Raw genomic sequence first — 110110 nt, 5'->3', positions numbered from 1 at the left:
GGGGATCGTAGGTCTCCGCGAGCATGAAGCTCGCCCGGGCGTTGCCCATTTCGGCCGCGCGCTCGAGCACGATCCGGGCAGAACCGATATCGCCCTGACCGAGCAGCGCGCTGGCCCGGGCGATCAGCCGCGCTGCCTCCGGGCTGCTCCGGGCCTCTGCGCCTACCAGTTGTGGCGTCGCGACGATGGTCGGCGCTTCGACCGGCTTCTGTTCCGTCGGAGCAGGCCTTGTGCTCGCGGCTCGTACGGAAGCGAGTTCCTCGGCGATGGCGGCTGACCGGTCGCGCTCCTGCTGCAGGGCCTGGCGCACTTCTGCGATCGTGGCCTCGGTTGCCTGCCTGAACTGTTCTGTTTCACCGTTCGCCTTGCGCAACTGCGCCGACTGGGCCGCGATCTCGCGCTGCGCCACCGACAGTTCGGCGGCCAGCGTGGTCCGCTGCGCGCGCTCGTCATCGAGGGCTTGACGATGCTGCGCCGTGCTTGCAGCCAATGCCTGGCGCACGGCTGCGGCCTGCTGCGCGAGCGCAGCCGTCTTCTGCCGCTCCTGCTCCAGGGCGTGCACGGCCTTTGCAGCCTCGGCCTGCCTGAGCTGGCCGGCCTCGTCGCCGGCCTTGCGCAATTGCGCAGCCTGCGCCTCGACATCACGCCGCGCTGCCGCCAGTTCGGCGGCCAGCGCGGTACGCTGCACGCGCTCGTCGTCGAGGGCCTGACGATGTTGCGCCACGTTCAAGCTCAACGCCTGCCGCGCCGCCGCGGCCTGTGTGAGGGCAGCCGTCTTCTGCCGCTCCTGTTCCAGAGACTGCGCCGTCTTCGCGGCTTCCGCCAGCCTGAGCTGGCCGGTCTCGTCGCTGACCTTGCGCAACTGCGCGCCTTGAGCCGCAACCTCGCGCTGTGCAGCCGAGAGCTCGGCCGCCAGCGCCGCACGCTGCCCACGTTCCTGGTCGAGCACCTGGCGATGCTGCGCGGCGATCGCAGCCAGCTCCTGTCGCGCCGCTGCAGCCTCCTGCATGAGGGCGGCCGTTTTCTGCCGCTCCTCTTCCGATAGCTGCCCGGTCCTCGTGGCCTGCGCCTGCTTGAGCTGGCCTATTTCGTCGCTGGCCTTGCGCAGCTGCGCCGCCTGCGCCTCGAAATCGCGCTGCGCCGCCATCAGCTCGACCGCCAGAGCGGTACGCTGTGCGCGTTCGTCGTCGAGCGCTTGACGATGCTGCGCCGTGCTTGCGGCCAGTTCCTGTCGGACGGCGACTACCTCCTGCATCAAAGCCGCCGCTTTGCTGCGCTCCTGGCTCAATGATTGCTCGGTCTTCGTGGCTTCGGCCTGGAGCTGGGAATTCAGGACTCCGATGGCGCGCCGCGCCTCGGCCAGCTCCTGCACTGCGGCTCCGGCCTGCTCCCCATCCAGCGATCGCCGGGCGTCCGGTCCCGGGGTGCCCTGCCGGAGCATTGCAGGGGCGATCGTCGGGGCCGAGGTCGGCGGCAAGGTGGCCCGCGCCACGACCTGCTCCCTGATCTCGACGGGATCCGGACGGCCTGCGTCGCGGGTCGCGACGATGAGCAGGAGCGCCACGGTCGCGACGCCGCCCAGCAATGACATATAACGCCGCCGACGCGGTAGCTCGCTCCCTTGCGCGGATTTGCGCGACGCATTGCCTTTCGCAGGAGGCATCTGCCCGGCGCCGGAGCCCGCCGGCGTCTCGGCACGGCCGGGTCGGACAGGCGGTTTTCCCCTACCCATGGACCCGCCCAGTGAGCGGGATCAAAAGCCAGATTCTCGCCATCCCTGACGATGACGACTTTTCCATCTTTCGGTGCGCTCTCGATCGCCTCGCGCATGTAACAGATGCCCATTCGGTCGGCGGCATGGGTCGGGGCCGACGACGAGCCAGATCACAGACGAAGTCGCTCCGGCCGTCACATGAGCGGAGCCATCTGCCTGGATATGGTTCGCGAGAATATCAACCGCGCCCTCGTCCTGATCGAGCTGACCTCAGATCGGAAGCGACCAGAAGACGAGCATCCGGGCAGGAGATTGCCCGGACGAGGTACTCCGGCTTCTGGAGCGGCGCGCCGTCGCTCGGGAGTCCGGAACTGACGCTCGCGCGCTCAGGAAAAGCAGCCCGGGATGTCGTATTCGACGTCCGGATGGGGCGGCGACCGATCCGAGTAGCGCCGAATAGCGCATCCCTGCCGAGCAGCACGTCCTCCGACCTCACGCAGCCCGCCCCTGCTTTCGTCGCATCTTGCCTGTCGGCTCTGGTGTACTAGTATACATGCCAAGGCCGCAGCAAAGCAGGCCAGCACAGGGAGGTACCATGAGCCATATTACACGGCGCGGCGTCATCGCCGGCGCTTCCAGTCTCGCCGCGCTCTCCGCCGGCGGAGCCTTCGCCCAGGGCGCGCTGCCCGCGAGCCCGGTCGCACTCAACATCATCGACGTCGCCGGCAATCTGCAATTGACGCAGGCTGCGATCGAGAAATTCGCCAAGGACAATCCCAAGCTGATCTCGCGGCTGAATTTTTCGCGCGCGCCCTCGCCGGAGCTGCCTGCCAAGCTCAAGGCGCAGCAGGACGCCAACCGCGTCGACATCGACATGGTACTGACCGGACCGGGCGCGATGTCGGATGGCATCCAGCAGGGCCTGTGGATCGATGTCTGGAAGTCGCACACCGCCGCCTTGCCGAAGGCCGAAGAGACCTATCACGAGCAGGCGCTGATGATGCAGCGCAATTTCGGCCAGAACGAAGGCGTCGCAGTGGTCTACTCGCCGTCCGGCCCGCTGTTCGAATATGCGGCCGACCGATTGAAGACCGTGCCCAAGACGGCCGAGGAGTTCCTCGCCTACGTCAAGCAGAACAAGAACCGCTTCACCTATGCCCGCCCGCTCAACTCCGGCCCCGGCTGGACCTTTCTGCAGGGCCTGCCCTACATCCTCGGCGACAGCGACCCGAGCGATCCGATGAACGGCTGGGCCAAGAGCTGGGCCTATCTCAAGGAGCTCGGCACCGGCATCGACTACTATCCCGGCGGCACCACGCCGACGATGAAGGAGCTCGGCGAAGGCACCCGCGACGTCATCGTCTCGACGCTGGGCTGGGACATCAACCCGCGCGCGCTCGGCATCGTGCCGAAGGAGGCCAAGGTCTTCGTCCTCGCCAACACGCACTGGATTCCCGACACCCAGTTCATGTGCATCCCTAAGGGCGTCGCCGCGGCGAAGGTCCCGGTGATCCTGGCGCTGATGTCCTACATGCTGAAGCCGGAGGCCCAGGCCGCAACCTACGACAAGGGCTATTTCTATCCCGGCCCGGCCGTGAAGGGCGTGACCCTCGCCATGGCCCCACAGGAGAGCCAGGATGTGATCAAGGAGTACGGCCGGCCCGAATATGACGGGCTGATCGGCAGCCTGCCGACCCGCCCGCCGCTGACGCCCGAGCGTCTGGTCGCCGCCTTCCGGCGCTGGGATCAGGAGATCGGCGTCGGCCACGCGCCGAAATAGCATGCGCTTCGCAGCCATCGGCCTCGACCACCGCCATATCTACCATATGGTCGGCGGTCTCCTCGAAGCCGGCGCGGAATGCGCCGGCTTCGATCCCCAGACCAGCGACCCGCGCGTGCTCGATGGCTTCCGCGAGCGTTTCCCGCAGTTGAAGGAGGCGGACAGCCAGCGGCTGCTCGACGATCCCTCGATCGACCTCGTCGTCTGCGCCGGCATCCCCTCGGAGCGGGCCAACCTCGCGGTCCGGGCGATGCGGGCGGGCAAGGACGTTATGGTCGACAAGCCGGGCGTCACCACCTTCGAGCAGCTCGCCGAGGTCGAGCGGGTCGTTGCGGTGACGGGGCGGATATTCTCGGTCTGCTTCTCCGAGCGTTTTGTCGTTCCCGCCACCATCGTCACCGGCAAGCTGATCGCGGACGGTGCGATCGGGCGCGTTATCCAGACGGTCGGCCTCGGCCCGCATCGGCTCAACCGGCCGATCCGGCCGGACTGGTTCTTCGACAAGCGCTATTTCGGCGGCATCCTGACCGACATCGCCTCGCACCAGATCGACCAGTTCCTGCACTTCACCGGCTCGCAGGACGCCGAGATCGCAACCTCGGGCATCGGCCATTTCGGCGTGCCGGACCTACCCGATTTCGACGATTTCGGCGAGATCCTGCTGCGCAGCGACCGGGCCGGCGGCTATATCCGTGTCGACTGGTTCACCGCTGACGGCCTGCCGACCTGGGGCGACGGGCGGCTCACCATCCTCGGCACGGAGGGGACGATCGAGCTGCGCAAATATGTCGACATCGCCGGCCGACCCGGCACCGACCATCTCTTCCTGGTCGACAAGGCCGGCACCCGCCATATCGACACGTCGCGCGAACCGCTGACCTATTTCCGCGCCCTCATCGCCGATATCGCCGATCGCAGCGAGACGGCGGCGACGCAGCAGCACATGTTCACGGTCTGCCGGCTCGCCCTGCACGCGCAGGACCGGGCCGTACGCCTGCCGATCAGAGGAACCGACGCCAAATGACACGCAAGATCGGCATCGCCGTCATCGGGCTGGGGCCGGCCGCCCTGCCCCATTCGCGCAGCCTGGTCGACCTGGCCGGCCGGGTCGATGTCCGCCACGTCGTCAGCCGCTCGCAGGAGCGGCTCGACGCCTATCGCAGCCAGTTCCCCTTCCCCGGCACGACCGATATCGACGTCGTCCTCGCCGATCAGAGCGTCGAGGCAGTCATCGTGCTGACGCCGCCATCCAGCCATCGCGATGTCGGGGCGCGTTGCCTTGCCGCCGGCAAGCATGTGCTTGTCGAGAAGCCATTGGAGCTGACGGTCGCGCGCGGCGAGGAGCTGGTCGCGGCGGCGCGGGCCTCGGGCAAGGCCTTCGGCGTCGTGCTGCAGCACCGCTTCCGGCCGGCGAGCCTCAGGCTCAAGGCGGCGCTCGACAGCGGCGAGCTCGGCACGGTGGAGGCGGGCCTGCTGCAGGTGCCGTGGTGGCGGCCGCAAAGCTATTATGACGAGCCCGGCCGCGGCACGATGGCACGCGATGGCGGCGGCGTCCTGCTGACGCAGGCGATCCACTCCTTCGATCTGTTCCGTTCATTGGTCGGCGTGTCGAAGGTCGTCGCGGCGCAGGTGCGCACCACCGGCCTGCACAGGATGGAGACCGAGGACTATGTCGGCGCCCTGCTGGAAACCGGAAACGGCGCCCCGGCGACGCTGGTGACCACCACAGCCGCCCATCCCGGCTACCCCGAGCGCATCGAGATCATCGGCAGCAAGGGCCATGCGGCGCTGGTCGGCGGGCGCCTACAGCTCGCCTTCCTCGACGGGCGCTCCGAGGTGGTCGAGGCCGAGGGCAATACCGGCAGCGGCGCCAATATCATGGACTTCCCGCACGACGCCCACCGCGCCGTGATCGCCGATTTCCTCGATGCGATCGAGGCCAAGCGCGATCCCGTAGTCACCGGCGAAGAGGCCCTGACCTCGCAGCGCTGGATCGACGCGATCCTGGCGGCGGGACGAGGCTGAGGCCTCATGCCATGCGATAGGCCATGCGCACGCCGCCCCAATGGCGGCCGGCGACACGCAGCGGCGCGTCAACCTCGCGCACCAGCTGAATGCCGGCGCTGCCCATGTCGCGCTGATAGGACTGGATGATGAAGGGCCGGGTCGAGCGCGCGGCGGTGATGCCGGCGCGATCGTCGAAAATGCGGCGATCGCGGCTGTAGGCTGCGTCCCAATCGGGGTCTTCCGGCCGTTGTGGCTGCGAATACTCGGAATGATGCACCGGGACATAGCCGTTCCGGTCGATCGGCAAGGTGAAGACGAGGCGCGGATCGCTCGCCTTGGCCTGCTCCATCACCGGCGGCAGGATCGCCTGCAGAGCGGGCAGCGCCCGATTGGCGAACTGGCGCGGATTGGACTCCGGGACCGGGATATAGTCGGTGTCGAACAGGTCATCCTCGCTCAGGCGGCCGGTGCGCAACGCCGCCTCGAGCAAAGCAGCGACCCGATGTGCGAACTCCTGCGCCTGATCAATCAATGGGCGATAGCTGTCCTCGATCTCGGCGAGCCGCCGGTGCAGCGCCGCATGCGCGCCCTCCTCGCCGCGTTCGAACGCAATGTGGAGCCCGAGATCGCTACGCGCCATCACCCGGCAAGGCAGCGGCGGCATGTTCTCGACCGCGATCGTGCCCCGGGTCCGCGCCTTCAGCTCCCTATCGGCGACCGACAGCAACGCGCCGCCGAAGCCGAGATCGATCGTTTGCCCGGCAACGACGCGTCCGCCGAATTCGAGCCTGACCGGGCATTCGGCCGGGAAACGGTCGTGCTGGCGCCGATCGGCGAAGACGGTATGGCGCAGCGTCGGCACGAAGCGCTCCAGCAGCCCCTCCGCCTGGCGTGCACCTTCAGCGAGGGCGCGCCTCGCATCGACATTCTCCTGAGCGGCGGCGAGCGCGACGCGGTCGACCTGCGTGACGCGATCGCGCACCGTCTCGATGAAACGCGCGGTGGCTTCGGCGCTGCGCGACAATTCCGCGGCCGCGGCCGCCTGTTCCTGCGAGGCCTCACCGACGGTCGCCATGACCGGGTTGACCTCACCGACGAGGCGGAACGCGTCAGTGACAACCGCGGCCGACCCCTGCGCCGCCTGGTTCAGGCGATCGACCTGGTTGCGGATATGGTCGACCGCATCCCGCACGCCGAGCGAGAGCGATTTCACCTCCTGCGCGACGACGCCGAAACCCCGGCCGGCCTCGCCGGCGCGGGCAGCCTCGATCGTGGCGTTGAGGGCGAGCAGATTGGTCTGGCGGGCGATCTCGGCAATGGCGTCGACGATCGAGCGGATCTCGCCGGTCGCCGTTGCGAGCCCGTTGATCATTGCCGTCGCCTCCCCAGCGCGCTCGGCGGCGTTGTCGAGCATGTCGCGGGCGCCGGACATTGCGGCGCCGACCCGCTCGGCCGCCTCCGAGACCTGCAGGGTCGCCGTCGCCAGCGATGAGGAGTTCTCGCTTGCCTGCACAGCCGCGTCGCGCAACTCGGCCATGCCGCCACGGATCTCGCGGGAACGGACTTCGGAACGTTCGGAACAGTCCTCCGCCTGATCGAGCCCGTCATTGAGACGGCGCATCGCGGCGACGACATCGTTCTCGAGCTCGTTGATCGCTTCGCTGATCGAGGTCTCGGCGGGAGCGGGCAGTGGCGGTTGAAGCGTCTCGACCACGGCTTGCGACGCAGCCGGCGCGGCAGCGGGGCCGGCGCGGCCCAACAGGCGCCAGACGGAGCGAGCAAGCATAGGCATTCCCGAGGCGAAACAGGATGCCGGACTATGCCGCCAACAGGGTTAACAAAAGCCTGAAGTCAGCCGCTCAGAGCGCAGTTTTCCATTGCGCCCGGCCGCCGCCCTGCCCGCTGCGCGTAGGCGCTCACGCACCAGGCGGGATGGACCCGCTCCATCCGCCCGCCTAGATTGCGGGCAGAACCGACTGGCGGATGAAGCCGGCTCCTCAGGGACCTTCGATGAGCTCATCGCGATACGACGTGATCGTTGCCGGCGTCGGTGCGATGGGCTCCGCCGCCTGCTGGCATCTGGCCAAGCGCGGCCTCAAGGTGCTCGGTCTCGAACGCTTCGACCTTGGCCACGCGATGGGCTCCTCTCACGGGCTGACGCGGATCATCCGCCTCGCCTATTTCGAGGGCTCGCACTATGTGCCGATCGTCAAACGGGCGCACCAGCTCTGGAGTGAGACCGGCGAGGCAGCCGGGCTGAAGCTCCTGCACGTCACCGGCTCGCTCGACCTTGCACCTGAAGGGCTCGGACCGGTCGAGTCCTCGCTGAAGTCCTGCCTCGACCATGGGCTCGAGCACGAGGTGCTCGATCGCGACGAGATTTCCCGCCGCTTCCCGGCCTTCCAGCTGCCTGAGGGGCATATCGGCCTGTGGCAGGCGGGCGGCGGATTCGTTGCCTCGGAGAAGGCGATCTATGCCCATGTCGGGCTGGCGCAGTCCAGGGGCGCCGATATCCGTACCGGCGAGCCGATGCTCGATTGGCAGCCGACCGCCGATGGCGGTGTCACTGTCCGGACGGAGCGTGGCACCTATTCGGCCGGACGGCTGGTGATCACCTCCGGCGGCTGGATCGCCGATGCGGTGCCGGAGCTCGCAAGCCGGATGACGACCGTGCGCCAGGCGATCGGTTGGTTCACCACGCGCCGCCCGGAGCTGTTCCGCGAGGGCGCCTTCCCGGTCTTTATCCTCAGCGTCGAGGAAGGCACGTTCTACGGCTTCCCGCTCTACGAACATCCCGGCTTCAAGCTCGGCGGGCCGCATTTTGCCCGTGAACCGATGGATCCGCGCCAACCGGACCGCACGCCGAGCCCTAACCAGATTCGCCTGATCCGCGAATGCCTGGCGCGCTACCTCCCCGACGCCAATGGCGACCCGCTGACGACGAAGGGCTGCGTCTATACGGTCTCGCCCGACGAGGATTTCGTCATCGACGCCGTGCCCGGTGTGCCGCAGGCGGTGTTCGCCTCGGCCTGCTCAGGCCACGGCTTCAAATTCGCCAGTGCGATCGGCGAAATCCTGGCCGATCTCTCGACCAGCGGCCGCCCAGCTTTCGACCTCTCCGCCTTCTCCCTTTCCCGCTTCGACGCCTGAGCCTACCGGGCTCGACAGGAACCGCCTTGGCCACCGCCGCCCAAAACCGCCGCGGCATCATCGCCATGATGATGGCGATGTCGCTCTTCTGCTGCAACGACGCGCTGATGAAGCTCGCCCGCGAAGCCTTCCCGACCGGGCAGGCGGTAGCGCTGCGCACCGGCTTCGCTATCGCCGTGGGCCTCGTGATGGTCGTGGTGATGGGCGACTGGCGCAAGCTGCCGCTCGGTCTGAAGCCCGTGGTGCTGGGGCGCGGCGTCGTCGAAGCGCTGTGCGCGCTGACGTTCATCTGGGCACTCGGCCTGCTGCCGCTCGCCAACATCACGGCGATCGTGATGGCCTCACCTTTGCTGATCATCCTGCTGGCGGTGCTGCTGCGGATCGAATCGGTCGGCTGGCGCCGGACGATCGCGCTGACGGTCGGCTTCATCGGCGTCCTGATCGTGATGCGCCCGAGCGCGGACGGCTTCAGCTTGGCTGCGCTGATCGCGCTCGCCGGCGCCTTCCTAGTCGCCATCCGCGACCTGATGACCCGTTTCATCAGCAGCGACGTCCCGTCGACTGTCATTTCCCTGGTCTCGACGATGATCGTCGGGCTGCTGGCCTCCGGCATGGGCGCCCTGGAAACCTGGCAATCGCCCTGGCGGATCGAGATGCTCTATCTCGGACTTGCCGCCATCCTGGTCACCGCGGGCAGCTTCTGTATCATCAGCGCCTTCCGCAACACCGATGTCGGCGTCGTCGCCGGCTATCGCTATTCCGTCGTGCTTATCGCCGTGCTGATCGGCTGGCTGGTCTGGGGCGAGACGCCGGACAAGATCGCCTTCGCCGGCATCGCGCTGATCGTCGGCAGCGGCCTCTACACGCTGCACCGACAGCGCGTCCGACCCGATTCGCAGCTGAAGCCTGAGGGCGACAAGCCGCTATGACCCCCAAACCGTCCCTCACCGTCCTCGTCGCGATCTCGACGCTGCAGCCGATCGCGCTCAACATGCTGGCTCCGGCGACGCCGGCGCTCGCCCGCAGCTTCGCCACCAGCTATGCGACAATCCAGCTGACGCTGACGCTCTTCCTGGTGGCGGTCGCGCTGACGCAGCTCATCGTCGGCCCACTCTCCGACCGTTTCGGGCGCCGCCCCTGCGTCCTGGCCGGCACCGCAGTCTTCATGGCCGGCTCGGGGCTCGGGGCTCTGGCGGACAGCGCGGGAACCCTCTTGTTCGCACGCGTGCTCGAAGGCGCCGGTGCCGGCACCACCTTCGCCCTCGCGCGCGCTATCATCCGCGACACGGCCAGCCGCGACCAGGCCGCCCGCCAGATCGCGACCGTGACCATGGTGATGGTCGTGGCGCCGATGATCACGCCCTATCTCGGCGGCCATATCGAGACCAATTTCGGCTGGCGCATGATCTTCTGGTCGATGGCGGCCGCTGCTGCGATCGTGCTGGTACTCGTCGGCATGCGCCTGCCCGAGACGGCGCCGAATGTCGGCGCACGGGCCTCGCTGATCGGCATTTTCCGGGCGTTTCCAGACTTGGCGCGTGACCGCAGCTTCATCCGCAATGTGATCGCGCTGGCGATGACCTCCGCCGCCTTCTTCGCCTTCATCGCCGCGGCGCCGTTCATCGTGGTCGAGACGATGGGGCGCGGCTCCGACACCTATGGCGCCTATTTCATCCTCAACGCCTTCGGCTACATGGTGGGCAATTTCGCGATGTCCCGATTGGTCCTGCGGCACGGCACGGCGCGGATGGCCTGGATCGGCCTGGTGATTTCGTTCGTGGCGATGACGGTCGCGTTCGCGATCTCGCTGACACCTTATTGGACGCCGCTGACCCTGTTTCTGCCGCTCGCCATCAATGCGATCGGGAACGGGCTGACCCTGCCGGGAGCGACCGCTGCAGCACTCTCCGCGAGGCCCGAGCTCGCCGGCTCGGCAGCCGGTCTCGCGGGTGCGATCCAACTTGGCTCGGGCGCGCTCGCCACCGTGCTGATCAGCTCGCTGGTGGCGCATTGGCCGCCGGCGCTGATGGCGATGATGTGGCTGATGCTCGTCGTCGCCCTGCTCGCATTGCGCAGCGAGCCCCGACAGCGCAACGACTGATCCACAGCGCCTTGCGCCGCGCAATCTTGTACGGCATGTAGCATTGGTATAACCGCCCTTCGCTAACCGCATGATGCGGCCACAATCCACAAGGTTCAGGGAGGACTGAGGTGGAAGGACCACTGGCTTTCAGCCGCGCGATCGACACCCTCAACCGCAAGATCGGTCAGTGGGTCGCTTGGCTAATCCTCCTCGCGGTCATCGTCTCGACCGTGAACGCGATCATCCGCAAGCTGTTCAACGTCTCGTCGAACTCCTGGCTCGAGCTGCAATGGGTGCTGTTCGGCGCCGTCTTCCTGCTCTGCGCCGCCTGGACGCTGCAGCTCAAGGAGCACATCCGCATCGACATCGTGAACAACCTGCTGCCGAAGCGCGTCCAGCAATGGATCGACCTGGTCGGCCATCTGCTGTTCCTGCTGCCGTTCTGCGTGCTGATGATCTATCACTCCGGCCCGTTCTTCATGCGCTCCTATCAGGTCAACGAGCAGTCGCTCTCGGCCGGCGGCCTGCCGCAATGGCCGGCAAAGGGGCTAGTGATCATTGGCTTCTCCCTGCTGCTGCTGCAGGGCATTTCCGAGGTGATCAAGCAGATCGCAATCATGCGCGGAAAGCTCGAAGACGACGAGACGGTGCGCGGCCATGCCGCTGCCGCCGAAGCCGAAGCACAGCGCCTGCTCGATCAGGCCAAGGCCGAAGGTCTCGCCCCGTGAGCCAAGCTGCCGTTTCCCGGACCCGCTCCATGACCCTCGCCCGCTCCGCCGTCCTGCTGTTCGCGCTCACCGCCGCCGCCTTCCTCAGCCTGCACACCGGCGATGCGCATGCCGCCGGCATCGGCGATTTCCTGCGCGTCAACATGGCGCCGGTGATGTTCGCCGCGCTCGTGCTCTTCCTTCTGCTCGGCTATCCGGTCGCCTTCGCGCTCGCCGCCAACGGCCTGTTCTTCGCCCTCGTCGGCATCGAGCTCGGCATGTTCCAGGAGAACTTCCTGCAGGCGCTGCCGGAACGCATCTACGGCACGATGAACAACGACGTGCTGCTGGCGATCCCGTTCTTCACCTTCATGGGCCTGGTGCTCGAGCGCTCCGGCATGGCGGAGGACCTGCTCGACACGATCGGCCAGCTCTTCGGGCCGATCCGCGGCGGCCTCGCCTATGCGGTGATCTTCGTCGGCGCGCTGCTCGCGGCCACGACCGGCGTCGTCGCGGCTTCCGTCATCTCGATGGGCCTGATCTCGCTGCCGATCATGCTGCGCTATGGGTACGACCGGCGGCTCGCCTCCGGCGTGATCGCAGCCTCCGGGACGCTGGCGCAGATCATCCCGCCCTCGCTGGTGCTGATCGTGCTCGCCGACCAGCTCGGCCGCTCGGTCGGCGACATGTACGAGGGCGCCTTCATCCCCGGCCTGGTGCTGGCTGGTCTATACGCCGGCTATGTCTTCCTGACCACGATCATCAACCCGACGCGCGCGCCCGGCCTGCCGCCTGAGGCGCAGACGCTGCGCGACGCCGACGGCGTGACGCGGCGCCGCTCGCTGCTGGTGGTGACGATTCTCGCCTTCGCCATTGCCATCGCCTACATGAAGTACTTCACCAAGGTCGATGGCGGCGCGGACTTCGTCATCCTGACCATGTCGATCGCGGTTGCGGTTTCCTTCGTGATCGCGCTGATCAACAAGTTCCTGAAGCTCAACCTGCTGTCGCGCATGACCGAGCAGGTCGTCTTCGTGATGGTGCCGCCGCTGGCGCTGATCTTCCTGGTGCTGGGCACGATCTTCATCGGCGTCGCGACGCCGACCGAAGGCGGCGCGATGGGCGCTGCCGGCGCGATCCTGCTCGCCTGGGGCAAGGGGCGCATGACCTTCAGCCTGCTCCGGCAGGCGACGGAGTCGACCGCGAAGCTCTCTGCCTTCGTGCTGTTCATCCTGGTCGGCGCCCGCGTGTTCTCGCTGACCTTCTATGGCGTCAACGGCCATGTCTGGGTCGAGCACCTGCTCGTCGGACTGCCCGGCGGCGCGACGGGCTTCCTGATCGTCGTCAACGTGATGGTGTTCCTGCTCGCGTTCTTCCTCGACTTCTTCGAGCTGGCCTTCATCATCGTGCCGCTGCTCGGTCCGGCGGCGGACAAGCTCGGCATCGACCTGATCTGGTTCGGCGTCATCCTCGGCGTGAACATGCAGACCTCGTTCATGCACCCGCCCTTCGGCTTCGCCCTGTTCTTCCTGCGTTCGGTGGCGCCGAAGAACCCCTATCGCGACAAGGTGACCGGCAAGATGATGGAGCCGGTGACGACCGGGCAGATCTACTGGGGCGCCGTGCCCTTCGTGGTGATCCAGTGCATCATGGTCGCACTTGTGGTGATCTTCCCGCAGATGGTGATGCACTATAAGAGCTCGGGCATTCAGCTCGACCAGCAGCAGATCAACAAGCAGCTCGACAGCATCACCATTCCGGGGCTCGGCGGCTCCGGCGGAATGCCGGGGCTCGATCTCAACGCCCCGCCGACGCTGAACCTCCAGTAAGACGACAGGCCAAAACGACGAAGCCCCGGATCGGCCGATCCGGGGCTTTCGTTTTCAGGGCGATCGCAGGGGGCCGGTTTACCAGCGCTGCCAGCCCTGGTTCAGGTTATCGTCGCGCTGGGCGCGGCCGCTGACCACGGCGCGCATCTCGCCGAACGTGGTCGCGCTGCGCGCCTCGCCATAGACCATCGCTTCCGCGTTGGAACCGTAGCGGCGGTTGCTGGAACTCTTGCCGAACTCGACGCGGACACCACCGCCGACGCGGACACAGGCAGAAGAGCCTTCGACGCGGACGAAGCCCGGTCCGTATTCCGGACAGGGGCGCGTCGCCTGCGCCGGCGCGGGGCGAGCCGCCGTTGGCTTGACCTTGGCGGGCCCGCGGCCGGGGAGCGGCTCGCCAATCGACTGCGCGCCTGCCAGAGCCGGCAGGCCGAAGGCGGCGACAATGATGGCAACGGGCAGCTTCATGCGCGCTCGGTCCCTGACTATTGACCTGCAATCTAACCTGACAAACGAGGCCGGGCTAGGGCAGCCACGTTCATGCTCTCCGCCAGGATCGGTGCCGTCTCGATCTCGCCAACGCCGGGTACGGCGCTCAACCTGTCGACCAGTTGCGAAAGAGCCGGCGCGTCTTGCGTCTCGACGATCAGCATCGCGTCGACCGGGCCAGCCAGTGAATAGCAGGCGACGATTTCCGGCCAATGCCTGAAGCGATCGAGAACGGTTGCGCAGGGGCGCGTGCGGATGCGCAGGGAGAGCATCGCGCGCGTAACCGGTGCCTTCGGCAGATCGGCGAGCCGAACGGTGTAGCCGAGGATGACACCGTCGCGCTCGAGCCTCGCCATCCGCTCCTGGATCGCGGTGCGCGAGAGGCCAGCGTCGCGGGCCAGCGCCGTGAAGGAGGCGCGGGCGTTGGCCTTAAGCAGCGCGAGCAGCTTCCGGTCGATGGCGTCGAGCTCACCGTCGTTTCGCAAGCCAAGCCTCCCGCAAAGCACCGATCGCAACCACTGCCGGCGTCTTGCCTATGGCACGGGCGCCAGCATCGGTGAAGATTCAGGGCCTCTTCCACAAACCGGAGACATCAGGATGAGGACGATCAAGCCGCGGGATTTCACCGGCAGTCGCGCCTGGGAGGCACTCGACATCGAACGGATCGACGACGCCACGATCCGGCTGCACTGGACCGATCAACCCTACAAATGGCACGTCAATGACGGGCCGGAGGTCTTCGTCGTGCTCGACGGCGAGGTCGACATGCATACCCGGGCCGGCGGCGTGGAGAGCGTACAGCGCCTCCTGCCCGGCGACATCTTCCATGCGCAGGACGGCGATGCCCATGTCGCCCATCCCGTCGGTCCCGCGCGGGTTCTGGTGATCGAGCGCGCCGGCAGCATCTGAAGACCATGTAAAAACCCCGGCCTTACGGCCGGGGTCAGCATGTGCCGAGTTGGCCGGCCGGAGCCGGCAAGCCCCCTTTTCTCAGAGCATATTCGCGGCGCGGGCGCGGATCAGGAAGTTGTCGTAGGTGTATTCGGCGATCTGGAACCAGAGATATTCGTCGCCGCGGAAAGCCGCCATCGCCTCGTAGATCTTCTTGAAGTCGGGGTTCTTGGCGCTGGTTTCGGCATAGACCTCCTTGGACGCCTTGAGGCAGGCTTCGAGAATCTCCTGCGAGAACGGCCGCAGCTGCGCGCCGCCGCCGACGAGGCGCTTCAGCGCGGCCGGATTGCGGGCGTCGTACTTGGCCTGCATGTCGATATTGGCGAGACCAGCCGCCGTGGTCAGGATCGATTTGTAGGTCTTCGGCAGAGCGTCCCATTTCGCGGTGTTCAGGAAGAAGTGCAGCGAGGCGCCGCCTTCCCACCAGCCGGGATAGTAGTAATAGGGCGCGACCTTGTTGAAGCCGAGTTTCTCGTCATCGGCCGGCCCGACCCATTCGGCCGCGTCGATCGTGCCCTTCTCCAACGCCGGATAGATATCGCCGCCGCCGATCTGCTGCGGCACGACCCCGAGCTTGCTCATGACCTGACCGGCAAAGCCGCCGATGCGCATCTTCAGGCCCTGGAGATCGGCGACCGTCTTGATCTCCTTGCGGAACCAGCCGCCCATCTGGCAGCCGGTATTGCCGCCCGGCAGCGCATAGATGTTGTGCTTCTTGTAGAACTCGTTGAGCAGGTCCATGCCGCCGCCATGGTAGAACCAGGCGTTCTGCTGGCGGGCATTGAGGCCGAAGGGCACTGCTGTCCCGAAGGCGAAGGTCGGATCCTTGCCGACATAATAGTACGAGGCAGTGTGGCACATCTCGACTGTGCCGTTGGTCACGGCATCGGCCGCCTGCAGGGCCGGCACGATCTCGCCGGCGGCAAAGACCTGGATCTGGAACTTGCCGTCAGTCGCTTCCGAGACTGCCTTGGCCAAGACTTCCGAGGCGCCGAAGATCGTGTCGAGCGATTTCGGAAACGAGGAGGTGACGCGCCATTTCACCTCCGGCATGGACTGGGCAATGGCCGGTGCGGCGATGACGCTGGCGGCGCCGCCGGCACCGGCGACTTTCAGAAACTGACGACGCTTCATTCGGGGCGCTCCTCCCAGAGCTTTTGAGGCGCGCCGGTATTGTCCGGTTCGCGCACAAGAGCGCCAGAAAAGGGCATCTGCGATGCAAGCGCAAGCTGTGCACATGACGCCTATGCAGTTTCTGCATAGGTATTTGGTCTAACCCATCTTGGCGTTGACGCACGGGTGGATGATCCCGACCAAACGAAAAAGCCCGGCCGTGCGGCCGGGCTTCGTTGCTCTCGCCGTAGTCGGCGGCGATTACTTCGTGGCGCGGTTGCGGACCTGGAAGATGTCGAAAGTCAGCTCCGCCACCTGCCACCAGAGATACTGGTCGCCGCGGAAGGCGGCCATCGCTTCGATCGCCTTCTTGAAGTCCGGGTTCTTGGCCGAGATCTCGGCATAGAGCTCGTTGGAGGCCTTGAGCGAGGCTTCCATCACGTCCTGCGGGAACGGGCGCAGCTGCGTGCCGGCGCCGACCAGGCGCTTCAGGGCGGCCGGGTTCTGCACGTCGTACTTCGCCGCCATCTGGGTGTTGGCATAGGTGCAGGCGGCAGTCAGTGCAGCCTGGTACGCCTTCGGCAGGGAGTTCCACTTCTCCAGGTTGACGAAGGCGTGGACGCAGGGGCCACCCTCCCAGAAGCCCGGATAGTAGTAGTACGGCGCGACCTTGGCGAAGCCGAGCTTCTCGTCGTCATACGGTCCGACCCACTCGGCGCCGTCGATCGTGCCCTTCTCCAGCGCCGGGTAGATGTCGCCGCCGCCGATCTGCTGCGGCACGAGGCCGAGCTTCTGCAGGACCGAGCCGGCGATGCCGCCGATGCGCATCTTCAGGCCGTTGATGTCGGCAACGCTCTTGATCTCCTTGCGGAACCAGCCGCCCATCTGGGCGCCGGTATTGCCGCAAGGCAGGCCGTAGATATTGAACTTCTTATAGAACTCGTTGAAGAGCTCGTTGCCGCCGCCCTGGAACAGCCAAGCATTCTGCTGGCGGGCGTTGAGGCCGAAGGGCACGGAAGCCGCGATCGCAAAGGTCGGATCCTTGCCGACATAGTAGTACGAGACGGTATGGGCCATCTCGACGGTATTGTTGGTGACCGCGTCGGCCGCCTGAAGCGCCGGCACGATCTCACCGGCGGCGAAGACCTGGATCTGGAACTTGCCGTCGGTCAGATCGGAAACCATCTTCGCCATGACTTCGGCGCCGCCATAGATGGTGTCGAGCGATTTCGGGAAGCTCGACGCCAGGCGCCACTTCACCTCGGGATTCGCCTGCGCGACCGCCGGCATGGCGACAGCGGACGCGGCCGCACCGGCACCGGCGACCTGCAGGAACTGACGACGCTTCATATGGGACATCTCCTCGTTTCGACGTTTATCGCCGCGCCCGTGCAGCAATAGCACTGGTAGGGGCGACGTTTGTAGGACGACCTTGGTGTGATGCAGCGATGTTCAGAAGCGGCAGCCCGGGTTGATCCACGGTTAATCGGCTCGCTTCGAATCTGTACTTGCACAAGATTTGCGCAGCACTCCCCCAATCGTTGCAAGATCGTCAACTGTCGCAGGCCGCTCGACAATTGCACGCAGAGCATGGCACGGCTGCATGAGACGCGCATGAAACTTTTTCCCCGCCCGGTCAACCTCTCCCCTAAAGAGGTCCGATGACCAGCCTAGCCGCCCCGATCTGGCTCTATGACGGCGTCTGCGTGCTCTGCTCCGGCGGCGTGCGCTACACCCTGCGGCACGAGCGCGACCGCAGCATCCGCTTCGTCGCGATCCAATCGCGTGCGGGGCGCGACCTGGCAAAGGCCCATGGCATCGACCCGGACGAGCCGGACAGCTTCCTCTTCATCGAGGATGGCAAGGCGCTCGCCAAATCCGATGGGGTGCTCGCGCTCGTCCACCATCTGAACGGACCGGCGCGCCTGCTGCTCGCCGGCCGGGCGCTGCCAAAGCGCTGGCGCGACTGGCTCTATGACCGCGTCGCCCGCAACCGCTACCGGCTCTTCGGCAAGAAGGACAGCTGCGAGATACCAGACCCGGCGACGCGGCATCGCTTCACTTTGCCGGACAGCCCATGAAACGTGTCGTGCTGATCGGCGCGACCGGCGTCTTCGGCCGCCGACTTGCGCGCCATCTCTCGCGCATGGACGGCCTCGATCTGGTGCTGACCTCGCGCAGCGCCGACAAGGCCGAAGCCTTGGCGAAGGAATTGGCGAGCGAGGCGAGCGTGCCGGTCAGCGGTATCGCGCTCGATCGCGACAAGGAACTCGTGGCCGCGCTCGCCGCGCTGCAGCCCTGGCTGGTGATCGACGCCTCCGGACCGTTTCAGCAGCAGGGCTACGAGGTGCCGACGGCGGCGCTCCTGCTCGGCGCCCATGTCGTCGACCTCGCCGATGCGCGCGATTATCTCACCGGATACGGGCCGCAGCTGGATGAGCTCGCGCGGCAGCATGGCCTCGTCGCGCTCGCCGGCGCGAGTTCGACGCCAGCTCTCTCGGCCGCGGCGGCGCGGGAGCTGAGCGAAGGCTGGCGGCGGCTCGATACCGTCGACATCGCGATCACACCGGGCGGGCGCAGCGAGGTCGGGCCGGCGGTCATCGCTGCCGTCCTGAGCTATGCCGGCAAGCCGGTACCGATCTGGCGCGAGGGCGAATTGCAGACGACATCCGGCTGGAGTGTCGGAGAGGTCATCGACATGCCGGGCCTCGGCCCACGGCGTGTCGCGCCGGTCGAGACTGTCGACGCCGAGACGCTCGGCCCGGGCCTCGACGTACATTTCCGGGTCAGCTTCTCCGCCGGGCTGGAAGCCGGCATCGAGCAATGGGGACTGGCGCTGCTCGCCTGGCTTCGCCGCCGTGGCTGGGTCGCCGATCTCGCGCCGCTCGTGCCCTTTCTCGTCAAGGCGCGGCGGGTCACCCGGCTCTGGACCTCGGATCGCGGCGGCATGCGCGTCGCGATCACCGGCATCGACGCCAAGGGCCGGCCGCGGCGGGCCTATTGGTCGCTGCTGGCCGAGAACGACGACGGCCCGCAGGTGCCGACGCTTGCAGCCACGGCAGCGGTGCGTGCCCTGCTCACCGACGGGATCGCGCCCGGCGCGCGCTCGGCTGCCGAGGCGCTCGACCTTGCCATGATCGAGGCCGAGATAGCGCCCTATGCGATCAGCACCAGCCAGGACGAGCGCAGCGTCGGCCCTGCCCTGTTCGAGAGCGTATTCGGAGCCAAAGCTTTCGCCGGCATGCCGGCAGCGATCCGCGCCTTCCACTCCGCCGCTGCCGAGCCGGTCTGGCGAGGCCGGGCCGACATCGCGCGTGGTGATGGGGCGGTGGTCGGCCTGCTCTGCCGATTCTTCGGCCTGCCCGCCGCCGGAACCGACCTGCCGGTGACGGTCAGCGTCGCACGCGGCGATTCGCGCGATGACGGCTCGGAAACCTGGATCCGCAACTTCGCCGGCCAGCGCTTCAGCTCGCATCTGAGTTTTGATCGCGGCGAGCTGCGCGAGGCCTTCGGCCCGTTCTCCTTTACCCTCGCGGCCGAGGCGGGCCCGGAGGGTCTGGCTCTGCCGATCGCCGCCTGGCGCGTCTTCGGCCTGCCGCTACCGCGCTTCCTGATGCCCTCTGCCACGGCGCGCGAGACGGTTGACGCGGAGGGCCGCTTCCGTTTCGACGTGCGGCTCTCTTTGCCCTTCTTCGGCCTGCTGGCGCATTATCGCGGCTGGCTCAAACCTCGGAGACCAAGCGATGGATCAGGATAAGCTGGCAAAACTCAGGGCGCGCTATGCCGACGCGAGCGGCGCCGACATCCATGATCCGCGCTTCGCCAAGGTCGCGGCCGGGCAGTTCCAGGGCGACCGCCGCAAATGGCCGTTCTCCGACGTCGCGACCTTCATCAACGCGCCCTATCAGCCGGAGGCGCTGGGCAAGCCCGATCTCGGCGGGCTCGACGTCGCGATCATCGGCCTGCCGATGGATCTCGGCGTTACCAACCGGGCCGGCACGCGGCTCGGCCCGCGCGCCGTGCGTGCCGTCGAGCGCATGGGGCCGATGGACCATGTCAACGGCACCGCGCCGTTCAGCCTGGTCAAGGCGGCCGATATCGGCGACGTGCCGTTCCGCTCGCGCTATTCGCTGGAAAGCTGTCACGAGGATATCGAGGCGACCTTCAAGCAGATCGTGCAGGCTGGCGTCTCGACGCTCGGCGTCGGCGGCGACCATTCGATTACCTATCCGATCCTGAAGGCCGTCGGCGAGAAGCGCCCCGTCGGCATGGTCCATATCGACGCGCATTGCGACACGTCCGGCCCCTATGAAGGCTCGAAATTCCACCATGGCGGGCCGTTCCGGCAGGCAGTGCTCGACGGCGTGCTCGATCCCGAGCGCGTCATCCAGATCGGCATCCGTGGCGGCGCCGAATATCTCTGGGAGTTCTCCTACGAGTCCGGCATGACCGTGATCCATGCCGACGAGGTCGACCGCATGGGCCTCGACGCGGTCATCGCCAAGGCGCTCGCCGTGATCGGCGACGAGCCGACCTATGTCTCCTTCGACGTCGATTCGCTCGATCCCGCCTTCGCGCCCGGCACCGGCACGCCCGAGGTTGGAGGGCTCACCCCGCGCGAGGCGCTCGCCATCCTGCGCGGTCTCAAGGGGCGCAACATCGTCGCCGCCGACGTGGTCGAGGTCGCACCGCAATACGACGCGACCAGCAACACGGCCCAATGCGCGGCGCAGGTGCTGTTCCTCGAGCTCTGCCTGATCGCCGAGGCAAGAGCGGCCGGCAAGGGCAGGCCGTGAAGCGAAAGGCGCTCCAGCTCGACGCGATCGATCGCCAGATCATCGCGATCCTGCGGGCGGAGGGCCGGATCACCAACCAGGCCCTGTCGGAACGGGTCGGGCTCTCGGCCCGGCCCTGCCTGGAGCGGATGCGCCGGCTGGAGACCTCCGGGCTGATCGCCGGCTATGGCGCAAGGCTCTCGCCCGAGCTCGCCGGACACGCCATCATCGCTTTCGCGCAGATCTCGCTGCGCGACCATTCGGTCGGCCGGCGCGAGCGGGTCGAGAAGGTGCTGCGCGCCTACCCTGACGTTGTCGAGCTCCTGGTGATCAGCGGCGATGCCGACTATCTCGCGCGCATCGTCGCGCACTCGCTTGCAGCCTATGAGGAGTTGACCGGTGCCTGGCTCGCCGACAACCAGCTTGGCATCGCCCGGATCGCGACCACCTTCGCGCTGAAAGCGCTGAAGGATTTCGATGGCTATCCACTGCTGGAGGAGTAGCAGGCAGCTCCGGCTCAATCTTCCCGCTCGGCGAGATGGCTCTTCAGCATGGCGCGCAGCTCGGCAATGGCCGGCGCACGCACGCTCTCATCGTCATCGGCACGCAGCAGCGCCGCGACCCGGATCAGGTGCAGGGTCACCGCAGCGAGCGAAGCGACCCGCGCTTCGACGATCGGCGGCGCAACTGCGCCGAGCAACGCCGCGATGCGGCCGCGCAAACGGGCGCGCGCCTCCTTCTTGACGGCAGGGTCGAGGCTACGGCGCTCGCCCACGGCAAGGAAGGCCGGGTTGTCTTCGAGATAGGCAACAAATCGGGCAAAGAGCGCATCCACCGCCGCCTGAACCGGCTGACCGCGCACCTCCCCCGCAAGCAGATCGAGCATGCCGGCGAGCGCATCGAGATGGCGGGCATGCAGCGCAGCGGCGACATGCTCCTTGGTGGGGAAGAACTGGTAGAGCGAGCCGATCGAGGCGCCGGCGCGCGCGGCGATCTGCGTCATGGTCGCCGCCTCGTATCCGGTCTCGGCGAAGACCGCGCTGGCGCCGTCAAGCAGCGCCGAGACCCGCTTCAGACCGCGACTGCGACTCGGCGCCTTGGCGTTCTTCTCCACCGGAGGGCTTGTATTTTGTGAGGATATACTCATAAATCTACAAACATGAGGACGCCCTCATATAAAGGCCGACTTCGGCCACGCTCCCTGACGGAGTCCCTGATGACGCTCCAGCTCGACCCTCGCAAAACCGCCCTCGTTCTCATCGACATGCAGAAGGGAACGCTCGCCTTCCCACTCGCACCCTATGACCGGACAACCCTCATCGCCAATACGGCCACGCTCGGGCAGGCCTTCGCCGCAGCCGGCGGCCTGATCGCGACGGTCAGGGTCGCGTTCTCGCCCGACCGCTCCGATCTGCCGCCGCAGGCCATCGATCATCCGATGATGCTGCCGCCGGACGGCTTCCCGCCGGACTGGTCCGAGCTCACGCCCGAGATCGCGGCGCTGCCAGCCGCCGTCTGCGTCACCAAGCGGAACTGGAGCGCCTTCTATGGCACGGAGCTCGACCTGCAGTTCCGGCGGCGGCGGATCGAGACTGTCGTGATCGGCGGCATCGCGACGAACTTTGGCGTCGAATCGACGGCGCGCGACGCCTGGCAGCACGGCTACGACGTGATCGTGGCGGAGGATGCCTCGACCTCGGTCGGCGCGGATCTGCACGCCTTTGCCATCACCTCGACCTTGCCGCGCGTCTCGCGGGTGCGGCGCGTCGCGGATATTGTCGCCGCCATCACCCAGGCTGCGTAGGGCCGACGGTCGTCACAGCGGCAGCAGCGCGTCCGGCTTCACATCGCCGATCGAAGCGTAGCTGTGCGTTTCCCTGACCCCGGGGAGCGGCAGGATGACCCTCTGCAGGAAGTCCTGGAACGTCGCCATGTCAGCGATCCGGGCTTTGACCAGATAGTCGAAACCGCCGATCACCATGTGGCATTCGATGATTTCGGGGGCCTTCGCGACGGCCTCGGCGAAGCGGTCGAAGACATGCGGGGCAGTGTGATCGAGCCTGACCTCGATGAAGATCAGCGTGCCGCGCCCGATCTTCGAAGGTTCGAGCACGGCCCGGACGGCGCGGATGAAGCCCTCGCTGAACAGGCGCTTGATGCGCTGCGACGCTCCCGTCGGCGAGAGCCCGACGCGCTGGGCAAGATCAAGCACGGTACGGCGGCCGTCCTCCTGCAAGAGCCCGAGCAGCAGCCGATCGACGCGGTCAAGATCACTCATGTTGGATTCGCACTTCTCCATGGCAAATTGCGTGATAGTCGCGCAAATTTGGCGAAATCAGCATATTTCATCACGCCAGATTGCCGCAATACCGTTGAAGGGCACTGAACGCCGAAACGGAACCGAGGCAAGCAGCATTATGGACAGCACACGACCTGCATCGAGCAATCACGCAAAAGGCGAGATCGCGCTTCTTTCGCTGAGCGAAACGGAGATCAGAGACTGTATCGACCTGCGCAAGCTGCTCGACGCGCTGGCGGAGGGCTTCAAGGCCCTCGCCGACGGCCGCGTCGTCATTCCAGCGCGGCCACAACTCGACATACCGGATGCGGGCTATTCGCTGGCGATGCCGGCCTGGATGGCGGGCATGCATCTGACCGTCAAACTGGTCAACGTCTTCGAAGGCAACATCGCCCGGGGCATCCCGAGCCACCTCGCGACGATCCACCTCTTTGATCCGGAGACGGGGATGCCCGTCTGCATCATGGATGGCACCTACATCACCGCGGTCCGCACCTCCGGCTCGGCCGTCCTCTCAGTGCGGGAGCTCGCCCGGCGCGATGCCAGGGTCGCGACCGTGGTGGGCGCCGGCGTCCAGGCCAGCCAGCACCTCAACCTGCTGCCGCTCGTTCGCGATTTCGCGGAGATCCGGGTGTTCTCGAAAAACTTCGTCGATGCGCAGGCGCTGGCTTCGCGTCACCCGCGCGTCACGGCCGTTGCGGATCTCGAAGCCGCAGTGCGTTCTTCGGATGTCGTCTGCCTCGCGACGCACTCCTATGTCCCGGCGATATCCGCAGACTGGGTTCAACCGGGAACGCATGTGTCCTCGGTCGGTGTCGCGCCACCCGGCGGCGAGCTGCCGGTCGATCTGATTGCCCGCGGCAGCCTCTTCGTCGAGGCGCGGGAGGCCTTCGCACCGACACCGGTGGGTTGCTGCGAGTTGGCCGATATCGACCCCGAGGTCGGCACCGACCTTGGCGCGATGCTGCTGGGGCGGCGACCGGGACGGACGTCGGACCGGCAGATCACGATCTACAAGGCGATGGGCGTCGCCATGGAAGACATGGTGGCGGCCGACCTCGCCTACCGCGAGGCCTGGCGGCGGGGCGCGGGGCAAAGCATCTCGCTCTAGCTCCGGCCAACAGCAGAAATGCCATGCACCATTCGCATGGCGCTTCTGCTTCCTTCAAGCCGAACCAGCAATCACTTGCGATTCACGCATGGCTTGAGCATTATGTTGCAGTGCAGTGCGCGTCCTCGCGCTGCGACCAACAATAATCCGTCCGGACCATCGTCATGAGCCTTTCGAGCACGGGAGACGCCTTCGCGCGCCCTGCCCGCTCCGCCGCCGCGCCGCGTGTCGGCCTTGTCCTGTTCGCCCTGGCGATGGGCGGCTTCGCCATCGGCACGGCCGAGTTCGCGGTGATGAGCCTGCTGCCCTATTTCTCGGCGGACCTCGGGATCGACGAGCCGACGGGCGGGCATGTGATCAGCGTCTACGCCGCCGGCGTGGTGGTCGGCGCCCCGATCATCGCGGTGCTGGCGACGAAGCTCTCGCGTCGCACCTTGCTGATCGGGCTGATGGCGGCCTTCGCGCTCGGCAACGGGCTTTCGGCGCTCGCGCCGAGCTATGGCTGGATGCTGCTGTTCCGCTTTCTCAGCGGGCTGCCGCACGGCGCTTATTTCGGCGTCGCGGCGCTGGTCGCGGCTTCGCTGGTGCCGGCGAACCGGCGCGCGCTCGCCGTGGCGCGGGTGATGCTCGGCCTGACGATCGCGACGATTCTCGGCGTACCGCTGGCGAACTGGCTCGGCCAGGTGCTCGGCTGGCGCTGGGGCTTCGGTGTCGTCGCAGCGCTGGCGCTGACCACCGTCATCCTGATCGCCTTGTTTGCGCCGAAGGACAGGCCGCAGCCGGGCGCCAGCGCCCTGCGAGAGCTCGGCGCGCTGCGCCACCGGCAAGTCTGGCTGACGCTCGCCATCGGCGCTGTCGGCTTCGGCGGGCTGTTCGCGGTCTATACCTATCTCGCCTCGACGCTGATCGAGGTGACACAGGTCGCGCCGTCGATGGTGCCGATCGTGCTGGCGATCTTCGGGCTCGGCCTGACTTTCGGCACCCTGGCTGCCGCCTGGCTGGCGGATCGGATGCCGATGGCCTCGATCGCGATCATCCTGATCTGGACCGCGGGCTCGCTGGCGCTCTTTCCGTTCGCTGCCGGCAATATCTGGGCGATCTCGGCTGTCGCCTTCATGATCGGCTGCGGCGGCGGGCTCGGCACGCCCCTGCAGACGAGGCTGATGGATGTCGCGCAGGATGCGCAGACGCTCGCGGCGGCGCTGAACCACAGCGCCTTCAACACCGCCAATGCGCTCGGCCCCTGGCTGGGTGGCATGGCGATCGCTGCCGGCTATGGCTGGACCTCGACCGGCTGGGTCGGCGCCGGCCTCGCGCTCGCGGGCCTCGCGATCTGGCTGGTGACGCTGTGGGATGCGAAGGCCCGGCAACGGGCAGCCCTCGCCAGCGGCTGATCTCAGCGCGGCGTCGACGCCGCGATCAGGCGCATCGCGGCCGGAATCGAGGCCTGGCCGGCCTCGAGTTGGTCGGTCAGCACGTAGAACCAGTTGAAGCCGAGATAGAGCGCGAGCCTGGCCTCGACCTCCGCGGCCAGGATGTCGCCGCGCGCCGCGGCGGCGTTGAAGAGGCCGCGGACATCCCGCAACCGTTCGGGCAGGAACTTCTCGCGCAGCACCGCCAGCGCCTCGGGATCGCTCTGCGCCTCGGCCAGCAGCGCCCGGAAGGTGCGTCCCGACGGGGTGCCGCACCAGAAGCCCCAGAGCGCTCTGGTATGATCGACGAGGTCCTGCGCGAGATCATCGGTCGGCACCGCCCGGATGATCGCCTTCTCGGCGGCATAGACCTCCATCAGCAGGTCGGCCCGGTTCTTCCACCAGCGATAGATCGTCGGCTTCCCGGCGCCGGCGCGGCGCGAAACGGCGTCGATCGAGAAGCCGGCATAGCCCTCCTCCGCCAGCACGGCGCGGGCGGCGGCGAGGATCGCGGCCTGCGAGGCCGGATTGCGCTTTGCGCCGATCGAGGCGCGGCGAGCCGGCGGCGTGGCTTTCGCAGCCTTCATGATCGACCCCTCTACCTTCAGCTCGGCCCGGCGCTCAGACACGTTCCTTGCAAGCACGGTCTTGCAACAAACGAGTTGATATCGAAACGGATCGTATCTATCAATTGGAAACGAAACGGATCGTTCCGTTATAGAGGTGACAATGACTACTGCAGCCCGCAATCCTATTCTCGCCCGTCTACGTTTCCTGGGCACGCTGATGCTCGGCGCCTATCTGCTGATCAACCTGATCCTGACCGCGCTGGCGCCGGTGACGACCGGCTGGTCGACCTGGTCGGTGACCGCGCTCGCCGTGCCGCCCATGGTGCTCGGCATGGTCTATCTCGTCATCCCGATCGCCCGCCGCTGAGGCCGCGGCCCGCATTTGTCCGATTCTGTCGTCATCGCGACAGAATCGGCTGCGGCGCGGCCGCGTGGCAGCCAGCCTCGGCTGCTTTCGCGGGCCTACCCTCGAAGAAACGAGGGAGAACCGCCATGAACGCGATCGTGCTCGAACGGGAAGTCTGCGCGCAGAACTACGCGCCCCTGCCGATCATGCTCTCCCATGGCGAAGGGGTCTGGCTTACCGATGTCGCCGGCGTGCGGCGGCTCGACATGATGAGCGGCTATTCCGCCGTCAGCCTCGGCCATGGCCATCCGCGCATCCTGAAAGTGCTGAACGAGCAGGCGAAGCGCCTCGCCGTGACCAGCCGTGCCTTCCATACCGAGCCGCTCGGCCCCTTCCTGGCCAGGCTCTGCGCCGTTGCCGGGCAGGAGATGGCGCTGCCGATGAACACCGGCGCCGAAGCCGTCGAAACCGCGATCAAGGCTGCCAGGCGCTGGGGCCACAAGGTCAAAGGCATCGCCGACGGCAGGGCCGAGATCATCGTCGCCGACAACAACTTCCACGGCCGCACCACGACGATCGTCAGCTTCTCCTCCGACGAGAGCTATCGCGACGGCTTCGGGCCGTTTGCGCCGGGCTTCGTCAGCGTTCCCTTCGGCGATGCGGCGGCGATGGAAGCAGCGATCACGCCGAACACCGCCGCGATCCTGATCGAGCCGATCCAGGGCGAGGCCGGCATCGTGCTGCCGCCGGACGGCTATCTCAGGGCGCTGCGGACGCTTTGCGACCGGCACAACGTCCTTCTGATCCTCGACGAGATCCAGTCCGGCCTCGGCCGCACCGGCCACTGGTTCGCGCACCAGCACGAAGGCGTGAAGCCGGACGGGCTGATCGTCGGCAAGGCGCTCGGCGGCGGGGTCTATCCGGTCTCGGCCTTCCTGGCCTCACGCGCGGTGATGCAATTGTTCGGGCCCGGCTCGCATGGCTCTACTTTCGGCGGCAACGCGCTCGCCGCCGCGATCGGCTTCGAGGCTCTGGCGGTGATCGAGGACGAGAAGCTGGTCGAGCGCTCGGCCGAGCTCGGCGCCTATATGAAAGAGCGGCTCGTGGCGATGACGATCGGCCTCGCCAGCGAGGTGCGCGGGCGCGGCCTCTGGATCGGCGTCGAGGTCGCGCCCGGCGCCGGCTATGCGAAAAAGATCGTCGCCCGCCTCGCCGATGCCGGCGTGCTGACCAAGGAGACGCATGAGCACACCATCCGCTTCGCGCCGCCCCTGACGATCAGCCGCGAAGAGCTGGATTGGGGGCTGGAACGCTGCGAAAGCGTCTTCGCCGAGCGTGCGCGCTGAGCGTTGCAACAAAATCCGTGTGCGGCCGTGTGAGCCAGAACACGGGAAAACCGTCACTGCATTACGATTTCAACAACAAGAACAGCGTCTTGCCTTGCACGATCCTTGTGCGGGCACGCTCGGAAAAGCTGCAAGAGCCTACTTGCGGCCCGCCCCGATGATCGCACAAGCTGTCGCGCACAAGCCGTTGCGGGAACTCGAAACGCCCGATCGGCCAGATCCAAGGGGAGGTCCCATGAAAGGTTTCGCAAAGTTCTTCGCAGCCGCAGCGCTCACCGTTGTCGGCGCCACCGGGGCGCTCGCCCAGGCCAAGGAGTGGAAGGAAGTCCGGATCGGCACCGAGGGGGCCTATCCGCCCTATAACAACCTCAACGCCAAGAAGGAGCTGGAAGGCTTCGAGATCGATTACGGCAACCTTCTCTGCGAGAAGATGAAGGTGAAGTGCAGCTGGGTGGTACAGGACTGGGACGGCATCATCCCGGCGCTGCAGGCGAACAAGTACGACATCATCCTCGCTGGCATGAACGCCACCGAAGAGCGCAAAAAGCAGGTCGACTTCACCACGCCCTACAGCAAGACGCCGATCTGGATGATCGGCCCCAAGAGCACCGCTTCGGCCGATATCTCGCCGGCGACCCTGAAGGGCAAGTCGATCGGCGCGCAGGGCTCGACCATCCACGCCAACTATGTCGAGAAATTCTACAAGGACTCGACCGCGCGCCTCTATCCGACCCAGGAAGAGGCCAATCTCGACCTGCTCAACGGCCGTCTCGACTATATCGTCGCCGACGCGCTCGCCCTCGCCGACTTCCTGAAGGGACAGGGCAAGGACTGCTGCAAGCGGATCGCCGAGGTGACCCGCGACGACGCGATCCATGGCGCAGGCGTCGCCGGCGCCGTGCGCAAGGCCGACACCGCGCTGAAGGACCTGGTCAACAAGGCGATCGCCGAGACCATGGCCGATGGCTCGTTGAAGAAGCTCGAGGCCAAGTGGTTCAAGTACGAGTAATCTGAAGCCTGCTGACGCTCGCCCGTCGGCCGCTTCAGGCCGGCGGGCTTTTATCCCCTCGCGCGCCGGCCCCGCCATGTTCGACAAACTCGCTCTGCTCGGCTTCGGCCCCGGCGGCTGGGGCTGGGCCCTGCTGCAAGGCGCGGCCAACACCATCTCGGTCGCGCTCGCGACCCTGCCCTTCGGCCTGGCGCTCGGCCTGATCATCGCGCTGTGGAAGCGCTCGGACAGCGTCCTGCTGCGCTCGCTAGCGACGATCTACACCACCGTCTTCCGCGGCGTGCCCGAGCTGCTGACGCTCTACATCATCTATTTCGGCATCCAGGTGCTGGTGCAGAAGGCCTGGAGCGGCTTCTCGATTCCGCCCTTCGTCGCCGGCATGGTCGCGCTCGGCATGGTGCTCGCCGCCTTCTCGAGCGAGGTCTGGGTCGGCGCGCTGAACTCGATCCAGAAGGGCCAGCGCGAAGCCGCCTCGGCGCTCGGCCTGTCGAAGGCGCAGGCCTTCCGGCTCGTCGTTTTCCCCCAACTGATCCGCGTCGCCCTGCCCGGTCTCGGCAACAACTGGATGGTGCTGCTGAAGGAGACCTCGCTGATCTCGGTGATCACGCTGCAGGACATCATGTTCATCGCGACGCGCGCCAATGTCGTGACCAAGGAGCCGTTCCTGTTCTTCGGCACGGCGATGATGCTCTACTTCTTCTTCTCGCTGGTTTCCGCCTGGGGCATCGGCAAGCTCGAGCAGCGCACCAATCGCGGCTTCGCCGCCTTCGGCGGAGCGACGCGATGAACTGGTGCGAATATCCCGGCTACCTGATCGGCAGCGAGGTCCTGCAGAACTATGGCTGCCGCATGGCGAGCGGCCTGGGGCTCACCTTCCAGCTGGTGGTGCTCTCGGTCGCGTTCGGCTTCGTGCTCGCGATCGGTCTCGCCATCGCCAGGCTCTACGGACCACGCTGGGCGCAGATCGCGATCAACGGCTACACCACCTTCTTCCGTGGTACGCCCCTGCTCTGCCAGCTCTTCCTGGTCTATTACGGCTTCGGCCAGTTCCGGCTGTTCTGGCAGGATGTCGGGCTGTGGTGGTTCTTCCGCGAGCCTTTCTACTGCGCGCTCTTCACCTTCACCATCAACACCGCCGCCTATCAGGCCGAAATCCTGCGCGGCGCGATCCAGTCGATCCCGCGCGGGCAATTCGAGGGTGCGCTGGCGCTGGGCCTGCATCGCTGGGCGACGCTGCGCCGGGTGATCCTGCCGCAGGCGATGATCCTGGCGCTGCGCCCGCTCGGCAACGAGTTGATCGTGATGATCAAGGCGAGCGCAATCGCCTCGCTGGTGACGCTGTTCGACCTGATGGGCGCGACCCGCCTCGCCTTCGCCCGCTCCTTTGACCTCTCGATCTATCTCTATGCGGCGCTGATCTATCTCGTGCTGACCGAGATCATCCGCCGCGTCTGGGACCGGATCGAGCTCAGGCTGACGCGGCACATGGCACTGCGCTGAGCGGCACTCAGCCCGGCAAGGTCAGGATAAGCGGGCCGTTGGCGGTCGCGACCACGGTGTGCTCGTACTGGACCGTCGGAGCGCGCGGCTCGGCATAGAGCGTCCAGCGATCATCGCCTTCGTGCTCGGCCCAGTCCGCGCCCAGCGACAGGAACGGCTCGACGGTGAAGACGAGCCCCTTCTGCATGATGCGGCGCTCGGAGCGCTCGGGCCAGGTGGCGATCTCCTTCGGCTCCTCGTGCAGCGAGCGGCCGATGCCGTGGCTGGCGAGGTTGCGGACCAAGGTATAGCCTTTCTTCTGCGCGAAGCGGCCGACCGCCTCGCCAATGTGGGCGATGGGCTTGCCGGCCCCGACCTGGCCGAGCCCGGCCCAGAGCGCGCGCTTGCCGTCGCGACACAGCTTCTCGATGCGGCGATCGACCGGCGGCACGGTGAAAGACGCTCCCGTGTCGGAGAAATAGCCGGCCTTCTCGGCCGAAACATCGATGTTCACCAGGTCGCCCGCAACGATCCGGCGCTCGCCCGGAATGCCGTGGGCGACCTCCTCGTTGATGCTGATGCAGGTCGCGCCCGGGAAGCCGTAGACGGTCTCGGGGGCCGACCGTGCGCCGTGCTTTTCGAGAATGTCGCGGCCGATCGCGTCGAGCTCGGCCGTGGTCATGCCCGGCTCGAGCGCCCGCCCCATGGCCGCCAGCGTATCGGCGACGATGCGACCGATCTCGCGCAGGGCCTGAAGTTCTTGATCATTGGTGATGGTCATCCGAGGTTCCTGACTGATTTCGGCGAGAGCGACAAGCCAGGGCGCGGCAGACTGTCCATGCGTGATCTCTGCGGAATCGCGATCGCTGCTATCGCGCCCGGATCGCTTCCCTCGCCTTCCCCGGCGCGCTAAAGCCGCACTGAGCTTTCAGACGATGCAGCGGAGCAGTCCCATGGCCAAAGTCGCTTTCCTCGGTCTCGGCGTGATGGGCTATCCCATGGCCGGCCATCTCAAGGCCAAGGGCCATGACGTCACCGTCTACAACCGTTCGCCGGAGAAGGCGCAGAAATGGGTGGCACAGCACGCCGGCGTCTACGCGCCGACGCCGGCCCAGGCCGCCGAAGGCCAGGAGATCGTCTTCTGCTGCGTCGGCAATGACGACGATTTGCGCTCGGTGACGACAGGCGAGAACGGCGCCTTCGCCGCAATGGGCAAGGGCACGGTCTTCGTCGACCACACCACCGCCTCGGCCGATGTCGCGCGCGAGCTCGACACCGCGGCGAAAGCGGCCGGCTTCGGCTTCATCGACGCGCCGGTCTCCGGCGGCCAGGCCGGCGCCGAGAACGGCGTGCTGACCGTGATGTGCGGCGGCGACCCGGCAGCTTACGCCAAGGTCGAGTCGGTGATCGCCAGCTTTGCCCGCATGTGCCGGCTGATGGGCCCGGCAGGTTCCGGCCAACTCACCAAGATGGTCAACCAGATCTGCATCGCCGGCCTGGTCCAGGGCCTCTCCGAGGGCGTCCACTTTGCCAAGCGCGCCGGCCTCGATGTCGAGGCGATGCTGGAGGTGATCTCGAAGGGCGCCGCCGGCTCCTGGCAGATGGAGAACCGCGGCAAGACGATGAACGCCGACAAGTTCGATTTCGGCTTCGCCGTCGACTGGATGCGCAAGGATCTCGGCATCGTGCTCGACGAAGCCCGCAACAACGGCGCTCGTCTGCCGGTGACCGCGCTGGTCGACCAGTTCTATGCCGATGTGCAGAGGCTGGGCGGCGGGCGCTGGGACACGTCGAGCCTGTTGAAGCGGCTGGAGCCGTAAGAGCTCAGCCTACCAGCCGCGCCACCTCCGCCCGTAGCACCGGCACCAGCTCGGCCTCGAACCAGGGGTGCTTCCTGAGCCAGCCATTGTTGCGCCAGGAGGGGTGCGGCAGCGGCAGGATGCGCGGCCGGCGCGGCTGCCCGAGGATGGCGCGCCAATCAGCGACGGTCGCCGTGAGGTCGGTCGCCGCCTTGGGCCCGAGATGCCAGGCTTGGGCATAACGGCCGATCACCAGCACGAGCTCGATCTCCGGCAACGCCGCCAGCACGCGCTCACGCCAGGCCGGCGCGCATTCGCGGCGCGGCGGCAGGTCACCGCCCTTGGCGTCGAGCCCAGGGAAGCAATGCCCCATCGGTACGATCGCGACACGCGAGGCGTCGTAGAAGCGGGCATGGTCGAGACCAAGCCAGTCGCGCAGGCGATCGCCGGAACGGTCGGTGAAAGGCCTGCCGCTGGCATGGACGCGCGTGCCCGGCGCCTGGCTCGCGATCAGCAGGCGGGCGCCGGCCTCAGCCTGGATCACGGGTCGCGGTTCATGCGGCAACCGAGGACCGTAGAGCGGCGCATCCCGGCAGATCCGGCAGGCACGCAATTCGGCGAGGACGTCGTCGAGCGCCTCTTGCGAAGTTCCCTGCCCGCTCATCGTCCGGCCAACCGCTCCCGGCCCGGGCGCTGCGAGATCAGCCCGTCGCAATGCCAGGCAGGGACCTTGTTAGCGTGCTTTTCGGGATCGCCGGGCTGGATGGCGAAGGCACCGACGATGCCGCCGTTGACGACGCTGCGAGGGACATAGAGCGTGCCGCTGCGCTCGACCGTGAAGCAATGGGTCTGGCGCGTCTCAATCGGGCCGTAATAGTAGCAGATCGCATCCTGCGTCGTGGTCCAGCAGGCATCGCGGTTCGGCGTTTCCCGATTGCGATTGTACCCGCTCACCCGCCCATCCTCGTGATGGTACTCGCTGAACGTCCCGCCGGTGCTGTAGCGGCCGGTCACCGTATTGCCTTCGACGAGCTGGCGCATCTGTTCACCGGTCAGCCGCTCGACGGCCAGCGTCTCGCTCCCCCCATACCGAGAGGCCGAGAAGCAGCGCCAGCGCGCACAGCCTCACCGCGAGGCAACCCGCGGCGACATCGCTGGCGGCGCGTTCGAGATCAGCCCGTCGCAATGCCAGGACGGTGCTTTGTCGACGTGCTTCTCTGGATCGCCCGATTGGATGGTGGCGATGCCGTTGATGCGGCCGGTCCGATAGGTCTTCAGCACATAGAGCGTGCCGCTGCGCTCGACGGCGAAGCAATAGGTCCGGCGTGTCTCGTGCGGGCCGTAGTAGTAGCAGACCGCGTCGTCCGTCGTGGTCCAGCAGGCATCGGTGTTGGTCACGTGCCGGTTGTGCCCGGTCGCGCGACCGTCCTGGTGATGATATTCGCTGAACGGTAGCCCGTTATTGTAGCGACCGGCGACCGTATTGCCCTCGAAGAGCAGGCGAATCTCCTGCCCGGTCAGCCGCTCGACCGCAGCGGCGCTCGTGGCGCAAGCGCAAAGTCCCAAGAGCACCGCTATCATGCGAGGCCATGTCATCGTGCCGCCACCCGCCGCGACATCGGCAGCTGCGGGCCGCGCGAGATCAGCCCGTCGCAATACCAGGGCTTGCCGCCGTCGGTATGATTGCGCGGATTGGCGAGCTCGATCGTCGCAACGGCATTGATCCGGCCATCGCCGACATTGCGCAGGACATAAAGCCGCTGGGCCAATTCGACCGTGAAGCAATGCGTCGTCCGGTCCTCCGGCGGGCCGTAATAATAGCAGACCGCGTCGCCCTTGGTGATCCAGCAAGCGTCGCGGTTCTCCTGCCAGCCATTATTGCCGAGCGCCCGCCCGTCAGGGTCGTGGAACTCGGTGAAGAAGCCGCCGCCGGTGTAGCGGCCGCTGACCGTGTTGCCGGTGAAGGCCTGGTTGATCTGCTCGCCCGTCAGCTTCTCCGCCGCCATGGCGGCGAGCGGCAGCATGAACGCGAACAGGACGGCCAGCAGGCGCATCGTTCAAGCTTTCCAGCTCGGCCTGGCCGAGAGCTCGCCATGCCAACGGCGGACGTTGGCAAAATCCTCCGGCAGCGGAATGCGCGAGGGCTTCATGAAGTCGATGGCGATGCCGGCGGTGATGTCTGCCACCGTCAGCTCGTCGCCGCAGATGAAGCGATTGGCGCCGAGCTGCAGATCGAGCAGCACCAGGTGGTCATCGATCAGTTCGCGATTGGCCTCGGCCCATTCCGGAACCTGCTCCTCGAGCTCGGCCATGGCGGGGTGGCTGTGGCGGAACACCGCCGAGACCGACGAGAACAGCCCGAGCTCGATGCGCCGATTCCACATCTCGATCAGCGCAGCTTCCTTGGGTGCGGCGCCGAACAGAGGCGGCACCGGATGCAGGCTCTCGACATAGCGGCAGATCGCGATCGTCTCGGCGAGTGCGGTGCCATCCTCGAGCAGCAGCACCGGCAGGCGCTGCGATGGATTGATGCGGGTGAACTCCGGCGTCCGATGCTCCTTCTTGCCGATGTCGATCGGGACGAGCTCGGGAAGGGGCACGCCCTTCTCGGCAAAGAAGATGCGGACCCGCCGCGGATTGGGCGCGCGCCCGCCATCATAGAGCTTCATGCCCTCGCCTTTCGTCTTCCCGAGACATGGCGGTTTCACGGTGCCGCCGCGGCCCTGTCAAGAGTTCACCCGCAAACACGGCGGCAAGACGACGCTGCCATGCGTCGGCGGGAACAAAGCGCCCATATCCGCGATTACCATTCCGCAGGGGGAACCGGCATGCCGCAGGATTGGAGCTTCGTCGTCTGGATCGTCGTCCTCGCCATCCCGGTGGGGCTGATGCTCGTGAGTTTCTGGTCGCGCTCGCGCGAGCCCGGCGCCGCTCGGCTGGACGGGCCGAGCAAGGACGATCCACGCGAGCCCATGTAATCCGCGCCGCGACCGGTCAACCCGGCGCGAGCAGGATCAGCGCAAGCGGCACCGCCACCGCTGCCAGGACGGTCTGCAGCGCGCAGATGCCGGCCATCAGCGGCGCATCGCCACCGAGCTGGCGCGCCATCACATAGGATGAGGAGGCGGTCGGCAGCGCCTGGAACAGGATGGCCAGCGTCGCCGCCTGGCCGCCGAGGCCGAAGCCCTTCAGCGCCGCATAGGTCGCGAGCGGCATCACCACGAACTTGACGAAGGAGGCGACCAGCGCCGGCTTCAGGCCGCGGCCGAGCGCACCCCAGTCGAGTGCCGCGCCGACGCAGAGCAGGCCGATCGGAAGCGAAGCCTGGCCGAGGGCCTTGAGGCAGCCTTCGACGCCCGGCGGCAGCCCGAGGCCAGTAAGCTGGATGGCGATGCCGAGCACGCAGGACATCAGCAGCGGATTGAGGGCAAGGCCCCGGAGAATGCCGCGCAGTGTCGGCTGCGCCGAGCCCCAGCGGGCGAAGACCAGGACGCACAGCACGTTCACTGTCGGCACGATCGCCGCATTGGCCACGGCCGCGAGCGGCAGGGCGGACGGCCCGAGCATGCTGCCGGCCGCGCTCAGGCCGACATAATTATTGAAGCGGATGCCGCCCTGGAAGACCGAGGTGAAGGCGGCGTCACTGTAGCCAAGCCAGCGCTTGGCCAGCACGAGCGCCGCCGCCACGGCGATGATCGCCGCCATCAGCGTCAAGGCCAGTTCGGCGACGGGAAGGCCTTTAAGATCGGCCATCGCCAAGGCGTGCATGAAGAGGGCCGGCAGAAGGACGTAGTAGCTCAGCCGCTCGGCCTGCGGCCAGAACGCATCCGGCAGGAAGCGCAGGCGGCGCATGGCATGGCCGAGCGCGATCAACAGGGCGATCGGCGCCAGAGCGAGCAGGATGGCGCCGATCATGCCGGCAGCTCCGATCGGCAGGCGGGCAACGGCATCATGCGACAGCAAATCCGGCGAGGGGACGGGAAGGAGATGATCCTTCTTTAGATTGCGAACCGCGAAGACGAAAATGCCAAAGCCGCCCGAGGCATTGACGAATTCGCATGGCCGGCGCTCGCCTTCAGCGCGGATGGCTCCTGCGCCAGGCCTCCGGCCGTTCGAAGCTCAACGCCCAGATGCCGCGACCGGCGGCTTTCGCCTCGTCCTCCTCGGCCTGATAGCCACCATAGGCGACGGCCTGGCCCTGGCGCACCAGCGCCGCGTTGATCTCGGCGTTGCCTTGCCGGCAGCGCGCCAGCCCGCGGCCATAGCGGTCGGCCCTGGAAACCGTGCAGGTGACGTTGCCGAGCGCCAGCATGGCGGCGAGCGCGCGCCGCGCCTGCCGGCCGCAGGCGACCTCGCCGCCGCTCCGATCCCGGCAGGTCTGCCGGTATTCGGGCGCGTCGATGCCCTCGAGGCGAAGCTCCTCGCCAAGAAGCCGCAGCGAATCGCCATCGATCGCGTCGGCCTGTCCGGCGAGGCTGCGGCCGGAGCCGAGCCGGTATTGCAGAACCGCTCCCGCTATCGCCAAAAGCAGAATGAATCCAAGGGCTACGACGAAATCGACCGAGCGGCCGACCCGCCGCCAGCCGAACGGGCCGTAATTGCTTGTCCTGAATCCGAAGCGCGTCATCAGGATAAGCTTAACGAATTCTCGCCCATCATGGCGAGCCGGGGTGCGACGGTTGTACCGCCGGGCAGGAGCCTTTTCCTCGGACCATGGCGGAACTGACAGCCGAACAGGTGCAGCGTGGTCGCGGACCCGATCCGTCCGTGCTGGCGCGCCGCAAGCTGATCAACCGCGAGGTTCGTTCGGCGCGCGAGAAGTTGACCTCATCGACCGGGCTCCAGCGCGCCTTCGATTACGAACTCATCCGCGTCTTCGCGCAGTACCGGTTGCACGGCACAGCGGGCACCTTGCTGCTCGCGTTCCTGGTCGCCGCCGCAGCCTGCGTCTGGGTCCCGTTCTATCAAGTCTCGGGCTGGCTGTGCCTGGTCGTGCTGACCGCCGGCTTCACCGCCGTGCTGTGCCGGCGTTTTCTGGCCGAACCTCCGGCCGCCGCACGCGTCGCGTTCTGGCGCAAGCTCCTGCCCGCGGCCGAATTGCTGCACGGCTTGTCCTGGGCGCTGCTTGCAGGCCTCTTCGTCGGCATCGAGGCGCCCGGCGCCCGCTTCTTCCTGATGACGGCGCTGCTGATGGTGAGCGCGCTCACCGTCACGCTGGCAGCGGCGATCCCGATCGCGGTCTACTCCGCCCTCGTGCCGATCGTCGGGGCGATCGTGCTGTCGTTCAGCGGCCGCAGCGACATCGACAGCGTCACCATGCTGCTGATGGCGGCCAGCGCCCAGCTCTTCTTCATCTTCCTGACCAACCGGCTCTATTCCACCTCGGTCGAGACGATCGAATTCCGGGCCGAGAAGGACGCGCTGATCGCCGAACTCGAAACCGCCAAAGCCAACTCCGACGAAGCCCGGCGCAAGGCGGAAGAAGCCAACCTCGCCAAGTCGCGCTTCCTGGCGACGATGAGCCATGAGCTACGGACGCCGCTCAACGCCATTCTCGGCTTCTCCGAAGTGATGAAAACCGAGGTTTTCGGGCCGCACGCTAACGCCTCCTACAAGGAGTACTCCGGCGACATCCACTCCTCGGGTCAGCACCTGCTGACACTGATCAACGAGATTCTCGACCTGTCGCGCATCGAGTCCGGCAAGTATGAGCTCAGCGAGGAGGCGATCAGCCTCGCCGGGATTGCCGACGACGCCGCGCATATGCTCAACCTGCGCGCCAAGGCCAAGAGCCAGACCATCCGCCAGGCGACCGAGCCCGAGCTGCCGCGCATCTGGGCCGATGAGCGCGCCATCCGCCAGGCCGTGCTGAACATTCTAGCGAATGCGATCAAGTTCACCCCCGCAGGGCGGCGAGATCTCGATCAAGGTCGGCTGGACCGCCAATGGCGGACAATATGTCTCCATCACCGACAATGGCCCCGGCATCCCCGAGGACGAGATTCCGGTGGTGATGCAGACGTTCGGGCGCGGCTCGCTGGCGATCAAGACGGCCGAGCAGGGCTCGGGCCTGGGCCTGCCGATCGTGAAGGGACTGGTCGACCTGCACGGCGGCGGCTTCCGCATCAAGTCGACGCTCCGTGCCGGCACCGAAGTGACGATCACGCTTCCCGCCGAGCGCGTCATGGACACGCTGCCGGCCTTGCCGCACCCCGGTCAGCGCTCGGCGGCGTAGAATCTGCCGGGTTATGCGACCCGCGGGAGCTTCGGCACGCCCGCCCGCTCGGTCTCGGCTTGTTCCCACCAATCGCCGAGCGCATCGATCAGCGGCACGAGGCGAAGTCCCGCGGTCGTCAGCTCGTAGTCGACCCGGCGTGGGTAGCCGTCATGATCGATCCGGTGGACGATGCCGGCCGCTTCGAGCTTGCGCAGCTCAAGTGCAAGCATGCGGTGCGAGACGGTCGGATTGTCGCGCCTGAGCTCGCTGAAGCGCTTGGTGCCGTCCTTCAGATAGTAGAGCAGCAAGGTCGGCCAGCGGCCGCTCAACACCCGCATGACGCTTTCGATCGGGCAATCGGACACGACGTCCTTCATGTTCCGTTCCGCCTGGTTACAGAAAAGTGCGTGATTTACTTGGGAGGCGGGATGACTAGGTTCCAGCCCGCTGCGCAGCGTTTCCCGACACAAATGGAAAACGCAAGATGGAACCGATCCTCGTTTATGGCTACCCGGCCGGCACTTCGATGGGCCTGGTCGCGGCTCTCGAATGGCTTGGCCAGCCCTACAAGCTCTGCCGTGTCGACATGCTCGCCGAAATGCGCGAACCGGTCTACACCCGGATCAATCCGCGCGTCGAAACGCCGGTGCTGATCACCGATCAGAGCCGCCCGCTGACCGAGACCATGGCGATCGCCGCCTATCTGGAGGCCCGCGACACCGAACAGCGGATCAGCTTCGATCCGCTCTCGCCGGAAGCCGACCGCATGCACCAGCTGATGGGCTTCCTCAACACCGGCTTCACCGGCGCCTTCACGCCGCTCTGGGTGGCGCTGGAGCTGCCCGAGCCCGACCCGGAGTTCGAGGCGGCGTTGCGCCGATTCGGCCGCAAGGCGGGCCGAGCGTCATGACAAGCTCGAAGCCATGATCGGTGACGGGCGCTGGCTGGTCGGCGGCAAGCATACCCTGGCCGACGGCCTGCTCGCCGGCGTGGCGCGCTGGCTCGAATACCATGAGGTCGCCGAGCTCTCGCGCTGGCCGAAGCTACAGGCCCTGCGCCAGCGGGTCGAGGCCGATCCGGCAGTGGTCTATGCGGCGGCGCTGGAGCAAGGCGAAACACCGGCCGGCAGCGGCGCCTGCAAGGGCCATGTGTCGCTGGCCGAGGTGATCGAGCGCTTCGGCGCCTGACGAAACGAAGACGCGCCGGGTCGAAAACCCGGCGCAGCTTTCCCAATTATTCGGCCTTCCCCGACACCTGCGCCTGCGCGAACGTCGCCATGCCGGAATGGACGCCGGCCGCCGCCTTGACGAGGCCGGCGGCGAGCGCCGCACCCGTCCCCTCGCCGAGCCGCATGCCGAGCGCCAGCAAGGGCTGCTTGCCGAGATTGACCAGCGCGTCCGCATGGGCGCCCTCGGCCGAGAGATGGCCGGCAAGGCAATGGTCGAGCGCGGATGGATCGAGCGCGTGCAGGATCGCGGCAGCGGCGGTGACGACATAGCCGTCGAGGATCACCGGGATACGCTGCAGGCGGGCGGCGAGGACCGCGCCGCAGATCGCAGCCATCTCGCGGCCGCCAAAGCGGCGCAGCACTTCGAGCGGATCGGTGAGGTGATTGGCGTGCAGCTTCAGCCCGGCCTCGACCGCGGCGATCTTGCGCTTCAGGCCGTCATCGTCGACGCCGGTACCGCGGCCGCACCATTTGGCGGCGCCGCCGCCATAGAGCGCTGCGAAGATCGCGGCGGCCGAGGTAGTGTTGCCGATGCCCATCTCGCCGAGCGCGAGCAGATCGGCGCCGCCGGCGAGCGCCTCCATGCCGAAGGCCATGGTCGCGACGCAGGCCCGCTCGTCGAGCGCATCTTCTTGCGTGAAATCGGCGGTCGGCAGGTCGAGCGCGAGGTCGAAGACCTTGAAGCCGAGATCATAGGCCGCGCAGATCTGATTGATCGCGGCCCCGCCGGCGGCGAAATTCTCCAGCATCTGGCGCGTCACCGCCTGCGGGAATGCCGAGACGCCCTGGGCGACTACGCCGTGATTGCCGGCGAAGACGCAGACCAGCGGCCGGTCGACCCGCGGCGGCGCCTTGCCCTGCCAGGCGGCGAGCCATTCGGCGATCTCCTCCAGCCGGCCGAGGCTGCCGGCCGGCTTGGTCAGCTCCTTGTCGCGGGCCCGCACGGCGTTGGCCGCCGCCATGTCGGGGCCCGGCATGCCGGCGATGAGGTTGCGGATATCGTCGAAGGGCAGGCCGGAGGCGGGCATCGCAGACATCTGAGGAGCCGATCTTGAAAGCCTAGGGAATCGAGCGGCATGAGGTCGCCGCCGCGTTGCCGCTGCTGCTATAGGCTGGAGTGGACGAAGACAATCCGAGGGCAGCGTGGCGCAAACCGACAGCGATGATGCGACGCAGGCGCCGCCGCCGACATGGCCGGGCTGGCTGATCGCCACCGCGACCTGCATCCGCTTCTATTCGCGCCTGCCGGTGCCGGCGCTGCCGGGCGAGAGCGCGCATGCCCTGCCGGATTTCCGGCTGGTGCCGCGTGCCCTGCCCTTCGCGGCGCTGGTGATCGCGTTACCGGCGATCCTCATCGCGCTGCTCGCGAGCCTTGCGGGTGTCAACGCCTTGCTGGCAGCGACTCTCGCCGTGACCGCGCTCGTGCTGACGACCGGCGCCTTCCACGAAGACGGGCTCGCCGACTCGGCCGATGGGCTGTTCGGCGGGCATACGCCGGAGCGGCGGCTGGAGATCATGAAGGACAGCCGCGTCGGCACTTTCGGGGCGCTGGCGCTCGGCCTCTCGCTGCTGCTGCGGGTGACTGCGCTCGCCGCGATCCAGCAAGGCGCCGGAGCGTGGGCGCTCGCCGCCGCCGTGCTCGTCGCGGCACCCTGGTCGCGCGTCGAGGGCATCCGCATCCTCGCCACGACCCCGCCGACCCGGCGCGACGGTGCTTCCGCCTCTGTTGGACGACCGGAGCGGTCTGTATTGCCGGTCGCGTACGGATTATCAGGCGCCCTCGCCCTGCTTTTGATCGCCACGGGCGCCCTCCCCCTCGCCGGTGTCGTCCTCGGCTTCATGCTGTCGGCACTGGCGACATACTGGCTGTCGCGCATCGCCATCCGCCTTATCGGTGGCCAGACCGGCGACATTCTCGGCGCGGTGCAGCAGCTCGGCGAAATCGCGATCTATCTCGGCCTCGCCATCGTCATCGGCTGGGGTGGGTGATGAGCGCGATTTCCAGCCCCTGCATCAAGATTTGCGTGATCGACCCGGTGAACAAGCTCTGCCAGGGCTGCGGGCGGACCCTGCAGGAGATCGCGCAATGGTCGCGCTTCAGCGAGACGGAGCGCCTCGCCATCATGGCAACGCTGGAAGAGCGGCTCAGCCGTCAGCAAGACGGCGAAGAGCCTCGCCGGTCAGCCTGAAGAAGACCTTCTCCGGTTGCGGCGTCGCGCCGAGGCTCTCGTAGAAGCGCAGCAGGCGCTCATTGTCGCGCGCCGCCGTCCAGTCGATCCGGCCGAGGCCGCATGCGAGCGCAAGCCGCGCCAGCTCCGCGAGCAGCGCCCGGCCGGCGCCGAGCCCACGGGCCGCTTCGGCGACATAGATTTCCTTGAGGAAGCAGCCTGCCTTCAGACCGGGGCCGGGATAGATCGCCGAGAAGGCGGCGAAGCCGACGAGCGCGCCGTCCTGCTCGGCGACGAGTAGCTCTGTTCCCTCGGGCCGGTTCGCCAGCCCGGCCCTGATCTCGGTATCCGGCGGACAGGGCACGCGGTAATGCGCCTGCATCTGCGCCATCAAACCGGCGAGCGCAGGATGATCAGCCTCCTCGCAAGGGCGCACGGCAACCATGGTTCCCACCCTCAGGCGATCAGCGACCAGAAGAAGCGGGCGCAGACCACCAGCAGGAAGATGCCGAAGGCGACCTCCAGCCGGCGCTTCGACAGCCGATGCGCCAGGCGCGCGCCGATCGGCGCCGTCCAGATCGAGGTCGGGATGAAGAGCAGGAAGCCGATGAAGGAGACATAGCCGAGCGAGAGCGGCGGCAGGATGTCCATCTTCGGCCAGCCGGCATAGATGTAGCCGAGCGCGCCGGGGATCGAGATCAGAATGCCGAGCCCGGACGAGGTCGCCACCGCCTGGTGGATCGGCCGGCCATAGAAGGTCATGAACAGGCTGGAGAGCTGGCCGCCGCCAATGCCCATCAGCGACGAGAGCACGCCGATGATCACGCCATAGATCCGCATCAGGAACGGCCCAGGCATATCGTCGCCGAGCTTCCAGCGGTCGGAGGCGAAGAGCAGGCGCATGGCGCTGGCGAAGGCGACCGCGACGAAGACCGCCTTGAACAGGTCCGGCGGCGCATAGCGCGCGATCAGGCTGCCGCCGATGACGCCGAGCACGACCGGCACGGCCCAGACCCGGATGATCGAGGTGTCGACCATGCCCTTGGCGAGATGAGCCCGGTAGGAGCGGATCGACGTCGGGATGATCACCGCCAGCGAGGTTCCGACCACGAGCGGCATGCGCACCTCCTCCGGCACGCCGATCACCCGGAAGACCTCGTAGAGCACCGGCACGATCATCGCGCCGCCGCCGACGCCGAACAGGCCGGCGAGCAGGCCGGTGACAGCGCCGGCCGCGACAAGCGACAACGCAAGGAAAATCAAATCGTTCAGGGCAATGCCGGCGATCATCATGCACCAGGAGCAGGAAAGCTGGGGCTGCTCTTAGGCATCTGGCCGGAAAGGGCAAGGTTCAGCCGGCAGGGCAGGCATGCGCCGACCCGCCTGCCGCGCCACATCGCCGTGCAGGCCGGGGCTCAGTCGCTCACGCCTTCGCGCGCGGCAATCGCCATGCAGGTCGCCGTCAGCATGGCGCAAAGCTTCGCCTTACCCGCGGTCACGGCGAAGACCTCGGCCATGGCGAGCGTCAGGGTGCGGCCGGCTTTGACCACCTTGCCCTTGGCGACGAGTTCGTCGCCGGTCGCGGGTGCCAGCAGATTGATCTTGAACTCGGCGGTGAGGACGCCGTTGCCGGCCGGCATGGTGGTCAGCGCAGCATAGCCAGCGGCGCTGTCGGCGATGGTCGAGACCGCGCCGGCATGGACGAAACCGTGCTGCTGGCAGAGATGGGCCGAGACCGGCATGGTGATCTCGACCTCACCCGGCGCGACACGGACAAGCCGAGCGCCGAGTGTCGCCATGAAGGCCTGCTTGCTGAAGCTCGCCTCGATGCGGGCGACGAGGGCGGGGTCAGTCATAGCGTCAGCCGTCATTGTCTCACTCTGCCGCGAGGGCCGGAGCCTCGCGCTCGACATGAGCGATCGCAGCGCGCAGGTCGGCGAGGCCGGCGCCGACTGCGACGCAGTACTCGGAAAGATGGCGCCGGAACAGGCGCGAGCCGCGCCGTCCCGGGAACAGCCCGACGAGGTGGCGGGTGAAGGCGTGCAGACGCCCTCCCCGTTCAAGATGGGCAGCGATGAAGGGTTCGAGCGCTTCCAGCATCTCGAAGGCGTCGACAACCGGTGCGTCCTCGCCAAAGAGCAGCGGGTCGACCGAAAGCAGCACCTCGGGATTCTGGTAGGCCTCGCGGCCGAGCATGACGCCGTCGAGATGCTCAAGATGCGGCAGCCATTCCTCCGGCTGCCGGATGCCGCCGTTCAGCGAGATGATCAGATCGGCGTTAGCGGCCTTGAGGCGATAGGCGCGCTCATAGTCGAGCGGCGGGATCTCGCGGTTCTCCTTGGGCGAGAGCCCCTGCAACCAGGCCTTTCGGGCATGGACGACGAGCGCATCGACGCCGGCTGCACGCACGGTCGCAGTCAAGGCATCAAGCGCCGCTTCTGGATCCTGATCGTCGACGCCGATGCGGCATTTCACCGTGACGGGGATCGAAACGGCCGCCTTCATCGCCGCGACGCAATCGCCGACGAGCGCCGGCTCGCGCATCAGGCAGGCGCCGAAGGCCCCGCCCTGGACGCGGTCGGATGGGCAGCCGCAGTTCAGGTTGATCTCGTCATAGCCGAAATCGGCGCCGATCTTCGCCGCCTGCGCCAACAGCACCGGATCATTGCCACCGAGCTGAAGCACGACCGGATGCTCGACGTCGTCGAAACCGATCAGCCGCTGCCGGTCGCCGCGGATCACTGCCTGCGCCGTCACCATCTCGGTATAGAGCCGGGCGCGGCGCGACAGCAGGCGATGGACGATCCGACAATGCCGGTCAGTCCAGTCCATCATGGGCGCCACGGTGAAGCGCCATGCGTTCAGCTGGGCCGCATTGTCCTTACTTTCCAATATCTTGAATCCATTCCTGCATAACCAGCCCATATCAGCGCTTTGCAAGCCACTGCAAGGCTATTCAGGCACCGAGGGCGTCTGCTGCACCAGAGAAGGGCCTGTTGCACCGGCAGCCCCAACCTAGCACGCCAGCGCGCTGACGGGACAGGCGACGATCCGCGCCGAGCCTCCGGCAAGACCGCCGCGGCTCCCGCAGGTCGAATTACCGCCCAAAATGGCTGCTCGATTGCGCCTCTCACAGGAGAAACGACATGCGCTTGACGATCGTCATCATAGCTTTGGCTCTCTCCGGCTGCAGCGGCGCCGACCAGCCCACTGGAGTCGCCAGGAACCTGACCGTGGGAACTGCGCAGTGCTCCAAGTTTTCCTGGGGCACATCTCAAATGGCCGAGTGCCTCGATCGGGCAGCGGCCAGCCAGTCGGCAACGGTCGCCGGGACGAGGGACGGCGATAGCGGATGATGCCTTTGCCGCGTTGAACCCAGCTCCCCGACGCGCTTGCCGAGGCCATCACAAGACAGCGAGATCGCAAGGCACCTGCCCACAAGGCTTGTGCACTGCAGCAATTGTTCATATCTAACCCGTGCCGAAGCAACCTCCCAACCATTCGAAAGGAGCGATCCATGCTGGAACGGCACGAGTGTGAGTGCGTGCTCGAAACCGAGCGCGACCGCGAGGAGAACCACGAAGCGCAAGAGCAGGACGCCACCGAAGCGTTCTCGCCGCGTGACCACCAGGCGGGCTTCTGGAGCTAACCGCTGACACGAGTGCGGAGGGCATTGATGCCCTCCGCCGACCGCGGCAACCGCGGAACAAGTACCTCTCACGATTTTTGCGCAGGCGAAGATGAGTGATGGGCTCGGATCGAGCCGTCACCCTAGCCTCAACCCGCAGGCCGCGCCGAAAGCAGCCAGCGTGGCCAAGCTGGTCAGCAGTGCCAGCGGGAACCGCATCAGGCTGCGCCGCGTCCAGTCACGGGCGACCGACTCGTCGACCGTCTCCGCCTTCTCGAACGCGATCGCCTTCGGGATCATGTCGAAGGCCGACCAGACTCTCAACGCAACATGTGCGGCGAGAGCCAGCAGCAAGGCCTTGCGGACACCGTCGTTGCCCCAACTCAGATAAAGCGCGACGAGCAGGACGAGTTCAAAGGCGGTATGGGCCGGAATCCAGAACCCGGCACGCCAGATCCCGCCCTTCCGGGGCTGGACGATCTCAGGCTTGCGGGGCCAGGCCCGGTCGACGACGCTATGCTCGAAAATGCCGCCGCCGAGCCCGATATTGGCAAGAAGCGCCGCCAAGGCGGTAGACATGATGGTCGCATCCATGAATTATCTCATTCACTAATTATCTTTGTAACAAAGATATGATCCAGACCCCCTCTCCAAGTCAAGACGAGGCGATCGCGCGCCTGACGACAGCGCTCCGCCGCATGGGCGCCGCCAGTGCTCTGCACAGCCAGGCGGTCGCAAAACGGGTCGGCCTCGCCCCGGTCGACCTCGAATGCCTCGACATGATCCTGCTGGCCGGTCCTGTGACCGCCGGGCAGATCATGGAGCATACCAAGCTGACCAGCGGCGCCGTGACCGGCCTGATCGATCGGCTCGCGAAGAAGGGCTATGTCGAGCGGGCCATCGACCCGCAGGATCGCCGCAAGGTCATCGTCCGGATCCTGCCGGAGGCGATTCAGCCGATCCAGGATCTCTTCGTTCCGATGGCCGAGCGTTCGGCGGCGATCATGGCGCAATACAGCGTCGAGGAGCTCGACCTGATCGCCGGCTTCGTCGAAAAGGGCACCAGGATCGCGCTGGAGCGCGCAAAGGAGCTCGACGAGGGCTGAGGATCGGCTCGCTTTCAGGCTGCATGGCGCGCAGAGCTTGACGAGACCTGCATCCGCGATGGTTCGGGCGCTTCGAGGCTGAAATAGGAGACCAGCGCGGCGAGCCTGTCGGCTTCCTGGGCCAGGGCCTGCGAGGCGGCGGTCGACTGCTCGGCCATGGCGGCATTCTGCTGCGTCGCCTGGTCCATCTCGTTGACCGCGGTGTTGACCTCCTGCAGCCCGGTCGCCTGCTCCTGGGCCGCCGAGGCGATCTCGGCGACCAGCGAGGTGGCGCGGGTGATCTCACCGGACATCCGCTCCAGCGCCGTTCCGGTCTGGCCGACCAGCGCGACACCCTTCTCGACCTCGATGCTCGAGGCGGTGATCAGCCCCTTGATCTCCTTGGCCGCATCCGCCGAGCGCTGGGCCAGCGCCCGCACTTCCGAGGCGACCACGGCGAAGCCCTTGCCGGCATCGCCGGCGCGCGCCGCCTCGACCGAGGCGTTGAGCGCGAGCAGATTGGTCTGGAAGGCGATCTCGTCGATGACGCCGACGATCTGCGAGATCTCGTCGGACGATTTCTCAATGCCGCTCATGGCGGCGACGGCCTCACGCACGATCTGGCCGGACTGCTCGGCCTCGCCCTTGACCTGGGTGGTGGCGAGGCTCGCCTGGCGCGCGCCCTCGGCGGTCTGGCGCACGGTCGCGGTCAGCTGGTCGAGCGCCGTCGCGGTCTCCTCGACCGAGGAGGCCTGCTGCTCGGTGCGGCTGGCGAGGTCGTCGGCCGCCTGGCTGATCTCGCCGGCGCCCGCCTTCATGCTCTCGGTGTTCGTCGCGATCTGCCGCATCGTGTCGCGCAGCTTTCCGATCGACGCGTTGAAGTCGTCCTTCAATTTGGCATAGGCGGCCGCGACCGGCTGGTCGATGCGATAGCCGAGATTGCCATTGGCCAGATGCTCCAGCCCGGTGCCCAGCGCCGAGACCACGACCGCCAACTGCCCGGTGGCTTCCTGGCGCTCGGCTTCGTTGCGCACCCTCTCGGCATCAGCGGCGTGGCGCTGGGCCTCGATCTCCCGCTCGGCATGGTGCTTTTCGGCGGCAATGGCCTCCTTTTCGACCGCAGCGCGCTTGAAGACGTCGACGGCCTGGGCCATCTCGCCGATCTCGTCACGGCGCGACAGCGAGGGAACGAGCACGTCGCGGTCGCCCTGCGCCAGCGCCGTCATCGTGCGGGTCATGCCGCGCACCGGGGCGGCGATCCAGCGGTTCAGCATCCAGGCGCAGACGATCGCCGAGATCAGGCTGACGAGCGCGACCAGGGCCGAGGCAGACAGCGCGGCGTCCATGATCGAGCTGAGCGCGGAAATGTCGGAGACGAGCGCATAGGCTCCGATCACGTCGCCCCTGTAGTCCCTGACGGGCGCGTAGACGATCGCGCTGTCGCGCCCGCCAATGGCGAGGCGTTGGACCTCGGTCGTTCCCCCAGACCAAGACGCAGGCTCTCCTGCGACAGCAGGCCGTCATCGGCAAGAGTCGAGGCGAAGCGCTTGAGCTCGCCATTGGCGAGGACGAAGAAAGCGATGTCGTTTCCGGACATTTTCTTGAACGCGTCGAAGAACGCCTGGCCAAAGCCAAGGCCGACCTCGACGGTCCCGACGGCCTTCCCCTCGAAGCGGACCGGCATCACGCCGCGCACGCCGAGGCCCTCGACGCCGTTCTCAAGGCCGAAGACCGGCTTGCCCGCCTTGTTGGCTTCGACGACCGTGAAGCGGAAGGAGGACAGGTCGTCGCCGAACTTCTCCGGGCGATGGGCGCGCAGGAACGAGGTGGCCGGCGCGACATGGAACTGCAGCTGGACGACGCCGTCATTCGCCTTCAGCGCGGCGAAGCCGGGAACGGTCGCCGCGGCCAGAGCCTCCCGGTCACCGGCGGCGAAGCGCGCCTGGATCTGGGCATTGCTCGCGATGACATGCGCCATGGAGACGGCGCGCTTGATCTCGCTGTCCAGGCTGGTGCGCAGGGTCTCCTGGGCACTCGTCATTTCTCGCGCGATCGTCTCGGTCAGGATCCGGTTGCCGAGGCGCTGGGTCGAAAAGGCGCCGGCCGCGGCGACGAGTGCGACGGCTGCCGTCAGGGCCATGCCGGTGACCGCGCCGACACCTGTCAGGCGAAAGCGCTGCCGCGGCGATTGCGGACGGCCCATGCTCAGTCTCCTCCGGTCTTCTCACCTCTTTCCATCAAGATATTCGGATATCTGATAATGATCGTTTAACGTTAACCATGACGCCTGCCGGGCCGCCAAAGCAGCCCGGCGCGCTTGCGCCAGGAGATAACTCTGAGGGTTTGCGCCCGCTCAGGCCGCTTCGCGGATGAAGCGGCTGAGGAAGAGCCTCGTGCGCGGATGGCTCGGATTGGCCAGCACCTCCTCCGGCCTCCCCTGCTCCACGACGAGGCCGCCATCCATGAAGACGACGCGGTCGGCCGCCTCGCGGGCAAAGCCGATCTCATGGGTGACGACGATCATGGTCAGGCCCTGACCGGCAAGATCGCGCATCGTCGACAGCACCTCGCCGACGAGCTCGGGATCGAGCGCCGAGGTCGGCTCGTCGAACAGCATCAGCTTCGGCCGGATCGCCAGCGCTCGGGCGATCGCGACGCGCTGCTGCTGGCCACCGGAGAGCTGGCGCGGATAGGCGTTGGCCTTCTCTGTCAGGCCGATGCGGCCGAGCAGTTCCATGGCATAGTCGGTCGCTTCCTTGCGACTACGGCCATGGACGCCGACCGGTGCCTCGATGATGTTCTCCAGCGCCGTCATGTGCGGGAAGAGGTTGAACTGCTGGAAGACCATGCCGATCTGGCGGCGCTGCGCCGCGATGGCGTGGGCTGAAAGCTTGATCAGGCGCTCGCCGTTCAGCCGGTAGCCGATCTGCTCGCCGGCGACCATGATCGAGCCACGATCGATCGCCTCGAGATGGTTGATGCAGCGCAGGAAGGTCGACTTGCCGGAGCCCGATGGGCCGAGGACGACGACGACCTCGCCCGGCATGACGTCGAGGTCGATGCCCTTCAGCACCTCGTTGCTGCCGAAGGATTTATGGACGTTGCGGGCGCTGACCAGCGGCGCGGCGTCGGTCGCGATCGCGTTCATGGCGTCGGCTCCGCAATGACGGGCATGCGCTCCGTCGCGCCGCGCTCGCCGCGGGCATAGTAGCGCTCGATGAAGCCCTGGCCGATGTTCAGGACGGTGGTGATGACGAGATACCAGATCACCGCGACCATCAGCATCGGGACGACCTCGAAGGTGCGGTTGTAGACCGCCTGCACCGAATAGAGCAGATCGGCCATGGCGATGACGCTGACCAGCGAGGTCGCCTTGATCATGCTGATCAACTGGTTGCCGGTCGGCGGCACGATCGAGCGCATCGCCTGGGGAATGATGACCCGCCACAGCGCCCGCGCCCGGGTCATGCCGAAGGCGTCGCTCGCCTCGGTCTGACCTTTGTCAACCGAGAGCAGGCCGCCGCGGATGATCTCGGCCATATAGGCAGCCTCGTTGAGCGAGAGGCCGGCGATCGCCGCCGTCATCGGCGTGATCAGGTCGTTGGTGTGCCAGCTGACGAGCGTCGGCCCGAACGGGATCGATATCGAGATCTCAGGGAAGAGCGTCGAGAGATTGTACCAGAAGATCAGCTGGACCAGCAGCGGCGTGCCGCGGAAGAACCAGATGAAGAGCCCGGCAAAACCGCTGAACAACCGGTCGTCGGAAAGCCGGGCGATCGCCAGCAACAGGCCGATGATGACGCCGATCACCATCGCGACGACAGTGAGCCCGAGTGTGACATAGAGCCCGCGCAGGATCGATTCCGCCGTGAACCATTGCGCCACGACAGGCCAGCCGAAATTCGGATTCCAGGCGACGATCCAGGCGAAATTGGCGCTGACCGCGAGCACGAAGGCCCAGAGCAGCCAGCGCCCCCATTCGACCGGACGGTGGGCGTTGGCAACGTCGCGCAGCGTCGCCTGCCGGTCATGCATCGGCTCAGCCGCGCTGCTCATGGCCCGCTCGCTCAGTTCTTCGAGAGGTTGATGCCGGGCTCGCCGATCATGTTGTTGTCGAGCCCCCATTTCTTGAAGATCGCCTCATAGGTGCCGTTCGCCTTGAGCACCTTGATCGAGGCCAGCAGGACTTCGCCCAGCGGCGACCCTTTCGGCACGACCGCGCCCTGGAACAGGTCCTGGAAGCCATTGGCCTTGCCGACCGCGGCGAGTTCGAGGTCGCCCTTGGCCTGCTGGACGAAATAGGTCAGCGGCGCCTGCGAGGAGAAGAAGCCGTCGGAGCGGCGCGAGCGGACCGAAAGGATCGAGGTCGGCTGATCGGTGAAGGACATCACCTCCAGCGCCGGCTTGCCCTCGGCCGCACATTTCTCGGCCTGCGCCTTGATCACCTTTTCGGCCGAGCCGGCCGACATCACCGCGATCTTCTTGCCGCAGGTGTCGTCGAGGCTGGCGATCGCCTTCGGATTGCCCTTCTGCACCGCGAAGATCACGAATTCGCGGACATAGTCGACGAAGTCGTTGGCCTCCTGGCGCGACTTGAAGTCGCCGATCGGGCCCATGGCGAACTGGAAACGGCCGGCGGCGATGCCGCTCAGCGCCGCGGCGAGCCCGCTCACCGTCGCATGCTCGATCTTGACGCCGAGCAGCTGGCCGATCGCGTCGGAGAGCTCGGCACTGGCGCCGGTCATGGTCTTGGCGTCGGTGACGATCTCGTAGGGCGGGAAGGAGCCGTTGTTGACCGAGATCATCTTGCCGGCAGTGCGGATAGCCTCCGGCAATTTGGCGCGCAGGGCCTCGTCGACCTTCTGCTCGGGGATCTTGATGCTGGCGTCCTGGGCGCAGGCCGGGCCTTGCAGGAGTACCGCAGCCAGCGCGGCGGCCCCGGCGAATTTCACGATCATGTTCATGGCGACGTTCCCCTTTTTTGTCGTTTGGTCGAATGGCGCGCTCGCCTAGGCGGCGAGCTCCGGGCCGGCGAAGCGGCGATTGGCGAGGACCGGCAGCGCCGCACGCGCGGCTACGATGCGGGCCGGATCGATCTCAGCATAGATCAGCGCTGGGGCTTCGCCGGCGCGGGCGACGGCGACGCCGAGCGGATCGACCACCATGCTGGCGCCGATATTGCGCGGGCCGCATTCGCCGGTGGCGATGACGTAGCAGGTGTTCTCCAGCGCGCGGGCGGTGACCAGCACATCCCAATGCGCCTCCTTGCCGAGACCGCGCACCCAGGCGGCCGGCAGCAGCAGGACATCGGCGCCGTCGAGCGCGAGGCGACGGGCGAGCTCGGGGAAGCGGACGTCGTAGCAGGTCATCAGCCCGCATTTCAGGCCGGCGATCTCGAGCAGCGGCGGCACCTCGGTGCCGGGCTCGACATTGGTCGATTCCAGCGCCGAGAAGGCGTCGTAGAGGTGGAGCTTGCGATAGGCGGCAACGATGGCCCCGTCACGAACCGCGACATGGATATTGAAGACGCGCCCCTTGCCGTTGGGGACATGGATACAGAACAGGGTGGTCAGCGCCGAGCCCTTGCTCGCCTCGAGCACGCCCTGCATGAACGGGCCGTCGAGCGGCTGCGCCGTCTTAAGCACGATGTCGGGGTCGGTGATGTCGCGCGCCAGGATGCCCTCCGGCAGCAGCAGGAGATCGGCGCCAGCGGCCTTCGCCTCGCCCATCAAGCGGACGGAGGTGGCGAGGTTCTCCTGCCATTCGCGGCTGACGGCGAATTGTCCGAGCGCGGCTTTCACCAGTTGGCTCCTTCCAGCGCGGGGGCGGCCGGGAACAGGGTCTCGGGCGTCAGGACGGTCTCGGCGAGGTTCTGGATGCGCAGCTGCTCGATGAACGCGGTGATCATCGTCCGGTTCGCGGCGAGCCCGCTCGCATTCCAGTTCTCGGGCAGATCATGCCCGCTGCGGACCAACTCGTCGATCAGCCAGGGCGTGGTGTCGGCGTAGCGGCGGCGCTTTTCGAGCCAGACGCGCTGGCTTTCGTCGAGAAGATCGCTCAGCGCCTGCGGCAGCCAGGGCTCGCGGGCGGCGAGCTCGGGCTTGATGCCGATGATGTGCATGCCGGGCACGAAGCCGACCTTGGCGAAGTAATCGCGCTCGGCGGCGCGGACATCCGGCAGCAACGCACGGAAGCGCGAACCCTTTGCGAAGAAGCCGTTAGGCATGAACGGCATCAGCACCGCTGCGATCTCGCCGGCGGCGAGCAGGTCGAGCAGCGGCGGCTGGCCAGGCAGCGCCTCGATCCGGCCAGGACGGGCATAGCGCCCGACACGGTCGGTAATCGGGTGATCGGCAGCGAGGCGGCTGACGGCCCAGAAGGCATCGTCGATGCCGAGCCCGGCAGCGGCCATGGCGGCGCGCGTCCAGGTGTTGCCGGAATCCTGCCAGCCGGCGATGCCGATGCGCTTGCCGCACAGCTCCTCGAAGGAGGTCAGCTTGCTGTCCGCCGCCGTGACGACACAGCGGTGGCGGAAGCCGCGCATGATGAAGTTCGGGATGCCGACGACGCCGGTCTCGCCGCGGGCGCGACCGGTGGTGTAGCGGCTGAACGATATCTCGCTGGCGTCGAAACGCGGATCGCTGGCGAAATCGTCGGGAAGCGCGGCGAGGCGCTCGATCTTCAGCTCGAAGCGATCGGAAGCGAGGTCGCCGAGCAGCAGCGGTGTGATGAAGTCCCAGTCGCGCAGGGCCAGCCGGATCACAGGTTTCAAGCCATCGCCTCGCTGAACAGAAAACCTTGGACGAGGGGCACGATAAATGTTCAATCTATCTGATCAATCGCTATTACGTTCCTGAACATTCATTTTTGAGTCGATGAACGACGAACCCGACGCCTCTTGGCTGGCAAACCGCCTGACGCAGCGTACCGCGCGGGGGCTCGCGCTCGATCTGAGCCAGATGATCCGCTCCGGCCTGCTGCCGGTCGGCATGCGACTGCCGACGGTGCGCGAACTCGCCTTCCAGCTCGGGGTCAGCCCCGGCACGGTCTCGGAAGCCTGGAGCGAGCTGAAGCGGCAGAAGATCGTCTCGGGGCGCGGGCGCGGCGGCGCCTGGGTCAGCGGCGACAATGCAACGCCGCGGCCGACGCGGATGGCGAGCGTCGCCGATTTCGGGCCGGACGCGCTCGACCTCTCGCTGGCGGTTCCGGACGCCGCGCTGCTGCCGCCTCTGCGCGAGGCGCTGGTGCAGGCTGCCAGCGCGGAAAACCTCAACAGCTACGAGCGCACGCCGATCCTGCCGGCGCTGCGCGAGGCGGTGACGCCGCATTGGCCCTACCGACCGGACGCCTTTCTCGCCACCAATGGCGGCTACAACGCTGTCTACTCGGTGCTGCACGCGACCGTGCTGCCCGGCTCCTGTGTCGCGATCGAGGACCCGACGGCGATGCGGCTGCTCGACATCATCGAGGACCTCGGCGCCGAAATCCTGCCTGTCGCCCGCGACGCCGAAGGCCCCCTGCCGGCCGAGCTTGCGGCTGCGCTGGAGCGGCGGCCATCGGCGTTCATCTTCCAGCCGCGCACCCATTCGGTCACCGGCCAGCATGTCAGCGCTTCTCGGCTCGCGGAGCTCAGCCACGTGCTTGCGGGCAGTGACACGCTGGTGATCGAGGATGATGGCGTCGGCGACGTCTCGATCCATCGGCCGATCAGCCTGGGCGCTACGATGCCGGAGCGGGTCGTGCATATCCGCTCGTTCTCGAAATCGCTCGGCCCGGACCTTCGCATCGCCGTGCTGTCGGCGCCGGCCATGGTGATACGGCAGATCCAGTCCTACCGCAGCTTCTCCTCGGGCTGGACCAGCCGGCTGCTGCAGGCCGCGACTGCCTGGCTGCTGACCGATGCCGAGACCGGCCAGCGGGTCGCGGAGGCTCGCGCAATCTATGCCGAGCGCAGACGGACGCTGGTCTCCTGCCTCGCCGAGCGAGGGCTCGCCATGCCCGAGAGCGACGGGCTGTGCATCTGGGTGCCCGCGGAGTCCGAGCAATTCGCGCTGGTGACGCTGGCGGCGCATGGCATCGCGGTGCTGCCCGGCAGCAAATGCGCGATCAGGCCGACCGAGCATGTCCGGGTCGCCACGGCGATCCTGGCCGAGGGCCATGAGCGCGTCGCCGACGCACTGATCAAGGCGGCGCAGCGAGGCGATCAGCGCTGACGCGGCGCCCTGGTATGGGCCGGCAATTCCTCGTCCTCGAACAGGTCCGGATGCTCGGCGGCGATGCGCGGCAGCGCGTTCAGGATCTCACGCAGATGGATGCGCATGGCGGTCGCGGCGGTGTCGGCATCGCCGGTCTCGATCGCGTCGACGATGGCGTTGTGCTGGGTGATCAGCAGCGGGATCGGCGAGGTGCCCGGCAGCGAGAGATAGCGCACCCTGTCGGTCTGGGCGCGGGCGCTCTCGACCACCTTGCCGGCATAGTCGCAATCGACGATCTCGGCGATGGCCTGGTGGAAGGCCTCGTCCAGCACGGTGAAGCCGGAATAATCGTTGCGGCCGGCGGCAGCGGCCTGCTCGGCGATGAGACGGCGCAGGCGGGCGACGCCAGCGGGATCGATCAGCCGGCTCGCCGCCCGCGCCAGGGCGCATTCGACCGCCTCGCGCACGAAGCGGGCATTGGCGACCTCACGCATCGAGATCTTCATGACATAGGTGCCGCGGCTGGGCAGGATCTGCACCAGCCCGGCCTCCGAGAGCTTGATGAAGGCCTCGCGCACCGGCTGCCGGCTGACGCCGAAACGGCCGGCAATCTCCTTCTCCGACAGTGCTTCTCCAGGGCGAAGTTCGCTGGCGATGATCGCCTGGCGCAGGGCCGCGACGAGCTGCGGCGCGATCGGATCGCGAAGCCGGAGCGAGATGTCCATGAGTGAAACTCCTCGGCCAGCCGTGCCGATATTATACCGGTATGGTGGCCTAACGGCAAACGCCGCTCAGCCCTCGCGCCGCCTCAGCAGATAGGTGTCCATGATCCAGCCATTCTTGGCGCGGGCCGCTTCGCGGGTGCGGACGATCTCGTCCGAGATTTCTGCGAGCGGGCCGGAAGCCAGGATCTCCTGCGGCGCGCCGAGATAGGCGCCCCACCAGATGTCCAGGCCGGCGGGATCGATACTGGCGAAAGACTGCTCGCCGTCGAGCATGACGACGGTACTGCCGGCGTCGTCGCAGAAGCCGCCCTCGGCGAGCTTGCGACCGGTGGTGATGGTGATGGGCTCGCCGATCCGGTTCAGTACCAGCCTGTGCGCCGCAGCCAAGGCCTGGACGCTGGTGATGCCGGGGATGACGTCGTAGTCGAACGCCAATCCGCGGGCGCGCACGGCCTCGATGATCCGCAGCGTGCTGTCATAGAGCGAAGGGTCGCCCCAGACGAGCAATGCGCCGGTCTGATCCTCGCCGAGCTCTTCAAGGAACAGCCGCTCATAGCTTTCGGCGAGCGCCGCATGCCAGTCGTCGACGCTTCCGCGATAATCGTCGCCCGCCGCAGCACGCTTCGGCACGGAAAGCGGCACGGTGCGCCAGTTATCATGCTCGATATAGCGTCGGCAGATCTCCTCGCGCAGCTCACGCAGGGCGCCCTTCTCGGCGCCCTTGTCAGGTACGAAGACGACATCGGCGGTGTTGAGGGCCTTGATCGCCTGGATCGTCATGTGCTCGGGATTGCCGGCGCCGATGCCGATGATCCTGATCCTGCGCATGGGCACCTCTGCTCCGTTCGAGGTGCCGCATAACATGATCTGGTCAGGACGCGTCATGCTCGGGCGAAGATTTCAAGGTCAGGCTGCCCACACTTCCCTTCTCCCCCTTGCGGGAGAAGGTGGCGCGAAGCGCCGGATGAGGGGTCGCGCAGGTCTTCGAGAGTTCCGGGAAACATGGTGCCGGCCCAGCGATCAGTGTCGCGAGACCCCTCACCCTAACCCTCTCCCGCAGGGGGAGAGGGGACAAGTCGCGCCCAAGAATGACGGTCTTCCGACTACCCCAGCAGATTGCGGATCGTGCGCATGAAGACGCGGGCGCCGGGCGCGATCAGCGCATCGGGGAAATCATAGTCGGGATTGTGCAACGGCGGTGTGTCCTCGCCGGAGCCGAGCAGGAACATCGCCGATTTCGACGAGCGGCCAAACAGGCCGAAATCCTCGGAGCCGCGCTGCGGCGGCGTCTCGCCATGGCCGATGCCCTCCTCCTCGCAGGCACGACGCAGATGCGCCACCGCCTCGGGATCATTCTCGCAGTGATGGAAGACGTCGTGGTAATCCATCGTCACGGAGAGCCCGCCGGCAGAAGCCGCCTCGCGGACCAAAGCCTCGGCCTCGGCGCAGAGCGAGCCCATCAGCGAATCGTTGAGCGTGCGCAACGTCGTCCAAAGCTCGGCGCGGCCGGGGGTGATGCCGAAGGCCGGCTCGCCCATGTTGGCATGGGTGACCGTGACAAGCCGATAATTGCCCTCGAGGGCGCCGCCCTGGCCGAGTGCGGTCAGCTCCGGCATCAGGCGAGCGAGCGCCTTCATCGGCGAGACTGCATGCTCCGGCGTCGCGGCATGCGAGGTGTGACCGGTCAGCACGATTTTCAGCCCACGCGAGGCGCAGTTGGCCGGGCCTTCCGAAATCCGGACTGAGCCCAATGGCAGGCCAGGCTTGTTGTGCAGCGAGAAGGAGAAGTCGGGCGCGATCTCAGGGAATTTCGGATCGGCGATCACGGCGGCAGCCCCAGCTCCGGTCTCTTCGGCCGGCTGGAACAGCAGGATGGCTCGCCCGCGCTTCGGCCGCTGCCGGCCGAGCCCGCGCGACAGCGCCGCGACGGTGGTCATATGGCCGTCATGGCCGCAGAGATGGCCCTTGCCCGGCACCTGCGAGGAATGCGGCACGCCGGAAAGGTCCTCGATCGGCAGGGCGTCGAGCTCGGAGCGGATCAGCACGGTCGGGCCGGGCTCGGCGCCTTCATAAATCGCGGCGACGCCATGGCCGCCGAGGTCCGTGACGATGCGGTCGGGCGCGCTCGGCGCGAGGAAGCCGACGATCGCTTTTGCCGTCTCGCGCTCCTCGCCGGAAATCTCCGGCGCGCGGTGGAGGGCATGACGGAGCTCGATCAGCTCGACCATGTCGGAATTGGTGAGAAACATGCCTGGCGCTTCCTCGGATGATTTGGTCCGAGCTTGGCCAGCGCGCCGGCCGGGTTCAACCCCCGGCGCCGCCCGGCGCCTGCAGGCGGCCATGCATCCCGCTCACGCCGCCAGCAATCCCAGCGCCCGCTCGATGCGCGAACAACCGCCGCGGCCGCGCGCCTTGCGATAGGCGCGGCTGAGGCGCCCGCTGGCATAGGCGTCGACGACGATGGCGTGGACATAGCTCTTGCGCACTACGGCAGGCGTGTTGACCAGCCGCTCGGCGATGGCGCGCATGATGTCGGCGAGCTGGCGCTTGCGGCCGCGCTCGCTGGCGGCGATCTCGGTCGAGAGCAGGAGCTCGGCTGCCGCGGCGTTGGCGGCGAGCATGCGCAGGTCCTTGCTCGATATCGGCAGGCCGGCGACCTCTTTCAGATAGGCATTGATGTCAGCCGCATTGATGGTGGTGACCGAGCCATCCTCGGCGCGATACTGGAACAGACGCTTGCCGGGCAAGGTCTTCAGCCGCGTCAAAGCGCGGGCGAGCGGGGCATCGTCGCGGCCGCAGACGATGTCCTTGCCACCCTTGCCGCGGAAGGCGAGCGCGACGTGTTTGCCGGTGACTGAGACATGGCGCTTCAGCAGGGTCGAAGCACCATGGCTGCCATTGGTGCGGGCATAGACCTCGTTGCCAACGCGGATATGCAAGCGGTCGATGATCGCGGCGGCGCAGGCGAGCGCCTTGCCGCGCGAGAGCGTGCGATCCTTCAGATCGGCGGCGATGCGCTCGCGCAGCTTCGGCAAGGTATCGATCAAACGGCCGAGGCGCTTGAGCTTGCGACGCTCGCGCACCTTCTCCCAATCGGGATGATAGCGGTGCTGGATGCGCCCGGCATCGTCGCGCCCGGCCGCCTGGAGATGGGCGCGCGGATCGGCGGCGATCAGCACATCCTCATAGGCCGGCGGGATCGCCAGCGAGCGGATGCGCGCCAGCGTATCCTCATCGCAGATCTTGCCGCCGTCGGCATCGCGATAGCCGAAATTGCGGCCGATACGGACGCGGCGGATGGTGAGATCGTCGATGGTGGTACGGCGCAGGCGGCCTTTGCTCGCCTCAGCCTGTCCCCCTGCCCTTCGTGGCCATTCAAACCCTCCGCAGCTCGACCGGCTGCGGAGGAATGCGGGACGTGGCCGGATGTTCCGGCCTAGCGCTTCGCCCGCGCCACGATCTGCGTCGGGTTGACGAAGCGCAGCGCGATGATGAGCCAGATCAGCGTCGTCACCATGTAGATCACCGCCATGGCGTCGATCGACTGCACGGCGCGCACGCCGGCGGCGAAGACCGCGTAATAGAGCGCGACCACCAGGGTCTGGCTGGTCGGGCCGGCGGTGAGGAAGGTCAGCTCGAACATCGCGATCGTGCGGACCAGCACCAGCAGCAGGGCTGCCAGAATGCCGGGCATGAGCAGCGGCAGCAGCACGTAGACGAAGAGCTTGAAGGTGTTGGCGCCGAAGACGCGAGCCGCCGCCTCGATCTTGGTATCGATCTGTTCGATGAACGGGATCATCACCAGGATGACGAAGGGCACGGTCGGCACGAGATTGGCGAGCACCACGCCCGACATCGAGCCGGCGAGCCCGGTGCGGTAGAGCACCGTCGCGAGCGGGATGCCGAAGGTGATCGGCGGCACCAAGAGTGGCAGCAGGAAGAGCAACATCACCAGCTTCTTGCCGGGGAAGTCACGCCGCGCCAGCGCGTAGGCCGCCGGCACACCGATCAGTCCCGACAGGAAGACGACGAGGAAGACGATCTGGAAGGTGACCGTCAGCACGTCGCCGAGCTGGAACTCGCTCCAGGCGGCGCCATACCAGCGCGTGGTCCAGCCATCCGGCAACCAGGAGCGCAGCCAGCGCGTCGAGAACGAGCTCGTCACCACCGCGGCGATCATGCCGAACAGGTTGACGATGAAGAAGCCGATCAGCGTCCAGTTGGCCGCGGCCCAGAGCTTGGTGGAAAGGCGGGTGTCCTTGACCATCGGATCAGCCCTTCCCGCCGCCGGCCGGGCCGCGATAGAGCATGCCGCGCAAGCCCAGAACCGCGACGACGATGGCGAGCTGGACCATGCCCATGATCATCGCGACGGCCGAGGCCATCGAGTAATCGTATTCCTCGAAGGCGGCCTGGTAGGCGGCGATCGAGATGACGCGCGTCGGCCCCGCCGGCGCCCCCAGCAGCACCGCCGAGGGGAAGACCGAGAAGGCCTGCACGAAGCTGAGACAGAAGGTGATGGCGAGGCCAGGCAGCAGCAGCGGGAAGAGGATGTGCTTGAAGCGATCCCAGGGCCCGGCTCCGAGGGTCGCGCCGGCCTGCTCCAGCGCCGGATCGACGCCGCTGAGATAGGACAGGGTCAAGAGGAAGGTGAAGGGAAAGCCGGTGATGACGAGCGAGATCATCACGCCCCAGTAATTGTGCAGGAGCTTCACCGGCGAGGAGATGATGCCGAACGTCATCAGCGTGCGGTTGAACCAGCCCTGCGGGCCGAGATAGTTCAGGAGCCCTTCCGCAACCAGCACGGTGCCGAGCGTGATCGGAATCACCAGGATGGTGGTGAGCAGGCGCTGGTTCTCCATCAGCCGGACGCGGAAGGCGATCGGGATCGCCAGCAGCAGCGTCAGGATCGTTACCGGCATGGCGAGCCAGAGCGTGGTCGCGATCGTGCCGTAGAGGAAGGAATCGGAGAAGAAGCGCTGGTAGTTGGCCAGCGCGCCACCGGCCTTCGGATTGAAGGACAGGAACAGCCCGTAGAAGAACGGGTAGATGAACAGCGCCAGCAGGAAGATCACCGCCGGCAGGACGAGCAGGGTCAACCCATCGAGCCCGCGCGCGGCGAGGCGCTGCTTGAGTGGAATCTCGTTGGCGCCGGATGCGGCTCCGGACAGCGTGCTCATGCGCCCTCTCCGAAGACCAGGACGCGATCAGGAGCGGCGGCGAGGCGGATCTCGGTGCCGGGCGCGATGCGGCTGTCGGCCAGGAAGGTCAGTGGCGTGTCGTCCGCCATCCGCGCAAAGCCGACGAATTCGCGGCCATGGAACTCGGTCGAGACGACCTTGGCCTTAAGCCCCGGCGCGCCATCGGCCACCGGATGCAGGTCCTCGGGGCGGATCGAGATATGAGCGCCCTGCCCGGCCGCGACCTGCGACCTCGTGCGTCCGGTGACGCCGACCTCGCCGCAGGTCACCGTCGCCTGCCCGTCAGCGACTGAGGTGACGCGGCCGGCGACCTTGTTGCGGAAGCCCATGAACTCGGCGACGTCGAGATGGTCGGGCCGCGAGAACAGGTCCTCAGGCCCGCCGACCTGGCGGATCTCGCCATCGCGCATCACCACGATGCGGTCGGCGAGCGAGAGCGCCTCCTCCTGGTCGTGGGTGACGTAGATGGTGGTGGCGCCGAGCGTGTTGTGGATGCGCCGGATCTCGGCGCGCATCTCGAGGCGCAGCTTGGCGTCGAGATTGGAGAGTGGCTCGTCCATCAGCACCAGCGGCGGCTGCACGGCGATGGCGCGGGCGATGGCGACGCGCTGCTGCTGGCCACCGGAGAGCTGGCCGGGCAGCTTCGTCTCCTGGCCCTGCAATCGGACGAGCGCGACCGCCTCCGCGACGCGCTGGTCGCTCTCGGCCTTGGCCATGCCGCGCATCTTGAGGCCGAAGCCGATATTCTTGCGCACGGTCATATGCGGGAAGAGCGCGTAGCTCTGGAAGACCATGCCGAAGCCGCGCTCCTCCGGGCGGAGCGGATCGATGCGCTTCTCGTCGAGCCAGATGCCGCCGCCGGTCGCGGGCAGCAGCCCGGCGATCAGGTTCAGCGTCGTCGACTTGCCGCAACCGGAGGGTCCGAGCAGCGCGATGAACTCGCCCTGCTTGATCGTCAGCGAGACGTCCTTGACGGCGTTATGCGTCCCGGAAGTCACGGCAGAGCCGATCGAGCCTGAGTTCGCGGAAATTCGCGGCATGTATCGACATGAGAGACCATCAAGTTCGAACGGATTGGCGGTCAGCTGCCCGCAGGCGACAGCAAGGCGGCAGGCCGGTCAAGAACCGGCCTGCTCGTTGATTTCAGCAGAGGCTATTTGCGCTTGGCGCCGCCGACCTGCTCGTCCCAGATGCGGAAGGCGACGACCATCTTGTCGGGGTCGAGCGGGGTTTCCATCGGGTTCTCGGCGATCAGCTTGTCGTATTCCGGACGGCCGTATTCCTCGATCGCCTTGCGGCTGGCCGCCGGCGCCATCGAAAGCGGCACGTCCTTCACCGCCGGGCCCGGATAGAAGTAGCCCTCGTCATAGGTGTAGGCCTGCTGCTCCGGCGTCAGCATGTGGCGGATCAGGTCGAGCAGCACGGCGAGCTTCTCGTCCGAGACGCCCTTGGGGATCATCATGTACTGGGCGTCGGTGACCCAATGGAAGCCCTTCAAGGTCTGGATCTTGGCTTCCTTCGGCACGACGCCGAGCACACGCGGATTGATGTCCCAGCCCGTGGTCGAGACGATGATGTCGCGCGAACCATCGCCGAGCTCCTTCATCGTCGCGCCGGTGCCGCCGGGGTAGTATTCGATGTTCTCGCCCAGCGCCTTGAGATAGGCCCAGGTCTTGTCCCAGCCCTTGGCCGGATCCTTGGGATCGCTATCGCCGAGAATGTAGGGCAGGCCCATGATGAAGGTGCGGCCCGGGCCGGAATTGGCCGGGCGGGCATAGAGGAAGCGGTTCTTGTTCTGCTTGCTCCAATCAAGCAGCTCCTGCGCCGTGGTCGGCGGGGTCTTGACCTTGTCGGGCATGTATTCGAGCAGCGGGCCGGACGGGTAATAGACCATCGCCATCCCCTGGCCGCGCCCGAGATTGTGCATGGCGAGCGCAGGCTTGAGGAACACCTCGTCGGGCTTGGGCAGATCGGAAGCGAAGCGCGGCAGCAATTCGACCCAGAGCTTCTGGTCGATGCCGGCCGAGAGCACATCCAGGCCACCGATGACGAAATCGATGTCGACGCGGCCGGCGTCCTGCTGCGCCTTCAACTTGGCCGGTAGCTCGGGAGCGGGAGCCTTGGTGAAGGTCATCCGCGAGACCACCTTGGGATTCCCCTTGGCGTAGTTCTCCAGCGGCGCCTGCACCAGAGCGAGCGCGCCGCCGACGTCGATGATGCTGAGTGCGACGGGCGAGGCCGGCAGCTTGAGACCTTGCGCGAAAGCGCCGGGTGCAGCGGCCAAACCGGCTACACCAGCGACGCCGCCGAGGAATGTACGGCGATGGATCGTATCCTGGACCATGATCTCCCCTCCCGGCGGCCTCGCCGCCTGCTGTTTCCCCAGCCCGTGAAAAGCGGGCTCTTGCGGCACTTTTAGCACCGGCTTCTATTGAATTCGCGGCTTTCGGAGTTGACGCCTCCGTTCGAGCCGGTATCCTAGTATACTAGTGAACAAGAGCTTGGCAATGGGCATCGCCGCGGCGAGACAGAGCACCGACCAGATCTACCGGGCGCTGCGCGGCGACGTGCTGAATGCGGTACTGCGTCCGGGGGAGGCGATCTCGGAAGCGCGCATGGCGCTGCAATTCGGGGTCAGCCGGACGCCGGTCAGGGAATCGTTCAAGCGGCTGGTCGAGGACGGCTTCCTCGTCGTTGTGCCGCAGGTCGGCACCTTCATCGCGCCGATAGACCTCGCCGCCGTCTATGACAGCCAGTTCGTGCGCGAAACGCTGGAATGCCGCACAGTCGTGCTGGCGGCGCAGAAGATCGACGAGGCCGGGAAGGCCAACCTCGCCGCGCTGATCCAGCAGCAGGAACAGGCGCTCGCGGAGGACGACCGGCCCAGCTTCTTCCGCGGCGACGAGGAATTCCATGCGGAGCTGGCGCGGCTTTCCGGCCACCCCTCGGTCTGGAACCTGATCGAGAGCGTCAAGGCCCAGCTCGACCGGGTGCGCTGCCTGTCGCTCGATACCGGCGGCTGGTCCGAGATGATCCTCGGCGAACACCGCCAGATCGCCGAAGCCGTCAGCGCCGGCGACGCGACCAAGGCCGAGCGGACCATGCGGGCGCATCTGCGTACCGTCTTCGACGCCATCGAGACGATCGCGCGCGACCATGTCGACGCCTTTGCCGCGACTGGCGGCCTCAACAAACCTGCCTGACAAGGCCGCAACCGACGGCCCGCCTACGAGGAAACGCGACGATGGAACAGACCTGGCGCTGGTTCGGCCCGGACGATGTGGTGACGCTCGCCCAGGCTCGGCAGGCGGGAGCCCGCGGCATCGTCAACGCGCTCCATCAGATCCCCTATGGCGTGGTCTGGAGTGTCGAGGAGATCGAGACGCGCAAGGCGATCATCGAGCAGGACAAGAGCCTCGGGCTGCGCTGGTCGGTGGTCGAGAGCCTGCCCATCCACGAGGACGTCAAGATCGGCGAAGGCGACCTCGAGACGATCTTCGCCAAGTACCGCCAGTCGCTGCGCAATCTCGCCGCCTGCGGCATCGAGGTGGTCTGCTACAACTTCATGCCGGTGCTGGACTGGACCCGCACCGACCTCGCCCAGCCCCTCCCCGGCGGCGGCACGGCGCTGCGCTTCAACCTGCACGAATACGTCGTCGTCGACCATTTCATGCTGCAGCGGCCGGGCGCCGACCAAGGCCATTCCGCCGAAGTCATGGACAAGGCCAAGGCCTGGTTCGAGCGTTCCTCGGAGGCCGACCGGGCCAAGCTGATGGCCAACATCATGGCCGGCCTGCCCGGCGCCTATGACCGCTACGACGTGGCGGGCCTGAAGCGCATCCTCGCGCGCTATGCCGACATGAGTCATGACCGCCTGCGCGCCAACCTCAAGCGCTTCCTCGAAGCGGTGATTCCGATTGCGGAAGAGGTCGGCATCCGCATGTGCATTCATCCGGACGACCCGCCGCGGTCACTGTTCGGCCTGCCGCGCATCTGCTCGAACGAGGACGACATCGCCTTCATCCTCGGCGCGGTCGACAGCCCTTCGAACGGGCTCACGCTCTGCTCCGGCTCGCTCGGCGCCAATCCAAAGAACGACGTGCCGGGAATCGCGCGACGCTTCGCCGACAAGATCTGGTTCGCGCATCTGCGCAACGTCGCCAAGGACCCGGACGGCTCGTTCATGGAGGCCGAGCACCTCGGCGGCGACACCGACATGGTCGCGCTCGTCGACGCGCTGATGGCCGAGCAGACCCGCCGCAAGGCCGCCGGCTGGCGGCATTGGCGCATCCCGATGCGCCCGGACCACGGCCATGAACTGCTCGACGACGCCAAGAAGGGCTCATTCCCGGGCTATCCGGCGGTCGGGCGCCTGCGTGGCCTCGCGGAGCTGCGCGGCGTGATGACGGCGCTGTCGAGCGTGAAAGGGTATGCGAGCTGAGGGGAGCCAGCGGATCGGCCGACGGGTCGGATTCAGGCAGCCACGACGGATGAGAGCCGGTCTTTCGGCGCGCCGCGGGAATCAGCCACGAAATCTATTCATTTCGTCTCGCTTGGAATCAGATCACAGTGAATCTGTAGGCTTTCGGTCGGATTACGATGAATTCGAAAGCCTGCGTCCTTCAATGCGGCCTGAACCAGCTCCACGGCGCCGGCGCTTTTCCGAACGCGGCGCTGCTGCCAAGCTTCCGGCGTGAACACGCTGAGTGGCAATAGTTCGACGCGGCGGCCATTCAGAGAAATAGAAACGTCGACATGGTTGCCGTCGACATCGTGTCCATTGCTGCCGAATATCTCCAGAAGTTCGTTTCTCCGCTGGGGATAGAACAACTTGAACAGCATGATCCCAGCTGCGCGAAGCTGCCGTCGTGCAAGCCCGAGATTCGAGCTCTTCGCCTCGTAGCCCCGAGTCAGGATCAAGCCGAGCCCCGCCGGTAGTTTCGATTGAACGGCTCGCAACTTCTCCAGAGCGAGCGCATCGATAAGCACCCGTTTCGCCGGCCAGCGTGGCTGAACTTCCAGGCCGTCACCCGCCCCTTCTTCTTCAGCGCGACCAACATCATTCGCCCTTCACGGCGTTCAATATTGCTCGATTCGGGTCGAAGGCTGCGCGCTCCATACCCACCTCTCTACCTCAGCACATACCCCGCCTCGCTCAGCGGCGCGTATTCGTAGCGGCAGTTCCACTCGTAGAGGCCGCCCTCACCGATGCTCAACCGGTTCATCAGCAGAGCCTCGCGCAGCGCCGCCCCGCCGGGGCGGCTGACGCGGATGACGTGAAACCAGAGGCGATGATAGTTGACCTCGACCAGCTCGCGGATGAAGCGGTTGTGGGAGCCGCGTCCGAGATCGCGCCCATAGGTGCGGATGCGCTGGTAGAGCGTCACCGGCGCCTTGCCGATGTATTTCGGATAGAAGGTTTCGCGCTGGATATAGCCGATCTCGTAGACGCCAGGGACCTGGAGATACGTCTCGTATTCCTTGTATTCGGACAGCTTCATCGAGTCGGACCAGCGCGCCATCGTCCTCTCCCCTTGCCCTCAGCCTCGATCCTAGTTCAGCCCAGAATGCGCTGATCCGCCAGATGCACCAGCCGGCCGCCGGCGATGGTCGCGACGACACGCGGCTGCGGTTCCGGCACGACGAGGACGAGGTCGGCGCGTTTGCCGGGCGCGATGACGCCACGATCGGAGAGTCCGAGCGCCTCTGCAGGCCCCTGCGAGACCAGCCGCCAGGCGGTGGCGAAATCCGCCGCGCCGTTGCGCGCCAGGATGAAGGGCGCGAGCGGCAGGGCGGGATAATAGTAGTCCGAGGCCAGGATGGTGCAGAGCCCTTCGCGCACCATCGCCTCGGCCGCCGGGCAATCGAGATGAGAGCCGCCGCGCACGACGTTCGGCGCGCCGAAGACGATCGCCTCGCCATGGGCGGCGGCCTCGCGTGTCGTCGCCTCGTTGATCGGGAATTCGGCGACGGCGACGCCGAGGCTGCGATACCAGCGCCGCATCTCAGGGGTCATGTCGTCATGCGACATCGCCGGGATACCGGCAGCGCGCGCCGCCGCGGCGAGCCGCTCGACCGAGCCCGGAACCTCGTCCTTGCGCGCCCAGACATTCTCCGCCAGCGCCATGAAGTGCTCATGCGTCAGCCCGGCGCGCTCGACCATCTTGGCGATCTTGCCCGGCCGGCTGCTCGATTTCAGGATGCCGCCGGTATGGTCGTTGAAGGCAAGCACGCCGACGCGCCCTGCGCCAAGCCAGTCGATGATCTCGGCCTCGGCCGCGAGATTGAAGGTCTCGTGGCGCAGGTGGAAGCGCGTGTCGGCGCCGAGCTCGGGCTTCAGCGTCGCAATCCGCTCGACCAGCCGACGGGCGTTGTCGGCGCCGCGCAAACCGGGCTCCCACGACCAGGTGACGCCGTGGAAGGCGGTGGTGATGCCGCTCGAAAGGATGGCGCGGTCGGCGTCGCGCAGAGCGAGGTCGATGTCGAAGGAGATGCCCGGCCGCGGCATGATATGGCGCTCGAAGGCGTCGCCATGGCAGTCGACGATGCCGGGCAGGACGTAGAGGCCGGTGGCATCGATTTGCAGCGCCTTGGCCGGAGGGGCGCCGTCCAGCGTGGCGATGCGTTCCCCATCCGTGACGAGGTCGGCGCGGATGAGCGCTTCGGTCAGCACCTCGCCGCCGGTGATGTGCAGACTCATGCCCCGCCTCCGCCACTGAAAGGACGGCGCGCTTGGCTGCTCCTTATGACATGGCGATGACGCCCGCCTCAGCCTGCGAGGAGCGCGACACCTGCCAGCACGAGCCCGCCGCCGGCGACGCGGGCGAGAAGTGGCGCACGGACAGCAAGAGCACCTGCCAACAGGATGCCGACGAGATGAAGCGCGGCCGTGGCGACGACGAAGCCCAGCGCATAGGCGAGGCCGCTGGCGTTCTCGGGCAGTTCGGCGCCATGGGCGAAGCCGTGGAAGATCGCGAGGATGCCGCAGGCGAGCGTGCCTGCAGCGAGCGGCGGCGAGGCCTTCAGCGCGACCGCGGCTCCAAGGATGATCACCGAGAGGGCGATGCCTGTCTCGACGCCCGGCAGCGCACCGCCCGACATGCCCCAGGCGCCGGCCAGCGCCATCGTGCCGACGAAGGCTGTGGGATAGGCAATGCGCGCCTTGCCGCCGACGAGCCCGGCCCAGAGGCCGACTGCGACCATGGCCAGAACATGGTCGAGCCCGGTCAGTGGATGCATCAGCCCGTGGAGGAAGCCATCGACCGGCCCGGCGCCGGTATGGGCGAAGGCCGGAGCCGAAACGAGGGTCAGCAGCATGGCAAGAGATCCGGTCGCGCGCATCGTCGGTGTCCTATCCTCAGCTCAGGGCCGGCACCTTCAACCCGCCGGCGGTCTCGATGAAATCGACGACCAGGTCAACGCCCTCCCCCGCCCGCGTATTGGTGAAGGCATAGGGGCGCTTGCCGCGCATGGTCTTCGAGTCCCGGTCCATCACAGCAAGATCCGCGCCGACATGCGGGGCGAGATCGGTCTTGTTGATGACGAGCAGGTCGGAGCGGGTGATGCCCGGCCCGCCCTTGCGCGGGATCTTCTCGCCGGCGGCGACGTCGATCACGTAGATCGTCAGGTCCGCCAGCTCGGGCGAGAAGGTCGCGGCAAGGTTGTCGCCGCCGGATTCGATCAGGATCAGGTCGAGCGAGGGGAACTTGCCGCGCATCTCCGCGACGGCGGCGAGGTTGATCGAGCAGTCCTCGCGAATCGCGGTGTGCGGGCAGCCACCGGTCTCGACGCCCATGATCCGTTCTTCCGGCAGGGCACCGGAGACGGTGAGGATGCGGGCATCCTCCTTGGTGTAGATGTCGTTGGTGATGGCGCAGATCTCGTAGCGGTCGCGCATGCGCTTGCACAGCGCCTCCATCAACGCGGTCTTGCCGGAGCCGACCGGGCCGCCGATGCCGACGCGCAAGGGGCCGTGGGGTGAGCGGGTCATCGATCAGGGTCCTTGCAGGAGCAGCACCGCATAGCCTGCTGCGATCAGCAGGCAGAGCGGCGAGTAATAACGGCGATCATAGCTGGCGAAAGGCTCGCGCGGGTGCAGCCGCCGCCAGGCCGGCAGGAAGCCGGCGACGCCGCGAAGCAAGAACACCGCCACGATCGCAAAGCCGCCGAGCAGGAGCAGAGGGCGCAAGGCGGCGGTGCTGGGCACCTGCACCAGAAGCAGTGGCCAGATTGCGGTCACAGCAATCGCCAGCGCGACGAGCAGGCACAGGCCGGGCGACGGCATGCGCTTCGCCCCGGCATTGCCGATGACGGTGGCGATCAGCTCGTCCTCACTCGCCGCAGGCCAGAGGCCGCCCCGTCCCCAATAGGCATGCAGGCCAGCGATCACGGCCAGGAACAGTGCCAATATGATGGCGATAGCGGCGGTCACGAGCGGAACAGCCGCGAATACTGCGTCTCGTGCCTCAACGAAGCGAGATCGGAGCGGAAGACGCAGCCGCCGAGATCGTCGAGCGCCATCGCCTCGGCCCGCACCGCCGCTTCGTGCAAGACCGGAGTCAGCCGGGCGATGACCCTCTGGCCGTCGGTCTGGCCGATGATACCGAGCCGGACGGCGGCGGAGACGAGGTTTGCGACGAAGGCGAGCGCGAAGGCCTCCAGCGACGACTGCAGCGGCAGGCCGTGGCCCTTGGCAGCAACCGCGACGGCGATCGGATAGGCGACATCGCCCGGCCAGGCAGCGCGCAACGCGTCGATGGACGCGCACGGCCAGGAGGCGGCGATCGCGGAGGCGAAGGCGTTGCCCTGGGTCACCGTCTCGAGCCGGCGCTCGGCCGAGTTCGCCAGAGCGAGCGCCAATTCCGCGACCTCCCGCAACGCTTTGGCGTCGCCCTCGCCGCTCGCCCGCCAGGAAGCGGCGAAGAGGATGAGGTCGTTGCGCAGCGCGCCGTGCTCGACCAGCGCATCGAGCCAGTCCGCGAGGCTATCGGCGTCGGTGAGATCGCCGACCTCGAAGGCCCATTCCAGCCCGTGCGAATAGGCGAAGCCGCCGACCGGGAAGGCCGGCGAGAGCCAGATCATCAGGGGCAGGAGCGCGCCCTGCATGGCTCAGTGATCGTGCTTGTGGCCCTTGTGGCCGTGCTCATGGCCGTGATGGCCATGGTCGTGCTTGTGGCCGTGGTCGTCATGGTGATCGTGGCCGCAGCCGCAGGCGGCGCCGTGGGCATGCTCGTGCGTATGATGGTGCTCATGGCCGTGGTCATGGCTATGGCCGGCATGGGAATGGCCATGGCCGTGATCATGGCCACAATCGGCGTGATCATGGTCGTAGGCGCCGCGCTCGGGCTGGAACGGCCGCTCGACATCGGCCATCGCGCAGCCCTGGCCGCGGATCATCTCTGCCAGGACATGGTCGTGCTCGATATAGATCGCGTTCGCGGTGATCTCCGCCGGAGTGTGGCGGTTGCCGATATGCCAGGCGACACGCGCCAGCCGCAGCGGGTTCTCGGCGGTGATCTCGATCAGCTTCTGCGCCGCCGCCTTGATCAGGACGAGCGAGCCGTCCTCGAGCTTGACCGCGTCGCCATCGTTCAGCGCTGTCGCCTTGTCGAGGTCGAGCAGGATATCGCGGCCGCCATCGCCCTTGAGCGCGACGCGTCGACGATTGCGGTCCTCATGATCGAGAGTGAGCGTCTCGACGACCCGGTCCTGCTTGACCGCGGCCTTGCGGACGACGGAAATGGCGCGCTGCATGACGAAACCCGTGGCGTGATGGATCAGAGGCGATCGACCGATCGCGGCTCCACCACTTCGATCACCGGAGCGACGCTGACGCAAGTCCCGGCAATGGCGAGAAAGGCCTTGAGGTGAGGCTGCTGCATGTGCCGGTCGACATCGGCGCGCTTCTCCCAGCTCTCGACGCTGACGAAATCGCCGGGATCAGTGAGGCTTTCACAGATGTCATAGCCGAGGCAGCCCTGCTCGCGACGCGTTGCCGCAATGCAATCGCGCGCCGCCGCTATGAAGCGTTCGCGCTCGGCGGGGAGAACCCTGGCGCGGGCGATGACGAGGACGGGATCGGACATGCCGGGACGGATCTCCACTGTTACGCACACGCGGGGTACGGCCAAGAAGAGCGCCTGGATGCACGCCCCAATCGATTAGCCGCATAAATACCTCTGGCTCGACTGACGCCCAGACTGTTAGATCGGCTGGCCAATAATCGAGGGGAACTCATGCTCAGACTTTCAGCACGCCATGCCCGCAATTTCGGCAGCGCCCTGGCGGGCCTCTGCCTCGCGGCGGCGCTTCCGCTGGCCGCCCAGGCCCAGACGACGCTGGAGCGGATCAAGCAGCGCGGCCAGTTGATCTGCGGAACCAGCCAAGGCGTCGCCGGATTCTCGCTTCCCGATGCGCAGGGGCAATGGCGCGGCTTCGACACCGATCTCTGCCGGGCGCTGGCTGCGGCGATCTTCAACGACCAGGAGAAGGCGAAGTACATCTCGCTGGCCTCCAAGGACCGGCTGACGGTGCTGCAGAGCGGCGAGATCGACGTGCTCTCGCGCACCACGACCTGGACGCTCGGCCGCGACGCCGGCTTCGGCCTCAACTTCACCGCGATCAACTATTTCGACGGCCAGGGCTTCCTCGTCCGCAAGAGCACGGGCGTGAAGGACATCAAGGCGCTTAACGGCGCCTCGATCTGCGTGGCGCAGGGCACCACGACCGAGCTCAACCTCGCCGACTATTTCCGCAATCACGGCATGAAATACGAAGTCATCGCCTATGCCGGGCTCGATGAGACGATCCAGGCCTATGAAGCGGGGCGCTGCGACGCCTATACCACCGACCTGTCGCAGTTGGCGGCAAACCGGATGAAGCTCAAGGCCCCGGCCGAGCACGACCTCCTGCCCGAGATGATCTCGAAGGAGCCGCTCGGCCCCTGGGTCCGCCAGGGCGACGACGCCTGGTTCGATATCGTGCGCTGGACCGTCTACGCCATGCTGAACGCCGAGGAGTTCGGCATCACCCAAGCCAATGTCGACGAGATGGTGAAGTCGAACAATCCCGAGATCAAGCGCCTGCTCGGCAGCGAGGGTAAGTTCGGCGAGAGCCTCGGCCTGAGCAATGACTGGGTCGTGCGTATCGTCAAGGCCGTCGGCAATTACGGCGAGAGCTTCGACCGGCATCTCGGCGCCAAATCGCCGCTCAACCTGCCGCGCGGCATGAACCGGCTGTGGACGCAGGGCGGCCTGCAATACGCGCCGCCGGTGCGGTGATTTCTGGCGTCTACGGCGTGCCGATTTGACTCGGAACTACGCCGTCATCCTGGACAAGCGGCGAAGCCGCGCAGCTCCGGGATCCATCGTAAGGCTCCGGAGCTCTACGATGGATCCCGGGCCGAGCTTCGCTCGCCCAGGATGACGAGGGTGGGGTCCGTGGAAAGTCAGCACGCTCTAAACGCCGCCGCCCTCAGCGCGGCAGCGCCTTCACCTCGTCGTCGAATTTCTTCAGCAGGCGCGAGCGCTCGGCCGGGCTGCCCCAGCGCGGTGTGTCGTAGTCGATCAGCTTGATCTCCTCGAACTTGGGCGCATCAGGCGAGAGCTTGGAATTCCTGTTCGACGGGATCGAGTTGATCTTGAGCTTGGCGTTGATGTCCTGCGCCTCCGGCGAGAGCGTGAAATCGACGAATCTCCGCGCGGCCTCGGGGTTCTTGCCGCCCTTGATCAGCGAGACCGAGCCGGTCTCGTAGCCGGTGCCCTCGCAGGGAGCGACGATGCCGATCGGCGCGCCCTGCAGCTTCTGCGTCAGCATGTCGTGCATGAAGGCGATGCCGACCGCCGTCTCGCCGAGTGCCGTCGCCTTGACCGGGGCGATGCCCGACTTGGTGTACTGGCTGATGTTCCTGTGCAGGCTCTTGAGGAACTCGAAGCCCTTGTCCTCGCCGAGGCGCTGGACCGTGGTGGCGAGGAAGACATAGGCCGTGCCGGACGAGCTGGGATCGGCGATCTGGACCTCGTCCTTGAACTTGGGATCGAGCAGATCGGCCCAGCATTTCGGCTCGGCCAGCTTCTTGCCCTTCAGGGTCTCGAGATTGTAGCCGATGCCGAGCACGCCGAGATAAATGCCGGAGGTGCGGAATTTCGACTGCTCGGCATGGCGCCTGGCCCAGTCATGCAGCTCCGTCAGCTTCGGCGATTTGTACTCATCCAGCAGACCCTCGTCGGCCGCCTGCAGATGCGGCTCGCCCGGCCCGCCCCACCAGACGTCACCGCGCGGATTGGTCGCTTCCGCCTTGACCTGCGCATAGACCTCGCCGGTGCTTTTGCGCACCATCTGGACCTTGATCCCGGTCGCCTTCTCAAAGATCGAGGCGCCCTCACGGCACTGCTCCTCGAGGATCGAGCAGTAGACGGTGACCTGTCCTTGGGCGGCGGCGGGCGTCGCAAAGGCAGCGAAAGCCGTGCCGGCAAGCACGGCAGCATGGGAAAGACGAAACAAGGCAACCTCCCTGGACGGCCAGTTTTCTTTAGCCGCCTACAAGAAGGAGAGCCCAGGCAGGTGTCAATCTTGAACGCGAAGCAACTTCCGGGCTCAGCGCCGGCGCGTCCTATCCGGCAGCTTGTCGATCGCCTCGTCGGCGCCCTGATCCTTGCCGAGAACGCCTTCGCGCAGGACCTTCGTCGCGGCGTCGTGTTTCTTTTCAGGGGATGTCACCAGCGGCTTCGTCGCCTCGGTAGCCTCGAGGCCGATCTCCTCCGGCTTCTTGCCGTCGTTGCGGGCGCTGGCGGCGAAGGTCGCGAGCGCTTCGGGCCGCTGGCCCTTCGGGTCTACTGTCTTGGCCATGGATCCCTCCCTGATCTGCGATGGGAGGAAACGTGGCAGTGGCGAGCGATGTTCCCGCTGCCTTCGTCGCTCAGAACAGGAAATAGCGCTGCGCCAGCGGCAGCTCCCTGGCAGGCTCGCAGACCAGCAGCTCGCCATCCGCCACCACCGCATAGGTCTCTGGATCGATCTGGATGTCCGGCGTCGCGTCGTTGTGGATCATGCTCTTCTTCGAGATGCCGCCGCGGGTGTTCTCGACCGCGACCATCTCCTTGTCGGTCCCAAGTCGGTCCTTCAACCCGTTCGCCATTGCCGCCTGCGAGACGAAGACCAGCGAGGTCGATGTCACCGCCTTGCCGAAGGCGCCGAACATCGGCCGGTAGTGCACCGGCTGCGGCGTCGGGATCGAGGCGTTGGGATCGCCCATCGGTGCGGCGGCGATCGAGCCGCCCTTGACGACGAGGTCTGGCTTGGCGCCGAAGAAGGCCGGCGACCAGACGACGAGATCGGCGAGCTTTCCGACTTCGATCGAGCCGATATGCCGGGATATGCCGTGCGAGATCGCGGGGTTGATCGTGTATTTGGCGACATAGCGCTTGACGCGAAAATTGTCGGCGCCGGTGCCGGCATCCTCCGGCAACGGCCCGCGCTGAACCTTCATCTTGTGGGCTGTCTGCCAGGTGCGGGTGATCACCTCGCCGATGCGGCCCATCGCCTGACTGTCGGATGACATCATCGAGAGCGCGCCGAGATCGTGCAGGATGTCCTCGGCGGCGATCGTCTCCTTGCGGATGCGGCTCTCGGCGAAGGCGAGGTCCTCCGGGATCGACGGCGACAGATGATGGCAGACCATCAGCATGTCGAGATGCTCGTCGAGCGTGTTGACGGTGAACGGCCGCGTCGGATTGGTCGAGGACGGCAGCACGTTCGGCAGGCCCGCGACCTTCATGATATCCGGCGCGTGGCCACCGCCCGCTCCTTCGGTGTGGAAGGCGTGGATGGTGCGGCCCTTGATCGCCTTGATCGTGTCCTCGACGAAGCCGGACTCGTTCAGCGTGTCGGAGTGGATCATCACCTGGACGTCGTATTCGTCGGCGACCGAAAGGCAATTGTCGATCGCGGCCGGGGTTGTGCCCCAATCCTCATGCAGCTTGAGGGCGCAGGCGCCGGCCTCGACCATCTCGATGAGCGCGCCCGGCAGCGCGGCATTGCCCTTGCCGGCGAAGGCGAGGTTCATCGGGAAGGCTTCGGCCGCCCTGATCATCTGGCCGAGATGCCAGGGACCGGGCGTGCAGGTCGTCGCCAGCGTGCCATGGGCCGGGCCGGTGCCGCCGCCCAGCATGGTGGTCAACCCGCTCATCAGCGCATCCTCGATCTGCTGCGGACAGATGAAATGGATATGGCTGTCGAAGCCGCCGGCGGTGACGATCTTGCCCTCACCGGCGATGACCTCGGTGCCGGGACCGACGATGATCGTCTCGTCGGGTGCAAAATTGCCGAAGCCGGCCTGGATGTCGGGATTGCCGGCCTTGCCGATGGCGCAAATGCGCCCGGCCCTGATGCCGATATCGGCCTTCACGATACCCCAATGGTCGAGGATCAGCGCATTGGTGATGACGGTGTCGACCGCGCCATCGGCATTGGTGACCTGGCTCTGCCCCATGCCGTCGCGGATGACTTTGCCGCCGCCGAACTTCACCTCCTCGCCATAGGTGGTGAAATCCTTCTCCACCTTGATGACGAGCTCGGTGTCACCGAGGCGGATCGTGTCCCCGGTGGTCGGGCCGAACATCGCGGCATAGGCATTGCGCGGAAAGGCGAAGGGCATGGCGGGGCCTCAGCTCGGAACGGGCGAGAACAGACGCTCGATCGCAGCGGCGTCGCGATCGAAGGTCAACGTGGTCGAACAGCCGGATGCAAGATTCGCGACACCGATCAGGCAATCGCCAAAATCGGCATTGCCCGCTTCGAACTCGGCCACAGCTTCATCGACGAGCCCTGCTCGCTCGACCACGAACTCCGGCGCCTCGAGCACAACGCGCAACCACTGTACAATCTCCGTGCGCGGAAGCTTGTAGCGCCGCGCCAACGTCCATCCGAACTCGAGCATGACGAACACGCTGAGGAAAAATGGCGCTTGGCCGGAATGCCTGACGAGTTGCTCGACCTGACGTACTTGGTCAGCATTCGTGCGATCCACGATCCGCAGAAGAACATTCGTATCCAGGGCCTGCATTAGTTGCCGCGCCGGACCCGTTCTTCCTGCTCATTCATCGCTTCGGTGACCGCGTCATCGATATCGGCCTGCGTCAGCGGCCGCCCAAGCGTGAGCGGAGGCAGGTTCTCGCGCAGCTCGAAGATGCTCCTGCGCCGCCTCGGGACGACGCTGAGCTGCTTGTCGTCCGTCAGCTCGAAACGCAGCTCATCGCCCGGCCGCAGGTCGAGCGCCTGCCGGATTTCGACCGGCAGCGTGAACTGACCTTTGGACGTCATGATGCTGGCGATCTTGATGCTCATCGCGCGCCCTCCTTACATCCAGATAAAGTAAGGATACTTCTACCGTAAGGCAATGGCGCTGTTACGATGTCGGCCGCGCAGCTAGATCGTTGATGCTCTTGGCAGCCGCCGCCGCGGCCTGATCGAACAGCAGGTCGAGCGCGGCGTTGAGACCGCGGCAGCCGGCGGCGACATCGGTTGCGAACTGCAGCCAGTCGCGACGGCGCGCAACATCCCAGCCAGCCGGCGGGTCCTCGGCCAGCTCGCGCAGGCCGCTGATCTTGTCGGCCAGCCTTAGCAGGCGGGCCGCCTCGCTCTTCTCGCCGATCGTCTCGATCTGCATGCGATGCCGCTCCGTCTCCGGCAGGCTCTTGTCGTCGCTCACTTCGGCGATGAGCGATGCAACTCGCGGGCCGAAGACGTTCTCGATCTCGTCGCTGGTGATCTTGGTCTTCTCAACGACGTCATGCAGCCAGGCCGCCGCGATGAGCTCCGGATCAGGATTCTCCAGCGCCTTTGCGAGGAGATCGGCTACTTCCGCGAGATGCAGGATGAAGGGCGGGCCACTTTCACCCTTGCGCGTCTGCCCATTGTGGACGCGAGCGGCAAAACCAGCCGCATGCGTCACCAGCGCGATCTGGTCGCGCAGCAGGTTATCGTCTTCGCGCATCAGGGCACTCTCCCGGTCGCTAATCCGTTCACGGCTTCACCTCGCCGAGCCGCACCGCCTCCGAGGCGGCAAGAGACCAACGCCTCGACATGCGGACAGATCCATTAGCTGTCATTGGAGGGCTCGCCGTCCTCAGTTGGCCGCTCCGCCGGAACCGTCGCCACCTTCTTCTTCACCACCGGCTTCTTGCGCCGCTTCGGCTTGCGGCGGGGCAGTTGCGCCTCCTGCAGCATTTCGAGCTGAACCTGCTGAATCTCGGCGAGGCGCTGCCATTGCCGCGTGATCAGATGGTCAACCTTCTCGTGCAGGTGCCGGACCTCGAGCTCGGCCTTGAGGTTGACCTGGTAGTCGTTGAAGGAGCGCAGGCGATCCTTCGCCTCCTGCCGCTTCTGGCTCATCATGATGATCGGCGCCTGGATGGCCGCGATGCAGGACAGTACGAGGTTGAGCAGAATGAACGGATAAGGGTCGAAAGCACCCGTCCCGGCGACGACGTTGACCATCATCCAGACCGCCAGCACGATACCGAAGCTGATCAGGAAGGCCCATGAGCCGCCGAAGCTGGCGAGCCCGTCCGAGAGACGTTCGCCGAGGGTGCGGTGCTCCTCGAAATCGTCCTCGATGTTCTCGGCGATGGTCTCCTGCCGGGCGATGCTTTCGGCAACCTCGCGATCGAGATCGGTGTACTCGCCATGCTCCTCGCGCAGGATCTCCTCGACATAGCGGGTACGGTAGCGCGCCAGTTCCTTGAGGCTGATCAGGCTGTGATCGTCGAGATCGGGAAAGTCACGCCGGATATGCTCGACCAGCGAGGGCCGCAGCGTTCCGAGCGCAATCAGGTTCTTGCGGCTGACCTCGAGGCCGCTGATGGCGCAGACGCCACGCTTGGCCTTGCCGCTTTCGAGCATGGGGAGTTCAGCGTCTTCTTGCATGAAGATTTAGCCTGAGGATCGTTCGAGCATGGCATCGGCGTCCGGCCGACGGAAGCAGGGCGCCACCACCTTCGCAAGCTGAAGCGGAATCTCGTCGCAAATGCGGTCTCGGGCGCGGTCTCAGAGCTTGCCCATGACCTCCTGGCGGAAGCCGTAGACCTCGCGCTTGCCGGCGAGCGCGACGAGCCTGACCTCGCGGGTCTGCCCTGGCTCGAAGCGCACGGCCGTGCCGGCGGGGATGTCGAGCCGAAAGCCGCGGGCCCTGTCGCGCTCGAAGGCGAGCGCCGGATTGGCCTCGAAGAAATGATAATGCGAGCCGACCTGGATCGGCCGGTCGCCGGTGTTGGCGACGGTGAGCGTCAGGCTCTCGCGGCCCTCGTTGAGGATGAGGTCGCCTGGCAATGTCGTCACCTCGCCCGGCTTCAGCCGGCCGGCAGAGCCGCGGATCGGCTCATGGACGGTGACAAGCTTGGTACCATCGGGAAAGGTTGCCTCGACCTGGACGTCGTGGAGCATCTCGGCAATGCCGTCCATGACTTGGTCGGCCGAAAGGACATGGGCGCCAGCCTCCATCAATTCAGCTACGGACCTGCCGTCGCGCGCACCCTCGACCACGAAGTCGGTGATCAGCGCGACGGCTTCGGGATGGTTGAGCTTGACGCCGCGCTCGAGCCTTCGCCTCGCCACCATGGCAGCCATGGCGATGATGAGCTTGTCCTTCTCGCGCGGCGTCAGATTCATGCCTTGACCTTCTCGTCCTCGTTCTCGGCGACTTCGTCTTCGTCGTCTTCAGCGACCTCGGCGTCCTCGTCCTCTTCCTCGTCCGCCTCGTCGTCGGTCTCGTCCTCATCCTCGTCTTCATCGTCGAGGGTGGCGTATTCATAGGCGAAGACGATCTCGCCCGTCGCCGGATCGAAGCTGCTCGCGGTCGACTCGTCGAAGGCCTCGATCAGCATCTCGGCATCCTCGGGGCCGTCGACATCGAAGCGGCGCACGGCTCCCTCGCCCTCGCCCTTCAGCGCGAGCTCGATCGCCCAGCCGCGGGAGCCGGTATCATAGACGCATTTCAGTCCCTGGATTGCCAGCATCACGCTCTCCTCAGATTGACCAGGTGCGCGGCAGCGCACGGCCGATCAGATGCCCGAGCAGCATGACGAGGGCGCGACGCAGCGCCTGTGCGTCGGCGGAGAGGAGGCGGATCAGAAGGAAACCGTCGAGGATGCCGGCGCCGGCCTCGACCTCGGCGAAAGCGGGGTCGCCAGCGAGCAAGGCGCGGATATCGGAGAGCTTTTCGGACTGGCCCGGACCTGTGGCGAAGACTGTCGCGGCAGCCCGCGCGCCCTGCCCGACCGCCTTGCGACCCAAGGTCGCGTCAATGGCGCCGTCGAGGCGCAGGTCCTCGGCGAAGACCAGCCGGCCCTCGCGACGAATGCGCCAGCGATCACGCAGCTGGCCACACGACAGGCTCTCGCCCATGGCGGTGCGGCCGAAATAGAGCGTCTCGGCGGCGATAAAGCTCGCACCCACCGCCAGCTCGACATCGAGGCTGCGCGACAGGCGGGAACCGGAGAACAGGATTGTCTCCTGCGGCAGCCAGGCGAGTTCGGCGCCGGCTGCCACCTCGATCCGGGTCTCGACCCGCGTCTCGCTGCCCTGGCTGCGGTAGATCTTTTCCGCCGCCTGCGTCGTCACGGTCGCCTGCGCACCGGCATCGAGGGCGATCTGCGTCACGGCACGATCACCGCCCGCCATGCCGCCGGCGGTGTTGATCAGCACGGCCTCGCAACGCTCGTCATAGGCGGTCGGGAAGCGAGCGCGGTAGCCGCCGCTCTCGGCAACGTCCAGGCGCATAGTGCGCGCGCCGACCTTGCCGAAGCGCAGGCGCACGCCACCATCGGCGCGGACATACTCCGGCAACAGCGGCTCGGGTGATTGCGGCAGCGCGGGCGCGAACATGGGAAGCGTCGGTAGGCGGAAGGTAAGCGCAGTGTTCCGCGCTAGCCTTTGCCCGGCAAGTGGTCGCGATGCCGGCGCTGCTTAAATAAGCAGCAGATCGCGGCGCTACGGATGCGCGGCGAGGAAGCGCTCGACCTCCTCGCGCGTCGGCGTGCCGGCACGGCCGCCGAAGCGGGTGCATTTGATCGCCGCGACGGCCGAGGCAAAGCGCACCGCCTCGCGCTCGCCCTGTCCCTCGGCCAGCGCCAGCGCGAAGGCACCGTGCCAGACGTCGCCGGCGCCGAGCGTGTCGACTGCCTCGATCGGGAAAGCCGGCAGATGGCCGATGCCGCCATTCTCCATGAAGAGGACACCGCGCGGCCCCAGCGTCACCGCCAGCCAGTTCTGTGCGTCGCGCGCCAGTGCTTCCAGCGCCGCCCGCGGCTCCTGCCCGCCCGAGATCTCGCTCAGTGCCTTCTCGCTGAAGGCGACATGGCTGGCGGTGGTGACCATCTCCGGATGGGTCGGCTGGCGATCGCCGTCGATGACGCCAGGCACGCCAGCCTTGCGGGCAAGCTGCAGCGCCGCGAGCGAGCCCTCGCCCCAGCGCGTGTCGACCAGCACGCCATCGCAACCGGCCGGCAGCGTCTCGGGCAGCCAGTCGGTCGAGAGTGGCGTCTGCGGATCGGTGTAGGAGACGACCATGCGCTCGCCCTGGGCGTCGATCAGGATCGAGGAGACCGGCGAGCGCAAGCCGGGAAACCGCGGCGAGAGCGAAGTATCGACCCCATCCTGTTGCAACTGCCCGACGATGGTGTCGCCGACTGCGTCATCCCCTAGCCGTGTCGCCAGCCAGGCCTTGCCACCAAGCCGGCCGATCGCGGCCGAACCGCTGCCGGCGCAGCCACCGCCGGTGATGACGAGGTCGCGGGCCCTGTCCTTCTCGCCGGGATTGGGGACGCGCTCGACGCTGTAGACATAGTCGAGCGTCGCGATACCCAGACAAAAAACACCGGCCATGCCGCTTACGCTCCGAACCTGAATTCGCTGATCTGGCGATAGATCTCGCCGGGGCGCAGCACGGTCGAGGGGAAGTGCGGGAGATTGGGCGAGTCCGGCACATGCTGCGGCTCGAGCGCAATGCCGGCGCAGGAGCCATAGGGCACGCCATCCAGCCCTGCGACCGGCGTATCCAGCTTGAATCCGTCATAGACCTGCAAGGCCGGCTCGGTCGTCCAGACCTCCATGGCGAGGCCCGAGCGGCGTGAGCGCAAGGTCGCGGCATGAGCGAGTTCGAGGCCCGTCGCCGCCGCCGGCTCGCGGCGGTCCCGCCGGAGCAGATAGTTGTGGTCGTACCAGAAACGTGAACCGTCCGGGTTCGTGAAGCGGACTGGCCGGGCTTTGCGGAAATCGAAGGGTGTTCCCGCCACCGAGGCGACCGAGCCGTCCGGGATCAGGTCGGCATCGACCGGGGTGATCAGATTGGCGCGGACCTCGAATTCGTGGTCGAGAATGTCCGGGGCATCGTCGAGACGGAAATAGGAATGGTGCGCCAGATTGACGATCGTCGGTGCGTCGGTGCTGGCGGTGAGCTCGATCCGCAAGGTCGAGGTGCCCGTGAGGCTGTAGCGGCAAAAGACGTCGAGTGTGCCGGGATAGCCGGCATCGCCGTCGGCTGAGATCAGCGCCAGCGTCGCGCTTCCCTCGTCATGATGAACCAGCGTCCAGGGCCGCTTGCCGAAGCCTTGCCCGCCGCCATGCAGCGAGTTCCGGCCATGCTCGTTGAGTGGGGTCTGGTATTCGACACCATCGAGCACGAAGCGGCCGCCGCCGATGCGATTGGCATAGCGGCCGGCGATCGCGCCCATATGGGGGAATGCTTCGGGTAATCGGCGAAGCCGGGGAAGCCGATCACGACGCGCTGCCGCCCGCCACCCGGCAGCGGCACGACGAGATCGCGCAGTACCGCCCCCCATTCCATCACCCGTGCCTCGGCGCCATCAGCCGAGCGCAGCACGGCCTCGTGGATCGGGGTGCCGTCGTCGAGCGTGCCGAAGAGGGTCTTGGTCAAGGCTCACAAGCTCCGCTGGGAATGTCAGGCTCCGAAGCGGATGCCGTCGATATCGGTGTGGACGAAGTCGTTGCCCTTGTAGGCGAGCTTGAGGCCGGCGCTCTTGGCTGCCGCATAGGCGAAGCAATCGCCCATGTTGAGGCGCGCGGCATGCCCGGTGAGGTGATGATAGCGGGACGCGCAGAGATGGGCGTCGCGACCGACCGCAGCATCAATGGGAATGATCGAGACCTGAGAACCTTCGATGAAGGTCGAGACGACAGCATAGGCCTGCGCAACCGACATCGCCCTGACGATGGCAATCCTGGTGGATGCTTCGAATATGGCGAGCGGCGTCGTCACCAGACCGGCCTCCTCGGCCAGCGCCGCCCTGATCCGACCCGCCTCAGGCTCTTCGAGCAGATTAGCGACGATGACGGACGCATCGAGCATCATCACGCGTCGCCATATTCGCGATCGAAGAACTCCTTGTGGGTCATCCCATCATCGATCACGGGATGATCCGCAAGCATCGCCTGCGCCTTGCGGGTCGCCTCCTCAATCCGCTTCATGCGATCGGCACGGCGCGCCAGTTCACGCTCCACAGCCATGCCGATCGCGGCCTGGAGCGAGGTTCCGGTCTGCCGCGCTAGCTCCCGCACCTGCCGGTCGATCTTTTCGTCACGCACCAGAATGCCCATGCGAGCCTCCCTGATATCATCTGATGATATCAGGGAGTATATCAGCCTGCAATCAGGCGCGCTCTCACCACGCCCCGGTGTTCGGCATGCTCAGCCAAGGCTCGGCCGGCGCCTTCGGCTCACCCTTCTGCAGGATCTCGATCGAAATGTTGTCGGGGGAGCGGACGAAGGCCATGTTGCCGTCGCGCGGCGGCCGGTTGATGGTGACGCCAGCCTTCATCAGCTTGTCGCAGGTGGCATAAATGTCATCGACCTCGTAGGCGAGATGGCCGAAATTGCGCCCGCCGGTGTAGACCTCCGGATCCCAGTTATAGGTCAGCTCCAGCGTCGGGCGGCCGCGGCTGCCCTGCTCCTTCACCGCAGCGGCATCATCCGAGGCGGCGAGGAAGACGAGCGTGAAACGGCCCTTCTCGTTCTCGATCCGGCGGGTTTCGACCAGACCGAACTTGGTCACGTAGAAATCGAGCGCGGCATCGAGGTCGGTGACGCGGACCATGGTGTGAAGATAGCGCACTGTTTTTCTCCCGGGGTTGATCTGGCCGATGGATCGGGCCAAACCCGGCCTCGATCAAAGGGGGCTGGCGCGGAGCTGTCATGAGCGGAACGCAGGATCGCACGCCGAACCCGACGGGCACGGTGTCGCCCGCCGAGGTGGCGCGGGTCAAGCAGAAGGCGGCGACGCTCTCGGTCGTCGCCAGCCTCGTGCTGACGCTGGCCAAGTTCGCCGCGGCGATCGTCTCCGGGTCGCTCGCCTTGATGACCGACGCCCTGCAGGGGCTGATCGACATCGGCTCGACCATGTTCACCTGGTTCGCGGTGCGCGCCGCCGACAAGCCGGCCGATGACGAACACCATTACGGCCACGGCAAGTTCGAGGCGTTGGCGGCGCTGCTGGAAACCGCGATCCTGTTCGGGCTCTCCGGCGCGATCCTGTGGGAAGCGGCCAATCGCCTGTGGAGCGGCAGCGAACCCAGTGTCGCGGTGACGCCGCTGGTCATCGGCGTGCTGCTGTTCTCGCTGATGGTCGACGCGACGCGCTGGCGCACGCTGACCATGGTTGCCAAGGAGACGCGCAGCGAGGCGCTTTCGGCCGAGGCTCTGCACTTCGCCACCGATTTCGTCGGGACGGCGCTGGTCCTGCTCGGCCTGATCCTCACCCGGATGGGCGTACCGATGGCGGACAGCGCGACGGCGCTGGCGCTGGCCGTGTTCATGATCGCCACCGCCTTCAAGCTTGGGCGGCGCACGATCGACACGCTGATCGACGCGGCACCGAAGGGTGTAACCGAGCGCTTGCGCGAGGCGGCGCAGGGCGTAGCTGGCGTCGTCAATGTCGAATGGTTGCGGCTGAGGCCAGCCGGCGGCGTCATACAGGGCGAGATCGGCATCCAGGTCTCACGGACCTTGCCGCTCGACCGCGTCACTGCGATCAAGGACGATCTGCTGCGGGCGCTGGCGGTGGTCGAGCCGGATTCGGCGCTGACCGTCACCGCTAACCCGGTCCAGGTCGACGATGAGACGGCGCTGGAACGCGTGCTGCTGATCGCGCTGAAGATGAAGGTTCCGGTGCACCATGTCAGCGTCCACACGATCGGTGAGCGGCTCGCCGTCTCGCTCGACATGGAGGTGGACGCGGTGCTCCCGCTCGGCGAAGCGCACGACGTCGCCACCCGGCTGGAGGCCGCAATCCGAGCCGAATTCGGCGGCGAGACTGAGGTCGATACCCATATCGAGCCGATGGAAACCGGCCAGCCCTCCGGCCACAATGCGCCTTGGGAAACCGTCGAGGCCATCGGCAAGGCGATCGCTCAGGAGGCGGCCCGCGTCGCCGAAGCCGGCGGCCCTATCCGCGATATCCACAGCGTCCGGGTGCGCGAGACCCGCAACGGCCTCGTGGTCAACTATCACTGCCGCGCCGACGCAGCGCTCGACGTGGCGGCCGTGCATCACGCCGTCGACAGGATCGAGCGCAACGTCCGCGAGGCCCGGCCCGATGTCTGCCGCCTGGTCAGCCATGCCGAACCGGCGGTCGTGACCGAGAAGCCTTACGCCCTGCCCTGACGGCTTTCGCCGTCGTCTCCGGCCTCATAGATAAGAGCGACTGAAGGAAGCGAGCCTGCCATGCGCGCCGAAGACGCCCCGCTGATCCGCCTCGAAGATTATCGCCCCTCCGGATGGCTGATCGACACCGTCGATCTCGACATCGTCCTCGACCCGACGCGGACCAGGGTGCGCGCCTTGCTGCAGCTGCGGCCGAATCCGGCCGGTCATGCCGGTGCGCCGCTCGTCCTCGATGGCGACGAACTGACGCCGGATTCCATCCTGCTCGACGAGGTCCCGCTCGATCCTTCCCTGTACTCCCTCTCGCCGCAGGGGCTGACGATCCAGGCGCCGCCGGCGCGGGCCTTCTCGCTCAGGATCGAGACGACGCTCGACCCCAGCGCCAACACCAAGCTGATGGGGCTCTATCGCTCCAGCGGCGTCTACTGCACGCAATGCGAGGCCGACGGCTTCCGCCGCATCACCTATTTCCTCGACCGGCCCGACGTGATGAGCGTCTATACGGTCAGGCTGGAGGCGGAAAAGGCGCAGGCGCCGGTGCTGCTCTCCAACGGCAACCTCGTCGCCGCCGCCGAATTGCCGGGCGGCGAGCGGCATTTCGCCGTCTGGCACGATCCGCACCCGAAACCGGCCTATCTCTTCGCGCTGGTCGGCGGCAAGCTCGATCATGTCCGTCAGGACTACGTCACCGCCGATGGGCGCAAGGTCGAGCTCGCGGTCTATGTCGAGCCGGGCAAGGCCGGGCGGGCCGGTTGGGCGCTGGATAGTCTGGTGCGCTGCATGCGCTGGGACGAGCGCGTCTTCGGCCGCAACTACGATCTCGACGTGTTCAACGTCGTGGCGGTCTCGGACTTCAACATGGGCGCGATGGAGAACAAGGGCCTCAATATCTTCAACGACAAATACGTGCTGGCCGACCCGCTGACGGCGAGCGATGGCGACTATGCCTCGATCGAGGCGATCATCGCGCATGAGTACTTCCACAACTGGACCGGCAACCGCATCACCTGCCGCGACTGGTTCCAGCTCTGCCTGAAGGAAGGGCTCACCGTCTTCCGCGACCAGGAATTCTCCTCCGACGAGCGCTCGCGCCCGGTGAAGCGCATCGCCGATGTTCGCACGTTGCGTTCGACGCAGTTCTCCGAGGATGCCGGCCCCCTCGCCCATCCGGTCCGGCCGCGCGCCTACAAGGAAATCAACAACTTCTACACGCCGACGGTCTACGAGAAGGGCGCGGAGGTGATCCGCATGCTCAAGGTGCTGATCGGCGAGGACGCCTTCGCGCGCGGCATGGACCTCTATTTCGAGCGTTGCGACGGCACGGCCGCGACGATCGAGGAGTTCCTCGACTGTTTCGTCGAGTCCTCCAGCCAGGACCTCACCCATTTCGCCAGATGGTACGAGCAGGCCGGTACGCCGACCGTGGTCGCGTCCGGCAAATACGATGCGCAGGCGAAGAGCTATACGCTGCAGCTCGCCCAATCGACACCGGCGACGCCAGGCCAGTCGGACAAGCAGCCAGTCGTGATCCCCGTCGCCCTCGGCCTGGTCGGCAAGGGCGGAGATTTGCCGCTCACCAGCATCTCGCCGGCGCTCAAGGCCGGCGGCGTGGTCGTGCTCGACCAGCCTTCGCTGTCCCTGACCTTTACCGATGTGCAGGAAGCGCCGACGCCGTCTCTGCTGCGCGGCTTCTCGGCGCCGGTGCGGCTCGAGCTCGATCTCGGGGATGCCGAGCTCCTGACGCTGTTCAACGCCGACAGCGATTCCTTCAACCGCTGGCAGGCGCTACAGACCGTGGCGACGCGGACGCTGGTTCGGGCCGGCAAGGGCGACATGTCCACGCTGGATGCAACGGCGTCAGCGCTCGCCAAGGCGCTCTCCGGTTTCCTTGCCGGCTCCGCCCTCGATCCGGCCTTCGCCGCGCAGGTCTTGCGCCTGCCAGCCCCGGCCGACATTGCCCGCGAGATCGGCATCGATGTCGATCCTGATGTCGTGCACGGAGCCCATCGCCGGCTCTCGGCCACGATCGGCAGCGCGCTCGCCGGCCAGCTCGCTACCTTGCGCGACAGCCTCACCGAACGCGGCCCCTATTCGCCGGCCGCGGCGCCCGCCGGGCGGCGCGCGCTTCGCAATGAGGCGCTGGGGCTAATCGCGCTGGGGGCCCCGGCCGAGGGGGCGCGGCTGGCGCTGGCGCAGTTCGCCGAGGCCGACAACCTGACCGACCGCCTCGCGGCGCTGGCTGCCATGACGCTGATCCCGGGCGCCGAGCGCGAGGATCTGATCACGCGCTTCGGCGCACTCTATGCGCGCGAACCGCTAGTCCTCGACAAATGGCTGATGGCGCAGGCGCTGATCGCAGAGGATGGCACGCTTGCGCGGGTCAAGGGGCTGATGAACCACTCCGCCTTCTCGCTCGGCAATCCCAACCGGGTGCGCGGCCTGATCGGCGGCTTCGCTGCCAACCTCACCCAGTTCAACCGGGCCGATGGGGAGGGCTACGGTTTCATCGCCGACATCGTCATCGCACTCGACCGGACCAACCCGCAGGTCGCGTCCCGCCTGCTCGGTTCGTTCAAGAGCTGGCGCATGCTGGAAACTGGGCGCCGAGCCAAGGCGGAGGCGGCTTTGCGCATGGTCGGGGCGACGCCCAACCTGTCGCGTGACGTGGCTGACATCGCCACCCGCTCACTGGCTTGAAAGGGCCAGTGACAGCGGCGTTAAGGCCGCCTTGCCGCAAAGGTTAACGAAGTCCTGCGCGCGCAAGATTCAAGCGATTCGACACTACAACCACTGCGCGCAAAGTCGCGTAAACAACGAAGTTTCCGCTAGACAAAGCGACTCCCGCGGATTCAACTGACGGTGATTCGGGGATGCGGCACGTCTCCCGATCTTACTGACGGTACATCGCTTCCGAAGGGGGACGGGCATGACGCGTGCAGACGCGGCTTGCGCACACGTGCGCGCAAATTCGGTGCTGGGCGTAGCACGCTCCCTGACCAATCCGCTCTATCAGCGCTTCGAGCAGCTGGAGCCGACCTTCCGGAAAGTCATTCCGGCCCTGGTCGCGGGCTTCGTTCTGCTCCTGGCGCTCGGGGCTTACGTCCAAACCAGCGCATTGCGTGATGACGCGCTCGATGATGCAGCAATGGACCTCGACGCACTCGCTGCATTGCTTGTTCGCGAGATCGATCTAGCCTCCAAGGACGACAAGCGCCCCGAGAGCGCACTCACGGCTCTGACGACCAGGCACATCGCCGGCCGAGGCCGCGTCGTCTATGTCAGCGATGCCAGCGGCCGGGTCGTTGCCGGCGAGCCGACGGTTGGGACGAGCGAGCGCAATCTCGTCGACATGCTCGGCCCGGCTCAAGCGCTGACCGTCTTCGCCGACCGTGCCGGGGTGATGCCGATCACCCTTCCGGGCGGGATCGAGGCACTCGCCACCGTCCGCAACCTTGCCGCCCCGCTCGGCCAGATCGCCGTGCTCCACCCGGTCAAGCGCGCGCTGTCGACCTGGGACGAGCGCCGGCGTTCGATCCTGGTCCTGTTCGGCTCGGCGGCGATCGTGCTCGCCGGCATCACTGCCGCCTTCGTGCTGCAGTCGCGGCGGGCTCGCGCCGCCGACGAGGATTGCGACTGCGTGCGCGATCGGATCGACACGGCGCTCAGCCGCGGCCATTGCGGCCTGTGGGACTGGGATCTGGCCCGGGGCCGGATGTACTGGTCGGATTCGATGTATGCGATGCTCGGCTACGACCGTGCCGGCGAGTACATGTCCTTCGGCGAGGTCAACGCCTTCATCCACCCCGAGGACGCCGACCTCTATGGCCTGGCCGATGCGGTCAGCCGCGGCGAGACCAACCATCTCGATCAGGAGTTTCGGGTCCGCAACGCGTCGGGCGAATGGGTCTGGCTCAAGGCGCGGGCCGAGCTCGTCACGGATCGCCGCACCGGCTCGCAGCATCTCGTTGGCATCGTCGTCGACATCTCCGAGCAGCGCCGCATGGCCGCCCGCACCGCAACCGCCGACGCCCGCCTGCGTGACGCAGTCGAGGCGATCTCGGAAGCCTTCGTTCTCTGGGATGCCGAGCAGAAGCTTGTGCTCTGCAATGCCAAGTACCAGCAGTTGCACATGCTGTCGCCGGAGCTGATGCGCACCGGCACGAGCTATGAGCAGATCATGAGCCACAGCGCCCAGCCGAGCATCGACCGCGAACCGGTCCGCAGCTCGCGCCCCGCATCGGGCAGCCACTCCTACGAGGCGAAGCTCTCGGACGGGCGCTGGCTGCAGATCAACGGCCGCCGCACCAAGGATGGCGGCTCGGTCTCGGTCGGCACCGACATCACCATGCTCAAGCAGCAGGAGGAGCGTCTGACCCGCTCCGAGCACGAGCTGCTCAAGAACGTGACCGATCTCAAGTCCTCGCGCCAGAAGCTCGAAGCGCAGGCGCAGCAGCTCGCCGAGCTCGCCGAACTCTATCTCGAACAGAAGGCGTCCGCCGAAACCGCCAACCGCGCCAAATCGGAATTCCTCGCCAATATGAGCCATGAGCTGCGCACGCCGCTCAACGCCATCCTCGGCTTCTCGGAGATCATGGATGACGGCTTGTTCGGCCCCCTCGGCTCCGAGCGCTATGTCGAATATGTCCGCGACATCCGCTCCAGCGGCGGCTACCTGCTCGCGGTGATCAACGACATCCTGAACATGGCCCGGATCGAGGCCGGTAAGATCGAACTCGAGAAGACGGATGTCGCGCTCGACCTCGTGGTCGGCGAAGCGATCAACTGCCATCGCGAGGCGATCGCGCACAAGCGGCTCTCCCTCACCAGCGATATCGGCAGCGATCTGCGCCTTGAGGCAGATTCCCACGCCCTTTTCCAGATCGTCGGCAACCTCGTCGACAACGCTATCAAGTTCACGCCCGAGGGCGGCCAGATCGCGGTGCGCGTCAAGCCGGCGCCCGACGCACTCAACCTCTATGTCGAGGATTCCGGTATCGGCATTCCGCGCGAGAAGCTCGGCCGCATCGGCCGCCCGTTCGAGCAGGTCGAGGGCGAGCTGGCGCGCAGTCATGGCGGCTCCGGCCTCGGCCTTGCCATCGCCCGCTCTCTCGCCGAGCTGCATGGCGGCTCGCTTCGCATCCGCTCGATCATGGGCTCGGGCACGATCGTGATGGTCCATCTGCCGCTTCGGCACAGAGCCGACGAGGCGATCGCGGCGGCGGCCTGAGCCCACTCCACAGGGTGGCGGTGACCGCCCGATGCCGCGAAACCTCACGGCATTCTTAAGCGCCTCTTAACCCAGCAACTTGACGAAGCCTCAACCCAGCGGGGGCAAGCCTGCCTCGAGCAATCGCGCCGACCTACCAGCCGGTGCGTTTCCGGGGTTAGAGCAATGCAAACCCATCTCGCATCCGACGGCCCGCAGGTCGGCCGAAAGGCGGGCGGCGCGCTGAGGCGCTCGTCGATGGTGACAATCGCCTTTCTTGCCGGGATGATCGCACTGGTCATGGCTGGCTTCGTTTACATCAGCCATCAGCAGACATTGGTGGACGAGGTGCGCAAGAGCGCCAGGACCTTGCGCGTCGCACGCCAGGCGGTGATGGAAACCGGCGCCACCGTCGCCGATCTGATGATCAGGCATGACAGCGAGCCCAAGCTGTTCAGCTACGCCAAGGCGCTCAACTGGCTGAACACCTTCCCTGAAGACAGTTTCCCCAGGACCGCCTTGCGCAGGACGGAAGAGGTTCCGACGAGCGCCATCCTCACGGCGCTCAAAGCCAGCTGGGCCGACACGGTCTCGGCGGTCGTCGCAAAGCAGCCCGAGATCGCGCAATCGCTCTATGTCGCCCGCGAGATCCAGCCCAACACCGCGATCCTCACCGACGCGATCCTGGCCGATCTGACCAGGAAGGAGGCGATCGAGGCATCACTCAATCGCAGGATCGCCAGCGCGACGAGCATCGTGCTGGGTCTGCAGATCATGACGGGCGCCTTCTGCATCCTCGCTTTCCTCGGCGCATCGCGCGCCAGCACACGTGACGCCAGCGCGCGCGACCAGGCGGTCGGCTCCGCGAACGCCTCCCGCGAACAGGTTTCGCGTCTATTTGAGATGACCGAGATGCTGCAGAGCGCGCTGGACCATAGCGATGCCAATGCGGTGCTGCGCGCGACCGCCGGGGAACTCATTCCCGAATTTGGCGTCGCACTCTATGTCTTCAACAACTCGCGCGACCGCCTCACGCTGTCGACCAGCTGGGGGCGTCCGGACCGCGAAGCCTTGCCGGATGCGATCGGACTGCAGCAGTGCTGGGCGCTGAAGCGCGGCAAACCGCACATCAACCATCCCAGCTCGCACAAGCTCCGCTGCGAGCATTACAATGTCAGCGACTACGCGCTGGAAATCCCAATGATCGCGCGTGGCGAGATTCTCGGCCTTCTGCAGATCTATTGCGACGGCGATCAGGCCGAGGAGCGCCTCAAGGACGTGGCGAGCACCGGCACGGCACTTGCCGACGCGATGTCGCTCGCGCTGTCGAACATCGCCCTGCGCGACAAGCTGCGCAGCCAGGCACTGCGCGATCCACTGACCGGCCTCTATAACCGCCGCTACATGGAGGATGCGCTCGAGCGCGTCGTCCGCCTGGCCGAGCGCGAGAAGACCGAGGTCTCGGTGATCATGATCGATCTCGATCACTTCAAGCGCCTCAACGACCAGCACGGCCATGCCAAGGGCGATGCCGTGCTGCGCGATACGGCTGCCGCGATCACCAACCAGCTGCGCGAGACCGATATCGCCTGCCGCTATGGCGGTGAGGAGCTGATCGTGGTGCTGCCCAATTGCGGGTTGGAGATGGCAGCGGCAAAGGCCGAGGGTATCAGGGTCAGCATCGAAGCACTGTCGGAGCTGAATGGCGCCCAGGTCTCGGCCTCCCTCGGCGTCGCCTGCGCGCCACTCACCTCGAACTCGACGCGCGAACTGCTCGCCAATTCCGACGCCGCGCTCTATCGCGCGAAGCAGGAGGGCCGGAACCGCGTCGTGCGGGCGCCGGCCCAGACATCCAAGGGCTCGCGGCCGGAGCCGGTCGAGCCACAGGTCAAGCTGACCGCAGCGGAGTAAGGCCGGAACGGCAATCAGGCAGCGCGTACCCCGCCCAGCAGACGCTTGAAGATCGCGCGCACGGCGCTGCGCGTCTCGTCGAGCTCTGCCTTCAACATCTTGGCGTCGGGCAGGCCCACCGCCGTCGCTATCCGCCGCAGGACGCGCTCCGGCACGGCCTTGGGATCGAAGCCCTCCTCCACCGCAAAACGTTGCCAGAGCTGGACGTCCCCAATGAAGCGCGCCGCGCCCGCGAGCCGCTCGGCATCTTCAGCCGGGATGACATCGGTATCGCGCGCCGCGATGAAGACACCTGCCGTGGTGCGAGCGAGGAGCTGCGGGTGATCATGGCCATGGGCGAGCACCAGGAACTGCGCAAGGAAATCGAGATCGGTCAGGCCTCCAGCTGCGAGCTTGAGGTCCCAGGGATCGCTCTCGCCCTTCTCCTTGGCGATCAGCGCCCGCATCTCGGCGACGGCCGTGGCGACCTTGGCCGGATCGCGCTTGCGCAGCAGGATGTCCCGGATCGCGGCTTCGACCTTTGCCTTGAGACCTGCATCGCCCGCGACGACGCGGGCGCGGGTCAGCGCCATCTCCTCCCAGATCTCGGCCTCGCCCTGATGATAGGCCCTGAAGCCTTCGAACTGCGTTGCCGCCGGGCTCTTGTTGCCGGAGGGCCGCAAGCGCATGTCGATCTGGTAGAGCGTGCCACGCCGGGTCGGCACCGTCAGCGCTGCGACCAAGCGCTGGGTGAAACGGACATGCCAGGTGACGGGATCGAGCGGGCGTCCGCCATCGCTGGCCTCAGCGTCGTCCGGCCGCTCATAGAGCAGCATGACGTCGAGATCGGATGAGGGCGTGAGTTCACCGGCGCCAAGACGGCCCATGCCGAGCACCACGGCCTCGGCGCCCGCAACGAGGCCATGGTCGGCGGCGAAGGCGGCGCGGGTGTCGTCGAAGGCGGCGCGGATACAGGCCTCGGCGACCGCGGCATAGCCCTGCGCCGCCTGTTCGGCATTGACCACGCCGGAGAGCAGCCGGGCACCGACGAGGAAGTTCTCCTGCCGGGCGGCGTCGCGCATGCGGTCGAGCCCGTCCTCGACGCTGGGCGGCGGCGTTCCGACCATGGCGCGCACGCGCTGCGCCACCCGTTCGGCATCGTGGCGCGGAGCGCTGAAGGCGGGGTCGATCACCGCATCGAGCACATGCGGATAGAGCGCCGCGACCTTGGCGAGACGCGGCGCGCTGCCGAGGATCTCGGCGAAGAGCTGCAGCAAGGCCTCGTGCGAGCGCAGCAGGGTCAGCAATTCGACCGCCGCCGGCATGCGGACGAAGGCGTTGTCGAGATGGGCGAGCGCGCCATCCGGATCGGTGGTGCGGCCGAGAGCGACGAGCAGCGCCGGCGTCAGCTCGGTCAGCACCTCGCGAGCACGGGCGCTGGTGACGGCGGCGCGGCGGCCGAAATGCCAGCCGCGGACCGTCTCGGCCGCGACCGCCGGCTGGCGGAATCCGAGCTTGCTCAGCGTCGCCAGCGTCTCTGGATCGTTCTCGGTGCCGGTGAAGGAGAGCGATCCGGCCTCGCTGGCAAGGCTGGGAGCGTCCTCGAACAGAAGGGCATAATGGCCCTCGACGCGCCTTGCGTGCGCCTCAAGATCCTTCCCGAAGGCCTTGGCCGAGGGATAGCCGCAGAAGCGGGCGAAGGCATCGAGATCGGCGGCATCGGTCGGCAGGGTCTGCGTCTGCTCGTCATGGCGCATCTGCAGCCGGTGCTCGATGGTGCGCAGCCAGCAATAGGATTCCGTCAGTTCGTCGCGCGCCTGCGGGCTGATCCAGTTCTCCCTGGTGAGTTCGCCCAGCATCTCGAGCGTGCGCGGCCCGCGCAGCGCCGGGCGCCTTCCGCCGAAGACGAGCTGCTGGGTCTGGACGAAGAACTCGATCTCGCGGATGCCGCCGCGGCCGAGCTTGACGTTGTGGCCGGGCAGGCTGAGCGTCTCGAAGCCCTTCACCGACTGGATCTGCCGTTTCATCGCATGGATGTCGGCGATGGCGGCGAAGTCGAAATATTTGCGCCAGATGAAGGGAGCGAGATCGGCGATGAAGCGGCGCCCGAGATCGAGGTCGCCGGCGACGGGCCGCGCCTTGATCATCGCGGCGCGTTCCCAGTTCTGGCCGACCGTCTCGTAATAGGCATAGGCCGTCGGCAGTGCGACGGCGACATGGGTCGAGCCGGGATCGGGCCGCAGGCGCAGGTCGACGCGGAAGACATAGCCGTCCGGCGTGCGTTCCTGGATGATGCGGGCGATCTGCTGGGTGAGTTTGACGAAGAAGCTCGTCGGCTCGGCGACGCCGGCGGCCTCCGCCATCTCCGGATCGAAGAAGACGACGATGTCGATGTCGGAGGAGTAGTTCAGCTCGCCGGCGCCATGCTTGCCGAGCGCCAGCACGACGAGGCCGGAGCCCTTGCCGGGTTCGGTCGGGTCAGGAAGCTCGATCCGGCCAAGGCCGGCGGCCTGATGCAGCGCGTGCTCGCTGGCGAGCTTCACCGCCATGTCGGCGGTGGCGCTGAGCGCGGCGGTGACTGTCTCCACCGGCCAGACGCCGCCGATGTCGGCGAGTGCGAGCAGCAGCGCCATCGCCTGGCGGAAGCGGCGCAGTTCGCGCATCAGATCGGCGGTCGCCATCTCCGGCGTGGCGAAGGCGGCGATCCCAGCCAGCAGTGCGTCGCGACGCTCCTCCGGGGCTACGGTCAGCGAGGCGAACAGACCCTCCGGATCGCGTCGCATGATCTGCGTCAGGAAGGGCGAATGAGCGAGGATGCCGGCAACCAGCGCGGCGGAGGCTTCATTGCTCGCAAGATGGGCGGCGAGCCGCTCGCCGGCATCGGCGTCGAACAGGCGCTCGATCAGGTCCTCACGCCAGAGCGCCTCGACCTTGCCGCGCGCCGGCAGGATCGGGGCCGCCTTCAGGCGTTCGCATAACGGCTCGCCCACCCTGACCTCCGCAGCGACCAGCCTTGGATCAGGCCGACTGGAACCCTGCCCCGTTCGGCTGGGATGTCGAGCCCGCAGGCGCCTCCGGGAGAGGCCTGTCCACAGGAAGCGGCGCAACCGGCAGCAACATCACGACATCGAGCCCCGGCGCGTTGTCGGACAAGCGGATCATGCCGCCATGCAGATGTGCGACCGCTGAAGCGAGCGCGAGCCCGAGCCCGAAACCCGGCTTCGTACGGCTCTGGTCGAGCCGAACGAAACGCTCGAGCACACGGCCACGGTCTGCTTCGGGAATGCCGGGGCCGTGATCGGCAACGCCAAGCTCGATGCTCTCGCCGACGCGGCGCGCCGTCACCGCGACAGTCGCCGGCGCCTCGCTATCCGGCTTGCCATATTTCAGCGCGTTGTCGATCAGATTGGCCAGCGCCTGGCCGACCAGCTCGCGATTGCCGATGAGCGACAGGCCGGGCTCGACCGAGGCGGACAGAGTGAGCCCCGCCTCTTCGGCCAGTGGCTCATAGAGCTCGGAGAGCCCGTCGACGATCTCGGCGAGGTCGAGCGGCGCCATGCTGTCGGTGATCTGGCGGGTTTCCAGCCGCGCGATCATCAAGAGCGCGTTGAACACGCGGATCAGCCCATCCGCCTCCTCGATCGCGCCGTCGAGTGCGGTGCGGAGCTGCTCGGGCGACTGCGCTGTGCGCAGGGCCTCCTCGGCGCGGTTGCGCAGGCGGGTCAGCGGCGTCTTGAGGTCGTGGGCGATGTTGTCCGAGACCTGCTGCATCCCGCTCATCAGCTCGCCGATCCGGTCGAGCATGGCATTGAGGTTCTCGGCCAGCCGGTCGAGCTCATCGCCGGTGCCGGCGATGGCGAGCCGGCCCTTGAGGTCGCCAGCCATGATCGAGCGGGCGGTGTCGTTCATGCCGTCGATGCGCTTCAGCACCCGGCGCGCCACGAACCAACCAGCGAAGCAGCCGAGCACGACGACGAGCAGGAACGACCAGGCGGCCGCCCGCTTGATCACGACGCGCAGGCGCTCGCGCTCTTCGACGTCGCGGCCGACCAGCAGACGAAAGCCCGCCGGCAGCATGAAGACCCGGACGATGGCGTGGTTGGTCTGGTCGAGCGCCTCGGAGGAGCGGGCGTATTCGATCTCGCTCTCGCCCTGGCGGTCGAGCGTGCCCGGCGGCAGCGCCTCGATGTTGCCGGCGACGCGCTCGCCCAGCGGCGTCGTGACGAGATAGAGTGAGGCGCCCGGCCCGCGCGAGCGCCGTTCGATGACCTGGACGAGCCGCCTGATGCCACCGAGACGCTGTTGCTCGGCCAGGCCCTGGATCTCGGCGTCGATGGTCGAGCGGATCTGGTCGTCGAGCAGGTTCTTGGCGTTCCAGGCGACATAGCCCAGCACGAAGACGGCAAAGAGCGCGAAGACGACGAGATAGATCGCCGTCAGCTTGAAAGCCGTGGTGCGGACGAGATGCGGCAGGAAGCGCAGGCGGCCGGGTCGTACCGCTTCCGCTGCCCGATGGTCAGCGAGCTGTGTCACGGACCATGTATCCAGCGCCGCGAATGGTGTGGATCATCGGGTGCTCGAAACCCTTGTCGACCTTGGAGCGCAGCCGCGAGACATGCACGTCGATGACGTTGGTCTGCGGATCGAAGTGATAATCCCAGACGTTCTCAAGCAGCATGGTGCGGGTCACGACCTGCCCCGCATGCTTCATCAGATATTCGAGCAGGCGGAATTCGCGCGGTTGCAGCACGATCTCCTCGCCGGCGCGGGTGACGCGGTGCGCCAGCCGGTCGAGCAGGAGATCGCCGACGCGATAGGTCGTCGGCTCGGAAGCCGGCGCCCCGCGGCGGCGCGACAGCACCTCGACGCGGGCGAGCAGCTCGGAGAAGGCGTAGGGCTTGGGCAGGTAGTCGTCGCCGCCGGCACGCAGGCCCTTCACCCGATCGTCGACCTGGGCGAGCGCGGACAGGATCAGCGCGGGTACCGTCTCGCCCTGCTCGCGCAATGAGCGGATCACCGAGAGCCCGTCCATGCGCGGCAGCATGCGGTCGACGACGAGCACGTCGTAGCCGCCGCCCTGGGCCATGGCGTAGCCCTCGAGCCCGTCAGGAGCATGGTCGGCGACATGGCCGGCCTCGCGAAAGGCCTTGACCAGATAGGCTGCCGCCTCGGCGTCGTCTTCAACGATCAGGAGTCGCATGGCGGCAACCTAACCCAAGGAAACGAAAAGCGGCAGGCCGGAGGTGACGATCCGACCTGCCGCCGTGACGGCTGGCATTCCCGGCAGGGGGCGACGTGACAACCGGGAGAAACCATCCGCCCGGACCATGCTCTTGCAAGATAAACTGACGCTACGCGCAAGAGCATGCCCGATCTGCATAGGCCCGGGTCAGGCCGCCGGCTGGCGGCCAACCTCGAACGAGACCTCGCGCTCCTTGCCGTCGCGCCAGATCGTCAGGCTCGTCTTGGCGCCGGGCGCGAAGGTCGCGATCTTGCGCGAGAGCTCGCGGGCGTCGGCGATCTTCTCGCCATTGACCGCAAGGATGGTATCGCCGCGCTTGAGGCCAGCCTTGGCGGCAGGGCCGTTGGCCTGTGCCTCGGCGATCAGGGCGCCCTTGGCGTCCTTCAGGCCGATCGCATCGGCGACCTCGGCGGTGACAGGCTGGATCTGCACCCCGATGAAGCCGCGGGCGACCGAGCCATGCTCCTTGAGCTGCTCGACGACGCTCTGGACGGTGGCAGCAGGTATAGCGAAGGCGATGCCGACATTGCCGCCCGACGGCGAGTAGATCGCAGTGTTGACGCCGACGACCTCGCCCTTCTGGTTGAAGGTCGGACCACCGGAATTGCCGCGGTTCACCGCCGCGTCGATCTGCAGGAAGTCGTCATAGGGGCCGGAGCCGATATCGCGCCCCTGGGCCGAGACGATGCCCGCGGTCACGGTGCCGCCGAGGCCGAACGGATTGCCCACCGCCAGCACCCACTCGCCGATGCGCGGCTTGCCCGCAGCGAGCTGAACGAAGGGGTAGCTGCCGGACTCGTTGACCTTGAGCAGCGCGACATCCGTGCGCGGATCGGTGCCGATCACCTTGGCCGAGAGCGTCTTGCCGGTATCGGTGACGAGCTGGACCTCGGCCGCATTGGCGACGACATGGTTGTTGGTGACGACATAGCCGTCCTGGCTGACGAAGAAGCCCGAGCCCTGCGAGAGCTGAGCGCGCGGCTGCTGCTGCGGTCCGCGCGGACCCGAGCCCTCCTCGCCGAAGCGGCGGAGGAAGCGCTCGAGCGGATGGCCGGGGGGCAAGCCCTCGATACCAGCAGGACCACCCTCCTCGCCGGCGCTGGCGACAACCTTGGCCTTGACGCGGACTGAGACGACAGCGGGCTTAACCCGGTCGACCACGTCGGCGAAGGACGGCAGCTGCGTCTGCTGCAGGCCGGAAAGCTGCACCGGCTGCGCGTTGGCGGCACCGTGAGTGTTGAGGAAATTGTCGGCGAGGCCGGCCATCAGGCCGATGCTGAGCGTCGCCGCGCCGGCGACGAGGGCGCCGCGCTTCAGGATCGAGCGGGCGGTGGCCGGCGAGCGAGTGGGGGTGATGGGGGTGTTGTTCTGTTCTTGGGTGATCATGGTTCTGACCTCGATGCGGAAGGCAGGCCTTCCCTGCTTCGTGAGGAGAACCATGAGGGGCGGCGCCTTACGCGGATTTCGCCCGTTGATGACAGTTTCGTAAGGTTGGCCCCGCTTGGGGCAGGAGTCGGCTTGACGCTGGCTCGGTCACAATGCTCCCTACGGTCGATGCGCGCGATAAGAGCAGGCCGACATGAAACACGCGATTGGATATATCGCCCTCGCCGCGTTGGCACTCGCGGCGGAAAGTGCCCTGGCGCAAGACATGCCCGCCTATGAAACCGGGGTGCGCCTCGCGCAGCGCCGCGGCTACGACAACGCCGAATGCTATGGGCGGGTCTTCGCCAAGCATGCGGTGGTCGTCGAAAAACCCGGCGGGCGGAGAAGCTGGTTTGCTGCCTCGACACAGGCCTACAACGCCGAGCAGCAGCGCCGTTGCGGCATCGATCGACTGGGAGATCTGAGGCAAAGGCGCCAGCAGCCGGGTCCGGTCACGTCGCAATATCGCGGCGGAGCTTACCAGGCCGGTCTCAGGATCGCTGCCTCGCGAGGCTATTCCGGTGCGGTCGCTGCTTGCTTTGCGCGGGTTTTCGCCAATCAGGCCAGCGTTGGCCCGTCTCCGCTCCGCGCCGGCCGGATGACGTGGGGCGCCTATCTCACGCCGTCAATCACAGGCGAAATGCACCGACAATGCGGCATCTCGGTCTGAGCTTGCTCAGGAATCGCTGCGCTTCACCAACTCGTCCAGCCTCGCCTGCTCTTCGGCAGTCAGCGCGGCGCTGGCAGGAGCGGCGCTGCGATAACGCCGACGCCATAGGAAGACAGCCCCGAACAGCACGATGAGGAAAGGAGCGGCCCAGAGCGCGATCGTGCGCGTATTCATCGGCGGACGCAGCAGGACGAAGTCGCCATAACGGGCGACGACGAAATCGATCACCGCTCCGTCGCTGTCACCGGCCGTAAGCCGTTCGCGTACCAGGATGCGCAGATCCTTGGCGAGCGGCGCATCGGAATCGTCGATCGACTGGTTCTGGCAGACCAGGCAGCGCAGGCCGGAGGATATTCCCCGCGCGCGCTGCTCCAGCGCCGGGTTCTTCAGCACCTCGTCGGGCTGCACGGCGGCGGCCGGAGCCGAGAACGCCAGTATCCCGACCAAGACGAGCAGGACAGCACGCATCGGGTTCACTCGGCCGGTTGCGGCATCGCAGCCGGCGCCGCCACGCGTCGCGGCGCGGCCAACCGGAAGCGCCGGTCGGTCAGCGAGAGCCCGCCGCCCGCCGCCATCACCAGCGCGCCGATCCAGATCAGGAGGATCAGCGGCTTGTCGAGCAGCTTGACCGCTATAGCACCGTTGTCGTCGAGCTCGCCCAGGCTGATATAGGCCTGCCCGAGCCCCACAGTGCGGATGCCTGCCTCGGTAGTCGGCATGGCGCGCGCCGTGTAGATTCGCTTCATCGCCTCGACCGGCTCCAGCTCGCGGCCATAGGCGACGATGCGGAAGCGGGCAGCGTCCTCGCGGTAATTTGGACCGGTGCGCGGCGTCACGGCCTCCAGCGTCACGGTGTAGCGGCCACTGGTCAGGCTCTCCCCAACCTTGAGCATGCCGATCGACTCGGTACCCCAGGCTGTAGCGGCGATGCCGATCACGCTGATGCCGACGCCGGCATGGCCGAGCGCCGAACCCCAGGCCGAGCGCGGCAGGCCCTTCGCCCGCGACCAGATCGCCGAGGCGCCGCTGGCGCGCGCGACAATGCGCTCGCCAATCTCCCAGAACGCCCCAACGACAAGGAAGACGCCGAGACCGATGCCGAGTGGCGCCAGCACCGGCCCGCCACGGACGAAGGCGAAGATCGCCAGCGTCGTGATCACGCCGACGCCGAACGCGACCTGTGCGCGCTGGGCGGCGCCGAGCAGGTCGCCGCGCTTCCAGGCCAGAGTCTGGCCGATCGGCAGCAGCAGCAAGAGCGGCACCAGCAGCGGCACGAAAGTGGCGTTGAAGAAGGGTGGGCCGACCGAGATCTTGTCGCCGGTCACCATTTCCAGCACGAGCGGATAGAGCGTGCCGATGAAGACGGTTGCGCAGGCCGTCGCCAGGAAGAGGTTGTTGACGACGAGCGCGCTCTCCCGTGACACCGGCGCGAACAGGCCGCCCTGCTTCAGCAGTGGCGCGCGCCAGGCGAACAGCGCCAGCGAGCCGCCGATGAAGGCGATCAGGATGCCGAGGATGAACAGGCCGCGCTGCGGGTCGCTGGCGAAGGAGTGCACCGAGGTCAAAACGCCCGAGCGGACGATGAAGGTGCCGAGCAGCGAGAGCGAGAAGGTCAGGATGGCGAGCAGGATCGTCCAGACCTTGAGCGCGTCGCGCTTCTCCATCACCACGGTCGAGTGGATCAGCGCCGTACCGGCGAGCCAGGGCATCAGCGAAGCGTTCTCGACCGGGTCCCAGAACCACCAGCCGCCCCAGCCGAGCTCGTAATAGGCCCAGTAGGAGCCCATCGCGATACCAAGCGTCAGGAAGGTCCAGGCCAGCAAGGTCCAGGGCCGGACGGCGCGCGCCCAGACCGCATCGATCTTTCCTTCGATCAATGCCGCGACGGCGAAGGCATAGGTAATCGAGAAGCCGACATAGCCGACATAGAGCAGCGGCGGATGGATCGCGAGGCCGAGATCCTGCAGGATCGGGTTGAGGTCCTGCCCCTCGCCCGGCGCCGGGACGAGGCGCCGGAACGGGTTCGAGGTCAGCAGCGTGAAGGCGAGGAAGGCGACACTGACGCTGCCTTGGGCAGCGAGGGTGCCGGCCCGCAGCTTCACCGGCAGCGAGCGGCGCGACAATGCGACCAGCGCACCGAACAGCACGAGGATGAGAACCCAGAGCAGCATCGAGCCCTCATGGTTCCCCCAGACCGCGGTCAGCTTGTAGATCAGCGGCTGCGTCGAATGCGAATTGGCGGCGACGTTCTCGACCGAAAAGTCGGAAGCCACATAGGACGCCATCAGGCAGCCGAAGGAGAGCGCGACAAGGAGGAAGCAGGCGATCGCCGCCGCCGGGCCGACCGAGGCCAAAGCCGGATCGTTCCTGGTCACGCCCCAAAGCGGCACGATCGTCTGGACGACCGCGACGCCCAGCGCCAACGCCAACGCAAAATGACCGATCTCAACGAACAAAGGCGCAGCCCTATTTCGTGGCCGGCGCTGCGGGCGCGCCAGCCTTGGTTTCGCCGGGCTGCCAATGGCCCTGCTTTTTCAATGCATCGGCGACTTCGCGCGGCATATAGGTCTCGTCATGCTTGGCGAGGACGGAATCGGCGCGGAAGCGCCCGGGCGCTTCGAGCACACCTTCGGTGACCACACCCTGCCCCTCGCGGAAGAGATCCGGCAGCAAGCCGGTGTAGCTGACCATGGTCCTGGTCTTCCCGTCGGTGACGGCGAAGCTGACGCGCTGATTGGAGCCGCGCTCGACCGACCCTGTCTCGACCAGGCCCCCTAGGCGCAGGCGTGTGCCGGGGGTGAGACCCTTCTCGACGATCTCGGTCGGGCCGTAAAAGAAGACGATCGAATCCCGGAGCGCGTAGGCGACCAGCCCGGCTGCGAGGCCAAGCACGACACCGACCGAGGCGATAACCACGAGACGGCGCTGCTTGCGTGTCAAGCGCTTGCGCGGCGGCGTGGCGGGGATACCGACCTGGGCGGTCATCGCGCCAACTCCTGCAGGCCGAGCTCGCTGCGCAGGCCATCAAGGGCAGACGCTGCCGCCTGATCGGCCACAAGACGCTCGCGGGCAGTGGACAACGACTTCTGCGCGGCCTCGCGTTCGCCAAGGACGGCTTGCGAGCGGATCAGGCGTGACCAGTCGGCAAGACTGCCGCCGCCCTCGGCGAGTCGCGCGGCAAGGCCGTCGACCATGCCGCGGATCGCCGTCATACGCTCGGCCTCGGGCAGGCTGGCGAGCGCATCGGCCGGAGCAGAAGAACGTTCCAATTCCTCGAGGCGTGCACGCACCGTAGGCGTCCAGGGCGCGTCGGTCGGCGCATCGGCGAGCAGGGCCTTGAGCGCCGCGATCGCAGCCGGCATCTGCCCATCCTGCTCCTGCGCGATCGCCATGAAGAACCGGGCACGCGGATTGGCCGGATCGAGCTTCAGCGCCTCGGCAAGGCTTGCACGCGCCGCGGCCGTGACTACGCCGCCGGCAGCAAGCATATGCGCCTCGGCCTGGCCGCCCTGCCGCTCGCTTGTCGCGCCATCATAGCGGATCGCGTTGGCGAAGGCCTTTGCAGCGTCGTCAAAACGCCCCTGACGCAGATAGACCGGCGCGAGCACGCTCCAGCCTTTGCCATCAGTGGGGTTGGCGGCGAGATGGGACTCGATCCGTGCCAGCGCCAGCTCGAAATCCTGCCCCGGATTTGCCTTCATCCGTGCCGCGAGCGGCTGGTCCGGGACGGTCGGCGAGCCGTAGGCGCCGTAAATCAACAGCGCTAGCAAGGGCACACAGGAGAGCGCGATCGCGGACGCCGCGCGGCGTCGCCGCAGTGCCGGCTCACTCTCGCCGGCCGGCATCGATTCAGTTGCCGTCTCGCGCAGAAGCCGGCGCGCCGCCTCGGTCTTGGCCGCCTCGACCTCGGCAGCGCCGATCAGCTTTCGAGCGAGATCGCGATCAATCTCTGCGAGCTGGGCGCGGTAGAGCGCGGTCGCTCCGGCCGTATCGGCGGTGAGCGCCGGCGCTCGGCGGCCGAGCGGCCAGAGCACCGCCATGACCGCTGCGCCCGTCATGGCCGCGAAGATGATCCAGATCAGCATTCGCCGTTCATAACCGTTCGAAGGTGCCGGTTCATGTCCGAAGATGGCGACAAAGGGTCACGCGGGCAATGCGACGTCAGACAGCCGGCAGGACAAGGCGGGCCCTGAGGCCGCCAAGCGGCGAGCGCTCTAGCGAGAGGCCGCCGCCATAGAGCTTGGCGAGGTCGACGACGATCGACAGGCCGAGACCCGATCCCGGCGTCGTCTCGTCGAGCCTGCGGCCGCGCTTGAGGACTTCGGCCATCGCCTCATCGGGGAGCCCCGGCCCGTCATCGTCGATCAGCAGGACGAGCCGCCCTTCTGGCGCCTGGGCTTCAGGCGCCAGGCTGACCTGCACGTCGGTGCGAGCCCATTTGAAGGCGTTGTCGAGCAGGTTGCCGAGCATTTCCTCGAAATCCTGCTTCTCGCCGCGGAAACGGACGCCGACAGGAACGGTGTGGCTGCCCTCGATCGCCCTGCCCTGCGCGATCTTCTCGAAGGTCCGGATCAACGCGTCCAGCGAAGGCGCGATCTCGGAGACACCGCCGAGAGCGCCGGACAAAGCGGCAGCCCGAGCCCGATCGAGATAATACTGAACCTGGTCGCGCATGATCGCGGTCTGATGCCGAATGGTCTGGGATAAAGCGCCCTGCCCGGCCTCGGCCTCGTTCTGCATCACGCTGAGCGGCGTCTTGAGCGCATGGGCGAGATTGCCGACCTGGGTCCGGGCGCGCTCCAAGATTTCACGGTTGGCGTCGATCAATTGGTTGAGCTCGCCGGCGAGTGGGGCGAGATCGGGCGGATAGCGCCCGGCGATGCGCGTGCTCTCGCCGGTACGCACCGTTCCGACCGCCGCGCGCAAGCGCGCCCAGCGGGCGCAGGCCAAAGCGGACCTGGACGATGGTCGAGGCAACCAGAGCGAGGCCGAGGAACAGGAAGGTCAGCGTCAGGGCAAAGCGGAAATCGCGGATATCGCCCTCGATCTCGTCGGCCGGGGCCGCGACACCGACGGTGAAACGACCGTCCTCGCCGACATCGATCTCGCGCTCAAGCACGCGCAGACGCCGTTCATCCGGTCCGGAGACATAGCTCTCGCGCAAGCCACGAGCATTCGGCTGCAAATTCTGGTCGAGCAGCTTTGGCAATTGCCCGCCGACGAGGGAGCGCGAGGTCCGTATCGTCGGACGCTCGCCGTCGAGCCGGATGATCTGCCAGTACCAACCGGAGAGCGGCAGATCGAAGCGCGGCTCGCCGAGGTCGCCGATCGCCTGGCGCTCGGCCTCGGGCGGGGCCGCAAGATCGGCGACCAGCTCCTTGATATAGACGCTGAGACGTTCGTCGAAGCCGCGCTCGGCCGCGCGCCGGTAGAAGGTGGTGAGGCCGAAGCCGGCAAGAATCAGCACCAGCGCGCAGCAGATCGCAGCCGAGATGAAAAGCCGGGCGCCGAGCGAGAAGCGCTGCCGCGTGACCGGCATGACGCTGCTCAGGCTCTAGAGCAGGATGCGAAAAAGTGGGAACCGGTTCTTCGCATCGATCCTGCTCTAACTCTTTGATGAGAGACGGATTCAGGTTTCATCCGGCTCTCGCGGCGGCGATATAGCCGAGGCCGCGCACGGTCTCGATGACGTCGACGCCGAGCTTCTTGCGCAGGCGGCCGACGAAGACCTCGATCGTGTTGGAATCGCGGTCGAAATCCTGATCGTAGAGATGCTCGACCAGCTCGGTGCGCGAGACCACGCGGCCCTGATGGTGCATGAGATAGGCGAGCAGGCGATATTCGTGGGAGGTCAGCTTGACCGGGTTGCCGTCGACGACGACGCGGCTGGCGCGCGTGTCGAGGCGGACCGGGCCGCAGATCAGCTCGGCAGTGGCGTGGCCGGCGGCACGGCGCAGCAGGGCGCGGACGCGGGCGAGCAGCTCCTCGATATGGAAAGGCTTGACGACATAGTCGTCGGCGCCGGCGTCGAAGCCCGAGACCTTGTCGCTCCAGCGATCGCGTGCCGTCAGGATCAGCACCGGCATGGTCTTGCCGGCCCGGCGCCAGCCCTGCAGCACGGCGACGCCATCGACCTTGGGCAAGCCGAGATCGAGGATCACCGCATCATAGGGCTCGGTCTCGCCGAGATAGAGCCCCTCCTCTCCGTCGAACGCCTTGTCAACGGCATAGCCGGCGTTCTCCAGCGCATTGACGATCTGGCGGTTGAGGTCCTTGTCGTCCTCGACGACGAGCAATCGCACGGTGGCTTTTCTCCGATTGGCGGATCAGGAACGCGGCATAGCGGAACTAGCGGATATCCGCCACCTTGCCGGAGGCGCCGTCGAGCGTCACCCGGGCGACGCGGCCGTCGCGCTTCATCGTCGTCACCACATAGACGAACTCGTCGCCCTGGCGGCAGAGCCTGATCCGCAGGACCTCGCCGGGCGCGGCTTCGCGGGCATGGCGGGATGCCGTGACGGGCTGCATGACCTTGCCGTCCGATACGGCTTCGCGCGTTTCCTGCGCCGACAGACAAGTGATCGGCGGCGACGAATCGACCGTCTCCACCGGCGAAGCAGTGGCGATGACGAACGCGAAAATCGCGACGTTAGGGTCGAGCAGCATCATCGCCATGGGCTAGCCCGGTATGCGTGAATGCGCCATGAACATCAGCGTGAGGCTAGCTCAGCGCACCGTGACGAGTCCACGCCGGAGAAGACCCGGCCCCGCGACGACGCTGAGCTGCGCCAGCTCGATGTCGAGCGTAGCCTGAGGGCTGCCGAAATCGGTGAGTTCCTGCGCCGCTTCATAGACCATGGCCGGCGCATCGACCTCGACAGTCCTGACGGGTGCGCCGCTCTCGCGGATCGTCACCCGATAGCGCTCGATATCCTCGCCGAGCGGCACCTCGGCCGTTTCCCAGGAATCGCCACCAAAACGGCTGCGCCGGATCCAGTTCAAGGCAATGCCCGATGGCAGACGCCGAGCCCGGACCTGTACGGGCGCCAACGGCCGCAACGGAGCGGTCCCGGCCGTCGCGACGAGTTCACGCATCGAAGCGGCGGCGACATCGGCATTGGGCGGGCCGATCCGATAGCGGACATGCCTGCCGATATCGTCGAGGCTGGTCGTCAACGAGACCGCCGCGCCATCGAGCACGACTACGCGCGCGCCTGGGGCCAATGTTCGCGCCGCAGCGGCCTCCGAACCGCCAAGCCCACGCACCATCTGCGACAGTCTGAACGTCCGCGAGCCGATCAGCTCGACCCGCGCCGCTGTGGCGATCTCGACCTCCCCCGCAGCATTGACGAATGCCAGCGCATTGTCTCCAGCGAGCGCAGCTTCCGGAGCGACCGAAGCAAGACTACCTCCCCGTAGCCGAACCTCGACCGAGGCATGCCGATCGGTCCGCCAAAGCGGTCCGGGCACGAGCTCGGTCAAGGTCTCGCCCATGATCGACGGCGCTGCGACGACGCCCATCAATGCGAACGGCATGCCCTCGGCAGCGCGCCAGATCGCCAGTGCACCAGGCCAGGGATCGGCGAAGGCCGCGAGCGACTGCAGCGGCGGCGGCACCTCGCGCACGATTGGAAGGTCGAGGATCAGGGCGTCCGGCCGCCCTGCGATCCGCGGAGTGACTTTAGGAGGCCGCCCGCCCTCCGCCGCACCTGCTGCCGCACCGCGGTAGATGGCGGGCTCGACCGCGCGCGCACTGGCGCGCCGGGTCGGGCCGTCGCTGATCCGCGTCAGCCTGAACAGGCGAGGCCGGTCGGCAACATCGAGCGAGATCACATCGCCCGCTTCAAGATCGACACAGCGCGGCGACAGTTCCAGTTCAAGCGTCTCGCGTCCCGCCCAGATCTCCTGCAACCGCTGATCGGCGAGGCGCTGCCCCTCGGCACGGCGCGTGACCACTGGGAGCTCGACGGCGTTTTCCCGGCGCGCAGCCCCCGCAAGGCGCCGCGAGCGGGCGGTCACCTGACGATAATCATCGTTGCCGTCGATATGGACCAGGCGCAGTTCGCGTGGCAGTTCGCTCTCCTGCGCGCGGCGCAGCTCGAAGGGCTGGCCATCGCGATCGAGCACGAAGTCATCTGCCGACAAGGCGCGGGCGATGGTCGCGGCGCGGCCGCGGAAGGCGAGCTTGCCGGAGGACATGAGGGCATCGAAGCCGAAGGCCTGGGCGAGCGGTTCGAGCGCCTGTCGCGCGGAGATCGGCCGATCGAGGACATAGCCGTCGACGAAGCCATCGATGGCGAGCTCGTCCGGCGCCGACAGGCCGTAATCGGCCAGGATGGCGCGCACCAACCGGTCGAGCGTCACGCCTTCGAGCCGGCCGTTGACCCAGTGGCCGGTATCGTAGTTCGTCCCGTCCGCCCAGACCGAGGTCAGGTCGGGAAAAGCCGGGAATGGCCGGGCATCCCAGGTCCAGACGAAGGCGTTGGCCGGATCGACCATACGCAGGCCATATGAAGGTGCGACCGGGTTGCGCTGCGGCTCGAAACCGGGGAGTGCCGGGTCGAAGCCGGACAGGATCGCCTCCAGCCCACGCGCCTGGACGAGGTCGTCGCGCGCTCTCGTCGAGAAATGCGGGTAGCCGCCATCGATCGATTTCGGATCGGGAAAGATATTCGGCGAGTTGCCGCCCTTGTCCACGGCGGGCAGGCCGATCTCGGTCAGCCAGATCGGCTTGGAACCCGGCGACCAGCCGGTTGCACCGATCTGCGCGCCAGCGACGCGCTCGACATGGGAATTCAACCACCAGTTCGGCAGATCTTTCGGCCGGAAGACCCAGGGCTTGCCGAAGGCTCCGTCCGTAATCGGCAAGCGCGCCTGGGCATAGCGACCAGAGAGGTCGGCGTAATACCAATCGTAGCCCTCGCCGGAGGTCAGGCGCTTGCGCAGATAGTCGACATCGGCAGGGCCCCGCGCGATCCCGATATCGGCATGATCGGGCGTATCGCGCCAATCCGACAGCGGCGCATAGTAGTCGATGCCGATCGCGTCGATATGCGGGCTCGACCAGAGCGGGTCGAGCGGAAAGCGAACCTCCTGCCCGCCATCGCGAACATGGGCGCCGTATTCGGTCCAGTCGGCTGCGTAGGTCAATTTGGTTGATGGCGGCAGGATGGCGCGAACCTCGGCGGCGAGCGCGACCAACCCGTTGACCATCGGATAGTAGCCGGAAGCCCCCCGCACCCGCGTCAGACCGACCAGTTCGGAACCGATGATGAAGCCCTCGACCCCGCCGGCCGCCTTGGCGAGCATCGCCGCGTGCAGCACGGCGCGGCGGAAGCTCCACTCGCCGGGCCGTGCGCAGACGACCCTGTCGCCGTCCAGCGAGAAGTCGGCCGCGGTTGCGGAGCCGAGGAAGCTCGCGACCTGGCTTGAAGCCGTCGCCGTACCGTCGGGCGAACCTGGCCGGCCCGCAGCGGGCGAACAGGTGATACGGCCGCGCCACGGATAAGGCGGCTGGTAGGCGTTGCCGGTGTTCGGATCAGTCAGTGCGTTGCCGGCCGGCACGTCCATCATCACGAACGGATAAAGCACCACCTCGAGCCCATAGACGTAGCGCAGCCGCCGGATCAACGCGACCACGCTGTCGTCCGAGGGCGTGCCGCCATAGGCAGGCCTGCCATTCGATTGGCTAACGATCCGGGCAGTCAACCGGTTGAGGCCCGCCACCGACCATGGCGCGTCCGGTGTGTTCTTGTCGACGACCTCAACGCGCGGAGCGATGGTGCAGGAACCGGCGCGCAGGTCATCGCCGAACCAGCTGACGACGAGGGAGATGCGCCGCAGATAAGGACAGAGTGCCAGCAGATGCATGATCGCGCCGTCGATATCGGTGGCGCTGTGCAGCTGGTGCCGGTTCTCGGCGATGGTGACACCGGCTTCGGGCTCCTGGTTGACCAGGGTGGGCTGGTAGATGAACTCGCTCGCGCCGGGAATCAGCGTCACGGCGCGGATCATCTCGCCGAGACCCGGCACGGCGCGCACCACCTCGAACGAAAACTGCGGCACGCGGTTGCCGTAGCCGGCGAGCGGAAAGCGCTCGAACACGACATAGGCCGTGCCGCGGTAGGCCGGCGCCGCGCCCGCCTCCTTGGCGGCCACCAGCGGATCGGCCTCCTGATTCTCGAAGCCGCGATGGATACGCAGCGACACGGTGTTGAAGTCGATCTCGCGCCCGTCGGCCCAAATCCGGCGCACGAAGGCGATCGGCCCCTCGCAGATCGCAATCGCGAGATTGGCATAGTAGCTGTAGGTGGTCTCGTAGGTCTTCTGCGCCTTCTGGCCGCCCTTGCCGCCGCTCTTGGTCCGGGTGACCGTGGTCGTCACCTCCTCCTCGAAGCGCGTCGCCCAGACCAGTTGGCCGCCGAGCCTCGCCCGGCCGTAGACCCGCGGGATCGGCGCGCCCTCGGTCGAGGCGAGGCCGTCGATCTCCTTCAGACGCGGCCCCTCGACAATGCGTGTGCCACCGCCGCCGCCGAACAGGCCCTGGTCGAGGCTCGCACCGGCGATGGCGCCGAGCGAGCGGCCGATCATGGCACCGATCGGTCCACCGACGGCCGCTCCGAGCACCGAACCGGCGACCTGCAGGACGAGTGTGGCCATCAGCGATCGAGCTCCGGAAAGGCGAAGGCATGGCTGAGATGGCGGCGCCACCAGCCGGTGAAGGCAACCTCACTGACCGCCGCGCCGTCATGGGCGTGCAGGATGCGGGCGGGTTCGGTCAGGATGGCGCAATGCGCGGCAGGCAGATGCTGGCGCCAGCGGAAAAGCAGGACGTCGCCGGGCTGTGCAGCCTCGATATCGAGAGGCCGCAGATGACGCTCCGCCGCCAGGACCAGTGTCTCGCCCGTTCCCTGCTGCGCCCAGTACGGCGAATAGGGGGTGTCGGCTCGGGTTCGCCATCATAGAGCTCGCGCCAGATACCACGCACCAGACCGAGGCAGTCGCAGCCTATCGCGCGCAGCGACGCCTGATGGTGATAGGGCGTCCCGAGCCAGCCGCGCGCAGCCGCGACGATGCGCTCCCGTGTCGTATCGGCCCCCGTCATAGGAACAGACTCCCGCCGTCGAACGGACCCGCGCCGGGATCATCCGCACCGGCGCCGCCGATGATGAAGTCGTTCCCGGGCAGATGCGGAAAGCCGCGGAAGTTGACGCCGTTGCCGAATTTGTTGCGACAGGTGGTGAAGCGCTTGTCGCAGCCGGCCTGGGCCGTGAAGACGTCGCCGACGACGATCGGCTGCGGCGCAGCCTGCCAGAGTTGCAAGACGACCGCGCCGCCGTCGTCGCGGTGGCTGCGGATCTCGGTGGCAAAGCCGGTGTTGCTCCCCGCGCTAAAGACCAGCCGGCCCCCGCCGAAGTAGCCGTCGGCATAACCCGAAAGTGCCGGCGCAGTGAGCGAGAGCCGCCCATCCGTTGCAGCGACTGTTGCCGCTGACGAGCCCGGCATGACCCCGCAACGGACATCGCCAAGGTCGGCCGAGCAACTCGCGGTGTAGAGCCTGCCGCGCTCCTCGTCGAAGGCCTTGCCGAGACC

114 protein-coding genes and 3 pseudogenes (2 of these 117 only partly in view) are annotated in these 110110 nt (G+C 66.9%); 39 read left to right on the top strand and 78 right to left on the bottom strand.

What is annotated here, in order from left to right; all coding sequences use genetic code 11:
• Positions 1 to 1585 carry the 5' portion of a coiled-coil domain-containing protein gene (locus QO058_RS25940; RefSeq protein WP_284169094.1) on the bottom strand. 128 nt of this gene lie to the left of the window's left edge, so 1585 of the gene's 1713 nt are visible here — the first part of the coding sequence; it begins with the start codon at positions 1583 to 1585; its stop codon lies off the left edge, out of view.
• 724 nt (positions 1586 to 2309) lie between these two features.
• Between QO058_RS25940 and QO058_RS25935 the strand changes: the two genes are divergently transcribed.
• The 3 genes from QO058_RS25935 to QO058_RS25925 are packed head-to-tail and all read left to right on the top strand — an operon-like array spanning position 2310 to position 5519.
• The gene (locus QO058_RS25935; protein ID WP_284169093.1) at positions 2310 to 3494 is read left to right on the top strand and encodes an extracellular solute-binding protein; all 1185 of its coding nucleotides are present in this window, start codon (positions 2310 to 2312) and stop codon (positions 3492 to 3494) included.
• Between the two features lies 1 nt (position 3495).
• Complete coding sequence (locus tag QO058_RS25930; RefSeq protein WP_284169092.1) at positions 3496 to 4518, top strand: Gfo/Idh/MocA family protein; 1023 nt, start codon at positions 3496 to 3498, stop codon at positions 4516 to 4518.
• On the top strand, positions 4515 to 5519 hold the full coding sequence (locus tag QO058_RS25925; RefSeq protein ID WP_284169091.1) for a Gfo/Idh/MocA family protein: 1005 nt from the start codon (positions 4515 to 4517) through the stop codon (positions 5517 to 5519). The genes QO058_RS25930 and QO058_RS25925 overlap by 4 nt, the downstream gene beginning before the upstream one ends.
• 4 nt (positions 5520 to 5523) lie before the next feature.
• On the opposite strand, the gene QO058_RS25920 is transcribed toward QO058_RS25925, so the two are convergent.
• Positions 5524 to 7287: a methyl-accepting chemotaxis protein gene (locus QO058_RS25920; protein WP_284169090.1), complete on the bottom strand. Its 1764-nt coding sequence runs from the start codon at positions 7285 to 7287 to the stop codon at positions 5524 to 5526.
• A 224-nt stretch (positions 7288 to 7511) separates the two neighbouring features.
• Between QO058_RS25920 and solA the strand changes: the two genes are divergently transcribed.
• From solA to QO058_RS25895, 5 genes are all read left to right on the top strand, one after another.
• Positions 7512 to 8651 carry an N-methyl-L-tryptophan oxidase gene (gene solA / locus QO058_RS25915; RefSeq protein ID WP_284169089.1) on the top strand — a complete coding sequence of 380 codons (1140 nt, stop codon included), beginning with the start codon at positions 7512 to 7514 and terminating at the stop codon, positions 8649 to 8651.
• Positions 8652 to 8677: 26 nt separating this feature from the next.
• Positions 8678 to 9580: a DMT family transporter gene (locus QO058_RS25910; protein WP_284169088.1), complete on the top strand. Its 903-nt coding sequence runs from the start codon at positions 8678 to 8680 to the stop codon at positions 9578 to 9580.
• Positions 9577 to 10752: a multidrug effflux MFS transporter gene (locus tag QO058_RS25905; protein WP_284169087.1), complete on the top strand. Its 1176-nt coding sequence runs from the start codon at positions 9577 to 9579 to the stop codon at positions 10750 to 10752. Before QO058_RS25910 ends, QO058_RS25905 begins: the two co-directional genes overlap by 4 nt.
• Positions 10753 to 10862: 110 nt before the next feature.
• The gene (locus tag QO058_RS25900) at positions 10863 to 11462 is read left to right on the top strand and encodes a TRAP transporter small permease subunit (protein ID WP_284169086.1); all 600 of its coding nucleotides are present in this window, start codon (positions 10863 to 10865) and stop codon (positions 11460 to 11462) included.
• A gap of 143 nt (positions 11463 to 11605) precedes the next feature.
• The gene (locus QO058_RS25895; protein WP_432212083.1) at positions 11606 to 13270 is read left to right on the top strand and encodes a TRAP transporter large permease; all 1665 of its coding nucleotides are present in this window, start codon (positions 11606 to 11608) and stop codon (positions 13268 to 13270) included.
• A 78-nt stretch (positions 13271 to 13348) separates the two neighbouring features.
• Here the strand turns inward: QO058_RS25895 and QO058_RS25890 are convergent, their stop codons facing one another.
• Positions 13349 to 13738 (bottom strand): porin, encoded by a 390-nt coding sequence (locus tag QO058_RS25890; protein ID WP_284169084.1) that lies wholly within the window; start codon positions 13736 to 13738, stop codon positions 13349 to 13351.
• A 32-nt stretch (positions 13739 to 13770) separates the two neighbouring features.
• Positions 13771 to 14244, bottom strand: coding sequence for an Lrp/AsnC family transcriptional regulator (locus QO058_RS25885; protein WP_284169083.1), 474 nt, complete (start codon positions 14242 to 14244; stop codon positions 13771 to 13773).
• A gap of 112 nt (positions 14245 to 14356) precedes the next feature.
• Here QO058_RS25885 and QO058_RS25880 point away from each other — a divergent pair, with 112 nt between their 5' ends.
• Complete coding sequence (locus QO058_RS25880) at positions 14357 to 14668, top strand: cupin (protein WP_284169082.1); 312 nt, start codon at positions 14357 to 14359, stop codon at positions 14666 to 14668.
• An 81-nt stretch (positions 14669 to 14749) separates the two neighbouring features.
• On the opposite strand, the gene QO058_RS25875 is transcribed toward QO058_RS25880, so the two are convergent.
• Together QO058_RS25875 and QO058_RS25870 are read right to left on the bottom strand one after the other, a co-directional pair.
• Positions 14750 to 15844, bottom strand: a complete 1095-nt coding sequence (locus tag QO058_RS25875) for a TRAP transporter substrate-binding protein (RefSeq protein WP_284169081.1) — start codon at positions 15842 to 15844, stop codon at positions 14750 to 14752.
• A gap of 240 nt (positions 15845 to 16084) precedes the next feature.
• The gene (locus QO058_RS25870) at positions 16085 to 17173 is read right to left on the bottom strand and encodes a TRAP transporter substrate-binding protein (RefSeq protein WP_284169080.1); all 1089 of its coding nucleotides are present in this window, start codon (positions 17171 to 17173) and stop codon (positions 16085 to 16087) included.
• 311 nt (positions 17174 to 17484) lie between these two features.
• Between QO058_RS25870 and QO058_RS25865 the strand changes: the two genes are divergently transcribed.
• The 4 genes from QO058_RS25865 to QO058_RS25850 are packed head-to-tail and all read left to right on the top strand — an operon-like array spanning position 17485 to position 21101.
• The gene (locus QO058_RS25865) at positions 17485 to 17904 is read left to right on the top strand and encodes a thiol-disulfide oxidoreductase DCC family protein (RefSeq protein WP_284169079.1); all 420 of its coding nucleotides are present in this window, start codon (positions 17485 to 17487) and stop codon (positions 17902 to 17904) included.
• Positions 17901 to 19580, top strand: coding sequence for an SDR family oxidoreductase (locus QO058_RS25860; RefSeq protein ID WP_284169078.1), 1680 nt, complete (start codon positions 17901 to 17903; stop codon positions 19578 to 19580). The genes QO058_RS25865 and QO058_RS25860 overlap by 4 nt, the downstream gene beginning before the upstream one ends.
• Positions 19567 to 20619 (top strand): agmatinase, encoded by a 1053-nt coding sequence (speB, locus tag QO058_RS25855; RefSeq protein WP_284169077.1) that lies wholly within the window; start codon positions 19567 to 19569, stop codon positions 20617 to 20619. Before QO058_RS25860 ends, speB begins: the two co-directional genes overlap by 14 nt.
• Complete coding sequence (locus QO058_RS25850; RefSeq protein ID WP_284169076.1) at positions 20616 to 21101, top strand: Lrp/AsnC family transcriptional regulator; 486 nt, start codon at positions 20616 to 20618, stop codon at positions 21099 to 21101. Before speB ends, QO058_RS25850 begins: the two co-directional genes overlap by 4 nt.
• Positions 21102 to 21115: 14 nt before the next feature.
• Here QO058_RS25850 and QO058_RS25845 read toward each other — a convergent pair whose 3' ends face one another.
• Positions 21116 to 21712, bottom strand: coding sequence for a TetR/AcrR family transcriptional regulator (locus QO058_RS25845; protein ID WP_284169075.1), 597 nt, complete (start codon positions 21710 to 21712; stop codon positions 21116 to 21118).
• A 102-nt stretch (positions 21713 to 21814) separates the two neighbouring features.
• Between QO058_RS25845 and QO058_RS25840 the strand changes: the two genes are divergently transcribed.
• Positions 21815 to 22402, top strand: a complete 588-nt coding sequence (locus QO058_RS25840) for an isochorismatase family protein (protein ID WP_284169074.1) — start codon at positions 21815 to 21817, stop codon at positions 22400 to 22402.
• Between the two features lie 12 nt (positions 22403 to 22414).
• Here the strand turns inward: QO058_RS25840 and QO058_RS25835 are convergent, their stop codons facing one another.
• Positions 22415 to 22876 carry an Lrp/AsnC family transcriptional regulator gene (locus QO058_RS25835; RefSeq protein WP_284169073.1) on the bottom strand — a complete coding sequence of 154 codons (462 nt, stop codon included), beginning with the start codon at positions 22874 to 22876 and terminating at the stop codon, positions 22415 to 22417.
• Here QO058_RS25835 and QO058_RS25830 point away from each other — a divergent pair.
• Both QO058_RS25830 and QO058_RS25825 read left to right on the top strand, forming a co-directional pair.
• Positions 22875 to 24008 (top strand): ornithine cyclodeaminase family protein, encoded by a 1134-nt coding sequence (locus tag QO058_RS25830; protein WP_284169072.1) that lies wholly within the window; start codon positions 22875 to 22877, stop codon positions 24006 to 24008. The genes QO058_RS25835 and QO058_RS25830 overlap by 2 nt on opposite strands.
• A gap of 164 nt (positions 24009 to 24172) precedes the next feature.
• Positions 24173 to 25402, top strand: coding sequence for an MFS transporter (locus QO058_RS25825; protein WP_284169070.1), 1230 nt, complete (start codon positions 24173 to 24175; stop codon positions 25400 to 25402).
• 2 nt (positions 25403 to 25404) lie between these two features.
• On the opposite strand, the gene QO058_RS25820 is transcribed toward QO058_RS25825, so the two are convergent.
• Positions 25405 to 26007: a TetR/AcrR family transcriptional regulator gene (locus QO058_RS25820; protein ID WP_284169069.1), complete on the bottom strand. Its 603-nt coding sequence runs from the start codon at positions 26005 to 26007 to the stop codon at positions 25405 to 25407.
• Between the two features lie 142 nt (positions 26008 to 26149).
• Here QO058_RS25820 and QO058_RS25815 point away from each other — a divergent pair, with 142 nt between their 5' ends.
• The 5 genes from QO058_RS25815 (at position 26150) to QO058_RS25795 (ending at position 30190) form a co-directional block, all read left to right on the top strand.
• Positions 26150 to 26356: a putative antibiotic biosynthesis monooxygenase gene (locus QO058_RS25815; RefSeq protein WP_284169068.1), complete on the top strand. Its 207-nt coding sequence runs from the start codon at positions 26150 to 26152 to the stop codon at positions 26354 to 26356.
• A 125-nt stretch (positions 26357 to 26481) separates the two neighbouring features.
• Positions 26482 to 27681, top strand: a complete 1200-nt coding sequence (rocD, locus tag QO058_RS25810) for an ornithine--oxo-acid transaminase (protein WP_284169067.1) — start codon at positions 26482 to 26484, stop codon at positions 27679 to 27681.
• A gap of 235 nt (positions 27682 to 27916) precedes the next feature.
• On the top strand, positions 27917 to 28690 hold the full coding sequence (locus tag QO058_RS25805; RefSeq protein ID WP_284169066.1) for a transporter substrate-binding domain-containing protein: 774 nt from the start codon (positions 27917 to 27919) through the stop codon (positions 28688 to 28690).
• 76 nt (positions 28691 to 28766) lie between these two features.
• Entirely contained in the window at positions 28767 to 29477 is a 711-nt protein-coding gene (locus QO058_RS25800; protein ID WP_284169065.1) for an ABC transporter permease, read from the top strand.
• Positions 29474 to 30190, top strand: coding sequence for an ABC transporter permease (locus QO058_RS25795; RefSeq protein ID WP_284169064.1), 717 nt, complete (start codon positions 29474 to 29476; stop codon positions 30188 to 30190). Before QO058_RS25800 ends, QO058_RS25795 begins: the two co-directional genes overlap by 4 nt.
• Before the next feature lie 7 nt (positions 30191 to 30197).
• Here QO058_RS25795 and map read toward each other — a convergent pair whose 3' ends face one another.
• The gene (map, locus tag QO058_RS25790) at positions 30198 to 30950 is read right to left on the bottom strand and encodes a type I methionyl aminopeptidase (RefSeq protein ID WP_284169063.1); all 753 of its coding nucleotides are present in this window, start codon (positions 30948 to 30950) and stop codon (positions 30198 to 30200) included.
• A gap of 172 nt (positions 30951 to 31122) precedes the next feature.
• On the opposite strand from map, the gene QO058_RS25785 reads away from it, so the two are divergent.
• Entirely contained in the window at positions 31123 to 31989 is an 867-nt protein-coding gene (locus QO058_RS25785) for an NAD(P)-dependent oxidoreductase (protein WP_284169062.1), read from the top strand.
• A 4-nt stretch (positions 31990 to 31993) separates the two neighbouring features.
• Here QO058_RS25785 and QO058_RS25780 read toward each other — a convergent pair whose 3' ends face one another.
• The 5 genes from QO058_RS25780 to QO058_RS25760 form a co-directional block, all read right to left on the bottom strand.
• Entirely contained in the window at positions 31994 to 32632 is a 639-nt protein-coding gene (locus tag QO058_RS25780; RefSeq protein ID WP_284169061.1) for a uracil-DNA glycosylase family protein, read from the bottom strand.
• Positions 32629 to 33009, bottom strand: a complete 381-nt coding sequence (locus QO058_RS25775; RefSeq protein ID WP_284169059.1) for a hypothetical protein — start codon at positions 33007 to 33009, stop codon at positions 32629 to 32631. The genes QO058_RS25780 and QO058_RS25775 overlap by 4 nt, the downstream gene beginning before the upstream one ends.
• A gap of 84 nt (positions 33010 to 33093) precedes the next feature.
• Positions 33094 to 33564: a hypothetical protein gene (locus tag QO058_RS25770; protein WP_284169057.1), complete on the bottom strand. Its 471-nt coding sequence runs from the start codon at positions 33562 to 33564 to the stop codon at positions 33094 to 33096.
• Complete coding sequence (locus tag QO058_RS25765; RefSeq protein WP_284169056.1) at positions 33561 to 34022, bottom strand: hypothetical protein; 462 nt, start codon at positions 34020 to 34022, stop codon at positions 33561 to 33563. Before QO058_RS25765 ends, QO058_RS25770 begins: the two co-directional genes overlap by 4 nt.
• A 3-nt stretch (positions 34023 to 34025) precedes the next feature.
• Complete coding sequence (locus QO058_RS25760; RefSeq protein WP_284169055.1) at positions 34026 to 34637, bottom strand: glutathione S-transferase family protein; 612 nt, start codon at positions 34635 to 34637, stop codon at positions 34026 to 34028.
• A gap of 159 nt (positions 34638 to 34796) precedes the next feature.
• Here QO058_RS25760 and QO058_RS25755 point away from each other — a divergent pair, with 159 nt between their 5' ends.
• Positions 34797 to 34946, top strand: coding sequence for a hypothetical protein (locus QO058_RS25755; RefSeq protein ID WP_284169054.1), 150 nt, complete (start codon positions 34797 to 34799; stop codon positions 34944 to 34946).
• A 16-nt stretch (positions 34947 to 34962) separates the two neighbouring features.
• Here QO058_RS25755 and QO058_RS25750 read toward each other — a convergent pair whose 3' ends face one another.
• Both QO058_RS25750 and QO058_RS25745 read right to left on the bottom strand, forming a co-directional pair.
• Positions 34963 to 35883 (bottom strand): AEC family transporter, encoded by a 921-nt coding sequence (locus tag QO058_RS25750; RefSeq protein WP_284169053.1) that lies wholly within the window; start codon positions 35881 to 35883, stop codon positions 34963 to 34965.
• Positions 35884 to 36043: 160 nt separating this feature from the next.
• Positions 36044 to 36595 carry a thermonuclease family protein gene (locus QO058_RS25745; protein ID WP_284169052.1) on the bottom strand — a complete coding sequence of 184 codons (552 nt, stop codon included), beginning with the start codon at positions 36593 to 36595 and terminating at the stop codon, positions 36044 to 36046.
• Positions 36596 to 36681: 86 nt separating this feature from the next.
• Between QO058_RS25745 and QO058_RS31530 the strand changes: the two are divergent.
• A pseudogene (locus QO058_RS31530) lies at positions 36682 to 38203 on the top strand (sensor histidine kinase).
• A gap of 11 nt (positions 38204 to 38214) precedes the next feature.
• Here the strand turns inward: QO058_RS31530 and QO058_RS25725 are convergent.
• Positions 38215 to 38562 (bottom strand): winged helix-turn-helix transcriptional regulator, encoded by a 348-nt coding sequence (locus QO058_RS25725; protein ID WP_284169049.1) that lies wholly within the window; start codon positions 38560 to 38562, stop codon positions 38215 to 38217.
• Between the two features lie 107 nt (positions 38563 to 38669).
• On the opposite strand from QO058_RS25725, the gene QO058_RS31255 reads away from it, so the two are divergent.
• Positions 38670 to 39095, top strand: a complete 426-nt coding sequence (locus tag QO058_RS31255) for a glutathione S-transferase (protein ID WP_347975520.1) — start codon at positions 38670 to 38672, stop codon at positions 39093 to 39095.
• Positions 39096 to 39108: 13 nt separating this feature from the next.
• Positions 39109 to 39372, top strand: a complete 264-nt coding sequence (locus QO058_RS31250) for a glutathione binding-like protein (RefSeq protein ID WP_347975519.1) — start codon at positions 39109 to 39111, stop codon at positions 39370 to 39372.
• Positions 39373 to 39418: 46 nt separating this feature from the next.
• Here the strand turns inward: QO058_RS31250 and cobT are convergent, their stop codons facing one another.
• Positions 39419 to 40441, bottom strand: a complete 1023-nt coding sequence (gene cobT, locus QO058_RS25715) for a nicotinate-nucleotide--dimethylbenzimidazole phosphoribosyltransferase (protein WP_432212082.1) — start codon at positions 40439 to 40441, stop codon at positions 39419 to 39421.
• A gap of 115 nt (positions 40442 to 40556) precedes the next feature.
• Between cobT and cobS the strand changes: the two genes are divergently transcribed.
• Both cobS and QO058_RS25705 read left to right on the top strand, forming a co-directional pair.
• Entirely contained in the window at positions 40557 to 41402 is an 846-nt protein-coding gene (gene cobS, locus QO058_RS25710) for an adenosylcobinamide-GDP ribazoletransferase (RefSeq protein ID WP_284169047.1), read from the top strand.
• A complete protein-coding gene (locus QO058_RS25705; RefSeq protein ID WP_284169046.1) occupies positions 41402 to 41602 on the top strand; it encodes a DUF1289 domain-containing protein in 201 nt (66 codons plus the stop codon). The genes cobS and QO058_RS25705 overlap by 1 nt, the downstream gene beginning before the upstream one ends.
• On the opposite strand, the gene QO058_RS25700 is transcribed toward QO058_RS25705, so the two are convergent.
• The 4 genes from QO058_RS25700 to dusA form a co-directional block, all read right to left on the bottom strand.
• A complete protein-coding gene (locus QO058_RS25700) occupies positions 41559 to 42026 on the bottom strand; it encodes a GNAT family N-acetyltransferase (protein WP_284169045.1) in 468 nt (155 codons plus the stop codon). The genes QO058_RS25705 and QO058_RS25700 overlap by 44 nt on opposite strands.
• An 11-nt stretch (positions 42027 to 42037) precedes the next feature.
• Positions 42038 to 42871, bottom strand: a complete 834-nt coding sequence (locus QO058_RS25695) for a sulfite exporter TauE/SafE family protein (RefSeq protein WP_284173023.1) — start codon at positions 42869 to 42871, stop codon at positions 42038 to 42040.
• Positions 42872 to 42996: 125 nt separating this feature from the next.
• Entirely contained in the window at positions 42997 to 43437 is a 441-nt protein-coding gene (locus QO058_RS25690; protein WP_284169044.1) for a PaaI family thioesterase, read from the bottom strand.
• Between the two features lie 19 nt (positions 43438 to 43456).
• Positions 43457 to 44506, bottom strand: a complete 1050-nt coding sequence (dusA, locus tag QO058_RS25685; protein WP_284169043.1) for a tRNA dihydrouridine(20/20a) synthase DusA — start codon at positions 44504 to 44506, stop codon at positions 43457 to 43459.
• Positions 44507 to 45098: 592 nt separating this feature from the next.
• On the opposite strand from dusA, the gene QO058_RS25680 reads away from it, so the two are divergent.
• Entirely contained in the window at positions 45099 to 45230 is a 132-nt protein-coding gene (locus QO058_RS25680) for a hypothetical protein (RefSeq protein ID WP_284169042.1), read from the top strand.
• A 117-nt stretch (positions 45231 to 45347) separates the two neighbouring features.
• On the opposite strand, the gene QO058_RS25675 is transcribed toward QO058_RS25680, so the two are convergent.
• On the bottom strand, positions 45348 to 45788 hold the full coding sequence (locus tag QO058_RS25675; RefSeq protein WP_284169041.1) for a hypothetical protein: 441 nt from the start codon (positions 45786 to 45788) through the stop codon (positions 45348 to 45350).
• 119 nt (positions 45789 to 45907) lie between these two features.
• Here QO058_RS25675 and QO058_RS25670 point away from each other — a divergent pair, with 119 nt between their 5' ends.
• A complete protein-coding gene (locus QO058_RS25670) occupies positions 45908 to 46315 on the top strand; it encodes a MarR family winged helix-turn-helix transcriptional regulator (protein WP_284169040.1) in 408 nt (135 codons plus the stop codon).
• A gap of 14 nt (positions 46316 to 46329) precedes the next feature.
• On the opposite strand, the gene QO058_RS25665 is transcribed toward QO058_RS25670, so the two are convergent.
• From QO058_RS25665 to QO058_RS25635, 7 genes are all read right to left on the bottom strand, one after another.
• A complete protein-coding gene (locus QO058_RS25665; RefSeq protein WP_284169039.1) occupies positions 46330 to 47691 on the bottom strand; it encodes a methyl-accepting chemotaxis protein in 1362 nt (453 codons plus the stop codon).
• Complete coding sequence (locus tag QO058_RS25660) at positions 47688 to 48497, bottom strand: cache domain-containing protein (RefSeq protein ID WP_284169037.1); 810 nt, start codon at positions 48495 to 48497, stop codon at positions 47688 to 47690. Before QO058_RS25660 ends, QO058_RS25665 begins: the two co-directional genes overlap by 4 nt.
• A 150-nt stretch (positions 48498 to 48647) precedes the next feature.
• Complete coding sequence (locus tag QO058_RS25655) at positions 48648 to 49442, bottom strand: amino acid ABC transporter ATP-binding protein (protein ID WP_284169035.1); 795 nt, start codon at positions 49440 to 49442, stop codon at positions 48648 to 48650.
• Complete coding sequence (locus QO058_RS25650; protein WP_284169033.1) at positions 49439 to 50350, bottom strand: amino acid ABC transporter permease; 912 nt, start codon at positions 50348 to 50350, stop codon at positions 49439 to 49441. The genes QO058_RS25655 and QO058_RS25650 overlap by 4 nt, the downstream gene beginning before the upstream one ends.
• 11 nt (positions 50351 to 50361) lie before the next feature.
• On the bottom strand, positions 50362 to 51258 hold the full coding sequence (locus QO058_RS25645) for an ABC transporter substrate-binding protein (RefSeq protein WP_284169031.1): 897 nt from the start codon (positions 51256 to 51258) through the stop codon (positions 50362 to 50364).
• Positions 51259 to 51303: 45 nt separating this feature from the next.
• Positions 51304 to 52095 (bottom strand): deaminated glutathione amidase, encoded by a 792-nt coding sequence (locus tag QO058_RS25640; RefSeq protein WP_284169030.1) that lies wholly within the window; start codon positions 52093 to 52095, stop codon positions 51304 to 51306.
• Positions 52092 to 53057 carry a substrate-binding domain-containing protein gene (locus QO058_RS25635; protein ID WP_347976623.1) on the bottom strand — a complete coding sequence of 322 codons (966 nt, stop codon included), beginning with the start codon at positions 53055 to 53057 and terminating at the stop codon, positions 52092 to 52094. The genes QO058_RS25640 and QO058_RS25635 overlap by 4 nt, the downstream gene beginning before the upstream one ends.
• A 112-nt stretch (positions 53058 to 53169) precedes the next feature.
• On the opposite strand from QO058_RS25635, the gene QO058_RS25630 reads away from it, so the two are divergent.
• Positions 53170 to 54507 (top strand): aminotransferase-like domain-containing protein, encoded by a 1338-nt coding sequence (locus QO058_RS25630; protein WP_284169028.1) that lies wholly within the window; start codon positions 53170 to 53172, stop codon positions 54505 to 54507.
• On the opposite strand, the gene QO058_RS25625 is transcribed toward QO058_RS25630, so the two are convergent.
• The 8 genes and pseudogenes from QO058_RS25625 to QO058_RS25590 form a co-directional block, all read right to left on the bottom strand.
• Positions 54498 to 55214 carry a GntR family transcriptional regulator gene (locus QO058_RS25625; protein ID WP_284169027.1) on the bottom strand — a complete coding sequence of 239 codons (717 nt, stop codon included), beginning with the start codon at positions 55212 to 55214 and terminating at the stop codon, positions 54498 to 54500. The two genes, QO058_RS25630 and QO058_RS25625, sit on opposite strands and share 10 nt — an antisense overlap.
• 66 nt (positions 55215 to 55280) lie before the next feature.
• Positions 55281 to 56042 carry a precorrin-6A synthase (deacetylating) gene (gene cobF, locus QO058_RS25620; protein WP_284169026.1) on the bottom strand — a complete coding sequence of 254 codons (762 nt, stop codon included), beginning with the start codon at positions 56040 to 56042 and terminating at the stop codon, positions 55281 to 55283.
• Positions 56043 to 56317: 275 nt separating this feature from the next.
• Positions 56318 to 57463, bottom strand: a complete 1146-nt coding sequence (locus QO058_RS25615; protein WP_284169025.1) for an amidohydrolase — start codon at positions 57461 to 57463, stop codon at positions 56318 to 56320.
• A gap of 102 nt (positions 57464 to 57565) precedes the next feature.
• Positions 57566 to 58543 carry a DNA topoisomerase IB gene (locus tag QO058_RS25610; RefSeq protein ID WP_432212081.1) on the bottom strand — a complete coding sequence of 326 codons (978 nt, stop codon included), beginning with the start codon at positions 58541 to 58543 and terminating at the stop codon, positions 57566 to 57568.
• 107 nt (positions 58544 to 58650) lie between these two features.
• Positions 58651 to 59481 carry an ABC transporter permease gene (locus QO058_RS25605; RefSeq protein WP_057190182.1) on the bottom strand — a complete coding sequence of 277 codons (831 nt, stop codon included), beginning with the start codon at positions 59479 to 59481 and terminating at the stop codon, positions 58651 to 58653.
• A gap of 4 nt (positions 59482 to 59485) precedes the next feature.
• Complete coding sequence (locus QO058_RS25600; RefSeq protein ID WP_284169023.1) at positions 59486 to 60394, bottom strand: ABC transporter permease; 909 nt, start codon at positions 60392 to 60394, stop codon at positions 59486 to 59488.
• Positions 60391 to 61465: pseudogene (locus QO058_RS25595) on the bottom strand (ABC transporter ATP-binding protein). Before QO058_RS25595 ends, QO058_RS25600 begins: the two are co-directional and overlap by 4 nt.
• A gap of 103 nt (positions 61466 to 61568) precedes the next feature.
• Positions 61569 to 62759, bottom strand: coding sequence for an extracellular solute-binding protein (locus QO058_RS25590; RefSeq protein WP_284169022.1), 1191 nt, complete (start codon positions 62757 to 62759; stop codon positions 61569 to 61571).
• A 163-nt stretch (positions 62760 to 62922) separates the two neighbouring features.
• On the opposite strand from QO058_RS25590, the gene QO058_RS25585 reads away from it, so the two are divergent.
• A complete protein-coding gene (locus QO058_RS25585; RefSeq protein WP_284169021.1) occupies positions 62923 to 63618 on the top strand; it encodes a GntR family transcriptional regulator in 696 nt (231 codons plus the stop codon).
• 41 nt (positions 63619 to 63659) lie between these two features.
• Positions 63660 to 64856, top strand: a complete 1197-nt coding sequence (gene uxuA / locus QO058_RS25580; RefSeq protein ID WP_284169020.1) for a mannonate dehydratase — start codon at positions 63660 to 63662, stop codon at positions 64854 to 64856.
• A gap of 98 nt (positions 64857 to 64954) precedes the next feature.
• Here uxuA and QO058_RS25575 read toward each other — a convergent pair whose 3' ends face one another.
• The 9 genes from QO058_RS25575 to QO058_RS25535 all read right to left on the bottom strand — a co-directional run bounded on the left by QO058_RS25575 (position 64955) and on the right by QO058_RS25535 (position 70500).
• The gene (locus QO058_RS25575; RefSeq protein WP_284169018.1) at positions 64955 to 65404 is read right to left on the bottom strand and encodes a hypothetical protein; all 450 of its coding nucleotides are present in this window, start codon (positions 65402 to 65404) and stop codon (positions 64955 to 64957) included.
• 140 nt (positions 65405 to 65544) lie between these two features.
• Positions 65545 to 65937 carry a hypothetical protein gene (locus tag QO058_RS25570; protein WP_284169017.1) on the bottom strand — a complete coding sequence of 131 codons (393 nt, stop codon included), beginning with the start codon at positions 65935 to 65937 and terminating at the stop codon, positions 65545 to 65547.
• A gap of 35 nt (positions 65938 to 65972) precedes the next feature.
• The gene (locus QO058_RS25565; protein WP_284169016.1) at positions 65973 to 67115 is read right to left on the bottom strand and encodes an alpha-D-ribose 1-methylphosphonate 5-triphosphate diphosphatase; all 1143 of its coding nucleotides are present in this window, start codon (positions 67113 to 67115) and stop codon (positions 65973 to 65975) included.
• Positions 67116 to 67183: 68 nt separating this feature from the next.
• Positions 67184 to 67732, bottom strand: coding sequence for a HupE/UreJ family protein (locus QO058_RS25560; RefSeq protein ID WP_284169015.1), 549 nt, complete (start codon positions 67730 to 67732; stop codon positions 67184 to 67186).
• A gap of 40 nt (positions 67733 to 67772) precedes the next feature.
• Positions 67773 to 68405, bottom strand: coding sequence for an urease accessory protein UreG (ureG, locus tag QO058_RS25555; RefSeq protein WP_284169014.1), 633 nt, complete (start codon positions 68403 to 68405; stop codon positions 67773 to 67775).
• A 3-nt stretch (positions 68406 to 68408) separates the two neighbouring features.
• Positions 68409 to 68846, bottom strand: coding sequence for a DUF3995 domain-containing protein (locus QO058_RS25550; protein WP_284169013.1), 438 nt, complete (start codon positions 68844 to 68846; stop codon positions 68409 to 68411).
• Positions 68843 to 69520, bottom strand: coding sequence for an urease accessory protein UreF (locus QO058_RS25545; protein WP_284169012.1), 678 nt, complete (start codon positions 69518 to 69520; stop codon positions 68843 to 68845). The genes QO058_RS25550 and QO058_RS25545 overlap by 4 nt, the downstream gene beginning before the upstream one ends.
• 3 nt (positions 69521 to 69523) lie before the next feature.
• Positions 69524 to 70168, bottom strand: coding sequence for an urease accessory protein UreE (locus QO058_RS25540; RefSeq protein WP_284169011.1), 645 nt, complete (start codon positions 70166 to 70168; stop codon positions 69524 to 69526).
• Positions 70169 to 70191: 23 nt separating this feature from the next.
• A complete protein-coding gene (locus QO058_RS25535; protein ID WP_284169010.1) occupies positions 70192 to 70500 on the bottom strand; it encodes a putative quinol monooxygenase in 309 nt (102 codons plus the stop codon).
• Positions 70501 to 70650: 150 nt separating this feature from the next.
• Here QO058_RS25535 and QO058_RS25530 point away from each other — a divergent pair, with 150 nt between their 5' ends.
• A complete protein-coding gene (locus QO058_RS25530) occupies positions 70651 to 71694 on the top strand; it encodes an amino acid ABC transporter substrate-binding protein (protein ID WP_284169009.1) in 1044 nt (347 codons plus the stop codon).
• 193 nt (positions 71695 to 71887) lie between these two features.
• Here QO058_RS25530 and QO058_RS25525 read toward each other — a convergent pair whose 3' ends face one another.
• The 15 genes from QO058_RS25525 to QO058_RS25455 all read right to left on the bottom strand — a co-directional run bounded on the left by QO058_RS25525 (position 71888) and on the right by QO058_RS25455 (position 82538).
• Positions 71888 to 72916, bottom strand: a complete 1029-nt coding sequence (locus tag QO058_RS25525; protein ID WP_284169008.1) for an ABC transporter substrate-binding protein — start codon at positions 72914 to 72916, stop codon at positions 71888 to 71890.
• A gap of 93 nt (positions 72917 to 73009) precedes the next feature.
• Positions 73010 to 73261, bottom strand: coding sequence for a hypothetical protein (locus QO058_RS25520; protein ID WP_284169007.1), 252 nt, complete (start codon positions 73259 to 73261; stop codon positions 73010 to 73012).
• Between the two features lie 70 nt (positions 73262 to 73331).
• Positions 73332 to 75068, bottom strand: a complete 1737-nt coding sequence (gene ureC / locus QO058_RS25515) for an urease subunit alpha (RefSeq protein WP_284169006.1) — start codon at positions 75066 to 75068, stop codon at positions 73332 to 73334.
• A gap of 9 nt (positions 75069 to 75077) precedes the next feature.
• A complete protein-coding gene (locus tag QO058_RS25510) occupies positions 75078 to 75476 on the bottom strand; it encodes a PIN domain-containing protein (RefSeq protein ID WP_284169005.1) in 399 nt (132 codons plus the stop codon).
• A complete protein-coding gene (locus QO058_RS25505) occupies positions 75476 to 75757 on the bottom strand; it encodes an AbrB/MazE/SpoVT family DNA-binding domain-containing protein (RefSeq protein WP_284169003.1) in 282 nt (93 codons plus the stop codon). Before QO058_RS25505 ends, QO058_RS25510 begins: the two co-directional genes overlap by 1 nt.
• A gap of 61 nt (positions 75758 to 75818) precedes the next feature.
• Positions 75819 to 76406 carry an HD domain-containing protein gene (locus QO058_RS25500; RefSeq protein ID WP_284169001.1) on the bottom strand — a complete coding sequence of 196 codons (588 nt, stop codon included), beginning with the start codon at positions 76404 to 76406 and terminating at the stop codon, positions 75819 to 75821.
• A 104-nt stretch (positions 76407 to 76510) separates the two neighbouring features.
• The gene (locus QO058_RS25495; RefSeq protein WP_284169000.1) at positions 76511 to 77338 is read right to left on the bottom strand and encodes a DUF1003 domain-containing protein; all 828 of its coding nucleotides are present in this window, start codon (positions 77336 to 77338) and stop codon (positions 76511 to 76513) included.
• 120 nt (positions 77339 to 77458) lie between these two features.
• The gene (locus QO058_RS25490) at positions 77459 to 78079 is read right to left on the bottom strand and encodes an urease subunit gamma (protein ID WP_284168999.1); all 621 of its coding nucleotides are present in this window, start codon (positions 78077 to 78079) and stop codon (positions 77459 to 77461) included.
• Positions 78076 to 78426 (bottom strand): hypothetical protein, encoded by a 351-nt coding sequence (locus QO058_RS25485; protein WP_284168998.1) that lies wholly within the window; start codon positions 78424 to 78426, stop codon positions 78076 to 78078. Before QO058_RS25485 ends, QO058_RS25490 begins: the two co-directional genes overlap by 4 nt.
• A 10-nt stretch (positions 78427 to 78436) precedes the next feature.
• A complete protein-coding gene (locus QO058_RS25480; protein WP_284168997.1) occupies positions 78437 to 79294 on the bottom strand; it encodes an urease accessory protein UreD in 858 nt (285 codons plus the stop codon).
• A gap of 105 nt (positions 79295 to 79399) precedes the next feature.
• The gene (locus tag QO058_RS25475; RefSeq protein WP_284168996.1) at positions 79400 to 80293 is read right to left on the bottom strand and encodes a PfkB family carbohydrate kinase; all 894 of its coding nucleotides are present in this window, start codon (positions 80291 to 80293) and stop codon (positions 79400 to 79402) included.
• A gap of 5 nt (positions 80294 to 80298) precedes the next feature.
• Positions 80299 to 81141, bottom strand: coding sequence for an aldose epimerase family protein (locus QO058_RS25470; protein WP_284168995.1), 843 nt, complete (start codon positions 81139 to 81141; stop codon positions 80299 to 80301).
• A 227-nt stretch (positions 81142 to 81368) separates the two neighbouring features.
• Positions 81369 to 81779 carry a type II toxin-antitoxin system VapC family toxin gene (locus QO058_RS25465; RefSeq protein WP_284168994.1) on the bottom strand — a complete coding sequence of 137 codons (411 nt, stop codon included), beginning with the start codon at positions 81777 to 81779 and terminating at the stop codon, positions 81369 to 81371.
• On the bottom strand, positions 81779 to 82024 hold the full coding sequence (locus tag QO058_RS25460) for a type II toxin-antitoxin system VapB family antitoxin (protein WP_284168993.1): 246 nt from the start codon (positions 82022 to 82024) through the stop codon (positions 81779 to 81781). Before QO058_RS25460 ends, QO058_RS25465 begins: the two co-directional genes overlap by 1 nt.
• 64 nt (positions 82025 to 82088) lie before the next feature.
• Entirely contained in the window at positions 82089 to 82538 is a 450-nt protein-coding gene (locus QO058_RS25455; protein ID WP_284168992.1) for a VOC family protein, read from the bottom strand.
• Between the two features lie 80 nt (positions 82539 to 82618).
• Here QO058_RS25455 and QO058_RS25450 point away from each other — a divergent pair, with 80 nt between their 5' ends.
• The 4 genes from QO058_RS25450 (at position 82619) to QO058_RS25435 (ending at position 91202) form a co-directional block, all read left to right on the top strand.
• Positions 82619 to 84085, top strand: a complete 1467-nt coding sequence (locus QO058_RS25450; protein ID WP_284168991.1) for a cation diffusion facilitator family transporter — start codon at positions 82619 to 82621, stop codon at positions 84083 to 84085.
• Between the two features lie 60 nt (positions 84086 to 84145).
• On the top strand, positions 84146 to 86782 hold the full coding sequence (gene pepN, locus QO058_RS25445) for an aminopeptidase N (protein WP_284168990.1): 2637 nt from the start codon (positions 84146 to 84148) through the stop codon (positions 86780 to 86782).
• A gap of 259 nt (positions 86783 to 87041) precedes the next feature.
• Complete coding sequence (locus QO058_RS25440) at positions 87042 to 89312, top strand: PAS domain-containing sensor histidine kinase (RefSeq protein WP_284168989.1); 2271 nt, start codon at positions 87042 to 87044, stop codon at positions 89310 to 89312.
• A 237-nt stretch (positions 89313 to 89549) separates the two neighbouring features.
• Positions 89550 to 91202 carry a GGDEF domain-containing protein gene (locus tag QO058_RS25435; RefSeq protein WP_284168988.1) on the top strand — a complete coding sequence of 551 codons (1653 nt, stop codon included), beginning with the start codon at positions 89550 to 89552 and terminating at the stop codon, positions 91200 to 91202.
• Between the two features lie 14 nt (positions 91203 to 91216).
• Here the strand turns inward: QO058_RS25435 and QO058_RS25430 are convergent, their stop codons facing one another.
• The 4 genes from QO058_RS25430 to QO058_RS25415 all read right to left on the bottom strand — a co-directional run bounded on the left by QO058_RS25430 (position 91217) and on the right by QO058_RS25415 (position 97809).
• A complete protein-coding gene (locus QO058_RS25430; RefSeq protein WP_284168987.1) occupies positions 91217 to 94171 on the bottom strand; it encodes a bifunctional [glutamine synthetase] adenylyltransferase/[glutamine synthetase]-adenylyl-L-tyrosine phosphorylase in 2955 nt (984 codons plus the stop codon).
• Positions 94172 to 94199: 28 nt separating this feature from the next.
• Positions 94200 to 95714 (bottom strand): HAMP domain-containing sensor histidine kinase, encoded by a 1515-nt coding sequence (locus QO058_RS25425; protein ID WP_432211979.1) that lies wholly within the window; start codon positions 95712 to 95714, stop codon positions 94200 to 94202.
• Positions 95698 to 96381, bottom strand: a complete 684-nt coding sequence (locus QO058_RS25420; protein ID WP_110490698.1) for a response regulator transcription factor — start codon at positions 96379 to 96381, stop codon at positions 95698 to 95700. Before QO058_RS25420 ends, QO058_RS25425 begins: the two co-directional genes overlap by 17 nt.
• A 189-nt stretch (positions 96382 to 96570) precedes the next feature.
• Entirely contained in the window at positions 96571 to 97809 is a 1239-nt protein-coding gene (locus QO058_RS25415) for a trypsin-like peptidase domain-containing protein (RefSeq protein WP_432211978.1), read from the bottom strand.
• Between the two features lie 229 nt (positions 97810 to 98038).
• Here QO058_RS25415 and QO058_RS25410 point away from each other — a divergent pair, with 229 nt between their 5' ends.
• Positions 98039 to 98518, top strand: a complete 480-nt coding sequence (locus QO058_RS25410; protein WP_284168986.1) for a hypothetical protein — start codon at positions 98039 to 98041, stop codon at positions 98516 to 98518.
• Between the two features lie 6 nt (positions 98519 to 98524).
• On the opposite strand, the gene QO058_RS25405 is transcribed toward QO058_RS25410, so the two are convergent.
• The 11 genes and pseudogenes from QO058_RS25405 to QO058_RS25360 form a co-directional block, all read right to left on the bottom strand.
• Complete coding sequence (locus QO058_RS25405; protein WP_284168985.1) at positions 98525 to 98986, bottom strand: cytochrome c-type biogenesis protein; 462 nt, start codon at positions 98984 to 98986, stop codon at positions 98525 to 98527.
• A gap of 5 nt (positions 98987 to 98991) precedes the next feature.
• Complete coding sequence (locus tag QO058_RS25400) at positions 98992 to 100974, bottom strand: heme lyase CcmF/NrfE family subunit (RefSeq protein WP_284168984.1); 1983 nt, start codon at positions 100972 to 100974, stop codon at positions 98992 to 98994.
• Positions 100975 to 100984: 10 nt separating this feature from the next.
• Positions 100985 to 101458 (bottom strand): cytochrome c maturation protein CcmE, encoded by a 474-nt coding sequence (ccmE, locus tag QO058_RS25395; RefSeq protein WP_284173021.1) that lies wholly within the window; start codon positions 101456 to 101458, stop codon positions 100985 to 100987.
• 41 nt (positions 101459 to 101499) lie between these two features.
• Positions 101500 to 102603, bottom strand: a complete 1104-nt coding sequence (ccmI, locus tag QO058_RS25390; RefSeq protein ID WP_284168983.1) for a c-type cytochrome biogenesis protein CcmI — start codon at positions 102601 to 102603, stop codon at positions 101500 to 101502.
• Positions 102604 to 102679: 76 nt separating this feature from the next.
• A complete protein-coding gene (locus tag QO058_RS31245; protein WP_347975518.1) occupies positions 102680 to 103423 on the bottom strand; it encodes an ATP-binding protein in 744 nt (247 codons plus the stop codon).
• Positions 103326 to 104057 carry a hypothetical protein gene (locus tag QO058_RS31240; RefSeq protein WP_347975517.1) on the bottom strand — a complete coding sequence of 244 codons (732 nt, stop codon included), beginning with the start codon at positions 104055 to 104057 and terminating at the stop codon, positions 103326 to 103328. Before QO058_RS31240 ends, QO058_RS31245 begins: the two co-directional genes overlap by 98 nt.
• A 97-nt stretch (positions 104058 to 104154) precedes the next feature.
• A complete protein-coding gene (locus tag QO058_RS25380) occupies positions 104155 to 104820 on the bottom strand; it encodes a response regulator transcription factor (RefSeq protein WP_284168982.1) in 666 nt (221 codons plus the stop codon).
• Between the two features lie 46 nt (positions 104821 to 104866).
• The gene (locus tag QO058_RS25375; protein ID WP_284168981.1) at positions 104867 to 105193 is read right to left on the bottom strand and encodes a PepSY domain-containing protein; all 327 of its coding nucleotides are present in this window, start codon (positions 105191 to 105193) and stop codon (positions 104867 to 104869) included.
• Between the two features lie 51 nt (positions 105194 to 105244).
• Positions 105245 to 109177: a baseplate multidomain protein megatron gene (locus tag QO058_RS25370; RefSeq protein ID WP_284168980.1), complete on the bottom strand. Its 3933-nt coding sequence runs from the start codon at positions 109175 to 109177 to the stop codon at positions 105245 to 105247.
• Positions 109177 to 109622, bottom strand: a pseudogene (locus tag QO058_RS25365) (NlpC/P60 family protein). Before QO058_RS25365 ends, QO058_RS25370 begins: the two are co-directional and overlap by 1 nt.
• Positions 109619 to 110110, bottom strand: the 3' portion of a protein-coding gene (locus QO058_RS25360; RefSeq protein WP_284168979.1) for a DUF2163 domain-containing protein. 399 nt of this gene lie beyond the right edge of the window; the window shows 492 of its 891 coding nt (coding positions 400-891); the start codon falls outside the window, past its right edge — the gene reads right to left on this strand; its stop codon occupies positions 109619 to 109621. Before QO058_RS25360 ends, QO058_RS25365 begins: the two are co-directional and overlap by 4 nt.

The sequence above is a fragment of the Bosea vestrisii genome (assembly GCF_030144325.1).
Lineage (GTDB): Bacteria > Pseudomonadota > Alphaproteobacteria > Rhizobiales > Beijerinckiaceae > Allobosea > Allobosea vestrisii_A.
This window is presented reverse-complemented; position numbering and strand designations above follow the sequence as displayed.

Excerpts from the sequence above, each read along its gene's own strand:
- QO058_RS25760 (WP_284169055.1), bottom strand. The coding sequence starts at position 34,637 with ATGAAGCTCTATGATGGCGGGCGCGCGCCCAATCCGCGGCGGGTCCGC.
- QO058_RS25605 (WP_057190182.1), bottom strand. The coding sequence starts at position 59,481 with ATGGTCAAGGACACCCGCCTTTCCACCAAGCTCTGGGCCGCGGCCAAC.
- QO058_RS25495 (WP_284169000.1), bottom strand. The coding sequence starts at position 77,338 with ATGCAAGAAGACGCTGAACTCCCCATGCTCGAAAGCGGCAAGGCCAAG.
- QO058_RS25925 (WP_284169091.1), top strand. The coding sequence starts at position 4,515 with ATGACACGCAAGATCGGCATCGCCGTCATCGGGCTGGGGCCGGCCGCC.
- QO058_RS25930 (WP_284169092.1), top strand. The coding sequence starts at position 3,496 with ATGCGCTTCGCAGCCATCGGCCTCGACCACCGCCATATCTACCATATG.
- QO058_RS25815 (WP_284169068.1), top strand. The coding sequence starts at position 26,150 with ATGACTACTGCAGCCCGCAATCCTATTCTCGCCCGTCTACGTTTCCTG.
- QO058_RS25690 (WP_284169044.1), bottom strand. The coding sequence starts at position 43,437 with ATGACTGACCCCGCCCTCGTCGCCCGCATCGAGGCGAGCTTCAGCAAG.
- QO058_RS25645 (WP_284169031.1), bottom strand. The coding sequence starts at position 51,258 with ATGAACATGATCGTGAAATTCGCCGGGGCCGCCGCGCTGGCTGCGGTA.
- QO058_RS25630 (WP_284169028.1), top strand. The coding sequence starts at position 53,170 with ATGAACGACGAACCCGACGCCTCTTGGCTGGCAAACCGCCTGACGCAG.
- QO058_RS31255 (WP_347975520.1), top strand. The coding sequence starts at position 38,670 with ATGGAACCGATCCTCGTTTATGGCTACCCGGCCGGCACTTCGATGGGC.
- QO058_RS25615 (WP_284169025.1), bottom strand. The coding sequence starts at position 57,463 with ATGTTTCTCACCAATTCCGACATGGTCGAGCTGATCGAGCTCCGTCAT.
- ccmI (WP_284168983.1), bottom strand. The coding sequence starts at position 102,603 with ATGCTGATCTGGATCATCTTCGCGGCCATGACGGGCGCAGCGGTCATG.
- QO058_RS25675 (WP_284169041.1), bottom strand. The coding sequence starts at position 45,788 with ATGTCTACCGCCTTGGCGGCGCTTCTTGCCAATATCGGGCTCGGCGGC.
- QO058_RS25375 (WP_284168981.1), bottom strand. The coding sequence starts at position 105,193 with ATGGCGATGATGCTGCTCGACCCTAACGTCGCGATTTTCGCGTTCGTC.
- QO058_RS25490 (WP_284168999.1), bottom strand. The coding sequence starts at position 78,079 with ATGAATCTGACGCCGCGCGAGAAGGACAAGCTCATCATCGCCATGGCT.
- QO058_RS25780 (WP_284169061.1), bottom strand. The coding sequence starts at position 32,632 with ATGAGCGGGCAGGGAACTTCGCAAGAGGCGCTCGACGACGTCCTCGCC.
- QO058_RS25895 (WP_432212083.1), top strand. The coding sequence starts at position 11,606 with ATGGCGCCGGTGATGTTCGCCGCGCTCGTGCTCTTCCTTCTGCTCGGC.
- QO058_RS25875 (WP_284169081.1), bottom strand. The coding sequence starts at position 15,844 with ATGAAGCGTCGTCAGTTTCTGAAAGTCGCCGGTGCCGGCGGCGCCGCC.
- QO058_RS31250 (WP_347975519.1), top strand. The coding sequence starts at position 39,109 with ATGATCGGTGACGGGCGCTGGCTGGTCGGCGGCAAGCATACCCTGGCC.
- QO058_RS25750 (WP_284169053.1), bottom strand. The coding sequence starts at position 35,883 with ATGATCGGCGCCATCCTGCTCGCTCTGGCGCCGATCGCCCTGTTGATC.
- QO058_RS25755 (WP_284169054.1), top strand. The coding sequence starts at position 34,797 with ATGCCGCAGGATTGGAGCTTCGTCGTCTGGATCGTCGTCCTCGCCATC.
- QO058_RS25480 (WP_284168997.1), bottom strand. The coding sequence starts at position 79,294 with ATGTTCGCGCCCGCGCTGCCGCAATCACCCGAGCCGCTGTTGCCGGAG.
- QO058_RS25770 (WP_284169057.1), bottom strand. The coding sequence starts at position 33,564 with ATGACATGGCCTCGCATGATAGCGGTGCTCTTGGGACTTTGCGCTTGC.
- QO058_RS25520 (WP_284169007.1), bottom strand. The coding sequence starts at position 73,261 with ATGGCCAAGACAGTAGACCCGAAGGGCCAGCGGCCCGAAGCGCTCGCG.
- QO058_RS25795 (WP_284169064.1), top strand. The coding sequence starts at position 29,474 with ATGAACTGGTGCGAATATCCCGGCTACCTGATCGGCAGCGAGGTCCTG.
- speB (WP_284169077.1), top strand. The coding sequence starts at position 19,567 with ATGGATCAGGATAAGCTGGCAAAACTCAGGGCGCGCTATGCCGACGCG.
- QO058_RS31240 (WP_347975517.1), bottom strand. The coding sequence starts at position 104,057 with ATGCCGGTCACGCGGCAGCGCTTCTCGCTCGGCGCCCGGCTTTTCATC.
- QO058_RS25775 (WP_284169059.1), bottom strand. The coding sequence starts at position 33,009 with ATGCGCCAGCTCGTCGAAGGCAATACGGTGACCGGCCGCTACAGCACC.
- QO058_RS25820 (WP_284169069.1), bottom strand. The coding sequence starts at position 26,007 with ATGAAGGCTGCGAAAGCCACGCCGCCGGCTCGCCGCGCCTCGATCGGC.
- QO058_RS25590 (WP_284169022.1), bottom strand. The coding sequence starts at position 62,759 with ATGGTCCAGGATACGATCCATCGCCGTACATTCCTCGGCGGCGTCGCT.
- QO058_RS25470 (WP_284168995.1), bottom strand. The coding sequence starts at position 81,141 with ATGGGCGCGATCGCCGGCCGCTATGCCAATCGCATCGGCGGCGGCCGC.
- QO058_RS25705 (WP_284169046.1), top strand. The coding sequence starts at position 41,402 with ATGAGCGCGATTTCCAGCCCCTGCATCAAGATTTGCGTGATCGACCCG.
- QO058_RS25530 (WP_284169009.1), top strand. The coding sequence starts at position 70,651 with ATGCTCAGACTTTCAGCACGCCATGCCCGCAATTTCGGCAGCGCCCTG.
- QO058_RS25655 (WP_284169035.1), bottom strand. The coding sequence starts at position 49,442 with ATGAACGCGATCGCGACCGACGCCGCGCCGCTGGTCAGCGCCCGCAAC.
- QO058_RS25870 (WP_284169080.1), bottom strand. The coding sequence starts at position 17,173 with ATGAAGCGTCGTCAGTTCCTGCAGGTCGCCGGTGCCGGTGCGGCCGCG.
- QO058_RS25695 (WP_284173023.1), bottom strand. The coding sequence starts at position 42,871 with ATGATCGCCGGCATTGCCCTGAACGATTTGATTTTCCTTGCGTTGTCG.
- QO058_RS25560 (WP_284169015.1), bottom strand. The coding sequence starts at position 67,732 with ATGCTGCTGACCCTCGTTTCGGCTCCGGCCTTCGCCCATACCGGCGCC.
- QO058_RS25765 (WP_284169056.1), bottom strand. The coding sequence starts at position 34,022 with ATGCGCCTGCTGGCCGTCCTGTTCGCGTTCATGCTGCCGCTCGCCGCC.
- QO058_RS25725 (WP_284169049.1), bottom strand. The coding sequence starts at position 38,562 with ATGAAGGACGTCGTGTCCGATTGCCCGATCGAAAGCGTCATGCGGGTG.
- QO058_RS25745 (WP_284169052.1), bottom strand. The coding sequence starts at position 36,595 with ATGACGCGCTTCGGATTCAGGACAAGCAATTACGGCCCGTTCGGCTGG.
- QO058_RS25585 (WP_284169021.1), top strand. The coding sequence starts at position 62,923 with ATGGGCATCGCCGCGGCGAGACAGAGCACCGACCAGATCTACCGGGCG.
- QO058_RS25860 (WP_284169078.1), top strand. The coding sequence starts at position 17,901 with ATGAAACGTGTCGTGCTGATCGGCGCGACCGGCGTCTTCGGCCGCCGA.
- QO058_RS25680 (WP_284169042.1), top strand. The coding sequence starts at position 45,099 with ATGCTGGAACGGCACGAGTGTGAGTGCGTGCTCGAAACCGAGCGCGAC.
- map (WP_284169063.1), bottom strand. The coding sequence starts at position 30,950 with ATGACCATCACCAATGATCAAGAACTTCAGGCCCTGCGCGAGATCGGT.
- rocD (WP_284169067.1), top strand. The coding sequence starts at position 26,482 with ATGAACGCGATCGTGCTCGAACGGGAAGTCTGCGCGCAGAACTACGCG.
- QO058_RS25465 (WP_284168994.1), bottom strand. The coding sequence starts at position 81,779 with ATGATGCTCGATGCGTCCGTCATCGTCGCTAATCTGCTCGAAGAGCCT.
- QO058_RS25670 (WP_284169040.1), top strand. The coding sequence starts at position 45,908 with ATGGGCGCCGCCAGTGCTCTGCACAGCCAGGCGGTCGCAAAACGGGTC.
- dusA (WP_284169043.1), bottom strand. The coding sequence starts at position 44,506 with ATGGGCTGGTTATGCAGGAATGGATTCAAGATATTGGAAAGTAAGGAC.
- pepN (WP_284168990.1), top strand. The coding sequence starts at position 84,146 with ATGCGCGCCGAAGACGCCCCGCTGATCCGCCTCGAAGATTATCGCCCC.
- QO058_RS25435 (WP_284168988.1), top strand. The coding sequence starts at position 89,550 with ATGGTGACAATCGCCTTTCTTGCCGGGATGATCGCACTGGTCATGGCT.
- QO058_RS25935 (WP_284169093.1), top strand. The coding sequence starts at position 2,310 with ATGAGCCATATTACACGGCGCGGCGTCATCGCCGGCGCTTCCAGTCTC.
- ureG (WP_284169014.1), bottom strand. The coding sequence starts at position 68,405 with ATGACCCGCTCACCCCACGGCCCCTTGCGCGTCGGCATCGGCGGCCCG.
- QO058_RS25415 (WP_432211978.1), bottom strand. The coding sequence starts at position 97,809 with ATGATCACCCAAGAACAGAACAACACCCCCATCACCCCCACTCGCTCG.
- QO058_RS25825 (WP_284169070.1), top strand. The coding sequence starts at position 24,173 with ATGAGCCTTTCGAGCACGGGAGACGCCTTCGCGCGCCCTGCCCGCTCC.
- QO058_RS25650 (WP_284169033.1), bottom strand. The coding sequence starts at position 50,350 with ATGAGCAGCGCGGCTGAGCCGATGCATGACCGGCAGGCGACGCTGCGC.
- QO058_RS25700 (WP_284169045.1), bottom strand. The coding sequence starts at position 42,026 with ATGGTTGCCGTGCGCCCTTGCGAGGAGGCTGATCATCCTGCGCTCGCC.
- cobF (WP_284169026.1), bottom strand. The coding sequence starts at position 56,042 with ATGCGCAGGATCAGGATCATCGGCATCGGCGCCGGCAATCCCGAGCAC.
- QO058_RS25800 (WP_284169065.1), top strand. The coding sequence starts at position 28,767 with ATGTTCGACAAACTCGCTCTGCTCGGCTTCGGCCCCGGCGGCTGGGGC.
- QO058_RS25830 (WP_284169072.1), top strand. The coding sequence starts at position 22,875 with ATGTTGGATTCGCACTTCTCCATGGCAAATTGCGTGATAGTCGCGCAA.
- QO058_RS25370 (WP_284168980.1), bottom strand. The coding sequence starts at position 109,177 with ATGGCCACACTCGTCCTGCAGGTCGCCGGTTCGGTGCTCGGAGCGGCC.
- QO058_RS25450 (WP_284168991.1), top strand. The coding sequence starts at position 82,619 with ATGAGCGGAACGCAGGATCGCACGCCGAACCCGACGGGCACGGTGTCG.
- ureC (WP_284169006.1), bottom strand. The coding sequence starts at position 75,068 with ATGCCCTTCGCCTTTCCGCGCAATGCCTATGCCGCGATGTTCGGCCCG.
- QO058_RS25545 (WP_284169012.1), bottom strand. The coding sequence starts at position 69,520 with ATGCAGGGCGCGCTCCTGCCCCTGATGATCTGGCTCTCGCCGGCCTTC.
- QO058_RS25485 (WP_284168998.1), bottom strand. The coding sequence starts at position 78,426 with ATGCTGGCAATCCAGGGACTGAAATGCGTCTATGATACCGGCTCCCGC.
- QO058_RS25505 (WP_284169003.1), bottom strand. The coding sequence starts at position 75,757 with ATGAGCATCAAGATCGCCAGCATCATGACGTCCAAAGGTCAGTTCACG.
- solA (WP_284169089.1), top strand. The coding sequence starts at position 7,512 with ATGAGCTCATCGCGATACGACGTGATCGTTGCCGGCGTCGGTGCGATG.
- QO058_RS25865 (WP_284169079.1), top strand. The coding sequence starts at position 17,485 with ATGACCAGCCTAGCCGCCCCGATCTGGCTCTATGACGGCGTCTGCGTG.
- QO058_RS25805 (WP_284169066.1), top strand. The coding sequence starts at position 27,917 with ATGAAAGGTTTCGCAAAGTTCTTCGCAGCCGCAGCGCTCACCGTTGTC.
- QO058_RS25840 (WP_284169074.1), top strand. The coding sequence starts at position 21,815 with ATGACGCTCCAGCTCGACCCTCGCAAAACCGCCCTCGTTCTCATCGAC.
- QO058_RS25890 (WP_284169084.1), bottom strand. The coding sequence starts at position 13,738 with ATGAAGCTGCCCGTTGCCATCATTGTCGCCGCCTTCGGCCTGCCGGCT.
- QO058_RS25905 (WP_284169087.1), top strand. The coding sequence starts at position 9,577 with ATGACCCCCAAACCGTCCCTCACCGTCCTCGTCGCGATCTCGACGCTG.
- QO058_RS25535 (WP_284169010.1), bottom strand. The coding sequence starts at position 70,500 with ATGTCCGATCCCGTCCTCGTCATCGCCCGCGCCAGGGTTCTCCCCGCC.
- QO058_RS25500 (WP_284169001.1), bottom strand. The coding sequence starts at position 76,406 with ATGCGCGAAGACGATAACCTGCTGCGCGACCAGATCGCGCTGGTGACG.
- QO058_RS25600 (WP_284169023.1), bottom strand. The coding sequence starts at position 60,394 with ATGAGCACGCTGTCCGGAGCCGCATCCGGCGCCAACGAGATTCCACTC.
- uxuA (WP_284169020.1), top strand. The coding sequence starts at position 63,660 with ATGGAACAGACCTGGCGCTGGTTCGGCCCGGACGATGTGGTGACGCTC.
- QO058_RS25660 (WP_284169037.1), bottom strand. The coding sequence starts at position 48,497 with ATGGGCCGTCCGCAATCGCCGCGGCAGCGCTTTCGCCTGACAGGTGTC.
- cobT (WP_432212082.1), bottom strand. The coding sequence starts at position 40,441 with ATGCCCGCCTCCGGCCTGCCCTTCGACGATATCCGCAACCTCATCGCC.
- QO058_RS25460 (WP_284168993.1), bottom strand. The coding sequence starts at position 82,024 with ATGGGCATTCTGGTGCGTGACGAAAAGATCGACCGGCAGGTGCGGGAG.
- QO058_RS25835 (WP_284169073.1), bottom strand. The coding sequence starts at position 22,876 with ATGAGTGATCTTGACCGCGTCGATCGGCTGCTGCTCGGGCTCTTGCAG.
- QO058_RS25475 (WP_284168996.1), bottom strand. The coding sequence starts at position 80,293 with ATGGCCGGTGTTTTTTGTCTGGGTATCGCGACGCTCGACTATGTCTAC.
- QO058_RS25510 (WP_284169005.1), bottom strand. The coding sequence starts at position 75,476 with ATGCAGGCCCTGGATACGAATGTTCTTCTGCGGATCGTGGATCGCACG.
- QO058_RS25920 (WP_284169090.1), bottom strand. The coding sequence starts at position 7,287 with ATGCTTGCTCGCTCCGTCTGGCGCCTGTTGGGCCGCGCCGGCCCCGCT.
- QO058_RS25785 (WP_284169062.1), top strand. The coding sequence starts at position 31,123 with ATGGCCAAAGTCGCTTTCCTCGGTCTCGGCGTGATGGGCTATCCCATG.
- QO058_RS25625 (WP_284169027.1), bottom strand. The coding sequence starts at position 55,214 with ATGGACATCTCGCTCCGGCTTCGCGATCCGATCGCGCCGCAGCTCGTC.
- QO058_RS25880 (WP_284169082.1), top strand. The coding sequence starts at position 14,357 with ATGAGGACGATCAAGCCGCGGGATTTCACCGGCAGTCGCGCCTGGGAG.
- QO058_RS25540 (WP_284169011.1), bottom strand. The coding sequence starts at position 70,168 with ATGCAGCGCGCCATTTCCGTCGTCCGCAAGGCCGCGGTCAAGCAGGAC.
- QO058_RS25565 (WP_284169016.1), bottom strand. The coding sequence starts at position 67,115 with ATGAGTCTGCACATCACCGGCGGCGAGGTGCTGACCGAAGCGCTCATC.
- QO058_RS25420 (WP_110490698.1), bottom strand. The coding sequence starts at position 96,381 with ATGCGACTCCTGATCGTTGAAGACGACGCCGAGGCGGCAGCCTATCTG.
- QO058_RS25405 (WP_284168985.1), bottom strand. The coding sequence starts at position 98,986 with ATGCGTGCTGTCCTGCTCGTCTTGGTCGGGATACTGGCGTTCTCGGCT.
- QO058_RS25570 (WP_284169017.1), bottom strand. The coding sequence starts at position 65,937 with ATGGCGCGCTGGTCCGACTCGATGAAGCTGTCCGAATACAAGGAATAC.